A 95,704-nucleotide genomic window follows, 5' to 3' on the forward strand; every position below is an offset into this window, starting at 1 on the left:
GGCGATCGTAGCGCGGCCTTGGGTCGCATCGATGTCGACCAGGCTGGTCAGGCCCACGGGCGCGCCGCCCAGCAGCACGACCCAGTCGCGGCGGCGGGCGTTGGCGTCCAGGCCGTCGAACCAGCGATCGTGCTCGGCGCGGCCGATCAGATGGTCGGAATACATGAAGGCGGCGACCTGCGGGCTGTTGCGCCAGGCCAGCAGGCGGTCGCGATCCTCCTCGCCGACGGGACGCAGGCCGACGTCAGGCACGCGGATCGCCCCCCAGGTTCAGAAGATCCGGCCGTCCGCGCACGAAGGCCCGCACGGCCTCGGAGGTGAAGTCCGGATCGGCCGGATACAGCGCGTCATAGACGGCGCGGACGAAGTCCAGGTCGTCGGGGCGGTCGACCGTCCAGCGCACCTCGCCCTCCTGGGCGTCCTGGGCATGGCCGGCCAGCTTGAAGCGGTCGGTATGGCGATAGAGGAACGGCGTGACGTGCTCGCGGTCGTAGGGATCGGCGGTCTCGGCCGCCGCCGTGCGCAGGGCCTGGCTTCGCATCACCTCGACGTCGAGGCCCTTGGGAAAGGTGCGCGGCTCGACGACGTTGGAGGCGTAGTCGGCGCCGGTCGCGTGGAAGCGGGCGATGGTGGCGTCGATCACGCCTGGATCGGCCAGCGGACAGTCGGCAGTCAGGCGAACCACGGTGTCGGCCGGCCCGAAGGCGTCCAGCGCCCCGATGAAGCGGCCCAGCACGTCGGCCAGGTCGCCGCGGTGGACCGGCACGCCGGCGGCGGTCAGCACCTGCGCCAGTTCGTCGTCGCCGACCTCGGTCGAGGTGGCCACCACGATGCGCTCCAGGCTGCGGGCCCGGCGCAGGCGCTCCATCTGGCGCAGGATCATCGGCGCGCCGGCGACCGGAGCCAGGACCTTGCCGGGCAGGCGGGTCGATGACATCCGGGCCTGCAGAATCGCCAGGGCCACGGTCTCAGCCCGCGATCTTGGCGGCCAGGGCCCGGGCGACCTCTTCCATCACCGGCTCCCAGTCGCTGAAGTCGGCGGGCGAGAACACCTGGGCCTGCGGGTACCAGGGATAGCGATCGGTGCCGAGCTTGGTCCACACCTTGGGGGCGGTCATCATCCAGATTGGCGCGCCCACGGCGCCGGCCAGGTTGATGGTGGCGTTCGAGAAGCCGATGATCAGGTCGACGGCCGCGCACAAGGCCGCCACGTCGTCCAGGTCCTTCTTCAGGTCGATGCCCGGCGGCTGCCAGATCTCGACGCCGAAGGTCTCCTTGGCGTAGGCGATCTCCTCGTCGCAGTCGCCGTACTGCAGATTGACGAACACCGCGCCGGGGGTCTGCAGCACCGCGCGCCAGGCCTCGAACGGCGAGAACTGGCGGCCGCGCTCGGCGCCCAGCTTGAGGCTCTTCCACAGCAGGCCGACCTTGGGCGCGGGGCCCAGCTTTTCCAGCTCGGCCTTCCAATGGGCGACGCGCTCGGGATCGGGGGTCAGGTAGTGGTCGCGGCGCGGGAAGGCCTCGACCGAGCCGCGCAGCGACGGCAGGAAATCGCCGATTGCGGCCCAGTAGTCGAAGCGGTCCCAGTCCTCGATCTCGGGCGCGGCGCGATAGGTGCGGCCCTCATAGGCCACGGTGCGGTGCGCAGTAACCTCGATGCCCGGGAACGAGCGCTGGAACAGCGGAATCAGGCGGCGCTCGACGGCCAGCGACAGCGAACCGTCCGGACCCAGGCGCTCCAGGATGTCGGGCAGCATGCCGGCGAACATCACCTCGTCGCCCAGGCCCTGTTCGGTCGAGATCATCAGGGTCTTGCCGGCCAGGTCCTGGCCCGACCAGCGCGTGCCGGGGATCTGGAAGCGCGGGGCCTCGACCAGGGCCGGCGCAAAGCGGGCTTCATAGGCCTCCCAACCCTCGGCGACGCGGCCCAGGCCCAGCAAGATGGTCGCCTGGGCGAATTGCATCATGGCCAAGTCTTCGGGCGACTCAGGGCTCTTGATCGCCGCCTCGCAGTCGACCAGGGCCTCTTCCACCTGGCCCAGGTCCAGCTTGGCGAAGGCGCGGTTGTGGTGGGCCTTGCTGAAGTCGGGGCGCAGGCGTAGGGCCTCGTCGAAGAACACCAGCGAGCCGCCGGCGTCGCCGACGTTGCACAGCACGGTGCCCAGGGTGTTCCAGAGCAGGGCGGCCGTCGGATTGGCCCCGATCGCCGCCTTCAGCACCTCGACGGCCTCGCCTTCGCGGTTCAGCTCGCGCAGGGCGCAGGCCAGGTTGTTGGCGCCCTCGACGTCGTCGGGCTTGGCCAGGCGGTAGTGAGCGAAGAACTGGGCGGCGATCTCCGGCATGTTCATGCGGAAGGCCAGGCGGCCCAGGTCGCCCGCCACCGGGCCGTGGTCCGCCAGCAGTTTCAGCGCCGCCTCGTAGGCCCGCAGCGACGTGGCGAAATCGCCCTGTTTCTCGCGCGCGATGCCCAGGATGTGCCAGGCCAGGCCCAGGTGCTCGTCCTTCTTGAGCAGGGCCAGGGCCAGCTTGTCGGCCTTGGCGTAGTCGCGCAGGTGGATGGCCTGGATGGCCCGCGTCACGGCCTTGGCGTTGTCGTTGTTCTTGATCTGCTGGGCCGAGCGCTTGAGGCGCTCGATGGCCTCGGCCGAGGCCGAATCGCCGACCGCGCCCGCGATGACGGCGCGATGGATCCCCGCCGCGCCGAGATCGGCCTGGGCCAGGGCGCTGGCGGACAATTCCAGGGCGCGTTTACGGGACATGGCGGCGGGCCTTACACTTTGCTGTTAACCATGTTGTGACGCGCTATGTTTAATTGAGTCCTAAGCTGCGGCTCACGGTCGCAAGGGCGGCAAGATGGCGTTAACTGATGTTCGCCTAGCTTGCCGATCGAGCCGTCGTCATGACGGGACCGGGCTTGTGCGGCGTAACGAAGGAGCGGCCTTAAGTGCCTTTGAAGCTGTCGCTGAAGCCCGGCGAAAAATTCGTTCTCAACGGCGCCGTGGTCCAGAATGGAGACCGGCGCGGTGTTCTGGTGCTCCAGAACAAGGCGTCCGTCCTTCGCGAGAAGGACATCATGCAGCCGGATCAGGTCACGACGCCCGCGCGTCGGATCTATTTCCCGGTGATGATGATGTACCTCGACGAGGCGGCTGCTGAGAAGTTCTACGAGGAATTCGCGACGCGCCTTAACGATTTTATGGGTGTTGTGCGCAATCCTGCAGTCCTTCAAGACTGCATCGCCATTTCGAAGCACGTGATGGCGCGTGAGTATTACAAGGCTCTGATGTTGAGCCGTAAGTTGATTGAATACGAAGACGAGAGGTTGGGGCATGTCTCTTCGGGCGTATCAGCAGGCGGCGACGCGGGCTGAGAATCCCCGTGAAATGGAGTACCGCCTGTTCGGTCAGGTGACGCGCGCCCTCATGGACGCGTCCCAGGCCCCGGCGGACGACATTGCGACGCGGATCGACGCATTGGATTGGAATCGCAAGGTCTGGTCGACCTTGGCGACCGACTGTTCGCAGCCTGAAAACCAGCTGCCGATGGAAATGCGCGCCAGCATCATTTCGCTGAGCCTTTGGGTCGGTCGTCACTCCAGCGCCGTGATGCGCAAGGAGGAGGACTTCGAGCCCCTCATCGAGATCAACCGCATGATCATGCAGGGGCTTGCGACCCGCGCCGACGCGGCGTGATTCCCCGCTTCAGGCAAGACTGAACGTCTTGCCTACCTCTTCCGGAAAAACCTGCCGCCCGGCGAATGTTGCATTCGCCGGGCGGTTTCGTTTTGGGCCCTAGGTCTCGAAAAAACTCAGCAAATACAGTGTGATGCGCTCCAGCGCCGCGCGCGGCCAAACTGGCCCGCGGCTTGCGATGGGTCACGCGGGCAAAACGCCCGCCCGGCACTACGCCGGATAAATCCGACCAAAACGGTAGGTGCCAAATGCTGAATTCGATCAACACGAATCCGGGCGCTCTCATCGCGCTCCAAAATCTGAACGCAACTAACACGGAGCTCGCCACCACCCAGGGCCGGATCAATACCGGTAAGCGGGTTGCTACCGCCAAGGACAACGGCGCGATCTGGTCGATCGCCAAGATGCAGAGCGCCAGCTCGGCCTCGTTGAACTCCGTGAAGGACTCGCTCCAACGCGGTCAGTCGACGATCGACGTGGCTCTGGCAGCTGGCGACACGATCACCGATCTGCTCACGAAGATGAAGGAAAAGGCCCTGGCCGCTTCCGACACCTCGCTGAACACCGCCTCGTTCAACGCGCTCAAGTCCGACTTCGACTCTCTCCGCGACCAAATCACCAAGGCCGCGGAAAATGCGAAGTTCAACGGCGTGAGCCTGTCGGATGGTACGACCACGAAGCTGGCCTTCCTGTCCAACGCGGACGGGGACAACTTCACGGTGAACGCTCAGACCCTCGCCCTCACCGGCATTGGTCTGTCGAGCGCCGATACGCTGACCGACGCGACCCAGGCCAAGACCATGATCACGACGGTCGCGAACGCGCTGCAGTCGGCCACCAACAAGCTGGCCTCGCTGGGCACGTCCTCGACCGGCCTGGATATGCACCTGACCTTCGTCGGCAAGCTGCAAGACAGCCTCGACGCGGGCGTGGGCAATCTGGTCGACGCGGATCTGGCGAAGGAAAGCGCCAAGCTCCAGTCGCTGCAAACCAAGCAGCAGCTGGGCGTTCAGGCCCTTTCGATCGCTAACCAAGCACCGCAGTCGATCATGTCGCTGTTCAGGGGCTGAGCCCGATACGCCGAACGACTTCTCCGGAAGTCGTTCGGCGGCCTCTTTCTGCTGGGTGCGCAACAAGTGCCCGGCAATAATTGCCTACGTCGAAAGCCCTCCGGCAGAAATTGCCGGGGGGCTTCGTCGTTCTGGTCGGTAAAAACCCAATAAAATCAGCAAATCGGACAGATTGTCGCGGCTCGGCAAAATTGGCCCGGCAATTGCTTCAGACCTTTTCGAGCAAAACGCTCCCGGCAGCCAAAACGGCGTCGGATACCTTGAAAAGGAATTTTTCGTCATGGCGCTGAACAGCATCAACACGAACTCGGGCGCTCTGATCGCCCTGCAAAACCTGAACGCCACCAACTCGGAACTGAACGTCGTCCAACAGCGCATCAACACCGGCAAGAAGGTCGGTAGCGCGAAGGACAACGGCGCCATCTGGGCTATCTCCAAGAATCAATCGGCTTCCAGCCAATCGCTGAACGCGGTGAAGGACTCGCTGTCGCGTGGTCAGTCGACCATCGACGTGGCCCTGGCCTCGGGCGACACCGTGATCGACCTGCTGGGCAAGATGAAGGAAAAGGCTCTGGCCGCTTCCGACACCTCGCTGAACACCGCGTCGTTCAACGCTCTGCAAGCCGACTTCCACTCGCTGCGTGACCAGATCACGAAGGCCGTGGACAACTCGAAGTTCAACGGCATCTCGATCGCCAACGGCGACACCACCAAGCTGACCTTCCTGGCCAACGCTGATGGCGACGGCTTCACGGTCAACGCCCAGACGATCTCGCTGGACGGCCTGGGCCTGAGCTCGGCGACCACGTTCACCGACGCCGCCGGCGCCAAGGCCATGATCGGCGACATCGCCGAGGCCCTGCAAACCGCCACCAACAAGCTGGCGTCGCTGGGCACCAGCTCGGCCGGCCTGGACGCTCACCTGAACTTCGTCGGCAAGCTGCAAGACAGCCTGGACGCCGGCGTGGGTAACCTGGTGGACGCCGACCTGGCCAAGGAAAGCGCCAAGCTGCAGTCGCTGCAAACCAAGCAACAGCTGGGCGTGCAGGCGCTGTCGATCGCCAACCAAGCCACCGGTTCGATCCTGAGCCTGTTCCGCTAAGGAATAGAGTGGGGCGGGCCTCGCGGTCCGCCCCCGCTTTTCCAAACGGAGATCAGGACGGGGAGCCAATAAACGGAACAACCAGGAGGTCGGCCCGCAAAAGCCGGCAGTGAGGATGGAACCGAAAGCCGCTTTAACGGCCCTTCATAACGAGTTTGTCGCGCCTACGGCGACGCCTGCACGCGCCGCGGAGCCTTCCGAGGGCGCTAAAGTCGTTCCGGACCAGGCCGAGCCGGCCCCGCCGGTCGACAACGGTCCGCTGCCGAGCGATCTGCGCTTGGTGATCGAGCAGGACGGCGACTCCGGCGACTATGTCTACAAGACCGTGGATCGCCGCACGGGCGAGACGCTCCATCAGTATCCGCGCGAGCAGATTCTGAAGCTGCGTCTGGCTGAGGCCTACCACTCGGGCGATGTCTTCGACGGCAAGGCCTAGACTGCCACAGCCGGTTCTGAGCGCTGCGTCTCCAGTGTTTAGAGTGGGGTGCGACGGCGGGCCGCAGGGGTAAATGGATATGGTTTATATCCGTTAACCATAATCTTACTTTCTGAACCCAATCTCGGCGGCGAACAGATCGCTCGCCGAATCGCGGGCGGTCGCAACCAACGGCAAAATCGCCGATCGGAGGCCGCGCATGACGCTGAGCGTCAACACGAACCAGCCCGCGCTGATCGCGCTTCAGAACCTGAACCGCACCAACGAGGGCATGCAGTCGGTTCAGACCCGGATCAACACCGGGGAAGCGATTTCCACCGCCAAGGATAATGCGGCCATCTGGTCGATCGCCCAGGACCAGCGCGCCGACATGAGCGCGCTCGGCGCGGTCAAGATGAGCCTGGATCGTGCCACCTCGATCGCCGACGTGGCGCTGGCCGGCGGCGAGTCGGTCTCCGACCTGCTGAAGCTGATGCGCGAGAAGGTGGTCGCCGCCAAGGACACCTCGCTGTCCAGCACCTCGCTGCAATCGCTGAACGCCGACTTCCAGGGCCTGCTCAAGAACCTCGAGCAGGTGGTCAAGAGCGCGGTGTTCGACGGCGCCAACCTGCTGGATGGCAGCCAGGCCGCCGACATGACCTTCCTGGCCGACGCCGATGCGGCGCAGGCCATCACGCTGAACCTGCAGAACCTGACACTGGGCGGGCCGATCAACAGCCTGCAGCCGACCGACGACATTCTGACGCCGGGTAACGCCACGGCCGTCCTGGCGCGCCTGGACGACACCATGAAGGCGGTCAACCAGGCCGTCGGCAACATCGGCACCCAGGCCAAGCAGATCGAGGCGCACAACACCTTCGTCGGCAGGCTCTCGGACGTGCTGGAAACCGGCGTGGGCAATCTGGTCGACGCTGACATGGCCAAGGAAAGCGCCCGTCTGCAGGCCCTTCAGGTCAAGCAGCAACTGGGCGCCCAGGCTCTTTCGATCGCCAACAGCGCACCGCAGATCATTCTGTCGCTGTTCAAGGGCTAAGGCTAGGTTCCGGCGGCGCGGCGCACTAAGGTTCCGTAACGCCAACCGAGGATTCGGCGACGAGCATGATCGAGCTGCGCGACTTGCGGGACGAGGACGAAGAGGTTCTCTTTCAGTGGCGTTCCGAACCCGAGGTCGACCGCTGGATGTCGGACGCCGAGCTGCCCAGCCATGCGGCGCACGCCGCCTGGTTCCAGGCTTTGCGCACCGACCCCAACATGCGCGGCTGGATGATCACCCGCGCTGGCGCGCCGATGGGCCTTTTGACCCTCACGGGGCTGAAGAGCCATCACCGCCGCGCCAGTTGGCACTGGTTCCTCGGTTCGGCCGAGGCGCGGGGCAGGGGCGTCGGTCGCGCCGCCCAGGTGCTGGGCCTGGACCGCGCTTTCGGCGAGCTGGGTCTGCACAAGGTGTTCGCCGAGGTCATGGCCGACAACGACGCGGCGCTGAAGGCTCAGTCGTCGGCGGGCTTCCGCCGCGAGGGCTATCTGCGCGGTCACGTGCTCAAGGGCGGCCAGCCGCGCGACGTCGTGCTGCTGGGCATCCTGGACAGCGAGTGGGCCGAGCTGCGCGAGGACGCGCGCCGGGCGCTGTCGGACGCCAATCTCATCGCTGCCTAAGATCGCTTAACGTCAAGTCTTAACGAGTCGTCAGCGAACCTCAGGCAAAGGTACCAGCGGGGAACTTCGGGTTCCGCACGGGACAGGTCGTGATCAGCTTCGATTCCAGTCTTTTGCTCGGCTACTACCAGGCCCGCGCGGGCGTGGGCGCCGCTGCGTCTGGATCGGCGGCCGTCTCGACATCGAAGTCGAAGGCCGTGGTGCCCTCGGCGCCGTGGCTCAGTGAGAAGACTCCCGAGCCCAGCGAGATGGTCCGGTCGGCCCTTGCGGGCCGCAAGTTCGTCGACGAAGGCGCCAACAGTTCCAGCCTCAAGGGCGTCAGCGCCGACTACAAGAAGCTGTTCGCCGCCTATCAGGCGCTGAACACCCTCTCGGCCGTGGCGGCGCGCGCCAGCGAAAAGGGCGTCACCGAAAGCGAGATCTCGCGCCTGCAGACGGCGCTGATGAAGGGGCTGACCGAGGTCGGCGCCTATGTGCAGAACATGTCGCTGGACCAGGGGCGTCTGACGACCGGCGCGGTCATGACCTCGGACAAGAGCACCGTGGGCGTGCCCAAGGCGACCTACACCTACATCACCGACCCGATCCACACGGGCCAGATGGACGACGAGGTCGCCAAGTTCAAAGGCAATGTCGCGTTCACCGTCTCGGTGAAGAGCTTCGGCGAGACGACGAACCTGAACATGGACCTGTCCGAGATGGGCTCGACGCCCCGGACCATGTCCAACGTCATCAGCTTCATGAACGACAAGCTGAAGGACGCCGGCTTCCGCACGTCCTTCTCCCTGCAGCGCACACCCGGCGCGGAGCGCACGGTCCAGGTGGCGGGCAAGCCCGTGACCCTGCCGGCTACCGGCGACGACTTCGCCCTGCGGATCAACGGGGACTCGGTCGAGGAACTGACCTTCACCGCGCCGACCACGGCGCCGGCCGTCTATGTCACCACCAAGGCCGGCGATCCGGATCCCGACAAGAATTCGCTGACCGATGACGGCGTGTTCGAGACCACCCTGACCAAGTACAGCGCGGCTGGAACCGCCGGCGGCGTCAACGCCGGCGCTCCCGGCGGCAAGGTGTTCAGCGAGACCCTGCAGGGCACGATCTCGACGGTTCGCAAGTCGATCACCGGCCCTGACGGCTCGGTCTACATGCTGGCCGACGTCGGCACGGAGGTCGACGGCAAGGTCGACATCAACGGTCAACCGATCAAGGGTGAGAGCGACGTCGCGCTCCTGAAGTACGACAGCGCCGGCCATCTGCTCTACGCCCGCAGCCTGGGCGCGACCGACCAGGCCAATGGCCTGTCGCTGGCGGTGGCCGACGACGGCAGCGTGGCCGTGGCCGGCTCGGTCAGCGGCCGCCTGGCCGGCGCCGTGAACGGCCCGATCAACAACGGCGACGGCTCGACCGTCACCGACAGCTTCGTCACCCGCTATGCCGCCAATGGCGACGAGCAGTGGACGGTGCGCCGCGGCGGCCTGCAGGAAGACGAGGCCACGGCCCTGGCCTTCGGCTCGGACGGCGTCCTCTATGTTGGCGGCCGCAGCAAGTCGGACCTGCCCAGCTCGGTCGGAACCGACCCCAGCGGTGGCTGGGACGCCTATCTGTCGGCCTTCGCCACCGACGCCTCGGGCCAGCCCAAGGCGCTGTTCACCCAGAAGTTCGGCACCGCCGAGAACGACTCCGTCACCGACATCGTCGTCAACGGCTCGCAGGTGATCGTCGGCTCCAAGGAAAACGGCTCGGCCAAGCTGCGCAGTTTCGACGTCACGCCCGGCGTGGTCACCGAGAACGTCACCCGCCTGAACCAGTACGGCGCCTATGAGACCGTGCCGGTGACCTACACCAAGACGGCCGCGGTCGCCGCCAGCGGTTCGCGCGACCTCGGCTCGCTGAAGGGCGGCGAACTGGTCGGGCTGAAGATCGACGGCGGGCAGCTCTATGTCGGTGGCTACACCAGCAACGGCGCGCTCTCGATCGGCGGGACCAAGGCCGCGGCATCGGGCGGCTCGGACGCCTTCGTGGGCCGCGTATCGCTGAACATGTCCGATACCAGCACCGACTCCCTGACCTATTACGGCGGGGCCGGCGACGACACCGTCACCGGCATGGCGGTCTCGAACGGCCAAGTCTATCTGGTCGGCTCGGCGGGCGCGAACCTGGACGGCCAGACCACGGTCGGGACCAAGGACGGCTACGTCGCCCAGATCGATGTCGGCACCGGCAATGTGGCCTGGAGCCAGCGCCTGACCGGCAAAGACGGCTACGCGACCCCCAGCACCGTCGCGGTGTCGGGCGGCGGCGCGTCCAGCCTGGACCTGTTCGGCCTGCCCAGCGGCAAGATGGACTTCACCCAGTCCGACCGCCTCGTCTCGGCGACCACGGCCCGGGCCGGCGACACCTTCCAGATCCGCACCCGCGAGCGCGGCAACCTGACCACGATCACCATCGAGGCCAACGACACGCTCGAGACCCTGGCCGACAAGCTGAAGAAGGCTTCGGGCTACCGCGCCAAGGTCGAGGTCGTCAGCAACGGCAACAGCCGCGTGCTCAAGGTCAGCCCCGCCTCGAACACCTCGACCATCGAGATCGTGGCGGGCAAGGGCGGCACTGACGTCCTGCAGTCGCTGGGCCTGCCCGGCGGCGTCGTGCGCGCCACCAAGACCGACGGCGGCAAGACCGTCTCGGCCAACGGCGGCGGCCCGGTCTACGGCCTGCAGCTGCAGCCGGAGCTGGACCTGACCTCGGAAGCCGGCCGCAAGAACGCCACCATGGTGCTGACCCGCGCCATGTCCTCGGTCCGCAGCGCCTATCGCGAGATTGCCGACACGGCGATGGGGATCAAGACCGACACCGGCTCGTCCAGCGGCAAGACCGGCGGCACGGTGCCAAAGTACCTGACCAGCCAGCTGTCGAACTACCAGGCGGCCCTGGATCGCCTCACCGGCGGCGGCTGACGCGCTTAAGACGCCCATTCGGCCCCGTCGCGCTTGAAAGCGTCATCGACGCGTCGTAGCCAGGGGGCATGGACTTTCTCAAAGATCGACGGGTCATCATCGCCGGCGGCGCCGGGCTGGCGCTCGTGGCGGGCCTGGGCATCGCCGTGGCCCTGATGACGGGGCATGACAAGAAGCCGACCGAGGCGCCGCCCGCCTCGCGCGGCGGCCTGATCGTCGAGACCGGTCGCGACGACGACACCAAGCTGGATCCGGCTCGCCCGCTGCGCTGCTTCGTCGGCGGCGCCTTCGTCGGCGAGATCACCCTGGCCGAATGCGCCAAGAAGAACGGCGTGGCCACCGGCGCTCTGGACGTGGGCGTCGACGAGACCGGGGCCCTGGCCGCCGCCGACCAGGCCGGCACCGTCCTGACGCCGCTGCCGCCGACCCCGACCGTTTCCGCCCCGGCCGCGCCGCCGGTCGCCACGCCCAGCGCGCCGAGCGCGCCCAACACGCCGCTGGCGGCCTGCTGGCGCTACGCCGGCAGCGAATGGCGTCGCCTACCGGGCGAGATCACCCTGAACGCCTGCGCCCAGCAGCTGTTCGGCGGCCGTTGCGAGCGCCCGGGCGGCGCCACCTACGGCCGGTGGGGCGAGGAAACCCTTCGCCTCGTTCCGGGGAGAGTCGAGATCTCGTCGGACAACCGAAGCTTCCACACCGCGTTCGATCAGGGTTCGAACTGCTCTATCCCGAACGCCGGTTAGGATTTATAAGTGTAATCCATGAAGACGCCCGTTCTCGCCGCCGCCGTCCTGCTCACCGTCTCGGGCTTCGCGCTTGCGGGTTGCGAAAAGCAGACCAAGCCGCCGTTCGAGACGGGGGTCTGCTTCCACGTGGCGACCAACAAGGACGGCACGCTGCGCTACAACCCCGTGGCCCGCAATGTGCCGACCATGGAAGAGTGCGCCGGCACGCTGGAAGGCATGCGTCAGCGCTTCATCCGGATGGGCAGCCCCAGCCGCTCGATGGTCGGGTCCTATCAGGGCTCGTTCCTGTTCATCGAGAAGGAAGGCATCCTGCTGGGCCAGACCTACGAGGGCCCGCGCTACATGTCGCTGGTTCCGACCGGCGACGGTCGTCTGGCGCCTCCGGGCGCGATCCGTCAGGCTCCTTAAGGCCTGAGGCGACGGGCAGGGCGGTTCGTCCGTCCACAGCCGTCTCTGCAGGGGCGGGCGTCGTCCACAAGAACGTATTGAGAACAAAACTTGCGCCCTTGTTGGGCTTTCGTTAACGTCCCGCTCCAGATTCCGGCGCGAGGGTCGCCGGGCGAGAGCGAGAACAAGTCATGGCGGGCAGCGTCAACAAGGTCATCCTGGTCGGCAACCTCGGGGCCGATCCCGAGATCCGCAGCCTGGGTTCGGGCGACCGCGTCGCCAATCTCCGCATCGCCACCTCGGAAACCTGGCGCGACCGCAACAGCGGCGAGCGTAAGGAAAAGACCGAGTGGCACCGCGTCGTGATCTTCAACGACAATCTGGTGAAGGTCGCCGAGCAGTACCTGCGCAAGGGCTCGACGGTCTACATCGAGGGCGCGATCCAGACCCGCAAGTGGACCGACAACACCGGCGTCGAGAAGTACTCGACCGAAATCGTCCTGCAGAAGTTCCGCGGTGAACTGACCATGCTGGGCGGCCGCGGCGACAGCGCCGGCGCGTCTTCGGGCGGCGGCGACGAGTACGGCGGCGGCTATTCGGGCGGTGGCGGCGGCTCCAACTTCGGTGGTGGCGGCGGTCAGCGCAGCCAGCCCAGCGGTCCGCGCGAGAACTTCTCGGCCGACCTGGACGACGAAATCCCGTTCTAGGCGACAGCCTGACAGAGAAGTGGAAGGCCGCCGGCTGAGCCGATGACGGCCCTTCCACGGGGGCGAGCGGCGGGCGATCCGGAAACGGTCGCCCGCCGCTTTCGTTTTGGGGCGTCAGGCCAGCAAGGCCTCCGGCCGCTCCCACCGATACCGCACCACGTCGACTGCGCGGCCGCCGGGGACCGCCTCGCCATAGCGCGCGACCTCGACGCCGCCCTTGCGCTCGTAGAAGCCCAGGGCCGACGCATTGGGGGCGTAGACTTCCAGATGCAGCGGCGCGCCGGCGTGGTCCTCGACCAGCCAGCGGGCGACGCCGGCCAGCAGGGCCGTGCCCAGGCCGCCGCCCTTGCGCTCGGGCGAGACGTGCAGATTGTCCAGCAGGGCGCCGACCTCCGGCTTCAACCGGAACGAGGCATAGGCCAAGCCCAGGGGCGTCTGGCCGTCCATGGCTGCCAGGATCAGGTCGCGGGCCGGATCGTGGTCTGCGAACCGCGCGCGCCACGCTGCGCGGGAGACGTCGAACAGCTCGCCATCCAGATGCGCGTCGCCATACAGCCCGCGATAAGCGACTTGGCGGCTTCGCGTGTGAAGATCGGCGATCGCGTCAGGATCACCATAGGACGTGTCGAGTCGGACGAGGACTGGCGCCATTCGGCGACTGGACGACATTTCATGACGTGCAGGCAAGCTGTCAGGGGCGGTGCGGTGTCCGAGAAGTCGCCGGATCGCCATGGATTTGTCTGAAATCTCGCCAAACCCATCGGAGGGAAAGCGGTGTCATTGGAAATATTTGCCGAATTCTCTTGTTGATGACGGGAACGCGAAGCGCCAGTGGACGCGTTCTTGGCCGAGGTGCTACTGAGACCGCGGATATTGCACTGCGAGATCACGACGTAGCAGTGCTGTTCCAAGGCGAGACGCCCCGATAGAGGGCGCGGCCTTTTTCACTTATCGCAGGGTGAGAATGAAAATGCCGGTTGAGACGCTGACCAAGGCTCGGTGGGTCTATGCTTTCGGTGGAGGCGGCGCGGACGGCGACGCCTCGATGAAGAACCTTCTCGGAGGGAAGGGGGCCAATCTCGCGGAGATGTCGGCCCTGGGTCTGCCGGTGCCGCCCGGCTTTACGATCACCACCGAGGCCTGCGTTCACTACTACGCCAATGGCCGCCAGTATCCGGCCGAGCTGGCGCAGCAGGTCGCCGCCGGCCTGGCCAAGGTCGAGGAGATCACCGGCAAGACGTTCGGCGATGTCGCCAACCCGCTGTTGGTCTCGGTGCGCTCGGGCGCTCGGGCCTCGATGCCGGGCATGATGGACACCGTGCTGAACCTGGGCCTGAACGACGCCACCGTCGAAGGCCTGGCCAAGCTGTCGGGCGACCGGCGCTTTGCCTATGACAGCTACCGCCGCTTCATCCAGATGTACTCGAACGTCGTGCTCAATCTCGAGCATCACATGTTCGAAGAGATCCTGGACGACCACAAGGATCGGCTGGACGTCCATGTCGACACCGGCCTGACGGCCGACGACTGGGCCGACGTGATCAAGGACTACAAGGCCGCGGTGCAGGAGCAGCTGGGCAAGCCGTTCCCGCAGGACGCCCAGGAGCAGCTGTGGGGCGCCGTGGGCGCCGTGTTCGCCAGCTGGATGAACGACCGCGCCAAGTTCTATCGCCGCATGCACGACATCCCAGAAAGCTGGGGCACGGCCGTGAACATCCAGTCGATGGTGTTCGGCAACATGGGCGACACCTCGGCGACCGGCGTGGCCTTCACCCGCAACCCGTCGAACGGCGACAACCGTCTGTATGGCGAGTTCCTGATCAACGCCCAGGGCGAGGACGTGGTGGCGGGCATCCGCACGCCGCAGTCGCTGACCAAGGCCGCCCGCGAGGAAATGGGCGACGTGGCCCCCTCGATGGAAGAAGCGATGCCGGCGGTGTTCGCCCAGTTCAAGTCGGTGGTGGAGACGCTGGAGCGTCACTATCGCGACATGCAGGACATCGAGTTCACCGTGGAGCAGGGCAAGCTCTACATGCTGCAGACCCGCAACGGTAAGCGCACCGCCAAGGCCGCGCTGAAGATCGCGGTCGACATGGCGGCCGAGGGCGTGATCTCGACGGAAGAGGCTGTGGGCCGCGTCGAGCCGGCCTCGCTGGATCAGCTGCTGCACCCGACCATCGATCCGGCCGCCCATCGCGACGTGATCGCCGTCGGCCTGCCGGCCTCGCCCGGCGCGGCGACCGGCAAGATCGTCTTCGACAGCGACGCCGCCGAAAAGGCCGCCGCCGCCGGCGAGTCGGTGATCCTGGTGCGCGAGGAAACCTCGCCCGAGGACATCCACGGCATGCACGCCGCCCGCGGCATCATCACCGCCCGTGGCGGCATGACCAGCCACGCCGCCGTCGTGGCGCGCGGCATGGGCCGTCCGTGCGTGTCGGGCGCCGGCGACGTGTCGATCTTCGCCAAGGAAGGCCTGTTCCGCGTCCGTGGGCGCGAGTTCAAGGCCGGTGAGATCATCACCATCGACGGCTCGACCGGCGAGATCCTGGCCGGCGCGCCGCGCATGATCGAACCCGAGCTGACCGGCGACTTCGCCACCCTGATGGGCTGGGCCGACCAGGTCCGCCGCCTGAAGGTGCGCGCCAACGCCGAGACCCCGCTGGACGCCAAGACCGCCCGCCAGTTCGGCGCGGAAGGCATCGGCCTGTGCCGCACCGAGCACATGTTCTTCGACGACACCCGGATCGCCGCCGTGCGCGAGATGATCCTGGCCGACGACGAGAAGGGCCGCCGCACCGCCCTGGCCAAGATCGCGCCGTTCCAGAAGGCCGACTTCGTCGAGCTCTTCACGATCATGGAAGGCCTGCCGGTCACGATCCGCCTGCTGGATCCGCCGCTGCACGAGTTCCTGCCGCACACCGAGGAAGACGTCGAGGCTGTGGCGGCCGCCACGGGCCTGGACGCCGCCAAGCTGCTGCGCCGCGCCAAGGAGCTGCACGAGACCAACCCGATGCTGGGCCACCGCGGCTGCCGCCTGGGCGTCTCGTATCCCGAGATCTACGAGATGCAGGTCCGCGCCATCCTCGAGGCCGCCTGCGAGATCGCCAAGTCGGGCAAGGCTGCGCCCGTCCCTGAGATCATGCACCCGCTGGTCGCCAAGGGCGAGGAAATGAAGTACCTGCGCGACCTGACCGACCGCGTCGCCAAGGCGGTGCTGGAAGAGCAGGGCGTGGCGCTGGAATACACTGTCGGCACGATGATCGAACTGCCCCGCGCCGCCCTGCGGGCCGGCGACCTGGCCGAGAACGCCGCCTTCTTCAGCTTCGGCACCAACGACCTGACCCAGACGACGTTCGGCATCAGCCGCGACGACGCCGGCAAGTTCCTGGGCGCCTATATCGACAAGGGCATCTTCGAGAAGGACCCCTTCGTCAGTCTCGACCAGGACGGCGTTGGCGACCTGATCCGCATCGCCGCCGAGCGCGGCCGTGCGGCCCGTCCGGACGTCAAGCTTGGCATCTGTGGCGAACATGGCGGCGATCCGGCCTCGATCACCTTCTGCGAGAAGGTCGGCCTCGACTACGTGTCCTGCTCGCCCTACCGCGTGCCGATCGCAAGGTTGGCGGCGGCGCAGGCGGCGCTGGCCAACAAGGGCTAGAACCCAGAGAGGGGCCTCGGACTGGACAGTCCGGGGCCCTTTCCCTATCCGGGACGTCAGATCTCGGGGGATTTCATGGCCTATCTGCGCTGGCGCCGGTTCACGGAACTGGTTTCGCTCGACCGTCCGTGGCTGGGCGAGCTGTTCATGCGCAAGCGGGGCAAGCCGATCGTCGCCGCGCCGGTTGAGAAGTGGGACGCCGAGTACCAGGACGGAATCTACGACCGCCTGAACCGCTCCGAGCAGCGCCACCATCACCGCCTGCTGGCCGCCATGATCGCCGACCGCTGGCCCAATCCGCGCGTGCTGGAGATCGGGGCGGGCGAGGGGGTGTTCTTTGAAGCCCTGCGCGCCCACCGGCCGGCTCGCTATGTCGGCGTCGACTTCTCCAAGCCCGCCATCGAGCGCGGCGAGACCCGCCTGGCGCCCGAGATCGCCATCGGCGAGGTCAAGATGCTGCTGGGCGACGGCCGCACCTTCGCCACCGACGAGACCTTCGACGTCGTGGTGTTCTCCGAATGCATCGAGCACCTGGGCGAGGTCGAGGAGCTGGTCGCTCACTACGCGCCTAACCTGAAGACCGGCGGCGCGGTCGGCCTGACCATGTGGCTGGCGCTGAAGCCCCTGCGCCTGTGGCATCGCTTGAAGGCGATGGGCCCGGTGCTGGACGAGGCGGTGATCAACACGCCCTGGGGCGGCGGCTGGCTGGTCGCGGTGACCCAGCCCAAACCCAAATAGAAAGCCGCTCCGAAGCTGGGGGAAGCCTCGGAGCGGCTGGATGACCGCTCGCCATGGGGGAGGGACGCGAGCGGTCGGTCCTATCAGCCGTGCAGCTTCACGGCCGTCTCGGCGATCTTGCGGCCTTGATAGCGGGCGCCGACCAGTTCGTTTTCGGACGGCTGGCGCGAGCCGTCGCCGCCGGCGATGGTCGTGGCGCCGTAGGGGCTGCCGCCGGTGATCTCGTCCAGGGTCATCTGGCCGGCATGGCCATAGTCCATGCCCACGATCACCATGCCGAAGTGCAGCAGGTTGGTGATGATCGAGAACAGGGTGGTCTCCTGGCCGCCGTGCTGAGTAGCGGTCGAGGTGAAGGCCCCGCCCACCTTGCCGTGCAGCGCGCCACGGGCCCACAGGCCGCCGGCCTGATCCAGGAACGCCGCCATCTGCGAGCTCATCCGGCCAAAGCGCGTGCCCACGCCAACGATGATGGCGTCGTAGTCGGCCAGGTCCTCGACCTTGGCGATCGGGGCTTCCTGGTCGAGCTTGAAGTGGGCCTTTTGGGCGACTTCCAGCGGCGCGGTTTCCGGCACCCGCTTGATGTCGACGGTCGCGCCGCCTTCGCGGACGCCTTCGGCCACGGCCTTGGCCATGGTCTCGATGTGGCCGTACGACGAGTAATAGAGAACCAGAACCTTGGCCATGAAAGCCTCCGTGCGATGGATGTCGGGTTAGAAGGTCGGCCGCGAGGCTAGAGTTGCCTCGCGACCGTTTCTTGAACGCTTACGCGGCGTCGACCAGAACCAGTTCGGCGTCTTCCAGGGCGGTGACGGTGATCACGTCCTCATCCTTGATGCCAGCGCCGTCGCGGGCGTTCAGCTTGACGCCGTTGACCTCGACCACGCCGACGGCCGGGACCAGATAGCCGCTACGATCCTTGCCCAGAGCGTAGGTCGTGCTCTCGCCGGCCTTCAGCGTCGCGCCCAGAACGCGGGCGTCGGTGCGGATCGGCAGGGCGTCGACATCGTCCTTGAAGCCCGAAGCCAGGGTCACGAACTTGCCCGAGCGGTCGCCCTTGGGGAAGGGCTTGGCGCCCCACGACGGCGCGGCGCCGAAGGTCTTGGGCTCGATCCAGATCTGGAAGATCCGGGTCGTTTCCGGCTCCAGATTATACTCCGAGTGCCGGATGCCCGTGCCCGCGCTCATCACCTGGACGTCGCCGGCCTCGGTGCGGCCCTTGTTGCCCAGGTTGTCCTGGTGGGTGATCGCGCCGTCGCGGACATAGGTGATGATCTCCATGTCGCTGTGCGGATGCGGCGGGAAGCCCGTGTTCGGGGCGATCTCGTCGTCGTTCCACACCCGCAGGGCGCCCCAGTTCATGTTCTTGGGGTCGTAGTAGCTGGCGAACGAGAAGTGGTGCTTGGCGTTCAGCCAGCCGTGGTTGGCGCCGCCAAGCTTGTCGAACGGTCTGCGGTCGATCATGGCTCTAACCTTTCCTTGTCTCTGCGAGAGCGCCGCGTCGGCGCGTCCTGTTGAGGGAGAAGATAGGGGCTGACCGAATTTCTTAAATGGAAACTGTTGAAACCCATCGTTTCCAAAACTACGCTACCGTCATGTCCAAGCTTCCCGATCTCGAAGGCCTCGCCGTGTTCGCCAAGGTGGTGGAGCTGCGCTCGTTCGCCGCCGCCGCCGAGGACCTGGCCATGTCCAAGGCCACCGTCTCCAAGGCCGTTACCCGGCTAGAGGAGCGGCTGGGCGCGCGCCTGTTCAACCGCACCTCGCGCCGCCTGGCCCTGACCGACGCCGGCCAGTCCCTGGTCGAGCGCGCCACCCGCGTGCTGGCCGAGGCCCAGGCCGCCGAGGAGGAGGCCTCGCACCAGTCCTCGGCCCCGCGCGGCGTGGTGCGCCTGGCCGTTCCGATGTCACTGGGCATCACCACCCTCGGGCCCGTGCTGCCGGCCTTCTTCGCGGCCTATCCGGAAGTCTCGGTCGACCTGCACCTGTCGGACGCCACGGTCGACCTCGTCGGCATGGGCTTCGACATGGCCCTGCGGATCGCTGACCTGCCCGACAGCTCGCTGGTCGCTCGCCGCCTGCGCGCGGTGAAACGTCACGTCGTGGCGTCGCCGGCCTACTGGGGCAAGTACGGCCGCCCCACGCATCCCGCCAGCCTCGCCGAGCACCGCGGCGTCACCTACGGCCACCAGGCCTCGCCCGAAACCTGGCGCTTCCGCAACGCCGCCCACGAGGAAGTCTCGATCCGCCCCCACTCGGTGATCCGCGCCAACAACGGCGACGTCCTGGTCCCCTCCCTGATCGCCGGCGTCGGCGTCGCCGTGCTCCCCGACTTCATCGTTGGCGAAGCCCTGGCCGCCGGCATGCTGGAGGAAGTCCTCACCGACTGGACGGCGAGCCCGATCGCCTTGCACCTGGTGATGCCGCCTGGCGGGCCCCGGCCAGCGCGGGTGGAGGCGCTGGCCGGTTATCTGGCGAAGGTTCTTGGCGGGAAGGGGTAGGGGCTAACCCCCGAAGATGAAGTCGGCCTTGTAGTAGCCGTTGGCCGGGTCGAGAATATTCACCGCATACGGCCCCGACCCGTCGGCAAGGTCCGCCAACCAAGCATCGTTGGAGCGGGCCAGGACGCCCAAGTTCTCCGTCGCCGCAGCGGCGAGCAGGAACCCGACCATGGCGGCTTTCGTCCCTATGCCCTCGGCTGGATCGCCGCTGAAGCTGGCGAGGAATTCGATCCGCCCGTCCAGAAGTTGCGCGACCTTGGTGTCGCCGGGCTCCTTGCCGAAGATGACGCCGTAGGCTTTCCGAGTGGCTTCGAAAAGCGTCAATCCGCCATAGGTCGCGGCGAAGCTGTCCTTGGCCTCGCCGTTGCGACCCAGGTTCATTGCGAAGTTGATATAGCGGTTTACCGTGTTGAACTTGGCGTAGACCTCGCTGTTCAGGTTGGCGCTGTTGGGGCCTGTCGGCGAGACCAGGAAATCGAAGCCGATCACGCTGGGGATCTTGCCGGTGAAGAACTGGTAGCTCATGGACGCGACCGAGGTCGTAGCATCGGCAGTGGCGATCAGGCTGTTGATCGCGGCGGCCTGGGCCAGGGACCCTGCCGCGACTTTTGCGGACAGATCGACCGTCATGGCGCCCCCAGCGCCGCTCGCCGCGTTGATCCGGAGCAGGGAGCTGACCGCCAGCCCCAGCGCCTTGTCGCCCAGGCTCACGGTGCTATCGGCGAAGACCAGCCGCTCGACATTGTTGAGGGTGTCTGTGCCGTCGCGGGGATTGGAGCGAAGGTCTGTCACGGTCCAACCGGAGGCGCCGACGCCGATCCGGTAGTCGACCGCAGCGCCGCCAAAACGGGCTTCGTCGTTGCCGGCCCCACCGTCGATGAGGTCGTCGCCCGAGCCGCCCACCAGCATGTCGGCGCCATCGCCGCCATTCAGCGTGTCGCCGCCGCCGCCGCCGAACAGGACGTCGTCGCCGGCCATGCCGCTCAGGGTGTCGCCCAGTACGTCCCCCACCAAGGCGTCGGCCGCGGGACCCCCATTGGCGACGGGGCCCAGATTTTCCGCCAGATGGACGGTGATGTGCTCGGCGCCGTCCCACACGCCGCGCCAGGCTATGACGTCTGTACGGCCATCGCCATTGACGTCTGCGGCCTGAAGCCGGTCGTATTGGCTGATGTTAAGCCAACCGGCCGGCAGTTGGACGAAGCGGCCCGAGCCATCGTTGAGAAACACCGCCTGCTTGTGGTTGTTGGAGGCCAGGAGGTCGGCGTAACCGTCGCCGTTGATGTCGATGACCTGGGTTCGCGCATACCAGTCTTCGGTGGTCTGCACCGGAAGCCGCTTGGCGGTCTCGTTGTTGAACCCACCTTGACCGTCGTTGATCCAGATCTGGGTCGTGCCGGGTTTGAAAAGATCCACTACCGTGGTGAGCACCAGGTCTAGCTTTCCATCACCATTGAGGTCGGCGGCCTTGGCGTCGATCACCGTCTCGCTCGCGCCGTTCTTGGGCATGGCGAATGTCGAGAGCGTCTGGGTGAACACGCCCTTGCCGTCGTTGCGCAGGAGGCGAGCGTTCTGGCTTTGGGTTTCGTTCGGGGTCAGCAGTAGGTCGAGATCGCCATCGCCGTCAGCATCGAACAGCAGGCTGGTGGGGGAGTTATATTGGCCCGCCACAAGATCGGCCGGCAGGCCCGCGCGGCTCAGTGTGAAATTGGCCGCGCCGTCGTTGAAGAGGACATAGGACGCTTCTTCCGTCCCGCCATTATAGTTGCCGACATAGATGTCGATGTCGCCATCGCCGTCGATGTCGCCGCTGGTCGCCGAGTGGCTGAAGTCGGTGAGGGCGGGCAGGCGTGAGGTCGCGTTGATCGTTCCGGTCGCGCCTGCCGACAGGAAGAGGGCGTTGCGAGCGCCGGGGAACGGGGCGGCGTCATAGCCGTGGTCGGCGAAGAAGGCGTCGGCGCGACCGTCCCTGTTGAAGTCGGCAACGATGATCTGCCGGCCATGCACCGTCGCGGGCGGCTGGTCGGCGAAGAGCGCGCCGGTCGCGTCCGTGAAACCTCCGGCGCCATCGCCCGACAGGACGCGAATAGGCGTCGCCCGGTCCTCCAACGGGTAGAGAAAATACGCCAAGGCTATGTCCAGCTTGCCGTCGCCGGTGAAGTCGGCGATCGCGATCTCATGCGCCGAGGCGCCGGCGAGACCGTTGCGCAACGCAAAGCTCAGCTCCCGGGTCTGGAACTTGGTGGCCACGAAGTATCTCCCTGATCGCACACGGCCGAACGGGCCGCAGGGTCAATCAGGTATTCCGATGCGCGCCCCAGCACATCGCCGATTGTAGGGTGTGTTCAGGCGCTGGACGGAGCACTAGCGGGGCGCCAAGCTCTTTTGGGAGCGACCGGGGCGCGAGATTGAATTCCAAGGACAGATTAGTCGGCAAGACGACCCGATCGGCGGCGCATGACAGACGCTGACGCGGCCGATGGCCTGACTTTCCCGCCTTTCCTGCGGGCAGTGATGGACGATGCCGAATCTGTCCTGGCCATGGCGCGCGCTCGCCCCGAATGTTTGTCGGGCCTGATCGAGACCGACGCCTCGCAAGCGCAGTTCCTGCCGCTGTTCACGCCTCAGAGTATCGCCGCGGCCGTGCTGGATGGTCAGGGCGGGGTGAAAGCGGCGTCGCGCCTGTTTGCCGAGGAGCACGGCGAGCGCTACATCGATCCCAGCCTGGCTGACCGCGCCTTCAGGTTCGGCAAGCCCGTCGCCGCGCCCGTCGCCGTGGAGCGGGCGGACGGGGCGGAATCCGTCATCTTCGTTTACGCACCGGCGACGCTGGCGTTTCCGCTTTGGAACTTGCCACTGGGGCTGGCGGACGAGGCCCCTGACGGCAAGGTCGTGGTGGTGACCACTCTGGCGGCGAGGGCAGGGCCTCTTGGGGAGGCTTGCTCAGCATTCGGCCTCACCGTGGCGCAGACCCGGGTCGTGATGGCGGTCGTCCGTTTCGGCTCGATCAAGGCGGCGGCGGAACGGCTGAAGATTTCGCATGTGACTGCGCGCGAGAGCCTTTCGGAGGTCTATCGTCGGACAGGCGCGCGCCGGCTGCCGGAATTGGTGGGCCTGCTATCGGGCTTGGCTTTCGGACTGATGCCATCCCAATCCGACCAGGCTCCGTTATTGACCGACGTGTGGGGCCTCACCCCGAAGCAAGCCTCGATTGCGGTCCTGATCGCCAACGGCGCGACGAGAGAGGAGGCGGCCCGCGCCCTGGGTCTGTCGGTCGCCGTGGTGCGCAAGGAGTTGGAGCATGTGTTCGCCGCCCTGAGGGTCTGCTCAGCCAGCGAATTGGCCCGCACGGTCTCGGTGATGAGCGCCTTGGGGGCGCTGTTGGGCGCCACGCGGGGACGGCTAGGTTTCTTCGACACCCGAGCGGAGCCGCTGCGGCTTCTGCCGCGGGGCGACGGCACGCGGCTAGCCTGGAGCGACTACGGCCCGTTTGCCGGCGAACCCGTGCTGGTCGTCCATTCCAGTACGACCTCACGCACGGCCCCTTCGGGACTGCTGGTGGCGCTGCAAGCCGCTGGCCGGCGGGTTCTGTCCGTTGATCGCCCGGGCTTCGGCATGAGCGACCCGATCCCCGGTCTGCGCGCGGGCGAGCACGATCCGTTCGCGGCGGCGGCGGACGACGTGCTGTTGCTGCTGGACGCGCTGCGGCTGCCGACCATCGATATCGTCGCGCGGGGCGGGGCTCAGGCGGTAATGGCCTTGGCGCGGCGCGCGCCTGATCGGGTGGGGCGGGTCGTGCTGGTCAACCCTGATCCGCCACCCGGGGGCGATGATCGGCGGTTGGGTCCGCTCGGCGCGTTCAAGGAAGCTTACCAGGGGCGCCCGGAGCTCATCGGAACCTTTGCCCGCTTGCTGGCTGGCAGCCTGACCCGCGAGCGCTTGCAGCGCATGTTGCGCCAGTCGATGCGCGGGAGTCCTGCTGACGAGGCCGCTGTCGCAGATCCCGGCATTGTGGACGACTACTGGCGATCGGTGCGGATGTTCGCGACCGGCCGGATCGAAGGCTATGTCAACGAACAGGTCGCCATGGCGCGGGCCAGCCCCTGCGAACCCGTGAAGGGCGCTCGGGGTTGGACGGTGCTGATCGGGGCTCACGATACCCTGCATGATCCGCTTCGAACCGAGCGTTACTGGCGCACCATGCTTCCTGACAGTCGCTTCCAGCGGATCGAAGACGCTGGCCGTTTTCTAGCGATGACCCATCCGGAACGGGTTGTGGCGTCGCTGACGGAGCGGATGTAAGCGCGTCTATGCGGGGCTGCCCCGCCCGCATCGTCCAGAGCTCCAGGTCCTTCTCGCGCCCAATCAGCGCCAGGCCCGAGGCGATCGACTCGAACTCGCCGCCGCTCTCGATCTTCTCGGCCCCGAAGCGGCGCAGGAAGATCTCCCGCACGGCGGGGACGAAGGAGCTGCCGCCGGTGAGGAAGACGCGGTCGACGCCGGTTTCGGTGAGGCCGGCGCTGTCCAGAGCCTGGGCGACGGCGGTTTCGATGGCGGTCAGTTCGGGCTGGATCCAGGCCTCGAACTCGGCGCGCTGGACGGGCTTTTCGATGTGGACCGAGCCGGCCTCGAAGCGGAACGTGGCTTCCGTCTGGCTGGAGAGTGCTTCCTTCAGCGCCGAGACCGAGCGGTAGAGGGCGTAGCCGTGATTGCCGTCCAGCACCTCGATCAGGGCGGCGATCTTGTCGGGCTCGACGGCGGTGCGCTCCAGGGCGCGGATGTCGCGCATGTCCTTGGAGGCGCGGAGCAGGGCCAGCTGGTCCCAGCGGGCGAAGGCGGCGTAGTAGCGCTGCGGGATCGGCAGGCTGTTGGAGAACGAGCGGTACTCCGAGCCCTTGCCCAGCTCGGGCGAGACCAGCTGGTCGATGATCCGATAGTCGAAGGCGTCGCCGGCGACGCCGACGCCCGAACGCGACAGCGGGGTGGAGCGCAGCGTGCCGTCGGCCTCGCGCTCGAAGCGGACCAGCGAGAAGTCGGAGGTGCCGCCGCCGAAGTCGGCGACCAGCACGGTGGCGTCCTGCTTCAGCTGGCGGGCGAAGAAGAAGGCCGCGCCGACGGGCTCGTAGGCGTAGCGGATGTCGGAGAAGCCCAGGCGCTTGAAGGCCTCTTCGTAGCGGGCCAGGGCCAGGTCTTCCTTGGGCGAGGACCCGGCGAAGGTCACCGGGCGGCCGACGATGATGCGCGGGGGCAGGGCGTCCAGCTGACCGGCGGCATGGTCCTTCAGGCGCAGTAGGAAGGCGGCCAGCAGGTCCTCGAACAGGTAGCGCTTGTTGAGGATGCGGGTTTCGGTGAAGGCCTGCGAGGCGGCGAAGGTCTTGAACGACTGGATGAACCGCGTCTCCAGCGGGTCTTCCAGATAGGATTCGATGGCCCAGGGACCGGCCTCGACCACGCGTTCGTTGGCCTGGCCGCCCTGGCCCTGCACGCTGTGGAAGCTGAGCGCCGACCGGAAGGCGAACAGGTCGCGATTGTCCAGCTGGAAGCGGACCAGCTTGGCGGCGTCGTCGCCGAAGGTCAGCGAGACGACGGTGTTGGTGGTGCCGAAGTCGACGCCGATGGTGGACGGCGTGAGGGTGGCCGTCATTGCGGGCTCGATCGTTCTGGGGAAGGGGCGAGCGTCGTACCGTCTCCCCGATGAAGGTCAAGAGGCGAAGGTCAAGTGACGAGCGCCTTAAGACGGCATTTACGGGCATGGCGGGACCCTCCGCTCCAACGGTCGGCGAACACGATTCGACCTGACACCGGTGTCGGCCTCGCGGTCGGCGGACGGGTCGAAGAGTACAGGGGGAGTACGGCGATGAAGCTCGACGATCTGAAGATCTCGTCCAAGGTGCTGCTGCCGGCCGCGGTGCTGGCCATCGCCACCGTGGCCTGCGCAGGTCTGGGCGTCTGGCAACAGAAGCGCGCCGATGCGGCGACCCAGGTGCTGGTGGCCCAGCGCTCGCCCGCCGAGATCCAGTCGGCCCGTTTCCTGCGCCGGATCAGCATGATGGGCTACGCCGCCCATCGGGTGGTGACCTATGACGGCGCCGCCGAGCAGGCCAGCGCCGCGTCCCTGGAGCTGGACAAGGTCTATGCCGAGGGCGCCGAGAGCCTGGACAAGATCACCGCCGTCGATCCCTCGACCGCCGACTACACCGCCGGCATCAAGACCAAGCTGGACGCGGCCTATGCCGACGCCCGCGCGGCCGCGGATCTGGGGCTGAAGAACGACGACGCCGGGGCGGCGGGCATGCTGGCGCGGCTGGACCCGGCCATCGACGCCCTGGCCAAGGAGGGCAAGGCCTGGGGCGACGTCTACAACAAGGACACCGCGGCCATGGTCGAGAGCGCCAGCCGGTCGGCCAAGGCCGGCTCGTGGCTGACCCTGCTGTTCGGCCTGGGCGCGGCGGCCTGCGGCATGGGCTTTGCGCTCTATATCGGGTCGTTCAAGATTTCGCGGCCGGTGCGATCGCTCTCGCGGACCATGACCGGCCTGGCCGACGGCCAGCTGGACGTGACCGTGGTCGGGGCCGGGCGCCAGGACGAGGTCGGGCTGATGGCCCGCGCCGTCCAGGTGTTCAAGGACAACGCCGTGGCCCTGCGCACCGCCCAGGCCGAGCAGGCCCGGGTCAGCGCCGCCTCGGACAGCGAGCGGGCTCGCAGCGAAGCCGTGAGCTCGGCCGCCGCGCGCGAACAGGCCTTCGTCATGGAGCGGCTGGCCAATGCGCTGTCGCGCCTGTCGAACGGCGACCTGACCGTGCGGGTCACCGACGCCTTCCCGGCCGGCTACGAGGCCGTGCGCGACGACTTCAACGCCGCCATCGCCCAACTGGACGAGGCAATGGGCGGCATCGTCGCCGTGGTCGGGGCCGTGGGCTCCAGCGCCGACGAGATCGCCGCCGCAGCCGACAACACCGCCCGCCGCAGCGAGCAGCAGGCCGCTAGCCTGGAAGAGACGGCCGCCGCGCTGGACGAGATCACCGCCACCGTCCGTCGCGCCTCGCAAGGGGCCGGCGAGGCCAGCCGCGTCGTCACCTCGACCCGCACCGACGCCGAGCGCTCGGGCGAGGTGGTGCGCGGCGCAGTGCAGGCCATGACCGGCATCGAGCAGTCCTCGGCCAAGATCGGCACGATCGTGGGCGTGATCGACGAGATCGCCTTCCAGACCAACCTTCTGGCCCTCAACGCCGGCGTCGAGGCCGCCCGGGCTGGCGACAGCGGCAAGGGCTTCGCGGTCGTGGCCCAGGAGGTGCGGGCCCTGGCCCAGCGCTCGGCCGACGCGGCCCGCGAGATCAAGGGCCTGATCGCCGCCTCGACCCAGCAAGTTGACGAGGGCGTGCGCTTGGTCGGCCAGACGGGCGAGGCCCTGGACGGCATCGTGCTCAAAGTCGGCGAGATCGACGCCTTGGTCTCGGAACTGGCCAGCTCGGCCAGCGAGCAGGCGCGCGGCCTCAACGAGGTCAACACCGCCGTCAACCAGATGGACCAGGGCGTGCAGCAGAACGCGGCCATGGTCGAGCAGTCCACCGCCGTCAGCCACGCCCTGAAGGGCGAGATCGCCGGCCTGACGCGGATGATCGGCCGCTTTGAGGTCAGCCAGAAGGCGCGGCCGCAGATCGCCTCGCGTCCGGGTCATCGCCGCGCGGGCTGATTGACTTCCCACGCCCGCTCCGGTCGAAGGCGCGTATGGAAACTTTCGATGTTCTGGTGATCGGCGCCGGCGCGGCCGGCATGATGTGCGCCATCGAGGCGGGCAAGCGCGGCCGCTCGGTGCTGGTGGTCGATCACGCCAAGGCGCCGGGCGAGAAGATCCGGATCAGCGGCGGCGGGCGGTGCAACTTCACCAACACCGGCGCCTCGATCCATAACTTCCTGTCGGCCAATCCGAAGTTCGCCCTGTCGGCCCTGCGCCGCTACCGGCCGCGGGACTTCATCGCCTTGGTCGAGCGCTACGGCATCGCCTATCACGAGAAGACCCTGGGGCAGCTCTTCTGCGACGGCTCGGCCAAGCAGATCATCGACATGCTGCTGACCGAGATGAAGGCCGCCGGCGTCAAGCTGCGGCTGGAGACGGGCGTCGAGAGCGTCGCCAAGGCCGAGGACGGCTTCACCGTCACCCTGGCTTCCGGCGCGGTGCGCTGCGCCTCGCTGGTCGTGGCCAGCGGCGGCAAGTCGATCCCGAAGATGGGCGCCACGGGCCTGGGCTACGACATCGCCCAGCAGTTCGGGCTGAACATCGTCGAGACCCGTCCTGCCCTGGTGCCGCTGACCTTCGAGGCCGGCATGCTGGCGCGGCTGGTCCCGCTGTCGGGCGTGGCCCTGGACGCCGTGGTGGCGCGCGGCAAGACCAGGTTCCAGGAAGGCATGCTGTTCACCCACCGGGGCCTGTCGGGGCCCTCGATCCTGCAGATCTCGTCCTATTGGCGCGAGGGCGACGAGATCCGGGTCGATATGGCGCCCGGCGTCGACTTCCTGGCGGCGCTGAAGGCGGCCCGCACCGCGAGCCCGCGCCAGGCGGTGGCCACGGTGCTCTCGACCCTGCTGCCCAAGCGCGTGGCCCAGCTGATTGCCGACGAGCACGCGGCCGGGAAGGGCAATATCGCCGACTGTTCGGACAAGGTGCTGAACGCCCTGGCCGGGGCGGTCAACGCCTGGACCTTCAAGCCCGTCGGCTCGGAAGGCTATCGCACGGCGGAAGTGACCTTGGGCGGGGTCGATACCGACGCCCTGGACTCGCGCACCCTGGAGGCCAAGGCCGTGCCGGGTCTCTTCTTCATCGGCGAGGTGGTCGACGTCACCGGCTGGCTGGGGGGCTATAACTTCCAGTGGGCCTGGGCGTCGGGCTGGTCCGCGGGCCAGTCGGCCTAAGAAAAAAGCCTCTCCCGCGAGGGAGAGGCTCTTCGTCATCTACTTCTTCTTGAACGGCTTACCGGCCGGCTTGCCGCCGGGTTTGGCGTCGAAGCTCTTTTTGAAGGGCTTGGGGCCCTTGAACGGCTTGGCCGGGCCGTCGCCGTCGCGCTTGCCGGCATACGGCTTGGCGTAGGGCTTGGGGCCGGCGGCGTTGTCGCTGAAGGCCTTCTTGAACGGCTTCTTGGCGAAGTCGCCGTCCGCACGCGGCGCGCGGGGCTTGAACTCGCGCGGCGCCGGAGCGCCGTCAGCGGCCTCGTGGCGCGGCTTGAAGGCGCGCTTGGGACGCTCGTCCTGCTCCTGCGGCGTGTACGGACGCGGGGCGTCATTGTCGCGCGGAGCGCGGCGGGGCTTGTAGTCGCCCTTGGGCTCTTCGCCGCGGGCGTAGGGCTTGGCGTTGCTGAAGCCATCGTCGCCGAAGCTGGACGGACGCGGGGTGTGGTCGCGCGAGCCCGGGGCGTTGGCGCGCGGGGCGCGGTCTTCACGCGGGGCGCGCTGCTTGTACTCGCGCGGACCGTCGTTGTCGCCGCGCGGCCCATTTTCACGGGGCGGGCGCGGGGTGAACTCGCGACGCGGACCGGCTTCGCGAGCGGCCGGGGCCGTCGTCGGAGTGATCGAGACGTCTTCGCGCACGGTCGTCTGGACCGCAGCGCCGAACTTCACGGACGCCTCGGCCGAGATCTCGAACTTGGTGTCGTAGTCGAAGATCCGGATCGACCCGATGTCCTTCTTGGTGATGTGGCCCAGGCGGCAGATCATCGGGATCAGCCACTTCGGGTCGGCGTTGCCGCGACGGCCCACGCTGATGCGGAACCACTCCGAGCCTTCCATGCTGACGCGCGGCTCGCGCTCGGGGCGTTCCCCGAACTCGCGCGGTTCGCGCGGTTCGCGCGAACGCGGACCCGGATCGGCGCCGTGGCGCGGATCGTCATAGATGTCTTCCGGCGACGGCAGCTTGGCGCGGCGGGTGCGGATCAGGGCTGCGGCGATTTCCACCGGCGTGCGCTTGGCCAGCATGGCCTCGGCCAGGGCGACGTCTTCCTCGGTCGAGGCTTCGCTGAAGATCGGATCCTCGAGCAGGCGCTCCTGGTCCTTCTCGCGGATCGAGTCGGCGCTGGGGGCGCCGCCCCAGTCGGCTTCGACGCCGGCGGCGAACAGCAGCTGCTCGGCCTTGCGACGACGGGTGTAGGGGACGACCAGGGCGCTGACGCCCTTCTTGCCCGCGCGGCCGGTGCGGCCCGAACGGTGCAACAGGGTAGCCTTGTTGATCGGCAGCTCGGCGTGGATGACCAGGCCGAGGTCCGGCAGGTCAAGGCCGCGGGCGGCGACGTCGGTGGCGACGCAGACGCGGGCGTGGCCGTCGCGCAGGGCTTGGAGAGCGTCGGCGCGTTCGCGCTGGGAGAGCTCGCCCGACAGGCCGACGACGGCGAAGCCGCGCTCGCGCAGCTTGGCGTGCAGCGACCGGACGCTTTCACGGGTGTTGGCGAACACCAGGGCGCCCGGGGCTTCGAAGAAGCGCAGCAGGTTGACGACGGCGTGCTCGACCTCGTTGGGGGCCACGCGGACGGCGCGATATTCGATGTCGCGGTGCGGCTCGTTGCGGCCGATCGTGTCGATGCGGACGGCGTCGTTCTGGTAGCGCTTGGCCAGCTCGACGATGTCGCGGGCCAGGGTGGCCGAAAACAGCAGGGTGCGGCGCTCGGGCTCGGCGGCGTCGAGGATGAACTCCAGGTCCTCGCGGAAGCCCATGTCCAGCATCTCGTCGGCCTCGTCGAGGACGGCGACCTTAAGCTTGGACAGGTCCAGGTGGCCGCGCTCGATGTGGTCGCGCAGGCGGCCCGGCGTGCCGACGACGATGTGGGCGCCGTAGTTCAGCGCGCGCTGCTCGCGACGAGCGTCCATGCCGCCGACGCAGTTGACCACCACGGCCTTGGCCTCGGCATAGAGCCAGGTCAGTTCGCGATTAACCTGCATGGCCAGTTCGCGGGTCGGGGCGATGACCAGGCACAGCGGCTCGGCGGCGCGGTCGAAGACTTCGTTTTCGCCCAGCAGGGTCGGGGCGGCGGCGAGACCGAAAGCGACGGTCTTGCCCGAGCCGGTCTGGGCGCTGACCAGCAGGTCGCGCTCAGCGGCGTCGGCGGCCAGCACGGCGGCTTGGACGGGGGTGGGCTCGGCATAACCCTGAGCGGCGAGAGCCCGCTCGAGAGCGGGGTGGGAGGCGGGGAAGGGCATCTTGGTCCAGTTCATCTGCGGCCACGCACACAAAAACGCGTGGCTCGCGCCAATGACCAAATCGGGCCCCTGAAGCCTTGAACGCTTCCCTCGGACCGCTTCTTGGTCGAATTCCAACGAAAATAGCCCCCTCCGCGCGGAAGGGGGCTCGATGAGCAGCCTTATGGCGCTGTGTCGGGGGCAAAGGCAAGCGTGGCGGCCAATTTGTCGCAGGTTGGGCGGCGGCTGTGTCTTCGGGGTGACGGGGGATCGCTCGCGCGGGCACGAGCGCTGAACCCCTCTCTCATAGAGAGAGGGAGGGGCCCGCGCCGTTAGGCGTGGGAGGGTGAGAGGTTAGGCGAAGCCGGTCAGTGGTTTCGCACATCTCTCTGGTTTTTCGGGACTATTCGGTGAGCGGTGTAACCTCTCACCCTCCCATGCTGCGCATGGGCCCCTCCCTCTCTCAAAGAGAGAGGGGACGAGCGCTTCACGAGCGTTCCCGCTCTTCCATCCACCCCTCCGAAACCTGCCGTAATCTCTACCCACCTCGTCGCAGGGAAAGGGCGCATGGCCAGCGACCGATTGCGGCGCGGGGTGTGATCGAGCGGGGACAGGTTCGAGGGGGATACTCGAACGGTCCGGGGACCTGCATCGCTGCCAGGCCCGCCCGCCGTCGGCGTGGTTGAAGACCAAGGGGTGTGTCTTAGCCTGAATTGGCTCGCCTTCTTCGACCTCTGGAGCTTGCCGGAAGCGGCGAGGTCCAGGTCCCGGTAAGGCCTGAACAGGGCCACCTGACGGGACGCTGGCGGATAACGGTCACGCGGAGCGTCTGGCTTCGTCGAAACGGTACTTACAAACCTACACACCGGACGTCGTCCGGCGCTCCGCGTCCCTTTCCACTGACCCTTCAGCGAGGAATCGCGTGAGGCGGCGGACTCATGACCAGCCCCCACCTGACCTGCTGCGCAGGTCTGTCCGCCCCCATCCGGAGGCGGAGAAATCTATCCTCCCCCTTTTGGGGGAGGGGGACCGCCGAACGGCGGTGGAGGGGGCTTGGTCCGATCTACAACACCAACCCATAAAGCCGCCGGTCACGCCGTTCGCCGTCCCGATGCACAGCGCCCTTCAGGTATCCCTCGGCCTTGAAGCCCAGCTTCTCCAGCAGGCGTTCGGCGCGGTTGTCGCCGACGTGGATGCTGGCGACCAGGCTCTTGAGGCCGCCGGCGGCGGCGTGGGCGAGGAGGGCGCTGACGGCCTCGCCGCCGAAGCCGTGGCCCCAGCCGTCGCGGGCGATCACGAAGCGAATCTCGGCCCGGTCATGACGCTTGTCGATGTCGATGAACTCGCAATAGCCCAGGAACGCGCCGCTGGTCGTATGGCGGACGGCCCAGTACTCGGCCGCGCCGGCGGTCATCTCGTCGACCTGGGCGGCGACGCGACTGGTCACCTCGTCCGGATCCTCGATCGGCTCCTGATCCAGGTTCGACATCACCTCGGCGTCGCTGAAGAACGGATAGATCAGCGGCGCGTCTTCGGGCTTCAAAGGGCTGAGCGACAGGCGTTCGGTTTCGAGGATCATGCGGTCCGGAAGCTGGGCTTGAGGGCTGCGTCAGGTCTTGCGTTCGGGGGTATGCTTCCCAGCTATGGCGCGGAGCCGCCTCAAGTGGTAGAGGGGCCGCTTCGTTTTTCGCGCGGCTTTTTGACCGCGCCCGGATCGAGAACACATTCGCATGCTTATCGGCGTCCTGCTGGCCATCAACATCGTCGTCTGCCTCGGTCTGATCGGGGTGGTCCTGCTGCAGCGCTCGGAAGGCGGCGCGCTGGGCATGGGTGGCGGCAACTCGGGCAGCTTCATGACCGCCCGCGGCGCCGGCGACCTGCTGACGCGCATCACCTGGATCCTGTTCTCGATCTTCCTGGTGATCAGCCTGATCCTCACCATCCTGACTGGCCGCAGCAACAGCGGCGGCTCGATCGTCGATCGTCTGGACATGCAGAACCTGGATTCCAAGACGCTGAACGCCCCGGCGGCTCCCGCCCCGACCGCGCCGTCGACCCAGGCTCCGGCCGACGCCCAGCCGGGCGCCATTCAGGCCCCGACGCCGCAGTTCAACCTGCCGTCGGCTCCGGCGGCTTCGGCCCCCGCAGCGCCAGCTCCGACGGCTCCGGCGCCCGCGCCGGCCGAGCAGCCCAAGCCCTAACGTCTTCTCGCGAAGGCTTTCCACCGACCCCCGAGGGCAACCTCGGGGGTTTAATCTTGTTGATGAACGCAGGTCTTTCTCCCGGCGTCGTCGAATCACGGGTAATCTGATCGCCCATGACGCGGTACATTTTCATCACCGGCGGCGTGGTTTCCTCGCTCGGCAAAGGTCTGGCCTCGGCGGCGCTCGGCGCGCTGCTGCAAGCACGCGGCTATTCGGTCCGCCTGCGTAAGCTCGACCCCTATCTCAACGTCGATCCGGGCACGATGAGCCCGTATCAGCACGGCGAGGTCTTCGTGACCGACGACGGGGCCGAGACCGACCTGGACCTGGGCCACTACGAGCGCTTCACCGGCGTGTCGGCCAAGAAGGCCGACAACATCACCACCGGCCAGATCTACAAGACGATCATCGAGAAGGAGCGCCGCGGCGACTATCTGGGCGCGACCGTCCAGGTGATTCCGCACGTCACCAACGAGATCAAGGACTTCGTCCTGTCGCCGGCCATGGACGAGACGGGCGCCAAGCCGGTCGACTTTGTGCTGGTCGAGATTGGCGGCACGGTCGGCGACATCGAGGGCCTGCCGTTCTTCGAGGCCATCCGCCAGCTGCGCCAGGACCTGCCGCGCGGCCAGAGCTGCTACGTGCACCTGACCTTGCTGCCGTTCATCAAGACGGCCGGCGAGATGAAGACCAAGCCGACCCAGCACTCGGTCAAGGAACTGCGCTCGATCGGTATCCAGCCGGACATCCTGCTGTGCCGTTGCGAGCAGGAGATCCCGGCCGAGGAAAAGCGCAAGATCGCCCAGTTCTGCAATGTCCGCCCCAGTGCGGTCATCCAGGCCTTGGACAGCTCGTCCATCTACGCCGTGCCGATCGACTATCACCAGGAAGGCCTCGACGCCGAGGTGCTGGACGTCTTCGGCCTGCACGACGCCCCGGCCCCGGACCTGTCGCGCTGGAAGCAGATCGACCAGACCGTCCAGCATCCCGACGGCGAGGTCACCATCGCCGTCGTCGGCAAGTACACGGTCCTGAAGGACGCCTATAAGTCGCTGATCGAGGCCCTGCACCACGGCGGCCTGGCCAACAAGGTCAAGGTCAACTTGGACTGGGTCGAGAGTGAGACCTTCGAGGGCGACGAAGGCGCGGCCGCGGCCCGCCTGGAGAACGCCCACGCCATCATGGTGCCCGGCGGCTTCGGCGAACGTGGCGCGGAAGGCAAGATCCGCGCGGCCCAGTTCGCTCGCGAACGCAAGGTGCCGTACTTCGGCATCTGCTTCGGCATGCAGATGGCCGTCATCGAGACCCTGCGCAACGTCGCCGGCATCAAGGACGCCTCGTCCAGCGAGTTCGGCCCGACCGAGCGTCCGGTGGTCGGCATCATGACCGAGTGGATCAAGGGCAACGAGACGGTCCAACGGCGCGCCAATGACGACCTGGGCGGCACCATGCGCCTAGGGGCCTATGACGCGGTCCTGACGTCCGGTTCGAAGGTCGCCGAGATCTATGGTTCGACCGAGATCAGCGAACGTCACCGTCACCGCTACGAGGTCAATATCGGCTACGCGCATCTGATGGAGGACGCCGGTCTGAAACTGACCGGTCGTTCGCCCAACGGCGTGCTGCCTGAGATCGTCGAACGTGACGACCATCCGTGGTTCATCGGCGTTCAGTACCACCCGGAACTGAAGAGCCGTCCGTTCGCCCCGCACCCCCTGTTCGCCAGCTTTATCGCGGCGGCCAAGGAGCACGGGCGCTTGGTCTAAAGCCTATTTCCCCAGGCGCTTGCATCTGGGGAGAGATTCGGGCATAAGCCCCCGCTCACGCGGCGGCCTGGGTCGAACCCTAGTCGCCGCCCCCCATTTTCAAGCTCAGCGAGCAGAGTCACTTCGATGGCCGTTCCCAAAAGAAAAACTTCGCCTTCTCGCCGGAACATGCGCCGGTCGCACCACGCCCTGGGCGCCAACTCGTTCGTCGAGGACAAGGACACCGGTGAGCTGCGCCGTCCGCACCATGTCGATCTGAAGACCGGCATGTACAACGGCAAGCAGATCCTGACGCCGAAGGAAGACTAAGGTCTCCTTCCGTCACTGACGGCTTTCGAAAACGCCGCCCGACTCGCTCGGGCGGCGTTTTTCGTTATGGGTTTGAAAAACGGTGTTATCCTCCGTCCAGGGAGGAGCGCCCATGCTCACACGCCGAAACATCGCGGCGGGACTGGGGCTTTCGTTCGCCGCGCCGGCGGTGCTGGCGCAAACGATCACGCCGGTGTCGCTGACGCAGACCCCGCCAGCGTCCACGCCGGGCGCGGCCACGGCCGCCGAAGATCCGCTGTTCGTCATCGACACCTCGCAGGACCGCGACGAGCGCCTGTCAGCGCCAGTGCGGATCAACGGGATCGACGGCTTCAACTTCACCGTCGACACGGGCGCTGACCGCTCGGTGCTGACCGAAGGCTTGGTGCAGCGCCTGGACCTGCCGCGCGGGCCGGATGTCATGGTCCACGGCGTGTCCGGCTCCATCCAGTGCCCGACGGCCATGGTCGCCAGCCTCAGCGCCGGCGACTCGCGGCTGGCCGACACCATCCTGCCGATCCTGCCGTACGATCGGGTCGGGGCCGACGGCCTGCTGGGCGTCGACATCCTGGACGGCCGCAACGTCGTCATGGACTTCGGTCGCAACCGGTTGGAGGTCCGGCGCAGCCGCCGCACGCCCGATTTCCTCTACTCCTCGCGGGACATCACCGTCGTGGCCAACGAGAAGTTCGGCCGCCTGACCATCGCCAACGCCAAGATCGGCGGGACCCGGTCGCTGGCCTTCGTCGATTCCGGCGGCGGGATCAGCATCGGCAACATGGCCCTGGCCCGGGCGATCGCCGCGCGCCGCCGCCGCGCGCCCGACATCGTCCGGCAGGCCCGCCTGCTGACGGCGGCCGGCGAGATGCAGCTGGGCGAGTTCCGCATCGTCCCGGCCATCGTCATGGGCGAGCTGCGGATTACCAACATCCCGATGGCCTTCGCCGACATCCACATCTTCGACTACTGGAGCCTGAACAATCAGCCCGCCGCCCTGCTGGGTGTCGACGTGCTACGCCTGTTCGCCCGGGTCGAGCTGGACTTCGGCTCGGATCGGGTGCTGTTCCGGCTGGGGCAGGGCGGTTTCGCCCCGACCCTCAACGCCTAGCCGCTACTGCGAGCGGCCGCGGCTCATCACCTGGCGGCGACGGGCCTCGACCTTCTCCGGCGTGACCTCGCGATTGTGCACGGAGGAGCGGGCGTGCTCGGTCTTCAGGCCGTCGCCGAAGGTCTGGGCATAGCCTTCGTCGATCAGGCCCTTGTAGAACGCCAGCGTCTCGACCGGGATCGAGGCCATGTCCTCGGCCATCTGCACGGCGGTCGCCAGCAGGTCGGCGACGGGGACGACTCGATTGACCAGGCCCCAGTCGGCGGCGGTGCGGGCGTCCAGGAAGTTGCCGGTCAGCGACAGCTCCTTGGCGCGATGGATGCCGATCAGGCGCGACAGCTTCTGCGACAGGCCCCAACCGGGCATGATCCCGACCCGGGCATGGGTGTCGGCGAAGCGGGCGGTCTCCGAGGCGATCAGCACGTCACAGGCCAGAGCCAGTTCAAAGCCGCCGGTGATGGCCACGCCGTTGATCGCGCCGATCACCGGCTTGCGGCAGGTCTCGACGGCGCGCACCGGATTGGAGCGGGCGTCCTGGTCATTGGCCGCGCCCATGGCGTCCGGATCGCCGCCCAACTCCTTGAGGTCTAGGCCGGCGGTGAAGGCCCTTTCGCCAGCGCCGGTCAGGATTACGACACTGACGTCCGGATCCTGGTCGAGATGGACCATGGCCTCGTGCAACGCCTTGCGCAGGCCCTTGGACAAGGCGTTCATGGCCTCGGGTCGGTTCAGGGTGACGATGGCGATCGGGCCGCGGCGTTCGACGTCCAGCATGGCTTCCTCCTGTTTTGGCGAGGATCGGCGGCTGCCCCGAAGGGAAGTCAAGTTGCGCGAAGAGCGCTTGGCGGCTAAGGCTCCCGCGCCTTTTGGCCTTGAGGAGCAGTCATGACCGAGATCGTCGACATCATCGCCCGCGAAATTCTCGACAGCCGGGGCAACCCGACCGTCGAAGTCGACGTCGTTCTGGAAGACGGCGCCTTTGGCCGCGCCGCCGTGCCGTCGGGCGCCTCGACCGGCGCCCACGAAGCCAGCGAAAAGCGTGATGGCGACAAGGACCGCTATCTGGGCAAGGGCGTGCAGCAGGCCGTCGACGCCGTGAACGGTGAGATCTTTGACGCTCTGTCGGGCGTGGACGCCGAAGACCAGCGTCGCCTCGACACCCTGCTGATCGAGCTGGACGGCACGCCGAACAAGGCCCGCCTGGGCGCCAACGCCATCCTGGGCGTGTCGCTGGCCGCCGCCAAGGCCGCCGCCGAGTCGGCCGGCCTGCCGCTGTACAAGTACGTCGGCGGCGTGAACGCCCGCGTGCTGCCGACCCCGATGATGAACATCATCAACGGCGGCGCCCACGCCGACAACCCGATCGACATCCAGGAATTCATGATCCTGCCGACCGGCGCCAAGGAATTCCGTGAAGGCCTGCGCATGGGCGCCGAGATCTTCCACAGCCTGAAGAAGGCTCTGAAGGACGCCGGCCACAACACCAACGTCGGCGACGAGGGCGGCTTCGCCCCGAACCTGGCCTCGGCCGAAGCCGCGCTGGACTTCATCGTCAAGGCTGGCGAGAAGGCCGGCTACAAGGCCGGTGAGGACTTCGTCCTGGGCCTGGACGTGGCCTCAACCGAATTCTTCAAGAACGGCAAGTACGAGCTGGAAGGCGAAGGTAAGTCGCTGGATCCGGCCCAGATGGTCGACTACCTGGCCGGTCTGGCCGGCAAGTTCCCGATCCTGTCGATCGAAGACGGCATGGCCGAGGACGACTTCGAAGGCTGGAAGCTGCTGACCGACACCCTGGGCAAGAAGGTCCAGCTGGTCGGCGACGACCTGTTCGTGACCAATCCGGAACGCCTGCAGATGGGCCTGAACAAGGGCCTGGCCAACTCGATCCTGGTCAAGGTCAACCAGATCGGCACGCTGTCGGAGACCATCGACGCCGTCGAACTGGCGCACCGCCACGGCTACACCAGCGTCATGAGCCACCGCTCGGGCGAGACCGAGGACAGCACCATCGCCGACCTAGCCGTGGCCTTGAACTGCGGTCAGATCAAGACCGGCTCGCTGGCCCGCTCGGACCGTACGGCGAAGTACAACCAGCTGCTGCGGATCGAAGAGATGCTGGACGACCAGGGCGTCTATGCCGCTCGCGCGGCGCTGAAGGGCCGCTAAGGCCCTATTAGTTATCGGACTTTACGAAGGCGCAGCTTCCGAAAGGAGCTGCGCCTTTTGCTTGACGTAACTCAGCGGCGCGTCGGCCTTCATCACCATGTAGCCGGTGATGGCGTGAAAGCCGGAGTCGCCGTCGGCCGCGTCCTCGACATTCTGGCCCAGTTGGCCGTTGACGCGGTCGACGGTCGGCATGACCGGGCGGCCGGGCAGGGCGATGTCACCCTTGATATAGTCGGCGGCGTTGCCGCTCTTCAGCTTCCAGCCGCAGGTTTCGAACCGCTCCAGCCGCTCAGGCGCGAAGGCCAGGGTCAGCAGCGCGAACTTCATTTTGGCGATGGCGCTCTGCTCGGCCTGGGCCATGGCGCGCATCTGATTGACCGCCAAGGCGCGTCCATAGGTGATCCAGCGGTCCTGGCCATCCCAGACGGCCGCCGTGAAGGTGGTGCGTCCCATAGGGATCAGCAGGCCACCGCCGAAGTCCAGCCTGGGCGGATCGCCCTTGATCATGTTGGGCCCGCCCTTGCGGCCTTTGACGATTCCCGGGTCCTCGGCGTGCGCCCAGATCGGCGCGGCCACGCCCGCGAAGGCGCTCAACAACACGTTTCGACGCGATGTCATCGGTTTTGTTCCTCCCCGAACGCCACCATAGGCTGCGCTATTCGTGGCGATTCTCAGGCGAAAACGGAAGCCATGACGGGGGGCGGAGAGGCTCGCTGAGCTGTTAACTCACAAATTTTCTAAAAGCTGAGCAGTCGTTTCAAACGAGACGATTTCGGCTGCGTTCGCGGTCGCGAAAAGGCTTCGGCGATGCGGCATCTAGATGCGCCTGAAACCATCTCATCTGAAAGCATTGTTCGCCTGGCGGGCGAGATGTCGAGCGGCGTTCTCAATGCCCAGATTTAGAAGGCGTTAAGCACGGTCGGCGATCCTGCGAATCCCTCTCTGGGACGCTCAGATGTTCGCCCGACTGCAACCCTTCCTGCCGACTGCGGCGATCTTTTTCCTGATTTTCTACTTCGCCTTTCACGCTCTGACGGGTGATCGGGGCCTGCTGTCCATCTCGCAGCGCAGCGCTGATCTCGCAGCGAAAACAAGGGAACTCAGGAAGATACGTGCGGAGAGGATGGACCTGGAGGCCCGCGCTCGTTTATTACGCAGCGGCAGTCTGTCGGCTGATCTCCTGGAAGAGCGTGCGCGTTCCCTCCTAGGATATGCCGACCCGAGAGACTATGTGATCCGCGTCAAGCGTCCCAGCTGACCGGTCGCGTACGCTTCGGAAACGACAGCCGGGCAGTCCACGGATCAATTCGATCCAGGCCGCCTGACAGTGCATCAGAGCGTTTCCTTCGCGGAACCGACGACGTCTTCGGCGGGAAATGCTCTTCAGGGCTAAGGCCGCGATGAAGACTGGCCAGGGAGATTTGAATGGCGCGTACGCGCAAGGCTGAGGCCTCTGAGGGAAAGGCGCCGGAAACCGGTGTCAACACCTTCGTCGGCAAGGACGAACTCCTGAAATTCTATCAGGACATGCTGCTGATCCGCCGCTTCGAGGAGCGCGCCGGCCAGCTGTACGGCATGGGCCTGATCGGCGGCTTCTGCCACCTGTACATCGGTCAGGAAGCCATCGCGGTCGGCATGCAGTCGATCTCGCAGAAGGGCGACCAGATCATCACGGGCTATCGTGACCACGGCCACATGCTGGCCGCTGGCATGGATCCCCGCGAGGTCATGGCCGAGCTGACCGGCCGCGCCGGCGGTTCGTCCAAGGGCAAGGGCGGCTCGATGCACATGTTCGACATCGAGACCGGCTTCTACGGCGGCCATGGCATCGTCGGCGCCCAGGTGGCGCTGGGCACGGGCCTGGCGCTGGCCAACAGCTACAAGAACAACGGCAACGTCTCTTACGCCTACATGGGCGACGGCGCGGCGAACCAGGGCCAGGTCTACGAGAGCTTCAACATGGCCCAGCTTTGGAAGCTGCCGGTCGTGTACGTGATCGAGAACAACCAATACGCCATGGGCACCAGCGTCGAGCGCGCGGCGTCCGAGACCGACTTCCACAAGCGCGGCACCTCGTTCCGGATCCCGGGCGAGCAGGTCGACGGTATGGACGTCGTAGCGGTTCGCGAAGCTGGCGCCCGCGCCACCGAGCACGCCCGTAGCGGCCAAGGTCCCTACATCCTTGAGATGAAGACCTATCGCTATCGCGGCCACTCGATGTCTGACCCGGCCAAGTACCGCACCAAGGAAGAGGTCGACGAGGTCAAGACGACCCGCGACCCGATCGACCACATCAAGGAACGCCTGGCCGCCGCCGGCGTCACCGAAGACGACCTGAAGGGCGTCGACGCGGAAGTGAAGCGCATCGTCGCCGAAGCCGCCGAGTTCGCCCGCACGAGCCCCGAGCCCGATCCCTCGGAACTGTATACCGACGTCTACCTGGAGGCCGCCGAGTGACGGACATCCTGATGCCCGCGCTTTCCCCCACCATGGAGGAAGGCATCCTGGCCAAGTGGCTCGTCAAGGAAGGCGACACCATCAAGGCTGGTGACGTGATCGCCGAGATCGAGACCGACAAGGCGACGATGGAAGTCGAAGCCGTCGACGAAGGCGTGGTGGAAGCCATCCTGGTCCCGGCCGGCAGCGAGAACGTCAAGGTCAACACCCTGATCGCGCGCCTGAAGGGCGAGGGCGAAGCCGCGGCTCCGGCCGCTCCGGCTGCCGCGCCCGCCGCTGAAGCCGCCCCGGCTCCGGTCGCGGCTGCTCCGGCTGCTGGTGGCCCGATCTCGGCCGCCTCGACCTTCGCCGACCCGGACATCGCCGGTAAGCCGCTGAAGAAGATCACGGTCCGCGACGCCCTGCGTGACGCCATGGCCGAGGAGATGCGCCGCGACGACCGCGTGTTCCTGATGGGCGAGGAAGTCGCTCAGTATCAGGGCGCCTACAAGGTCAGCCGCGAGTTGCTGCAAGAGTTCGGCGACAAGCGCGTCATCGACACCCCGATCACCGAGCACGGCTTCGCCGGCATGGGCGTCGGCGCGGCGATGGCCGGCCTGAAGCCGATCGTCGAGTTCATGACCTGGAACTTCGCCATGCAGGCGATCGACCACATCATCAACTCGGCCGCCAAGACGCTGTACATGTCGGGCGGTCAGATCAAGTCGTCGATCGTGTTCCGTGGTCCCAACGGCGCGGCCTCGCGCGTCGGCGCTCAGCACAGCCAGGACTATGCCGCCTGGTACGGCAACGTCCCGGGCCTGAAGGTCATCGCGCCTTACGACGCCGCTGACGCCAAGGGCCTGCTGAAGGCCGCGATCCGCGATCCGAACCCCGTCGTCTTCCTCGAGCACGAGATGATGTACGGCCACGAGTTCGACATCCCGGATGTCGAGGACTGGGTCGTGCCGATCGGCAAGGCCAAGATCCGTCGCGAAGGCTCGGACGTCACCCTGGTGGCCTACAGCCGCATGGTCGGTTTTGCCCTGAAGGCGGCCGAGGAGCTGGAGAAGGAAGGCATCTCGGCGGAGGTCGTCGACCTGCGCACGATCCGTCCGATGGACCACGACACCGTGCTGGAAAGCGTCAAGAAGACCAACCGTCTGGTCACGGTCGAGGAAGGCTGGGGCCCGATGGGCGTCGGCGCCGAGATCGTCTCGCGCATCACCGAGTTCGGCTTCGACTACCTGGATGCTCCGCCGTTGCGGGTTCACCAGGAAGACGTGCCGCTGCCCTATGCTGCGAACCTGGAAGTCCTCAGCCTGCCTTCGGTCGAGAAGATCGTGAAGGCGGCCAAGACGGTCTGCTACCGCTAAGACCGGCGCGGCCCTCACCCTCGACGGGCGGGGGCCGCATCGTCTTGGCCAACGAATTCATCCCGCGTCAAAGCGGGGTATCGGGGCGCGAGCGTCCCGAACGATTGAGGAAAAAGCTCAATGTCGATCGACATCCTGATGCCCGCCCTGTCGCCCACCATGGAGGAGGGAACCCTCGCCAAGTGGCACGTCAAGGTCGGTGACACCGTCAAGGCCGGCGACGTGATCGCCGAGATCGAGACCGACAAGGCGACGATGGAAGTCGAAGCCGTCGACGAAGGCGTGATTGAGGCCATCCTGGTCGACGCCGGGACTGAGAACGTCAAGGTCAACGCCCTGATCGCCAAACTGGCGGGCGAGGGCGAGGCTCCCGCGCCGGCTCCGAAGGCCGAAGCGCCCAAGGCTGCCGCCGCTGCTGCGCCGGCTCCGGCTGCTGCCGCCCCGGCCGCTGCTGCTCCGGCTCCCGCCGCCGCGCCGGCTCCGGTCGCCGCAGATGGTTCGCGCGTCCTGGCCTCGCCGCTGGCCCGCCGTCTGGCCGCCACCGCCGGCCTGGACCTGAAGACCATCAAGGGCACCGGCCCGCGTGGCCGCGTGGTCAAGGCTGACGTCGAAGCCGCCAAGTCGGGCGCTCCGGCCGCCAAGGCTGCCCCGACCGCCGCCGCTGCTGCGCCGGCCGCCGCCGAGCCGCGCAAGGTTCAGTCGCTTGAGCAGATGGGCATTCCCGCCGGCTCCTACGATCTCGTCCCGCTGGACGGCATGCGCAAGACCATCGCGCGCCGCCTGACGGAAAGCTTCCGCGACGTGCCGCACTTCCCGCTGACGATCGACATCGAGCTGGACGGCCTGCTGGCCGCCCGCGCGAAGATCAACAGCCTGCTGGAAGGCCAGGGCGTGAAGGTGTCGGTCAACGACATCGTCATCAAGGCCGCCGCCGTGGCGCTGAAGCGCGTGCCGGAGGCCAACGCCTCCTACACGCCGGAAGGCATCGCCATGCACAAGCATGCCGACATCGCCGTGGCCGTGGCCATCGACGGCGGCCTGATCACCCCGATCATCCGCGCCGCCGAGACCAAGGGCCTGGCCCAGATCTCGGCCGAGATGAAGGACCTAGCCGCCCGCGCCAAGGCCAAGAAGCTGAAGCCCGAGGAATTCCAGGGCGGCACCTTCTCGGTCTCGAACCTGGGCATGTTCGGCATCAAGGCCTTCTCGTCGATCATCAACGAGCCGCAAGGCGCGATCATGAGCGTCGGCGCGGGCGAGCAGCGTCCGGTGGTCAAGAACGGCCAGCTGGCCGTGGCCACGGTGATGACCGTGACCCTGACCTGCGATCACCGCGTGGTCGACGGCGCGGTCGGCGCCAAGTTCCTGGCGGCCTTCAAGCCGCTGATCGAAGAGCCGCTGACCCTGATCGTCTGATCCGGTAGCGGGGAGGGCGACGATGTCGGTCTACGACTACTCTGCCAAGACGCTGGACGGCCAGGACGCGAGCCTGGCCGACTATCGCGGCCAGGTGCTGCTGATCGTGAACACCGCCAGCAAGTGCGGGTTCACGCCCCAGTACGAAGGCCTCGAGGCGCTCTACAAGGCCTACAAGGACCGTGGCTTCACGGTCCTGGCCTTCCCCTGCAATCAGTTCGGCGCTCAGGAGCCGGGGAACGCCGAGGAGATCGCCAGCTTCTGCTCGCTGACCTACGACGTGACCTTCCCGGTCATGAGCAAGATCGACGTCAATGGCGCCGACGCCCACCCGCTCTATGCCTTCCTCAAAAAGGAGCAGAAGGGCCTGCTGGGCACCGAGGCGATCAAGTGGAACTTCACCAAGTTCCTGATCGGTCGCGACGGCGAAGTCGTCGAGCGTTTCGCGCCCACCACCAAGCCGGAAGACCTCAAGGTCGCGGTCGAGGCGCTGCTTTAGTTTCTCCCAGACGCCGCCGCTCTCGCGGTCGGCGCTCAAGCTAGGGTTAGAAGAACATGTCCACGGAATTCGATGTCGTCGTCATCGGCGCCGGTCCTGGCGGCTACGTGGCCGCGATCCGCGCCAGCCAGCTGGGCCTGAAGACGGCCATCGTCGAGCGTGAGAACCTGGGCGGCATCTGCCTGAACTGGGGCTGCATCCCCACCAAGGCGCTGCTGAAGTCCGGCGAGATCTACGAGCAGCTGTCGCACCTGTCGGGCTACGGCCTGGCCGTGCAGGGCGCCTCGTTCGACTTCAACAAGATCATCGAGCGTTCGCGCGGCGTGGCCAAGACCATGTCGGGCGGCATCGCCTTCCTGATGAAGAAGCACAAGATCGAAGTGATCGAGGGCGAGGCCAAGCTCGAGAAGGGCAATCCCGCTCCGAAGCTGGTCATCGCCCTGAAGGCCGGCGGCAGCCGCACGGTCCAGGCCAAGAACGTGATCCTGGCCAGCGGCGCCCGCGCTCGCGAGATCCCGGCGATCGGCGCGGTCGCGGACGGCGACAAGATCTGGACCTATCGTGACGCCCTGGCGCCCAAGAGCATGCCCAAGTCGCTGGTCGTGATCGGCTCGGGCGCCATCGGCATCGAGTTCGCCAGCTTCTACCGCGCCCTGGGCGCCGAAGTGACCGTCGTCGAGGCCTTGGACCGCATCATGCCGGTCGAGGACGCCGAGGTCTCCAAGGCCGCGCAAAAGGCCTTCGAAAAGCGCGGCATCAACTTCCGCATCGGCGCCAAGGTCTCCAAGGTGGAGAAGACCAAGGACGGCGTCTCGGTCACCGTCGACGTCGGCGGCAAGATCGAGCAGCTGACCGCCGAGAAGTGCATCGTCGCCGTCGGCATCGCGCCCAACAGCGAAGGCCTCGACGCCGTCGGCCTGAACCTGGACCGCGGCCACGCCGTGACCGACAAGCACTGCAAGACCAACGTCCCGGGCCTGTACGCCATCGGCGACATCGCCGGCGGTCCCTGGCTGGCCCACAAGGCCAGCCACGAGGGCATCCACGCCGCCGAGGCCATCGCCGGCTACAAGACCCCGAACGTCAACTCGCCGATCCCGGGCTGCACCTACGCCAACCCGCAGGTCGCCTCGGTGGGCTACACCGAGGCCAGCGCCAAGGCGGCCGGCATCGAGGTCAAGGCGGGCCGCTTCCCGTTCAAGGTCAACGGCAAGGCCGTGGCCGCGGGCGAGATCGAAGGCTTCGTGAAGACTGTGTTCGACGCCAAGACCGGCGCCCTGATCGGCGCCCACATGATCGGCCACGAAGTCACGGAAATGATCCAGGGCTTCGTCACGGCGATCACCCTGGAAGCCACCGAGGAAGACATCCACGGCATCGTCTATGCTCACCCGACCATGTCGGAAGCCATGCACGAAGCCGCTCTGGACGCCTACGGTCGCGTTCTGCACATCTAAGGATACTGGATGGCGCGCAAGGCCGCCGCGACGACGGGTGACAAGCCGAAGGCACGGAAAGGGTCCAAGACGACCCTTTCCGAGGCCAATCTGGTCGACCTGGGTCCCGAGCGCCTCGCCGCCATCCTCCTCAACCTCTCCAGCGACAGCCACGTCAAGCGTCTGCTGCGGCTGGAGCTGTTCGCGGAATCGAACACCGAAGGCCTGGCGCTGGAAATCGGCAAGCGCCTAGCGACGGTCGGCAAGTCGTCGTCGCGCATCAATTGGCGCAAGCGCGCGGCCTTCGCCAAGGACCTGGACCTGCATCGCACGATGATCGAGCGGCTGGCGGCGGACGACGCCAACGCCGCCCTCGACCTGATGCTGGACTTGCTGGACATGGCAACGCCGACCCTGGATCGGCTTAGCCAGGCCGAAGGACCGATCGGCGACGTCTTCCTGGCGGCCCGCGACGGGATCGGCGCCATCGCGGCCGGGGCCGTGCCGGATCCCATCGCCTTGGGCGACCGCATCGCCAAGCTGCTGCGCCGCGACGACTACACCCAATTCGGACCTGTCGTGAACGTCCTGGCGCCCGCCCTGGGAAAGAAGGGACAGGCACACCTCCGTGATGCCCTGGAAAAGCTGCTGGCCGCCCGCACGGTTCGTGATGCCCGTACTGCCGTCTACAAGGACGCCCTGCGCCGTCTGGCCGACGCCAGCGGCGATGTCGACGCCTTCGAAGCCACCTTCGCCCCAGAACTGCGCAAGACGCCTTTGGTCTCGGCCGAGATCGCCCGTCGCCTGCTGGCCGCCGGCCGGCCCGAGGACGCCCTGGCGACGCTGCAGGCCGGCGCGCCCAGCGACAAGGCCGGTCGCCACCAGAGCTCGCTGGAGGAGCGCTCGGCCTGGGAAGAGGCGATGCTGGAGGCCCTGGAGGCCACCGGTCATCAGGAAGAGGCCCAGAAGCGCCGCTGGGCCGAGTTCGAGCGCACGCTGTCGATCCCGCGCCTGCGGGCCTACCTCAAGGGCCTGCCGGACTTCGACGATGTCGAGGCCGAGGACCAGGCCAAGGCCGTGGCCAAGCGCTATCCGCAGTTCGACCGGGCTCTTGCGTTCCTGGTCTCATGGCCCGACCTGCCGGCCGCCTCGCGCCTGGTGCTGAACCGGGCCGGGGAGATCCACGGCGGAGACGACACGCTGATGACCGAGGCCGCCCGGCGGCTGGAGGGTAGCTATCCGCTGGCCGCGACCCTGCTGCTACGGGCCTCGATCCAGTACGTGCTGACCTATGGCGTCGCCCCGCGCTATGCCGAGGCCGCGCGCCAGCTGCTGGAGGCGGAGTCGTTGTCGGTGATGATCGGCGACTTCGGCGAATATCCCGACCATGCGGCCTTCGTCGCCGACCTGCGGGCCATGCACAGCCGCAAACTGGGCTTCCGCGCGGAGCTGGAAGCCCTGGGCGCCGAGTTCTAGGGCCGCTTGCGGACCTGGGCGTCGATGCTCCACTCGCCGCCGCCCTGGAAGACGAAGTACAGGAAGACAAAGCAGTAGAGGATCGCCGGCTCACCGCCGTTCAGGCCGGGCCAAAAGCCCTGGCTGGCGTGAGCGGTGAAATAGGCCACGGCCATCATGCCCGACAGCAGGAAGGCGAACGGCCGCGTGAACAGGCCGATCAGGATGTGCGCCCCGCCGAAGATTTCCAGCGCACCGGCGGCCGTCAGCAGCAAGGGCAGGGGGCTGGGCGCGCCCGGCTGCGGCCCGGGGAACTGGAACAGCTTCATGAAGCCGTGTTCCATGAACAGCAGGGCGACGATGATCCGCAGCACGCTCAGCACGCGCGGCGACCAGACGTGAAGACGTTCCATTAGGCGGCCTCGGCCATGCGTTGGATGGCGACATAATCGGTCTTGCCGCTGCCCAGGACGGGCACCTGGGTGACCTTGAGGATCTTGCGCGGCACGGCCAGTTCGGGCGCGCCGATGCTCTGGGCATGGGCCACCAGCGAGGTGACGGCGGCGGTCTGGCAGTCGGTGACCAGGATCAGCTTTTCGCCCTTCTTCTTGTCCGGCATCGAGATCACGGCGTGGCGGCCGTCGGGCCACACAGCCGAGGCCAGATCCTCGGCGGCGGTCAGGGAGACCATTTCGCCACCGATCTTGGCGAAGCGCTTCACGCGGCCCTTGATGGTGATCCACAGGTCGTCGGTCATGGTGACGACGTCGCCGGTGTCGTGCCAGCCGCCCTCGGGCGCGTCGACGCCGCCGTCCTCGCGCAGATAGCCGGCCATGATGTTGGGGCCGCGCACCAGCAGCCGACCGCCCTCGGCGATGCCCTCGACGGGCTCGATCTTCCATTCCTGGCCGGGCAGCAGGCCGCCGACCGTGCCGCGGCGATTGTCCTTGGGCTTATTGACCGCGATGACCGGCGAGGCCTCGGTCGCGCCGTAGCCTTCCAGCACTGGCACGGCGCCGAACTTTTCCTGGATCAGGTCGTGGGTCTCTTCGCGGACCTTCTCGGCGCCGCAGACGATGAACTTCAACCCTGCCATCTCGTCGCGTTCGGCCGCGCGGGCGTACTGGTTGACGAAGGTGTCGGTCGCCAGCAGCACGGAGGCCTTGGCGTCCTTCAGCAGCGGCGGGATCTGCTTGGTGTGCAGCGGCGAGGGGTACTGGAACGCCTTCATGCCGCTCATGATCGGCAGGATCACGCCGGCGGTCAGGCCAAAGCAGTGGAAGACCGGCAGCGGGTTGAAGAACACCCAGTCCGGATCCAGCGCGATGTGGGCGGCGATCTGCTGGGCGTTGGACACCAGGTTGGCCTGGGTCAGCACCACGCCGCGCGGCGCGCCAAAGCTGCCCGAGGTGAATAGGACAACGCCCTTGTCGCCGGGCTTGGCCGGGGCGCGGAACTGGCGCGGGAACAGGCCGGCGGCGGCCGCGAACAGCTTGTCCGTCAGGCCGATCGTGCCGCGCACGTCTTCCAGATAGGTGATCTCGGCCTGCTCGCCGATGGCGTCGACGATGTCGTGCAGTTTGCCCAGCTCAATGAACTTGTGAGCGGTCAGCACGCGCTTGACCCCGGCCAGCTTCACAGCGGCCTTGATGTTGCGCAGGCCGGCGGTGAAGTTCAGCATGGTCGGCACACGGCCGAAGGCGTGCAGGGCGAAGAAGGTCACCACCGAACCCGCGCCCGACGGCAGCAGGATCCCGACGTTCTCGCCCGGCTTGGTCATGGCGGCGATCTTGCGGCCCAGCGCGAAGCTGGCCCGGATCAGGTCCGTATAGCTGAGCGGGTTGCGGTCCTGATCCTCAAGGATCGGCTTCTTGGCGCCGTACTTGTCCTTGGCGTCGATCAGGGCGTCGAAGATGGCCTTGTCGCCATCACGCACATCGTAAGCTACCGGCATGCCGGCGAAACCTCCCCGAAGAGCGAAAGCGCGCTCTCGTTTCTTGAACGCGGAGACTGCCGACGAAGGTCCCGCTTTGCAAGAAAGAGTCACAAACCGTGAGGGTCAGCCCTTGCGGGGCGGGGTTTTGGCGGCGGCGCGGGCCCGGGTGAAGTCGATGATCGCGGCCAGCCAAGGCTGGCGGACGGCGTCCGATTCCATGTGCAGGTCATGGCCCGCAGCTGGATAGCGGGTCTCCTGGCAGGCCGGCATGGCCTGGCAGATCCGGGTCTGGGGCGTGGCGGTGACGGCCTTGTCCTGGCCGGCGTCCAGCATCAGCGTCGGGACGGTCACCCGGCCGGCGTCGCGGGCCGCGGCCTCGGAAGCGTCGAAGAAGGCCGCGAACCAGCCGAGGCTCCGTCCGCCCATCCGCAGGTCGGGATTGGCCAGCATCCAGGCGGCCTGGACCTTGCCGCGCGCGGGATCGTGGGTCTGGCCGGACTGGACGCCGTCGGGACCCTCGCGCTTCCAGCCGCCCTGATCGGGCGTGCGGATCCAGCCCAGGCGCAAGAACCGCATGGCCGGAGTGAACTTGGCGAAGTCGGAGCGGGGACGAGGCAGGGCGCTGAGGCCGAAGGCCGGCGATGACAACACCAGGCCGTCCATGGCCAGGCCCTGCTGGGCGGCGCGCAAGGCTGCCAGCCCGCCCTCGGAATGGCCCAGCACCACGAACGGGATAGTCTCGTCGGGCCGGATCACGCCCTGGCGCAAGGCCCGGATCGCCGCGACGTCGGGATCGAAGCTGTCGACATGGCCCAGGTCGCGCCACGGCGTGGCGCGCTCGGAGCCGCCCTGACCCTGGCGCTCAAGCACCCAGACCGTGAAGCCGGCGGCGTTCAGTTCCGAGACGGTCTCGAACCAGGCCTCGGCGGTCTCGCCATAGCCGGTCAGGATCAGCAGGTTGGCGCGCGGCGCGACCGGCGGGGCCGAGACGCCGTAGCGCTGCACCGGGCCTTCGCCGCTGCGCACGAAACCCCAGGCCCAGCCTTGCGGCGGATAGAAGCGCGCGCTCAGCGCGGGCGGCGTCCGGCTCTCTGCAAACGGCGCGCGCGAGCCTCCGTCACCGCAGGCGGAAACGGCCACGATCGGGCTCAGGGCAAGGGCGATAGTCACAAGGCGGCGACGCATACGCCCCAGTCATTTCGCGCATCGCGGCCTTAAGCAAGATCAAGCGCTTGATCCGGAGGCCAAGAAGACCGATTTAGGCGCCATGGCCACGGTGATCGACACCCTCAAGGCTCGCAACCCGGAAGACCGGGCTGTGCGCCACCCCGAAAAGCAGAACCGCCCGGACACCCCGGTGCTCCGCAAACCCGAATGGCTGCGCGTGCGCGCCCCGGGCTCGGGTCAGTACAATGAGACCAAGAGCATCGTTCGCGAGAACCGTCTGACCACGGTCTGCGAGGAAGCGGCCTGCCCGAACATCGGCGAGTGCTGGAGCCAGAAGCACGCGACCATGATGATCATGGGCGAGATTTGCACCCGCGCCTGCGCCTTCTGCAACGTCACCACCGGCCTGCCGACGCAGCTGGATCCCGACGAGCCGCGCCGTGTGGCCGAGGCCGTCGCCAAGATGGGCCTCAAGCACGTGGTCATCACCTCGGTGGACCGCGACGACCTGCTGGACGGCGGCGCTCGTCACTTCGCCGAGGTGGTCACCGCCATCCGCGCCGCGGCGCCGACCACGACCATCGAGATCCTGACGCCCGACTTCCTGCGCAAGGACGGGGCCGAGAACGTGGTGATCGACGCCCGCCCGGACGTCTTCAACCACAACCTCGAGACCGTGCCGCGGCTGTATCTCAAGATCCGCCCCGGCGCGCGCTACTACAACTCGCTGCGCCTGCTGGACCGCGTGAAGCAGCGCGATCCTTCCCAGTTCACCAAGTCCGGCCTGATGGTCGGCCTGGGTGAGACCAAGGAAGAGGTCATGCAGGTCATGGACGACATGCGTTCGGCCGGCGTCGACTTCATCACCATCGGCCAGTACCTGCAGCCGACCCGCAAGCACGCGGCCATCGACCGCTTCGTGACGCCGGAAGAGTTCAAGGCCTATGAGGCGATCGCCCGGGCCAAGGGTTTCCTGATGGTCTCGTCCAGCCCGCTGACCCGCTCGTCGCACCACGCGGGCGAGGACTTCGCCAAGCTGCAGGCCGCCCGCCGCGCCCTCGACGCCCGCAAGGCGTAAGCCTTGCACCGCCATGTGGTCACGCGCGTGCTGCCGTACGCGCCCGCGCAGCTGTTCGACCTGGTCGGCGACGTCGAGGCCTATCCGAAGTTCGTGCCGTGGATCACCGGCATGCGCACCTGGAACGGCCGCGAGGATGGCGCGGTCAGCACGATCGACGCCGAAGCCCAGGTCGGCTTCTCGTTCCTGCGCGAGAAATTCGCCACCCGGGTGCGCCGCGACCGCGAAGCCCTGAGCATCGACGTCAGCCTGCTGTACGGGCCGTTCAAACGCCTGAGCAACGGCTGGCGCTTCGTGCCGGAAGGCGACGCCACGCGCATCGAGTTCGTCATCGACTTCGCTTTCAAGTCGGCCCTGCTGGACGCCATGCTGGCCGCGAATGTCGACAAGGCCGCGGGCAAGCTGATCGGTTGCTTCGAGGACCGGGCCAAGCAGATCTACGGCGTAAAGGCCTAGTCCTTCTTCGCCGTTGCTTCCTCGATGCGCTCTTCGAAGTCGCCGAGGTTGGAGAACAGGTTCTCGATCGCGAAGACCAGGCCGAACACGCGGGCGGCGTCGTCGAAGGCCAGCTCCTGCGTCAGGCCCTTCTCGCGCATGACCTCCACATTGTCGTGAAAGGCCTGGTGCGCTTGGGCGAAGGCGATGCGGTCGGGCCGCGCACCGCCGGCCAGCAGGTCGGCTGTGCCGCGCAGGAAGCGGGCGCTGGCTTCCAGCATGTCGGCGGCGGCGGGCGCGAGGTCTTCAGCCGGTAGCGGCTGGCGCAGGGCTCGGCCGATCATCACCGTGTCGTTGCGCAGTCGCCAGAGCGTGCGGGGCAGGGCTTCGGACACCGAGCGGTCGGACAGCTTGGTGGCGCTCTCGCGGTCGGCCTCGGTCATGCCGCTCTGCAACTTGGCCAAGGCCGCGCGAAGGTCGTCCTGGGCCTTGAGATAGTCGGTGGGCCCTGGCGTGCCGCGCAGGGTCTGGACATGGCTTTCCAGGATGTGGGCCTGCAGGCCGGCGATCTTCTGGACGCTGGTCACCACCGAGGCGTGGGCGCGGGCCGGGAAGATCAGCAGGGTGGCGGCGACGCCCACGAGGCTGCCGACGGCGATCTCGGCCACGCGCCAGCCGGCCGCCAGCAGCGGGTCCATGTGCGTGGTGGTGCCGATCAGCATGATGACGGCGGTGACGGGCGCGACCTTCAGGGCCGGGCGCATCGAGACCAAGAAGGCCAGCAGGGCCACGGTCACGCACAGGATGACGCCGCCCAGGTCCGGGGCCTTGGCGTGGAAATAGGCCGCGACGGCGCCGACCAGCGCGCCGACGATCGTGCCCATCAACCGCTCCATCGAGGCGGTGATGGTCGCGCCCAGGCTGGACTGCACCACGATGACGGCGGTGAACACGGCCCAATAGCCCTGCGGCAGGCGTAGGGCCGTGGCCAGGGCGAAGGCCGCGCCGACGGCGGCCGAGACGCGGATGGCGTGGCGGATCTCGGTCTTGCGGGCGGCGGCGGCCTTCAGCGCCCGCTGCGAGAGGTTGACGCCCGAGAAGCGTCTCCAGTCGCTGGGCGCGGTCTCCGGCACCTAGGCCACCGCCTCGCGCAGCATCTCCAGCGCCGTGCGGATCGCGGCCAGCTGCACCGCCTCCCGCGTCTCGCCGTCGAAGCGCTCATGCCGGTGGACGACCGAGCGGTTGGCGCGGGCGACGGCGAAGTGGACCGTGCCGACCGGCTTCAGCGGCGAGCCGCCGCCGGGGCCGGCGACGCCGGTGATCGATACGGCCACATTGCCATTGCTCTCGCGCAGCGCGCCCTCGGCCATCATCCGCGCTACGGGCTCGGACACCGCCCCGTGGTCGGCGATCAGGTCGCCCGGCACGCCCAGCATCTCGGACTTGGCGCGGTTGGTGTAGGTGACGAAGCCGCGTTCGAAGACGTCGGAGGCACCGCTGATGGCGCAGATCGCGCCGGCGACCAGGCCGCCGGTGCAGCTCTCGGCCGTGACCAGGCGCAGGGACTTGGACCGAGCCTCGTCGATCAGCAGTCGGGCTAGGGTCTCGATTTCCAGCGGGAACATGCGGGCCTCCGGATTCGCGCTTTATCTTAGACCGGTGTCTCGACCGCGACGACGGCGGAAGCGGCCAGGCCTTCGCCACGGCCGGTGAAGCCCATCTTCTCGGTCGTGGTCGCCTTGACGCTGACCCGGTCCAGCGGCAGCGACAGGATCTGCGCCAGTCGCTCGCGCATGGCTTGGCGATGCGGTTTGATCTTGGGGCGCTCGCAGATCAGGGTCACGTCGACATTGACCAGCGACCCGCCCTTGGCGGTGACCAGGTCGACGGCGTGCTTGAGGAACAGATCCGAGGCCGCGCCCTTCCATTTGTCGTCGGTCGGCGGGAAGTGGTCGCCAATGTCGCCTTCGCCGATGGCCCCCAGAATGGCGTCGGTCAGGGCGTGCAGGCCGGCGTCGGCGTCGGAATGGCCGATCAGCGTCTCGTCGTGCTTGATGGCCACGCCGCACAGCCAGACCTCTTCGCCCGGCCCCCAGCGATGGGCGTCGAAGCCCTGGCCGACTCGGGTGATGCGCGCAGCGCCGGCGAGCCGTTCGGCCATGGCGAAATCCTCGGGATAGGTGAGCTTCAGAAGGAGCGGGTCGCCCGGCGCGATGGCCACGCGGCCGCCGACGGCTTCCACCACCTGGGCGTCGTCGGTCGGCTCGCCTGTGGACCAGGCGGCATAGGCGTCGAGCAGGGTCTGGCGGCGCGCGGCCTGGGGCGTCTGGGCGCGCCACAGATGCTCGCGCGAGGTCGTGCTCGGGGTCTGGCCCGGCTCGGCGCGCTTCAGCGTATCGGCCACGGGCAGAGCGGGCAGGGCGGCGTCGGCGGCTTCGAGCGCCTTGAGCACACCTTCAATGGTCGCGCCGCTGACGAACGGCCGGGCCGCGTCGTGAATCAGCACTGGCTCGTCCTGCGGGCGGTCGGCGAGAGCGGCCAGGCCCGACTGCACCGACAGCGCCCGAGTCGCACCCCCACGGGCGACGCGCCAGCCCGGTAGGCCGGCCAGCACCTCGGGGAGCGCCTTTTCGCCGTCTTCGGTCGTTACGATGACGATTGCGGCCGCGCCGGCCGCCAGGAACGCTTCGACCGACCAACGCAGCACCGGCTTGCCCGCCACCAGCCGCCATTGCTTGGCCTGGCCGGGGCCGGCCCGGGAGCCCGAACCGGCGGCGACGATCACGGCGGAAAAGGTCATGGCCGCTGTTTAGTTCGATGGCGACCTTTGTCCAGCACATCCGGGCTTTACTGCGCCGCACAATGTGCCTAAAAAGAAAGCTACGGGGATGATCACAAAATGAGCAACAAGCTCGAGGTCGGCGGGGTTGAAGTCCCTGGTCGGGTGTGGATTGCGCCTATGACCGGGGTCTCGGACCTGCCCTTCAGAGAGACCGCCACGGCGCTCGGCGCGCCTTACGTGGCAACGGAAATGGTGGCCTGCGCCGAGTTCGCGCGGGGGCGGCCTGACGTCGTGCGCCGCGCAGCGGTCGGCGAGGGGCTGCCGCTGATGGTGGTCCAGCTGGTCGGGCGCGATCCGGAGCTGGTGGCCAAGGGCGCGCGCATGGCCGCGGACGCCGGCGCCCAGATCGTCGACCTGAATTTCGGCTGTCCCGCCAAGGAAGTGTCCGCCGGCCAGCAATCGGGCTCGGCCATCATGCGTGAGCCTGACCTAGCCGAGGCCCTGGTCAGCGCCGCGGTCGAGGCCGTCGACATTCCGGTCACCGTCAAGATGCGGCTGGGCTGGGACGACGCCTTGCGCAACGCCCCAGACATCGCGCGCCGCGCCGAAGCGGTCGGCGCCAAGGCGATCACGGTGCACGGCCGCACACGTAGCCAGTTCTACAAGGGCGTCGCCGACTGGACTGCCGTCGCGGCGGTCAAGCAGGCCGTCTCGGTGCCGGTGCTGGTCAATGGCGACATCATCGACGGCGAGAGCGCTCGCCAGGCCCTGGAGCAGTCCGGCGCCGACGGCGTGATGATCGGCCGGGGCGTTTATGGTCGTCCCTGGATCGCCGGCGCCATTGAGGCCGCGCTGGAAGGCCGGGGCTTTGCCGAGCCGCAGGCTGAGGAGCGCCTGGCGATTGCACTCACCCACTTCCGCCGCAGCCTGGAGTTCTACGGCGAGCGGCTGGGCCTGAAGATGTTTCGCAAGCACCTGGCCTCGTACATCGAGGCCGCGCCGTGGCCCGAGACCGCCGAGGCGCGTCGCGCCGCCCGCGCCAGCCTGTGTCGCCTTGAAGACCCCGCCGCCGTGGAGGCCGCCCTGAGCGACCTGTGGCTGGCGGGCGGGAGATTAGCCGCATGACCGATCGCGCCCGCGTCCTGGGAGGGATCACCCCCGAAGCCCTGAAGGCCGCCGCCTTCGACCTCAGTCCTGAGCCGGCGCTGGTCGTCGATCGGGAAGGCGGTCTGGTGGCCGTCAACGAAGCCGCCGAGGCCCTGTTCGGCCACGGCCTGTCGCTGCTGGCTCGCGGTCGCTTCCGCGCCGCCCTGCCGCCGGGCTCGGTCCTGGTGTCGCTGCTGGACCGCGCGATCTTCGAGGGCGCGCTGGTCCGCGAGCACGGCGTCGAGGTCAATCTGTTCGGTCAGCCGCCGTTCGAGGCCGACGGCGCCGCTGCGCCGCTGGGCGACGGCTCGGTGCTGCTGACCTTGCACGTGAAAGGCGTGCTGGGCGTTGAGCGCGCCGCCGACGCGGCCGGGCTGCGCTCGGTCGTCGGCCTGGGCAAGATGCTGGCCCATGAGATCAAGAACCCGCTGGCCGGCATCCGCGGCGCGGCTCAGCTGCTGAAGACCGGCGCCAGCGCCGTCGACCAGCCGCTGGCCCAGCTAATCGTCGACGAGACCGACCGCATCCGTCGCCTGGTCGATCGCATGGAGGCCTTCTCCGACGAGGCGCCGACCCCTCGCGAGCCGGTCAATATCCACCAGGTGCTGGACCGTGTCCGGGCCCTGGTCGCCAACGGCGTCGCCGACGGCCTGCAACTGAAGGAAAGCTACGACCCGTCGCTGCCGCCGGTCTGGGGCGATGAGGATCACCTGATCCAGATCTTCCTGAACCTGACCAAGAACGCCGCCGAGGCCGCGAACATGCGCGGCGACGATCGCGGGATCATCTCGATCCAGACCGCCTGGCGACCGGGCGTGCGGGTGCGTGGCGCCGATGGGAAAGCAGCTGCCAGCGCGCCGATTGAGGTCAAGGTGATCGATAACGGTCCTGGCGTGCCGGCCACGCTGCGCGACCACCTGTTTCAGCCGTTCGTCACCACCAAGGCCAACGGCACCGGCCTGGGCCTGGCCCTGGTCACCAAGCTGGTCACCGCCCACGGCGGGCTGATCGACTTCGAATCTGAACCCGGCCGCACGGTCTTCCGCGTGCTGCTGCCTGTTGCTCCCGAAACAGTATCCGGAGAGGCCTGAGCATGAACGCCGCGAGCAAGAAGATCCTGATCGCCGACGATGACAGCTCGGTGCGGCTGGTGCTGAGCCAGGCGTTTACCCGTCTGGGCTTCCAGGTCCGGGCCACGGGCAACGCCACGACCTTGCTCAAGTGGGTGACGGACGGCGAGGGCGACCTTGTCGTCACCGACGTGATGATGCCCGACGAGAACGTGTTCGACGTGCTGCCGCGCATCCGCAAGGAGCGGCCCAAGCTGCCGATCATCGTGATGAGCGCCCAGAACACCCTGCTGACGGCGGTCAACGCCGCCGACGCCGGCGCGTTCGAGTACGTTTCCAAACCCTTCGATCTCGACGACGTCACCGCTGCGGCGCGCCGGGCCCTGTCGCGTCCGGCCGACACCGAGGCCTCCAAGGCCCAGGCGCGCGCCATGCGCGACGAGCGCCTGCCGCTGATCGGCCGCTCGGCGCCGATGCAGGAGGTCTATCGCACCATCGCCCGCCTGGTCGGGGCCGACCTGACCGTCCTGATCCTGGGCGAGAGCGGCACCGGCAAGGAGCTGGTCGCCCGCGCCCTGCACGAACTGGGTCGCCGTCGCGACGGCAAGTTCGTGGTCATCAACCTGGCCGCCGTGCCGCGTGAGCGGGTCGAGGCCGAACTGTTTGGGCGCGGGGAGGGCGACAACGGCCGCCTGGTGGAAGCCGACGGCGGCACCCTGTTCCTGGACGAGATCGGCGACATGCCGCTGGACGCCCAGACCCGCCTGCTGCGGGTGATCGACGGCACCGAGCCGGTGATCAACCCCAAGACCGGCCGCCGCCCGAATGTGCGGATCATCGCCGCCACCAATCGCGACCTGCGCGGCTTGATCCAGCAGGGCCTGTTCCGGGAAGATCTGTTCTTCCGCCTGAACGTCGCCCCCGTGCGCCTGCCTCCGCTCCGGGACCGCGCCGAGGACATTCCGGATCTGGCCCGCACCTTCCTGCTGCGCGCCGCCCGTGAAGGCCTGCCGGCCAAGACCATCGACCAGAGCGCCCTGGACCGCCTGAAGACCCACCCGTGGCCGGGCAATGTCCGCGAGCTGGAAAACCTGATGCGCCGGATGTGCGCCCTCTATGCCGAGGAGCTGATCACCGCCCGCATCGTCGACCGCGAATTGCAGGACCACACCCCGGCCATCCGGTCGGAGGAGGGGCCCGTCACCCTGTCGACCCTGGTCGAGCGCCACCTGGCGTCGCACTTCGCCGACCAGCCGGACGGCGTGCCCGCCCCGGGCCTGTATGACCGGATCCTGGAAGAGGTGGAGCGTCCGCTGATTCAGCTGACCCTGTCGGCGACGCGCGGCAACCAGGTCCGCGCCGCCGAGATCCTGGGCCTGAACCGCAACACCCTGCGCAAGAAGATTCAGGACCTGGGCGTGGAGATGACCCGCGGCCGTCGCTAGTTTGCTGGGCTGAGCCTTTCTCGGCACATAACTGTTGAATTTAGGACACACGATCCTAAAGTCCGCTGCGATGTCTTCTGTGGCTTACGCGACACGGCCTGAGGACCCGCCGACCCGGTTCAGCCGGGACTGGTGGCGGGCGCTTCTGCGATCGCGCTACCTGGTCGGTGGCGGCTACGCGCTGGCGGTGATCCTGACCGTCGCCGGCGTCGCGTTGGCGTCCTCGCCGCCGCGCACCGATTCGATCAGCACGGCCAGCACCGTCATCCTGGTGGTGCTGGGCTTCAACTTGGTGCTGATCCTGGGCGTCGCCACCGTAGTGGGCCTGCGCCTCTACGACCTGATCGACGCCCGGGCCAGCGACGCCGGCGCCCGTCTTCACCTGCGGTTCGTGGGGCTGTTCTCGCTGGCCGCCGTGGCGCCGGCGGTGATCGTGGCCCTGTTCTTCGGCGTGCTGGTCAATCGCGGCGTGGATGGCTGGTTCAGCCAGCGCGTCCAGACCGTGGTCGGCAACTCGGCCAAGGTCGCCAATTCGTACGTCGAGCAGCAGACCAAATACATCTCCGAGCACGTCGGCCCGATGGCCGGCGCCCTGAACCAGGCCGCGCCGGCGCTGTCGCAGTCGCCGGTGGCGTTCGGCCACTTCCTGGCCGGGCTGACCGAGGACAACGGCTTTTCGGCCGCCTATGTGCTGGACCGCGACGGGCGCATCCTGGCCCGGGCCGAGGCGCGCGACGCGCCGCCCTTCCTGGCGCCGCCGCCGTCCAGCTATGACGGCACCGACAGCGGCGAGGTCAGCGCCCAGCGTTTCGTCTCGACCGACCTTTTCCGAGCGCTGTACAAGCTGAAGGCGTTCCCAGACGGCTATCTCTATGTCGTTCGGCCGATCGAGCGGGGCATCCTGAACCACCTGATCGAGACCCAGGACGCCCTGGTCTCGTACCGCGACGCCGAGCGCAGCCGCGGCCGGATCCAGGCGATCTTCGGTCTTTCCTATCTGGAGACAGCGCTGCTGGTGCTGGTGGCGGCCATCTGGGTCGGCATCGCCGCGGCCAACTCCATCGCCGGCCCCGTCGCGGGGCTGGTCGAGGCGGCCGGACGCGTGTCAGGCGGCGACCTAGACGCCCGGGTTGAGGCTGACAAGGGGCCCGAGGAGATCCGCGCGCTCTCCAACGCCTTCAACATGATGACCAGCGACCTGCAACTGCAGCAGGCGGCGCTGAAGGCCGCCAGCCTGGACGCCGAGAGCCGTCGCCAGTTCATCGAGACCGTTCTGTCGGGCGTCAGCGCCGGGGTGGTCAGCCTGGACGAGCACGGCCGTGTCTCGGCCTTGAACCGGCGCGCCGTGACGCTGCTGGCCTTGTCGGATGACGCGGTTGGCGCGGACATGATCCAGCTGGCGCCGGAGTTCGAGACGGTGATGGAGGCCCTGCGTGAGAGCCGGCCCGACACTGACGTCGAGGTCGACATCATGCGCGACGGCGAGACCCGCCGCCTGCGCGTCCGCGCCGCCGGCCACGTGGCCGAGGGCCTGGTTTTGACCTTCGATGACATCACCCGCCTGGTCGCCGCCCAGCGCAATGCCGCCTGGAAGGACGTGGCGCGCCGCATCGCCCACGAGATCAAGAACCCGCTGACCCCGATCCAGCTGTCGGCCGAGCGCCTGCGCCGCAAGTACCGCAAGGAGATCGCCAGCGACCTGGAGACCTTCGACCGCTGCACCGACACGATCATTCGCCAGGTCGGCGACATCGGCCGGATGGTCGACGAGTTCTCGGCCTTCGCCCGGATGCCGGCGCCGCGCTTCGAGCCGGCCAACCTGACCGAGATGTTGCGCCAGGCTGTCTTCGCCCAGCGCTTCCAGGACGCCGAGATCGAGGTCAAGCTGGAGGAGCCGGGGGGCGAGGACGTCTGGGTCACGTGCGACCAGCGGATGATCGGCCAAGCGCTGACCAACATCCTGAAGAACGCCGGCGAGGCCGTGGGCGGCCGCCGCGCGGTCGAGCCCGAGCTGGCCGGCCGCATCACCGCTATTCTGACCTCCACTGCCGACGAGTTCTGCGTGACGGTCGAGGACAACGGGGTAGGCCTGCCGGCCAAGGATCGCGACCGGCTGACCGAACCCTACGTGACCACCCGCGAGAAGGGGACGGGCCTGGGCCTGGCCATCGTCAAGCGGATCATGGAGGACCATGGCGGTAGCCTGGTCCTGACCGATGCTCGCGCGCTCCCCGGAGCCCGCGTGATCCTGAAGTTTCCGACGACCGCGCGACTGCCAGCCGCGGCCATCAGTGGCGTTGAGGAGATGATATGAGCGCCGACGTTCTTGTTGTGGATGACGAAGCCGACATCCGCGAACTGGTGGCCGGCATCCTGGAGGATGAAGGCTATGCCGTGCGGACGGCCGCCGACTCCGACCAGGCTCTGGCGGCGATCCGGGGCCGCAAGCCCGCGCTGCTGGTCCTGGATATCTGGATGCAGGGCGGCGGCATGGACGGCCTGGAGCTTCTGGACATGGTCAAGGCGCTGGACGCCGACCTGCCGGTGATCATGATTTCCGGCCACGGCAACATCGAGACGGCCGTCAGCGCCATCAAGCGCGGCGCCTACGAGTTCCTGGAAAAGCCGTTCAAGTCCGACCGCCTGCTGCTGATCGTCGAGCGGGCGCTGGAGGCGGCGGGGTTGCGTCGCGAGAACCGCCGGCTGCGCGCCCAGACCCTGGCCCCGGACGGCCTAATCGGCAAGTCGGCCCCGGCCCAGGCCCTGCGCCAGCTGATCGTCAAGGTGGCCCCCGCCAACAGCCGCATTCTGGTGTCCGGCCCTCCCGGCTCGGGCAAGGAGCTGGTCGCTCGCCTGATCCACGGCGCCAGCGCCAGGGCCCGTCAGGAGTTCGTGGCGGTCAGTTCGGCCGGCATGGCGCCCGAGCGCCTGGACGTCGAGCTGTTCGGCGAGGAAGGCGAGGGCGGCCGTCCGCGCAAGATCGGCGTGTTCGAACGCGCCCACGGCGGCACCCTCTATCTCGACGAAGTGGCCGACATGCCGCGCGAGACCCAGGGGCGCATCCTCCGCGTCCTAGTCGAGCAGCGCTTCCGCCGCGTGGGCGGCGACAGCGACGTGCAGGTCGACGTGCGCGTCATCTCGTCCAGCTCTCGTGATCTGCGCGACGAGATCGCCGGCGGCCGCTTCCGCGAAGACCTGTTCCACCGCCTGAACGTGGTGCCGGTGCGCGTACCGGGCCTGGCCGAGCGGCGCGAGGACATTCCGGAGCTGATCAACTTCTTCGTCGAGCGCATCAGCGAGGCCACCGGCCTGCAGCGCCGCCGCCTGGGCGAGGACGCCCTGGCCACGCTGCAGGTGCAGACCTGGCCGGGCAATGTCCGCCAGCTGCGCAACAACGTCGAGCGGATGCTGATCCTGGCATCGGGCGAGCCGGGCGACGTGATCACCGCCGAGATGCTGGCCGGTCCCGACCAGCCCAGCGCCGGCAACGCCGGAGCCATCGGCGCCGAGCGGATTATCGCCCTGCCGCTGCGCGAGGCCCGCGAGCTGTTCGAGCGCGAATATCTGAACGCCCAGATCCTGCGGTTTGGCGGCAACATTTCGCGCACGGCCAACTTCATCGGCATGGAGCGCTCGGCGCTGCACCGGAAGCTGAAGTCCCTGGGCGTCGCCGGCGCTCGGGCCGAAGAGGAAGAGTAGATGTCGCGTTTCGCCTATGTGAACGGCCGCTTCGTGCGTCACGGCGACGCCGCCGTGCATATCGAGGATCGCGGCTATCAGCTGGCTGACGGCGTCTATGAGGTCTGGGCGGTGTTCGACGGCAAGCTGGCCGACGCCGATGGCCACTTCACCCGCCTGTGGCGCAGCCTGGACGAACTGCGCATCGCTCATCCCATGAGCCAGGCGGCGCTGACCATGGTGCTGCGCGAGGCCGTGCGCCGTAACAAGGTGCGCGAGGGTCTGGTCTATCTGCAGGTCACCCGCGGCGTCGCCAAGCGCGACCACGCCTTCCCGAACCCGGCGGTCCTGCCGGCCGTCGTGGTCACGGCCAAGGCGCTGGATCGCGCCGCCACCAACGCCAAGGCCGTCAAGGGCGCGTCGGTGATCTCGGTTCCTGAAAACCGCTGGGGCCGCTGCGACATCAAGTCGATCGGCCTGTTGCCCAACGCCCTGGCCAAGCAGGCGGCCCGCGAGCGCGGCGCGCTGGAGGCCTGGTTCGTCGACGACATGGGCCTGGTCACCGAAGGCGCCTCGTCAAACGCCTGGATCGTCGACGGTGAGGGCAACCTGCGGACCCGCGACACCAACGCCAACATCCTGCGCGGCATCACCCGTTCGACCCTGCTGGAGGTGATCCGCGAGGCCGGCCTGCCGATCAACGAGAAGCCGTTCACGATCGCCGAGGCCCAGGGCGCCAAGGAGGCCTTCATCACCGGCGCCGGCTCGCTGGTGACGCCAATCGTGCAGGTCGACGGGGTGAAACTGGGCGACGGCGTTCCCGGCCCGGTGGCGACCAAGCTTCGGGCGCTCTATATTGAGCGGGCGCGCCAGAAAGCCGTCTGACCTCAAAGCTGTCTGGGATCGGAGCAATATCCGGCCAGGACGACCTTGTGGCGCTTAACCATGCGGAAAATTTCGCCGACGACTTGTCGCTTTCGGCGAAAAATCCTCTAGCATGGACTTGTTTGTGTGGGGGGCGTGTGGCCCTCCGAGAACAATGAGAGGGGAACCCCCGATGTCTGCCGAAAAGAAGCAAAACCTCCAGGACACGTTCCTGAACAGCGTGCGCAAGTCGAAGACGCCGCTCACCATCTTCCTGGTCAACGGCGTGAAGCTGCAGGGCGTGGTCAGCTGGTTCGACAATTTTTGCGTCCTGCTGCGTCGCGATGGCCAGTCGCAACTGGTCTACAAGCACGCCATTTCCACCATCATGCCGGCGCAGCCCGTTCAGCTCTATGAGCCCAGCGCCGACTCCGACGACTGATTTCTAGGGTCGCTTGTCCAAGTCTACATCCAGGTCGATTGACCACGCCGCGCCGATCCTGAAGGCGCTTGTCATCCATCCGGCGCGGCAGCTGCGCGGCCAGGCGGCCCTCGAAGCCCGGGATCCCAAGTCCCGGCTCGAGGAGGCCGTCGGCCTCGCCATCGCGCTTGATCTCGACGTCGTCGAAACCGTGATCGCCCCGCTGCGGGCGGTGACACCTGCGACCTTGTTCGGCAAGGGCAAGGTCGAGGAGTTCGCGGCGATCTGCGAGGTCGAGCACATCGACGTCGCCGTCTTCGACGATCAGCTCACGCCCATCCAGCAGCGCAATCTCGAGAAGGCGCTGAAGGTGAAGGTCGTGGACCGCACCGGGCTGATCCTCGAGATCTTCGCCCGCCGGGCCCGGACCCGCGAAGGCAAGCTGCAGGTCGAGCTGGCTAGGCTGGACTATGAGCGCTCGCGCCTCGTCCGCACCTGGACCCACCTGGAGCGCCAGCGGGGCGGCACCGGCTCGACCGGCGGCCCTGGCGAAACCCAGATCGAAATCGACCGCCGCCTGATCGCGGGCACGATTATCAAGCTCAAGAAAGAGCTGGAGGAAGTGCGCCGCACGCGGACCCTGCACCGCAGCGCCCGCAAGAAGGTGCCGTATCCGACGGTCGCTCTGGTCGGCTACACCAACGCCGGCAAGTCCACGCTGTTCAACCGCCTGACCGAGGCGGAGGTGCTGGCCAAGGACATGCTGTTCGCGACCCTGGACCCGACCCTGCGCACCGTGAAGCTGCCCGACGGGCGGCCGGCGATCATGTCCGACACCGTCGGCTTCATCTCCGACCTGCCGCACGAGCTGGTCGAGGCCTTCCGCGCCACCCTTGAGGAGGTGCAGGAGGCAGACGTCGTGCTGCACGTCCGCGACGTGGCCAATCCTGACAGCGAGGCCCAGGCCCGTGACGTCGAGACGGTGCTGTCCGAGCTGGGCGTCACGTTTGACGAGGGCAAGGTCGTCGTCGAGGTCTGGAACAAGGTCGACCTCCTGAACGAGGAGGATCGCGAGGTCATCGAGGGTCAGGCCCGCCGCAAGGAGGCCTCGGCCGTTTCAGCCGTGACCGGCGAGGGCTGCGAGGCCCTGCTGCGCCGGATCAGCGGCCTGATCGACGACTCGCCGCCGGTCGAGATCAAGCTTCTGGCCCAGGATGGTCAGGCCCTGGCCTGGCTTTATCGCAACGGCCGGGTCCTGAGCCGCTACGACGGTCCTGCCGGCGAAGTGACGATCGTTACGCGGCTAGATAGCCAGGCTCTGGGCCGGTTTGAGCGCCAGTTCCCCGGCGCGCTGGTCGGCCCTGTAGAGTAGCGGCGACTAGCCCTTCTTTTCGGCCGCCTTGGCGTCGTTCCACAGCGCGTCCATTTCCGCGAGATCGGACTGGTCCGGCGTCTTGCCACGCTGGGCCAGGCCCGCCTCGACGAAGGCGAAGCGGCGGGCGAACTTGGCGTTGGTGGCGCGCAGGGCGTCCTCCGGATCGACGTCCAGCTTGCGGGCCAGGTTGGCGCAGACGAACAGGATGTCGCCCAGCTCCTCGCGAGCCTTGGCCATGTCGCCGGCCTCGATCTCGACCTCGATTTCCGCCGTCTCCTCGCGCAGCTTATCCAGCACCTCACGCGCCGAGGGCCAGTCGAAGCCGACGCGGGCGGCGCGCTTGGTCAGTTTCACGGCGCGGGTCATGGAGGGCAGGCCGGTGGGCACGTCGTCCAGAACCCCGGTCTTGGCCTTGGCCTTGCGCTCCTGGGCCTTCAGCTCCTCCCAGCCGGCGACCTGGGCCGACAGGTCGTCATAGGCGTGGTCGCCGAACACGTGCGGATGGCGGCGGATCATCTTGTCGGAAATGGCCGTGACCACGTCCTTCAGGTCGAACGCCCCTTGCTCCTCGGCCATCCGCGAATGGAAGACGACCTGCAGCAGCAGGTCGCCCAGCTCGTCCCTCAGCTCCGGCAGGTCGTTACGCTCGATGGCGTCGGCGACCTCATAGGCCTCCTCCACCGTGTAGGGCGCGATCGTCGCGAAGGTCTGCTCCAGGTCCCAGGGGCAGCCGCCGTCCGGATCGCGCAGCTTGGCCATGATCTCCACGAGGCGGAAGATCGGGTGGCTCTCGTCACTCGGCAGGGGCGGGGAGGATGGCATCGTGACCCGGTTCGGCTGGAGGCGGCGTATGGCCGCCCGTCGCGTCCCGCGCCGCGAGCTGGCGCTGAATCTCGGCGAGGCGGTTCTCATCCAGCGGATAGCGCATCATCACCGCCGCGACCACCAGTCCCAGGATCGCCGGGGCGAAGGCGTACAGCCCGACCAGCGCCGCATCGCCCGAGGGCGTCGGCGTCTTGGGATCAAAACCCATCATGCCCAGCAGGATGAACACGCCCACCGCCAGGGCGTAGCCCAGCTTCACGGTGCCGGTGACGATCGCATAGAGCAGGCCGGTCTTGTCGACGCCGCTCTCCAACCGCTCCTCATCGCCGATGTCGGCCATCATGGCCCGCACCAAGAGCTGGGCGGCCGAATAGGGCAGGCCGGCCAGGACCAGCACGATCATGCCCAGCACCAGCTCGCCGGGTGGGGTGATGACGGCGGTCAGCTGAACGACGGCATAGATCACCGAGGCCACGGCCAGGGCGCGGTGCTTGCCGATCCGCTTGGCCAGCATTGGCCACAGCGGCGCGCCGGCCAGGGCGGCGATGAAATAGATCAGCAGCAGGATGCCGGCCTGGGTCTTGTCGAAGCCCTTCATCCGCTCGAAGAAGAACAGGAACAGCGTGCCGGCGATGCCCGGCGCCAGGCCCATCAGCAGGTCGGCGATCAGCAGGCGTCGGACCGAGGGGCGGGTCAGCAGGTTCAGATACTGTTTCAGGCCGGTCTTGCCGTGACGGGGCGGCGCGGTCGGTTCGCCGACCGTGGTCACCGCCAGCAGCACGGTGAGTGGCGCCAGCAGCACGATGAACCAGCCCATGGCGTGCATGCTGTCCAGGTGGTCGCCCTTGAACATGCCGGTGACGATCGGCGGCAGGCACAGCACCAGGATCATGCCCACGACATTGGCGCCCTGCCACCAAGCGAAGACACGCGAGCGCTGCTGGTAGTCGGTGGACAGCACCGCGCCCCAGGCCGTCTGGGACAGCACCACCATCGAATAGCCGACATAGAGCACGGCTAGCCAGAACCACAGGTACAGCGGGCCGACGCCCGGCTGGGCCATGAACAGGGCGAAGGTGCCGATCGCGATGATCGGGGTGCCGGCCGCCAGCCAGGGGCGGAAACGGCCAAACCGCGTCCGCGTCCGGTCCATCATGCCGCCCAGCACGGGGTCCAGCATCATGTCGACCAGTTTGACGATCAGGAAGGCCGCGCCGACCATCGCCATCGGCAGGCCCAGCGAGTTGATGTAGTATTCGGGCAGGTACACGACCAGCGGCAGGCCCATCGCCGAGATGGGGATGGCGGGACCGGCAAACCGGGCCAGCGACCAGGACGAAACCCGCTGGGTCATGACGTACTCCTCCCCGTACTGAGCGCCATTTGAACGCTGTTTAAAACGAGTGTGCGAGCAATGCGCGTCGGACGCTAGTCCTGACTTCGCTCAAGCGTCCGCCGCTTCACGCGGCCAGCCGCTGAAGGGACGATGGAAAGGGACGCGGAGCGCCGGACAGCGTCCGGAGGTGTGTAGAATTGATACCGTTTCGACGAAGCCAGACGCTCCGCGTGACCGTTCTGCGCCAGCGTCCCGACAGGTGGCCCTGTTCAGGCCTTACCGGGACCTGGACCTCGCCGTTTCCGGCAAGCTCCAGAGGTCGAAGAAGGCGAGCCAATACAGGCTAAGACGCACCCCTTGGTCTTCGACCACGCCGACGGCGGGCGGGCCTGGCAGCGATGCAGGTCCCCGGACCGTTCGAGTATCCCCCTCGAACCTGTCCCCGCTCGATCACACCCCGCCGCCGCAACCGGTCGCTGGCCATGCGCCCTTCCCCGCGACGAGGTGGGTAGAGATTACGGCAGGTTTCGGAGGGGGGGATGGAAGAGCGGGAACGCTCGTGAAGCGCTCGTCCCCTCTCTCTTTGAGAGAGGGAGGGGCCCATGCGCAGCATGGGAGGGTGAGAGGTTACACCGCTCACCGAATAGTCCCTGAAAAACCAGAGAGATGTGCGAAACCACTGACCGGCTTCGCCTAACCTCTCACCCTCCCACGCCTAACGGCGCGGGCCCCTCCCTCTCTCTATGAGAGAGGGATTTATGCTCGTGCCCGCGCGGGTGTTTCCTACTTCATCCGCAGAGGTAGCCCCGCCGCCACGAAGAACACCTCGTCCGCCACCTGGGCCAGACGCTGATGCAGCCGCCCAGCCTCATCCCGGAAGCGGCGGCCCAGCGGCGTTTCGGGCACCAGCCCCAGGCCGACCTCGTTGCTGACCAGCCAGAGCCGGGCCGGGCAGGCCGCCACCGCCTCGACCAGCGCCGTTGCCGCCGCCTCCACGTCGCGGTCGTTCAGCATCAGGTTCGACAGCCACAGGGTCAGGCAGTCGATCACGGCCACGGCGTCGGCGGGGAGGGCGGCCACCGCCTCGGGCAGGTCCAGCGGCGCCTCGACGGTGATCCACGATTCGCCGCGGTCGGCCTGGTGGCGGGCGATCCGCTCAGCCATCTCGTCGTCGAACGCCTGTCCGGTCGCGATCAGCGTCGCGCGCCCGGTTGCCGCAGCGCCTTCAGCCGCTTTCTGGGCGAAGGCGCTCTTGCCGGAACGGGCCCCGCCCAGCACCAGGGTCGCGGTCATGAAAGCTCCACATTGACGGTGTGCGGCGCACAATATACGGCAGGCGCTGCATCAGGCTCCTCGAAAGAGGATTAAAAGGGAACGAGGTTCAAGACCTCGGCTGCCCCCGCAACTGTAAGCGGCGAGCTCTCGCGTCATACGCCACTGGGATCTCAAGTCCTGGGAAGGCGACGCCAAGAGCATTGACCCGTGAGCCAGGAGACCTGCCCGGCGCAGTCGTTCATCGCTCGGCCGGGGTGCGCCGAACGAACGGGTCTTCCCGAGAAACGACAGTCACAGGACCGCGCGACGGTCCGAGGCGGACGCGCGGCTTACCGCTTCGTGTTCGTCCCGGCTTGGCGCGCGGGTCGTTCAGAAGGGGAAAGAAGACCATGATCCGAGCATTTCTCAGCTCCACCGCCATCTCCACCGTCCTGATCGCCAGCCCGGTTCTCGCCGATGACCAGAAGGCTCCCGAGGCCGACGTCGCCGGTTCGGCCGGCGCCAACGGCGTCGCCGAGCTTGTCGTCACCGCCACCCGCACTGCCCAACCGATCGAGAAGATCGGTGCGTCGGTCACGGTGCTGACCCAGGGCGCCATCGAAGCCAGCCAGGCCGTGTCGGTGGTCGAACTGCTGGCCCAGCAGCCCAGCGTCAATTTCGTGCGTAACGGCGGTCCGGGCACGACCACCAGCCTCAACATCCGCGGCGCCGAGACCCAGCACACCGTCGTGCTGATCGACGGCGTCAAGTTGAACGACCCGTCCTCGACCCAGGGCGGCTTCAACAGCGGCAACCTGCTGGTCGGCGACATCACCCGCATTGAAGTCCTGCGCGGCGCCCAGTCGACCCTGTGGGGCAGCCAGGCCATCGGTGGCGTGGTCAACATCGTGACCGCCGATCCGACCACGCCGTTCGGCGGCTCGCTGGACGTCGAAGGCGGTTCGCGCCAGACCGGCTACATCCGTGGCGGCCTGGGCGGCGCCAGTGAGAAGATCGTCTGGCGCGTGGCCGGCAGCTTCTACTCGACCGACGGCTTTTCGGCCTACAAGACCGGCAAGGAGAAGGACGGCTATCACAACACCGGCCTGTCGGGCCGCCTGCGCTACAAGTTCAGCGACGCGATCTCGGCCGAGGTGCGTTCGGTCTATTCGAAAGGCAAGAACGACTTCGACGCCTTCAACGGCGACAGCGTCGAATACGGCCGCACCAACGAGCTGGTGGTCTATTCGGGCCTGAACTTCGCCCTGCTGGACGGTCGCTGGAACAACCGCGTCGGTTACGCCTATACCGACACCGACCGCGAGAACATCAACCCCGCGCGTCCCGCCGTGCCGCTGACCTTCGACGCCGCCGGCAAGAACAAGCGCTGGGAATATCAGGGCGTGTTCGCGGTTTCGGACGCGGTCTCGGCCACGTTCGGCGCCGAGAGCGAGAAGTCGCGCATGCGCACGCGCTCGCCGCTGCCCAGCAACCCCAACCCGGCCTTCAGCCGTGGCCGCGTCGGCGTCGACAGCGTCTACGGTCAGCTGCAGGCTGAGGTGATCCCGGGCCTGACCCTGACTGCCGGCGTCCGCTACGAGGACCACGACACCTATGGTTCGCACACCCTGGGCCAAGCCTCGGCCGCCTGGGCGCTGAACGAAGGCAACACCGTGCTGCGCGCCAGCTTCGGCCAGGGCTTCCGCGCCCCGGGCCTCTACGAGCTGTACAGCGAGTACGGTAACCTGAACCTGTCGCCCGAAGAGTTCGACAGCTGGGACGCGGGCGTCGAGCAGCGCTTCTTCGAGGGCAAGGCCCGCGCCTCGATCACTTGGTTCAACCGCGAGGCCGACAACGAGATCCGCTACAACAGCTGCTCGTCGGGCTCGACCGATCCGCTGTGCACGCCCGGCGGCGTCTTCCGCTTCGGCTACTACCGCAACATCCAGAAAACCAAGACGCAAGGGTTGGAGCTGATCGGTGAAGTGAAGCCCGTCGAGGGCCTGACCATCACCGGCAACTACACCTATACCGACGCCCAGTCGGAGTCGGGTACCAGCGCCGGCAAGCAGCTGACCCGTCGCCCCAAGAACATGGGCAATCTGTCGGTCGGCTATCGCTGGCCTGTGGGCCTGACCACCACGGTGGCGGCGCGTCACGTGGGCAAGACCTTCAACAACGACGCCAACACCGTCGTGGTGAAGAGCTACACCCTGGTCGACCTGCGCGCCTCGTATCCGATCAACGAGACCTATGAGGTCTTCGGCCGGGTCGAGAACGCGTTCGACAAGGACTATCAGACCATCCTGAACTATGGCGCGCCGGGTCGTGGCGCGTTCCTGGGCCTGCGGGCTCGCTTCTAGGATCCGAGAATGGCGGCCCAAAAACACATAACGGGCCCCTATATCGGCGCCTTCCGGCACGGCGGCCGTCTCCATGAGGCGATGGCCGCCTGGCCGGACGCGCCCTGGCCGTGGCTGGACCTCTCGACCGGCATCAATCCTGATCCGTGGCCGGGGCCGCGCGCGTCGGCCAAGGCGCTGACGCGTCTGCCCGATCCGCGGGACCTAGCACGGCTGGAGGCCGTGGCGGCCAAGGCCTTCGGCGTCGCTGACCCCGCGCGGGTCGTGGCGGTTGCCGGGGCCGAGGCGGGGCTGCGGCTGCTGGTCGGCTTCCTGGGCGGCCAGGCCGCCCTGGTCAGCCCGATCTATGGCGGCCATACCGAGGCCTGGGGCGACCGGGGGATGGCCGTACCGGCGCCGGACCTGGAAGCCGACATCCTGGTGCTGGTCAATCCGAACAATCCCGACGGCCGCCGGATCGAGCGGGACGCGCTCGAGGCTCTGGCCCGGACACGGTCGGCCGCTGGCCGCTGGACCGTCGTCGACGAGTCCTTCGGCGAGGTCGCGCCCGCGCTCAGCGTTGCCGATCTGGAGATCGAGCGGCTGATCGTGCTGCGCTCGTTCGGCAAGTTCTACGGCCTGCCTGGAGCGCGGCTCGGATTTCTAATTCTGAACAAAGACATGGCGGCGAAAGTTCGCCTGATGTTGGGCGACTGGCCGCTGAGCGCCGACGCCCTGGCGCTGGGCCTGGGCGCCTATGCCGACGTGACCTGGCGCGCGGCGACCCAGGCGTCGTTGGCGTCCCAGGCGCAGGCGCTGGACGGACTGCTGGCCGAGGCCGGTCTGACGGTGCTGGGCGGCTGCGATCTCTTCCGCTGGGTCGAGGTCGCCGACGCCCACGACCTGTTCTCACGACTGTGCGCCCGGGGTGTGCTGACGCGGCCGTTCGCGGATCTTCCCAGCCGACTTCGTTTTGGTCTGCCATCTGGTAAGGATTTCAATCGCGTTCGCGAGGCGCTTCAACCATGAGCACCCGTCGCGACATGATTGGCGGAGCGCTGGCGCTGGCCGTGCCGTCCAAGGCTGCGCCGCGCCGGATCGCGTCGTTGAACAACTGTCTGGACGCCATGCTGGTGCACCTGGCCGACCGCGGCCAGATCGCCGCCCTCAGCCACTATGCCCGCGAGCCGCACGGCTCGACCGTCGCCGCCCAGGCCAAGACCTTGCCCTATACCTGGGAAAGCGCCGAGGAGATCATCTCGCTGCGGCCCGACCTGGTGCTGGCCAGTCAGCACTCGGCCCTGGCCACCCGTAACGCCCTCAAGCGCCTGCATGTGCCGGTGCACCGCTTCAAGGTGCCCAAGTCGGTCGCCGAGAGCCTGGCCCAGGTCCGGAAGATCGCCGGCCTGATCGGCCATCCGCAGCGCGGCGAGGTCCTGGTCGCGCGGATCGAGGCGGCGATCGCCGCGTCCGCGCCGCCGGCGGGCGCGCGCCGCTTGCAGGCCCTGATCTACCAGCCCAACGGTTTCGCGGCGGGGCCCGGCACCCTGGTCGACGAGATGATGGACCAGGCCGGCTTCGAGAACGTCGCGCGCCGCTATGGCCTCAAGACCTGGGGCAATGTCGGGCTGGAGCGCCTGCTGGCCGATCCGCCTCAGGTGCTGCTGGTCGGCGAGCCGGCGCCGGGCGCGCGCAGCTGGGCCGACCGGGTCATGACCCATCCGGCGCTGAAGTCGATCTCCAGTCGCATGCGCCTGGTCCGCGTGCCCGAGAAGCTCCTGTACTGCGGCGGCCCTGTCCTGATCGACACAGCCGCCGCCATGGCCCGCGCGCGGGCCCAAGCTCTGAAGGAGGGCGCATGAGGATCAGATCCGCCTGGCTGATCTGCGCGGTGCTGGCGGCCGCGCTGGTCGTGCTGTTCGGCCTCAGCCTGTGCGCCGGCCGCGTCTGGACGCCGTGGAGCGCCTGGACCTCGCACGGCGAAGACCCGCGCTGGGCCATCGTCTTCGGCCTGCGCCTGCCGCGCACCATCCTGGCCATCCTGGTCGGCGGGGCTCTTGGCCTCTCCGGCGCGGCGTTGCAAGGCTACACCCGCAACCCGCTGGCCGATCCGGCGGCCTTGGGCGTCTCGACCTCGGCGGCGCTGGGGGCGGTGCTGACCCTCTATCTGGGCGCGGCCGCCGAGGCGGTGTGGATCCTGCCGGCCGGCGCCATGATCGGCGCGGCGCTGGGCGTGGCCGTGCTGTTGTCCCTGGCCGGGGTGACCTCCAGCATCGTCACCTTCCTGCTGGCCGGCTTTGTCATTCAGACCGTCTGCGGCGCGGCCATCGCCCTGGCCTTGAACCTAGCGCCGAACCCGTGGGCGGTGAACGAGATCCTCAACTGGCTGATGGGCTCGCTGGCCGATCGCAGCGTCGACGAGGTCAAGCTGGCCGCGCCGGGCGTGATCGCTGGCGGCCTGCTGCTGTTGACCCTGGGCCGGTCGCTGGACGCCCTGACCCTGGGCGAGCAGGGCGCCAAGTCGCTGGGCGTGGAGCTGTCGCGCACCCGCCTGCTGATGGCCATCGGCGTCGCCGTCGCGGTCGGCTCCAGCGTGGCGGTGACCGGCGTCATCAGCTTCGTCGGCCTGATCACCCCGCACCTGCTGCGGCCGCTGCTGGGCTCCAAGCCCAGCGCGGTGCTGTGGCCGTCGTTCCTGGGCGGAGCCGTCCTGACCCTGGCCGCCGACATCCTGGTGCGCATGACGCCCGCCGCCAGCGAGATCAAGCTGAGCGTGGCCATGGCCATTTTGGGCGGGCCGTTCTTCCTGTGGATGCTGATCACCATGCGCCGGAGACTGGCATGAACCTTCGGGCCCAGACCATCACGCTGAACTTCGGTGAGCGTCGGGTGCTGGACGGCGTCACCGCCGACTTCGCGCGCGGCCAGGTGATCGCCATCGTCGGGCCCAACGGCGCCGGCAAGTCGACCCTGCTGTCGTGCCTGGCCGGCCTGCGCAAGCCCGACGCCGGGCAGGCGCTGCTGGGCGAGGGCGCCGTCGCCGCCATTCCCGGTCGCCAGCGCGCGCGCCATATCGCTTTTCTGGCGCAAAGCCCTGAAATCGCGTGGGATGTCGATGTTCGCGCATTCATCGGTTTAGGCCGTACGCCGCACCTGGGGGCTTTCGGGCTGAGCGGCGAGGACAAGGTCGTCGTCGAGAACGCCATCGCCAAGGCCCGGCTGGAAGACTTCGCCGACCGAGCCGTCACGCGACTGTCCGGCGGCGAGCGGGCCCGGGCCCTGATCGCCCGCGCCCTGGCCGGCGAGACTGACTGGCTGCTGGCCGACGAGCCGCTGACGGGGCTGGACCCTGCCCACGCCCTGGACGCCCTGTCACTGTTTCGCGGTATGGCCCACGAGGAGGGCCGGGGCGTCATCGTCACCTTGCACGACCTGAACCTGGCCGCCCGCTTCGCCGATCGCGTGCTGGTGCTGAGCGATGGCAAGCTGGTGATCGACGCCGCGCCCGAGACGGCCTTGGCGCCTGATGTCCTGGCAGACGTCTACGGCGTCACGGTCCGGCGCCACGAGGGCGAAGCTGGCCCGCTGATCGAAGTGTTGGGTCGTGTCGGCTAGTCCCTGGCTGGTGCTGGCGGCCGCAGCGCTGGAGGCGGCGTTCGACTATCCCGACGCCCTGCACAGGCGCGTGCCGCATCCGGTCGTCTGGATCGGGACGCTGATCTCGACCCTGGAAGCGCGACTGAACAGGCCGGATTTCAGCGAGGCCCTGCGCCGGGTGCTGGGCGTCCTGACCCTGCTGATCATCGTCGGCGTCAGCGGCCTGGCCGGCTGGCTGATCACGAAGTTCGGCGGGCCTTGGGCCGTGGTCATCGTCGGCGTCGTCGGTCTGGCGCAGCGCAGCCTGTACGATCACGTCCGCGCGGTCGCCAAGCCGCTCCGCGCCGGCGACCTGCAGAGCGCCCGGACGGCCGTCGGCATGATCGTGGGACGTGACACCGCCCGGCTCGACGAGTCCGGTGTCGCCGCCGCCGCCATCGAGAGTCTGGCCGAGAGCTTCTGCGACGGTGTCGTCGCCCCGATCTTCTGGTTCGTGGTCGCCGGGCTGCCGGGCCTGTTCGTCTACAAGGCCGTCAACACCGCCGACAGTTTGATCGGCCACCGCGAGCCACGCTGGCGCAGATTCGGCTGGGCCTCGGCGCGTTTCGACGACCTGCTGAACCTGATCCCGGCGCGGCTGGCCGGCGTGCTGGTCGCCGTGGCCGGGCGCGGCGGCTGGACGGCCATGTGGCGCGACTCCGGCAAGCATTCTTCGCCCAACGCCGGCTGGCCCGAGGCGGCCATGGCTGGGGCGCTGGGCGTCCAGCTGGGCGGGCCGGCCTGGTACGACGGCGAGGTCTCGAACCGTCCGGTGCTGGGCCAGGGCAGGGCGCCCGACGCCGGCGATGTTGCCCGTGCGCTGAAGGTCTATCTGGCGGCCTGCGCGATCCTCTGGTTGATGCTGGCTGCAGGAGGACTGGCATGGCGGCATTGATGATCCAGGGCTGCGGGTCCGACGTCGGCAAGTCGGTGCTGGTCGCGGGCCTGTGCCGCCTCTTCGCCAATCGCGGCCTGACCGTGCGGCCGTTCAAGCCGCAGAACATGTCCAACAACGCCGCCGTGACCGCCGACGGCGGCGAGATCGGCCGCGCCCAGGCGCTGCAAGCGGTCGCCTGCCGCACCCCGCCGACCGTCGACATGAACCCGGTGCTGCTGAAGCCGCAGAGCGATGTCGGCGCCCAACTGGTGGTGCGCGGCCAGATGGCCGGGACGTGGAAGGCCCGCGGCTATCAGGAGCGCAAGGCCGCCCTGCTGGATACGGTGCTGGAGAGCTTCCGCAAGCTCGAGGCCGAAAGCGATCTGGTCATCGTCGAGGGCGCCGGCAGTCCGGCCGAGATCAATCTGCGGGCCGGCGACATCGCCAATATGGGCTTCGCCATCGCCGCCGACGTGCCCGTCGTGCTGGTCGGCGACATCGACCGTGGCCACGTCATCGCCGCCCTGGTCGGCGCCCACGCGGTGCTGGATGACGCCGACCGGGCCATGGTGCGCGGTTTCCTGATCAACAAGTTCCGCGGCGATCCCAGCCTGTTCCAGGACGGCCGGGCCGAGATCGTGCGCCGCACGGGCTGGCCGGACCTGGGGATGGCCCCGTGGCTGGCGGCGGCGCGACGTTTGCCGGCCGAGGACGCCGTAGTGCTGGACCGCGCCGTCGGCGCCGACGGCCGCAAGGTGCGCATCGTCGTGCCGATGCTGTCGCGGATCGCCAATTTCGACGAGTTCGACGCCCTGCGCAGCGAGCCGGACGTGGAGTTCGCCTTCGTGCCGCCGGGCACGCCGCTGCCGGGCGACGCTGATCTCGTCATCCTGCCCGGGACCAAGGCGACCCTGGCGGACCTGGCCTTCTTCCGCGCCCAGGGCTGGGACATCGACCTTGCGGCCCACGTGCGGCGTGGCGGGAGGGTGCTGGGTGTCTGCGGCGGCTATCAGATGCTGGGCAAGCGGCTGTCCGACCTTGATGGCGTCGAGAGCATTCCGGACACGGTGGAAGGGCTGGGCCTGCTGGACGTCGAGACGGTGATGACGGGCGACAAGACCCTGCGGCCCGTGAGCGGTCACCTGGCCGGCGGCGCGCCGTTCGCCGGCTATGAGATGCATGTTGGCCGTACGACCGGCGCCCAGCGACCGATGCTGACGTTCGACGATGGCGTGACGGACGGCGCGGTGTCGGCCGACGGCCGGGTGCGCGGCGCCTATGTCCACGGACTGTTCGACCAGGGGCAGGCCCGCGCGGCGCTGCTGGCCGAGCTGGGCGCGGTGTCGAACGGCGTCGACCAGGACATCCGCATCGACCAGGCGCTGGACGAGATTGCCGCCGTCCTGGAACAAGCCTTCGACATTCCCGCCCTGGCCGCCTTGGCCGGCCTGGAGATCTCGTCATGACCCTGCCGTCCGTCACGCCCGTCGACACCGCCGCTGCGCCAGCCTTGCGCGCCACGATCGACGGCAAGGCCAAGCCGCTGGGGGCGCTGGGGCGGATCGAAACCCTGGCGGTGCACCTGGGCCTGATCGCGGACGGCGCGCAGCCGGCCTACGACAAGGCGCTGCTGCTGGTGTTCGCCGGCGATCACGGCCTGACCGCCGAGGGCGTGTCGGCCTATCCAGCCAGCGTCACCCAGGCCATGGTCGCCACCTTCCTGGCCGGCAAGGCCAGCGCCAACGCCTTCGCCCGCGCGGTCGGAGCCGATCTGAAGGTGGTCGACGCAGGGGTGGACGCCGAGCTGCCGGCCCATCCGGACCTGCTGGACCGCAAGGTGCGTCACGGCACGCGCAACGCCGCCGTCGAACCGGCCCTGACCGCCGACGAAGTGTCGTTGGCTTTGGTGCGCGGGGCGCAGATCGCCGTCGACGCCGCGCGCGAGGGCTATGAGGTGCTGGCCTTGGGCGAAATGGGCATTGGCAACACCGCCTCGGCCGCTTTGATCATGCACCGGTTGGCGGGCGTGCCGCTGGACCAGTGCGTCGGCCTGGGCGCCGGTCACGATGCAGAGGGGCTGGCCCGCAAGAGGGCGGCGATCGAGCGCGCGGCGGCGCGATCGGACGCGACCAAGCCGCGGGAGGTCCTGGCCGAGTTCGGCGGACTGGAGATCGCCATGATCGCTGGTGCGGTGATCGGCGCGGCCTCGGCCCGCATCCCCGTGCTGGTCGACGGCTTCATCGTCTCGGCCGCGGCGCTGGTGGCCATCGAGCTGGTCCCGGAGGTCGCCGACTATTGCGTGTTCTGCCATCGCTCGGCGGAGCAGGGTCACGCCCTGATGCTGCGGATGCTGGAGGTCGAGCCGCTGCTGACCCTGGACCTGCGGCTGGGCGAGGGCACTGGCGCGCTGCTGGCTCTGCCGCTGGTGCGGGCGGCCTCGCGCCTCTTGAGCGACGTCGCCAGCCTGGATGACGTGCTGAGCAGGCGCCTCTAGATGATCGCACGGGTCCGACACGAGCTGCGACTGCTGGTCTGCGCGGTGCAGTTCCTGACTCGCGCCCCAACCCCGGCCCTGGCGCATTTCGAGCCCGACTGGATCACGCGATCCGCGCGCTATTTTCCGCTGGTCGGCCAGATGGTTGGCGCGCTGAGCGCCGGCATTCTGGTCGCCGCCGAGCACGCCTGGAGCGGGCCGGTCGCGGCCCTGCTGGCGATCGGCGTCGGGATCCTGACCACCGGAGCCTTTCACGAGGACGGCCTGGCCGACACCGCCGACGGCCTGGGTGGCGGCCAGACGGCCCAACGCCGGCTGGAGATCATGAAGGACAGCCGCATCGGCACCTATGGCGTCTGCGCCCTGGTCCTGGTGCTGGGCCTGAAGGTGATGGTGCTGGCCCAGACGCCGGCGGTGTCGGCGGCGCTGATGCTGCTGGCCGCCCATGGGGCCGGGCGGGCCGCCGCCGTGGTGGTCATGCGCCTGACGCCCTATGCGCCCAGCGGCGACGCCGGCAAGTGGAAACCGACGCCGCAGGGCGTACGGACGGGCGAGGTGCTGCTGGCTCTGGCTATCGCCGCCTGGCCGCTGTTCCTGATGCCGGGCGAGGCCGTGGCGGCGGGGCTGGCGGGCGGCGCGATCCTGGCGGTCGCCCTGACGCTGACGGCTAAACGCCTGATCGGCGGCCACACGGGCGATGTGCTGGGCGGGGTCGAGCAGGTGTTCGAGGTTGGCTTCCTGCTGGGCGCCGGGGCGCTGCTGTCGTGAGGCTGTTGGTGGCCGCGGGCTCGCACGTGGCGCAGATCTTGGCCCGCGAGCCGGTGGATCACGTGCTGAGCCTGGTGTCGCCGGACGCCGAGCTGGCGCCGATCGCCGCGCCGCGCACGGTGCTGCGCTTCAACGACATCGTTGAACCTCGGCCGGGCCTAGTGGCGCCGGACGCCGAGGTCATCGCGGCCATTCTGGCGCTGAGAGCATGCGGCACGCTGCTGATCCACTGTTTCGCCGGCGTCAGCCGCTCGACGGCGGCGGCCTATGCCCTGGCCTGCGCCCACCGGCCGGCGGGCGAGGAGGCGGCCTTGGCGGCCTTCCTGCGCCAGGCCTGTCCAGAAGCGACGCCGAACGCCCTGATGGTGAGCCTGGCGGACGACAGCCTGCGCCGAGGCGGGGCCATGCGCCGGGCCATCGCGGACCTGGGTCGCGGCGCTGACGCGTTCGAAGGCTCGCCGATCGACTGGCGGCTGGACTAGGGCTGGCCCAGGGCGCCGGGCAGCTCGATCCGCACCAGCTTCCACTTGAAGAAGCCCTGGCGCTCCAGGATCAGGCGGAAGTCGCTGTCTTCCGGCTTGCCGGGCTCGTGATAGCTGACCCGGAAGTGGTTCAGGCCCTGATAGGCGTAGCGGGTCTCCATCTTGGTCTTGTCCGGCGCGGGTGGGGCCGGCGCAGCCGTCTCAGGCCTGGCGGTTTGGGGCCCGGGCGGCGGGGCCGTCGTCGAGATCTCCTTGGGCGGCCGGGACTCGGCCACCATCGCGGCGATGGCGTCGGGCGTGGCGTATGCGTCCACGGCCTTGTCGACCACGCCAACCATCAGCATCTGGCCCAGGGCCGCGAACGGGTTGTCGCGCAGCGCAGGATCCTGGGCGAACGACCGGGTCATCACCGCCTTCAGCTGGATCTTCAGGCTCTCGCGCACGGCGGGGAAGTCGACCCGCTGGGCCAGCTCGTCGCGATTCCCGGCCTTGGCCGCGTCGGTCAGGCCTTTCAACGCCAGAATCGGTGAGGCGAAATAGACGACGGCCAGCACAAGCGCGGCTGCAACGCCGGCGCCGATCAGCAAACGGTTCGAACGAGTCATCGGATCCTCCAGCTGGAATAGGGGCAGAGGCGGGACGGGGCGGTCAACCGACGACCGAGCGCCGGTGGCGCGTGTTCAGGCTGAAAAAGCGCTCTTGGTATAGTCCAGGGCGGATTTCGACGTGCGGCCGGCTATCGCGCTTTCTAGGGATATGGCCATTTTGCCAGCCCCTGGATGCGATTTGATCGCTCTGAAGCGAATTCCTGCATTGGACAAGGAACTGTCACGGAGGTGTCGCCACAAGCTGCTTAAAGCCGTCTGGTCCATACCAGTTGGGACCAGGGGGAGCTCTCTCATGTCGAAACAACATCCCGTTCGGGGCATGCGCCCGAACCACAAGAACATTCTGCTGGCCACCGTCTCGGTGATGGTCGCCGGCGCCTCGTCGTCCGCGCTGGCCCAGCAGGCCTCCAGCGACGCCGTCGACGAGATCGTCGTCACCGGCTTTCGCAAGTCGCTGAGCGACGCCCGCGCCCTCAAGCGCGACTCGGTGATCCTGAAGGATGCCATCGTCGCCGAGGACATGGCCAAGTTCCCGGAACTGAACTTGGCCGAATCGCTGCAGCGCCTGCCGGGCGTGCAGATCAATCGTGAAGCCGGCGAAGGTCGCCGGATCTCGTTGCGCGGCCTGGGCCCCGACTTCGCCCGCGTGCAGCTGAACGGCATGGAAGTGCTGGGCAACGTCGACTCGGCGCAGGACAGCCGCGGCCAACGCTCGCGCGACCGCGCCTTCGACTTCAACATTTTCGCCTCGGAACTGTTCTCGAAGGTCGAGGTCGAGAAGACCTTCCAGGCGGCCCAGAACGAAGGCGGCATGGCCGGCACGGTCGGCCTGTTCACCGGCAAGCCGTTCGACTACGCCCCGGGTTCGAAGGGCGCGGTCTCGGTCAAGCTGGGCACCAACCAGTACACCAAGGACGCGCAGCCGCGCGTCGCCGCCCTGTTCAGCCACAACTGGGACAACACCTTCGGTGCGCTGGTCTCGGTCGCCTACGGCAAGCGCGAGACGACCGAGCAGGGGCGCAACACCTACAACTACGCCAAGCCCAGCGCCGACACGATGAAGTCGCTGGTCGCCAAGGGCCTGGATATCTCCAAGCTGAGCGCCGCCCAGCAGGCCAAGCTGCAATCGGGTGACCTGTACTTCGCCGACGGCAACCGTGTCTCGTCGTGGAACGCCAAGATGGAGCGCCTGGGCGTGACCACCGCCCTGCAGTGGCAGCCGACGGACAAGCTGCTGTTCACGCTGGACGCCCTGCACGGCCGCTTCACCACCCGCCGCAACGAGCTGCACCTGGCCACGCGTCCGCTGTCGTCGTCGGGCTCGATCGCGTTCGACACCGCCGCCGGCGGCGTCTGGCCGGCGATGTTCCAGAAGGCCTCGACGATCAACAACATCGCTTGGGACGCCAACAACTACGTCACCATGACCGATGTCACGGGCGCGACGTTCGGCAGCGAGAACCGTCGCTCGCTGAACAAGAACCGCTTCAACCAGCTGGCCCTGACCGGCAAGTGGGACGCCACCGACCGCCTGTCGTTCGACGGCCATGTCGGCTACGAGAAGTCGACCTACAAGACGCCCTACGACGACAAGCTGTACATGCGCGCCAAGGGCAACCTGGTCGCCAACTATGGCAGCGACGGCCGCTCGGTGTCGTTCGACTATCCGAACTCGGACATGACCAACCCCGCCAACTACGCGATGGACTCGTTCTACTATCGCGCCTTCAACAACGAGTCCGAGCTGAAGGAAGGCGTGCTGAACGCGCGCTACGAGCTGAACGACGTCTTCACCCTGCGCGCGGGCGTGGCCTATCACCGCTTCAGCCAGAACGGCATCGACAAGTTCTATGACGACAACGTCAACGGCACCCGCTCGAAGATGCGCGGCACGGCCGCCGGCGACGTGACGTCGGTGTTCAAGAACAACTTCGGCTCGTGGCTGATCGGCGACTACGACAAGGCTTTCGCGAAGTACAAGGAATACCACCGCATGGAGCCCAATACCGACGGCACTGGCGGCGCGATCCAGGACATCGAGAACGTCTACACGACCACCGAAGAGACCATCTCGGAATACGTCCAGGCCGACTGGGACACCCAGCTGTTCGGCAAGCGCTTCCGCGGCAATATCGGTCTGCGCGGCTATCAGACCGACACCCACAGCACCGGCTGGATCCAGGGCGACAGCTACGCCTATCTGGGCACCACCGACGTGAAGGGCAGCTATTCGGGCGTCCTGCCGGCCATGAACTCGGTGCTGGAGCTGACGCCGGAAGTGCTGGTGCGCTTCTCGGCCACCCAGAACCTGAACCGTCCGGGCATGGGCTCGATGGCGGCCGAAGGCAGCGCGGCCTACGAGCTGAACGCCGATGGCACGTTCGGCAAGATCACCGCCTCGCGCGGCAACCCGAACCTGAAGCCCTACAAGGACACGACGCTCGACCTGTCGCTGGAATACTACTTCGGCCGTGTCGGTCTGGTCTCGGCCAGCGTGTTCCGCAAGAACATCACGAACTTCATCGGTTCGCTGATGCTGGAGAACGTGCCCTTCAGCCAGACGGGTGTGCCGCACACCACGGTTCCGGGCGCGACGGCCAATACGATCGTCACGGAATTCTCGATGCCGATCAATGTGGACGGCACCAAGAAGCTGACCGGCGTCGAGCTGGCCGTGCAGACCGAGTTCTCGTTCCTGCCCGCGCCGTTCGACAAGATGGGCATGACCGCCAACTACACCTATGTCGACGCGGACGAGGCGTTCACCGGCATCTCGAAGAGCAGCTACAACGCCACGCTCTACTACGAGACCGACACCTGGGGCGTGCGCGGCTCGATGAGCCATCGCGACCGCTGGTACACGGGCCGCAACGACTCCGTGATGAGCGCCAGCACCCGCGGCTTCGAAGCCTCGACCTATGTCGACGCCTCGGCCTTCTACAACATCACCGAGAAGCTGCAGGCCTCGATCAACGCGATCAACCTGACCAACCAGAAGGACACCCAGTTCTGGGGTCAGAACCGCTATCTGTATAACCAGAACCAGAGCGGCACGACCTACATGATGGGTCTCAGCTACAAGTTCTAAAGACGACCAGGATCAGGCGCTCCTCCCTTGCGGAGGGGCGCCTTTTCCGAGCGCCTGGATCCTCATGATCGTTTCCCACGACCACCGCTTCATCTTCGCCGCGGTGCCCAAGACCGGCACCCATTCGGTGCGCCAGGCCCTGCGCGAGCATCTGAGCGCGCACGACGTCGAGCAGGTGGGACTGTTCGTCAACAAGCGCTTCCCCTGGGAAGACTTGGCGGCGATCCGCCATGGCCACCTGGCTCTGCGTCAGGTGCGACCGCATCTCGGCGAAGACGCCTTCGCCGCCTATTTCAAGTTCGCCTTCGTGCGCAATCCGTTCGACCGCTTCGTCTCGTACTGCGCCTTTATGCTGCGCGGCGGCGACGTCTTCGAGCGCCAGCCGCGCGAGGCGATGCACCACTTCCTGTTCGTCGAGCCGCCCGAACAGCACATCCTGTTCCAGTCCCAGGCCTCGCTGCTGGTCGACGATGACGGCGTGACCGTGCTGGCCGACGCGGTCGGTCGCGTGGAAGACATGCAAGCCTCGTATGACGCGATCTGCCAGAGGATCGGCATCGCGCCGCGCCCCCTGGATCGCGTCAACGGCAGCCAGCACGCCGACTATCGTCGGTACTACGACCAGGCCCTGATCGATGGCGTCGCCAGGCGCTACGCCCAGGACCTGGAGCTGTTCGGCTACACCTTCGAAGGCCAGACATGAGCGCCCCCGCGGCCAATCCCAGGAAGACGACGAGCGTGCGCCCGCTGGGCGCCGTCGACATCGAGGCCCTGCGCGCTGCAGTGCTGGCCACGCCCGAGGCCGTCTGGGCGGCGGAGAACGCCAGCAAGCCCAATCGCTTCGAGGCCTTGGGCGCGACGCGCCATATCGTCTTCCGATTTATCGACAGCCCCCGTGATTGGCGTGGCTCGCACGATCGCCCGGCCTGGCCGGCGTGGCGCGACCTGCTGACCCCAGTGCTGGACGCCGCCGTGCGCGACTACGGCTATGCGCGCGGCGTCTTTCCGCGCGTCATGCTGGCGCGAATGCCGCCGGGCGGGGTGATCCATCCCCACATCGACGCCAATCCGGCCGCCAAGTGGCCGCACAAGATCCATGTGCCGCTGACCACCAATCCCGGCGTGGTGTCGTTCTTCGGCGGCGAGGAGCGCAGCTTCTCGGTCGGCGAGGCGGTCGAGGTCGACAATCTGGGTCCGCACTGGGTGCGCAATGACGGCCAGACCGACCGCATCCACCTGATCTTCGAATATTACGACGCCGACCAGCCCGACCCCATGTGGCTGGCGCCGTTCCTGGCGGCCGCGCGATGAGCGACCGCGAAGCCTCATTGCGGCAGGCGCAGGATCTGCGCGCCGCCCAGCGCCCGACCGACGCCCTGGCCGTGCTGGCGCAGCTGGAGCTGGACCATCCGCGCTTCAGCCGCCTGCACCAGGAGCGCGGCCATTGTCACATCCTGCTGGGCGATGGTCCCGCGGCCCTGGCGGCGCTGCACGAGGCCGTACGGCTGAACCCGACGCTGCCGGCCAGCTGGGACATGCTGGCGCAGCTCTATCGGATGCTGGGGGACGTCGCCCAGGCGGACGCCGCCGCCCGGCATCTGGCGACGCTGCAGGCGCTGCCGCCGCAGATCGTGGTGGCCAGCAGCCTGTTGGCCGACGGCGACCTGGAGCCGGCCGAGGACATCGTTCGGGACTATCTGGACGAGGAGGATGGCAATGTCGGCGCTCTGCGGCTACTGGCCCGGATCCGGGGGGAGCAGGGTGCGCTGGACGAGGCTGAGGCCTTGCTGGAAGCCGTGCTGGACCGGGCGCCGGACTACCACGCCGCCCGCTTCGACTACGGCATGATGTTGCTGCAGCGGCAAAAGCCCGTGCAGGCCCGCCGGCAGGCCGAGTTGCTGTTGCAGCACGCGCCCGGCAACCGCGACTACCTCAAGCAATATGGCGCGGCCTGTGTCGCCCTGGGCGACCACGAACCGGTCATCGATCTCTACGAGACCCTGCTGGCCCATCAGCAGCAGTCGGGCGAGGAAGTCGCCGACCTGCGCCTGTGGCGGGCCAACGCGCTGAAGATCGTCGGTCGACAGGCCGAGGCCATCGCCGACTACCGCGCCTCGCTGGCTGCGCGGCCGGACAATGGCGTGGCCTGGTTCAGCCTGGCCAATCTGAAGACCTATCGTTTCACCGACGACGACCTGACCCGTCTGCGCGCCTCCCAGGACCTTCCGGACCTGCAGCCCATGGACCGCGTCTACCTGGCCTTCGCCCTGGGCAAGGCGCTGGAGGATCTGGGCGACTATGAGGCTTCGTGGACCCAGTATTCGCGCGGCAATGCGGTGCGGCGCAACCTGGGCCGCTGGCGTCCCGAGGTCGCCGAGGCCTGCGCCGAGCGGCTGAAGTCGGTCTTCACAGCCGAGGTGTTTGCTCAGCGCGCGGGCTGGGGCGCGGGCGATCCCGACCCGATCTTCATCCTGGGCCTGCCACGCTCGGGCTCAACCCTGTTCGAGCAGATCCTGGCCTCGCACGCCAATGTCGAGGGCACCCAGGAGCTGACCGAGATCGGTCGCTACGCCGTCGAGCTGTGCGGCCGCGATCCCGACTGCGGCCTGCCGCTGGAGCCGGAGGCCCTGCTGCGCCTGACGGCGGCGGAGGCCCGGGCCCTGGGCGAGCGTTTTCTGGCCGAGACGAGGGTCCATCGCCGGATGGGCCGCCCGTTCTTCATCGACAAGATGCCCAACAACTTCTGGCACATCGGCCTGATCCACCTGATCCTGCCGCGCGCCACGATCATCGACGTGCGGCGCGAGCCGATGGCTTGCGGCTTCTCCAACCTCAAGCAGCTGTTCGGCACGACCAATCAGGAATTCGCCTATGGCGAGGGTGACATCGCTCGTTACTACCGCACCTATCTGGACCTGATGGCGCACTGGGAGAGGGTGCTGCCCGAGCGGGTTCTGCGGGTCCACTACGAGGACGTGATCGAGGACCTGGAAGGCGGGGTGGGGCGGCTTCTTGCGCATTGCCGTCTGCGGTTCGATCCGGCCTGTCTCAGCTTCCACGAGACCCAGCGCAGCGTGCGCACCCCCAGCTCCGAGCAGGTGCGCCGGCCGCTGGGCCGCGAGGGGCTGACGCAATGGACACACTACGCAGCGCAGCTGGAGCCGCTGCGCGCGGCGCTAGGCGACGCTGTGACCCGCTACAGGGACTGACTGATGCGACTGTCGCGCCCGTTCTTCCAGCTGCCCGTGCTGTTCGACATCGCCCGCCTGCAGGCCGAGGTCGCCGCCTTGCCGCACGAAGCCTGGGTGGCCCATCCCGACCAGGTGACCGGCAACAGCGCCGCGCGGCTGATCAGCGCGGGCGGCGGCGAGACGGATAGCGTCCACGGTCAGATGCTTCCCACCCGCTGGCTGCAGGCCATGCCGTATCTGCAGCAGGTGCTGGCCAGTTTCGGCGTGGTCTGGAGCCGATCGCGGCTGATGCGCCTGGCGCCGGGCGCCGATGTGCCCGAGCACGCCGACATCAACTACCACTGGCACACGCGGGTGCGTCTGCACATTCCGGTCTTCACGCAAGCCTCGGTGCGCTTCCATTGCGATGGCGAGAGCGTGCACATGGCCGCAGGCGAGGCCTGGATCTTCGACAACTGGCGTCGGCACCATGTCGAGAACCGCGCCGACGCCGACCGCATCCACCTGGTGGCCGACACCACCGGCACGGCCGCGTTCTGGCGGATGGCCTGCGGACCGCAGCCGCCGCGCGAGCAGTGGCCGATGGTGGGCTGGGAGCCGAGTGAGCAGCCGGACCTGCTGACCGAGGACGATCAGCGCTCGCCGATCATGCCCGCCGCCGAGGTGCAGTGGCTGGTCGACGATCTGCGGGCGGACCTGATGCCGGCCGTCGACACGCCCGAGGCCCGCAGCCGCGCCGCGCGGCTGGATAAGGTGCTGGAGAGCTTCACGTTCGACTGGCGGCAGCTGTGCGCCCTGCATGGGGTGGACGGGCGAGGGCGCGATGACTTCTTGAGGCTGGGGCGGACGGCGCACCAGATCGCCGGCCCGCTGGCCGAGGGCCTGGTCATGCGGGCCAATGACGCCAGCGCCCTGCACGTGCTGGAAAAGCGGGTGCTGCAGCATCTGGTCGTCGACGATGCGCCGAAGGCCAAGGGGCCGCTGGACCGTCCGGTGTTCATCATCGCCGCGCCGCGATCGGGCAGCACGCTATTGTTCGAAACCCTGGCCGCCACGCCGGGCTTCAACAGTCTGGGCGGCGAGGCCCACTGGCTGGTCGAGGATCATGCGGCGCTGAGGCCCGGCGCGCCGGGCGTGGACTCCAACCGGCTGACCGCCGTCGACGCCACGGCGGGGCTGGCCGTCGCGATCCGGCAGGTCGTGGCCGACAGGCTGGAAGGGCCGCAGGGCAGGGCGCCGACCGAGGGCGCGCCGCTGCTGGAGAAGACGCCCAAGAACGCCCTGCGCATCCCGTTCCTGAAGGCGGTGTTCCCCAATGCGCGGTTCATCTTCCTGTGGCGCGACCCGCGCGAGAACTTGGGCAGTATCATCGACGCCTGGCAGGCGGGCGGCTGGGTGACCTATCGCGGCCTGCCGGGCTGGGACGGGCCGTGGTCGCTGCTGCTGCCTTCGGGCTGGCAGGCCCTGGCGGGCGCGCCGCTGGAGGCCGTGGCCGCCTGGCAATGGCGCAGCGCCAACCAGACCGCGCTGGAGGACCTGCAGCAGCTCCCGGCCGAGGACTGGACCAGCGTGGCCTATCACGAGTTCCTGGCCGATCCGGAAGGCGTGACCCGCCGGCTGTGCGCCTTCGCCGACGTGGCGTTCGACGAGGCGCTTCAGGCGCGGACCGCCGGCCAGCTGCCGCTGTCGCGCCATACCCACACCGCGCCCGCCCCGGACAAGTGGCGCCGGCACGAGGACGCCATTCTTCGCGCGCTGCCGGGCCTCGAGGCCTGCTGGCAGCGCCTGCGTGCGCTAGGCTGACCCCATGGACCGTTCTTTCGATCTCGCCATCGTCGGCGCCGGCATTGTCGGCCTGGCCCACGCCTTGGCCGCCGCGCGGCGCGGCCTTCGCGTCGTCGTCGTCGATCGTGACGCCCAGGCCAACGGCGCCTCGGTGCGCAATTTCGGCTTCGTCACCGTCACCGGCCAGGAGCGCGGCGCGGTCTGGCGGCGCGCCCGGCGCTCGGCGGAGGTATGGGCCGAGGTCGCGGGCCCGGCCGGGATCGAGGTGCTGCAACGCGGCCTGACCATGGTCGCGCGTCGTCCCGAGGCCCGGGCGGTGCTGGAGGCTTTCCTGGAAACCGAAATGGCCGACGGCTGCGCCTGGCGCGACGCCCGCGACCTCGACGACCGGCTGCCAGCGCGCGGCGACGTGCTGGGCGCTCTGACCAGCACGGCCGACCTGCGCGTGGAATCCCGCACCGCCATCCCGAGGCTGGCCGCCTGGCTGGAGGCGGCCCATGGCGTCACCTTCCTGCGCGGCGCGGCCGTGCGCAGCGTCGAGACCGGACGGCTGGAGACCTCGGCCGGCGCCATCCAGGCCGACGCGATCATCGTCTGTCCGGGCGATGACCTGATCACCCTGTTCCCCGGCAGCTTCGCCAAGGGGGGCGTGACCCGTTGCAAGCTGCAGATGCTGCGGTTGGCCGATCCGGGCTGGCGCATCCCGGCGCCGGTGATGTCGGATCTGGGGCTGGTCCGCTACGAGGGCTATGCCGACCTGCCGCAGGCCGCCGCCGTGCGGGCGCGATTGGAGATCGAACAGGCCCAGCACCTGACCCATGGCGTCCACCTGATCGTCGCCCAGAGCGCCGACGGCTCGCTGGTGGTCGGCGACAGTCACCACTACGCCGCCACGCCCGATCCGTTTAGCCGCGAGGATGTCGACGCCCTGATCCTGGACGAGTTCGCCCAGGTCTTCGGCCAGGCCCCGCCGCCGGTGGTCGAGCGCTGGACCGGCACCTACGCCTCGGCCCCTGGCCACAGCCTGGTTGAGACGCCGCTGCCGGGCGTGCGCCTGGTCGTGGTCACCGGCGGCACCGGCGCCTCGACCGCCTTCGGCCTGGCCGAAGAAGTGCTCACTGATCTCTATGGAGCCGTCGCATGACCCAGAGCCCTATCCAGGCCGTCGTCTTCGACTGGGCCGGCACCATGATCGACTTCGGCTGTCGTGCGCCGGTCGTCGCCTTGCGCGCGGCGTTCGCCGAGGCGGGCGTCGAGATCACCGAAGCCGAGGCTCGGGCCGACATGGGCAAGGCCAAGCGCGACCACGTGCGGGCCCTGCTGACCATGCCGCGCATCGCGGCCCTGTGGGACAGAACTCCGACCGAGGCGGATGTCGACCGCCTGCACGACGCCGTCGAGCCCAGGATGCGCGCTGCGGCCCGCGACTGCGCGGCGCTGATCCCCGGTGCGGCCGCCCTGGCTGCCGACCTGCGGGCGCAGCGCGTGAAGATCGGCTCCACCACCGGCTACACCCGGCCGATGATGGCCGACATCCTGCCGCTGGCGGCTGAGCAGGGCTATGCGCCCGACGCCGTGGTCTGCGCTGGCGAAACCGCCCAGGGGCGTCCGTCGCCGCTGATGATGTGGAAGGCCCTGGTCGAACTGGGCGCCTGGCCGGCCCGCGCCTGCGTCAAGGTCGACGACGCCGTGGTCGGCATCAGCGAGGGGCTGGAGGTCGGGGGCTGGACTGTCGGCCTGTCGGCGTCCGGCAATGGCGTGGGCCTGTCGCTGGAGGCGCTGGACGCCCTGCCGGCCGCCGAGCGCGCTGCGCGGATCGAGACCGCCGCCCAGGCCCTGCGCGCGGCCGGGGCACACTATGTGGTCGAGAGCGTCGCCGATCTCGGCCCGGTGCTGGCCGAGATCGAAACGCAGATCGAGCGCGGCGAGCGCCCTGGCTAGAGCCGGCCGGCGCCGGTGATCAGCTGGCCCATCAGGTCGTGATAGGCCTCGAAGCCGGCCACCTCGGCGTCCGGAGCCTTGCCGGCCTCGTCGAAGGCCCGCAGGCGCAGGGCGTCTTCCAGCCAGGGCTCGGCCAGGAAGGTTTCGATCTCGTCGGGGCTCATCGGGCCGCCTTGCAGGGCCAGGCTCTGCACCGAGGCGGGGCTGAGGCGCTCGAGATAGGCCGGATCCACCGCCACGCGATAGCGCTTGGCCGCCACGTGCAGGCGGATCGGTTCGGTGACTTCGGGGCCGAAGGCGCGCGCCAGGTAGCCGGCGCTGATGTGCTCGTGGCGGGTGTCGATGCCGCGATCGGCGGCGTCTTCGCCGGTCTTCTGCATCAGATGGCCGACGTCGTGCAGCAAGGCGGCGGCGACCAGCGAGGGCGGCGCGCCGTCCTGCTTGGCGTGGTGGGCCGTCTGTATGGCGTGTTCCAGCTGGGAGACGTTCTCGCCGTAGTGGAGGCTGCCCAGGCGGGCGTAGATGTCGGCGAGTTCGGCCACGAAAGCATCGGCCGCGGTGCGGGAAGTCATCGAATATCCTGAGTTGAAAGCTAGAGACGCATGCGCCCGATGCCGGGATCGGTGCGGCTGGCGCGGCCGGTTTCCACGTGTCCGGCCAGGCGCTGGGTGAACGACGGATCGTCGGCCAGGGTCAGGGTCAGGTCGTACCAGTGGTCGCTGCCGGACAGGTCCCAGATCGAACGGACAACGCCCCGGGACTTCAGCGTGAAGACCTGACGCGCCTCGCCCTCGGTCAGGGGATAGGCGCCATCCATTTGGGCCGTCACCAGGCCGGTGCGACGGCTGGCCAGGCTGACCACCAGGCGCGAGCGGGCGTCGGCGGCGACCGTGACCAGCGGCTGGACCTTGGAGACGTCGCCGGCGAAGCGGCGATGGAAGCCGTTGGGACCCTGCACCGTCAGGTCGTAGGCGGAGAGGCCCGCCTTGTTCCAATGCCCGGCGGCGTACTTCTCGCCGGCCCCCAGGGTGAAGCGCCACGGACCGTCGCGGTCGGTGTTGTCGAACACCTGGAACACCGCGCCCGCGCGGCCGGCGTTGACCAGGTCGATCCACAGCGCGCCGTCCTTGACGCGGGCGTCGGCCGACAGGGCGTAGGGCAGGGGGCGTGCACCCCGCTGCGGGCCCTCCTGGGCGGACGGGGCCTGGCTGGCCGGGATCCGCAAGCTGGGCGCGGCCTTGGAGCGGGCGACGCGCTGCATGTAGTCGGCGGTGGCCGGCAGGGTCAGGGCCGACCAATCCCGATTGGGCGTGGCGAAATCGAAGGCCGAGGTCAGGTCGCCGCAAACCGCGCGGCGCCAGTCGCTGATGTTCTCCTCGCGTACGCCGAAGCGCTTCTCCAGGAACTTCAGCGTCGAGGTGTGGTCGAACACTTCCGAGCACACGAAGCCGCCGCGGCTCCAGGGCGAGACGATGATCGCCGGCACCCGGATGCCCAGGCCTAGCGGATGGGCGCCCTTGTTGGCGTGCTCGCCGCCCTGGCCGTAGTCCTTGATCTCTCCGGTCACAGGCACCGAGCTCCAGCCCTGCTGCGGCGTCAGGGGCGGCATCGGCGGCTGCATGTGGTCGTAGAAGCCGCCCGCCTCGTCATAGTTGACGATGAAGACGGTCTTGGCGAACACCTCAGGATGGTCGACCAGCGCCTTGATCAGCTCGGCGCAGACATGCTCGCCCTTCGACGGTTCGGCCGAGGGGTGTTCGGACAGGTCCTCGGCGGTGACGATCCACGACACCTGCGGCAGGCGGTCGGCGGCGACGTCGGCGCGGAAGGCCTCGACCAGCTGCTGGCCATCGGCCCGGGTGCGGTCGGCGCCGGTCTTGTGCTCCGACACCCACGAGCGGCCGCGCTGGTACAGCGGCGAGTCCTTGTCGCAAGGGCGGAAGGTCTTGAACACCGACAGGATGTTGTCGCCGTAGTTGTCGTGCTCCTGGTAGACCTTCCAGCTGATCCCGGCGTCCTGCAGGCGCTCGGCGTAGGTCGTCCAGTCATGCGGGCCGTTGGCCATGACCTTGTCGTCGGCCATGTCGGCGCTGGGCGTTTCGTCCTCGCCGTAGTTGCTCATCTCCGGGTCGCCGCCGACCCTGCCGCCGCCGTTGCAGCCCGTCCACAGGTGCAGGCGGTTGGGATAGGTCTGGGTCAGGGTCGAGCAGTGGTAGGCGTCGCAGACCGTGAAGGCGCTGGCCAGGGCGTGGTAGAACGGCAGGTCGCTGGCCTTGTAGTAGACCATCCGCTTGTGCAGCTCGCCGGTCTGACCCCACTGGTCGTAGCGGCCGCCGTTGACGATGGTGATCGCCGCCTGGTGGCCCTGGTCCGAGCCGTCGACGGTGTAGGCGTTGGTGGCCGAGGCGTCGCCGTGGAACGGCATGACGAAGCCGTCGGGGTGTTCCTGGCTGGGCTGGCGCCACACCGAGCCGCCGCCGGGCAGGCGCTGCGGACGCGGATCGCCCAGGCCGCGCACCCCGTTCAGCGCGCCGAAATAGTGATCGAACGCCCGGTTTTCCTGCATGAAGATCACGACGTGCTCGACGTCCATGATCGTGCCGGTGCGGTGGCGCGCGGGAATGGCCATGGCCCGCGTCACGGTGGATGGCAGCAGGCCGACAGCCGCGCCGGCCAGGGCGGCGGAGCGCAGGAATGCGCGGCGGTCGGTCGTCATGGTCACCTCCGGTCCAGTTGTTTGGTATAGACCAGAACGGCGAGCGGTTCGGCGAAACTTTCGTGACGGCTTGGCCGGGATGAGGTGGCCCCGCCCCGGGCCTGATCAGTTCCTTGACCCTGAGAAAACGCCCTCCCATCCTCGCGCGAAGGCGGGATTCGACCGCTGGCCAGGTCCCCCATGCAGCAACCCGACAGTCTCCAGTATCTGAGCGTGCGTGACGACATCGCCGCCAGCATCGCCAATGGCGACCTCAAGCCGGGCGAGCGCCTGCCGTCCGAGCGCCAACTGCAGGTCGGGGGCGGGGTGGCGCGCGGCACGGTCCGCGAGGCGCTGTTCCAGCTGGAGGTCGAGGGGGTCATCTACCGCAAGGACCGCAGCGGCTGGTACGTCTCGCCGCCGCCGGTCGTCTACGACCCGACCCGCTGGGAAGGCTTCATGTCCTATGTCGAGGCGCAGGGCCGTCGGCCGGCGACCGAGACCTTGAGCAAGACCGAGATCGTCTGCGACGCCATGATGGCGCAGATCTTTTCGCGTCCGATCGGCGCGCCGCTGTACTGGATCCGCCGTCGGCGCTCGATCGACGACCGGGCGGTGCTGATCGAGAGCATCGTCGTTGACGCCTCCTTGGCGCCGGGTCTGATCGATCACGACCTGGACGGCTCGCTGACCAGCGTCCTGAAAACCGACTACGGCATCAGCGTGGCTCGCAACAAGGTCGACATGCGGCCCTGCGCGCTGCTGGGGCAGGAGGCCGAGGACCTGCGGATCAAGTCGGGCCTGCCAGGGCTGAGCGTCGAGCGAACCTGCTACAACGCGCAGGGCAGGGTGGTCGAGTTCGACCGCGAGTACTGGCGCCATGACTCCCTGAAAGTCAGCGTCGACATCCGTGTTCGCTAAGGTCATTTCCGTCTGTAGGCGGACGGCTTTGAGGCTCTGTCGCGGCCGTCATCGAAACGCCATGCGTTTGGTATAGTCCAAAACGCCTCAAGAAGAGGCGTTTCCCATGGCTGCAGGTCCTCGACACTGGCTGGAGCGGGCCAATCCGCTGGTCTTCACCCTGTTCGCGGGCCTGGCGGGCTTCTGCGCCTATTTCTCGATGTACGCCTTCCGCAAGCCGTTCGCCGCGGCGACCTTCGGAGAGGTCGAAGGCTGGAGCTTCGCCGTCGATTACAAGATCGCGCTCGTGCTGGCCCAGGTGGCCGGCTACGCCATTTCCAAGCTGATCGGGGTCAAGGTGATCTCCGAGGTCGCGCCGCGTCACCGCGGGGCGGCGATCCTGGGCCTGATTGGCGTCTCGTGGCTGGCGCTGCTGGCCTTCGCGGTCACGCCCGCGCCCTGGAACATCGCGGCCCTGTTCCTGAACGGCCTGCCGCTGGGCATGATTTGGGGCCTGGTGTTCGGCTTCATGGAAGGCCGCCGCACCTCCGAAGTGCTGGGCGCGATCCTGTGCGCCAGCTTCATCCTGTCGTCGGGCGTGGTGAAGTCGGTGGGCAAGTGGCTGATGGTCGACCTGAACGTCTCGCCGTTCTGGATGCCGGCCGCGACCGGGGCGATCTTCATGCCGTTGCTGGCCGTCTCGGTCTGGGCGTTGATGCAGATGCCGCCGCCCAGCGCCGCCGACGAGGCCGCCCGGGTGCGTCGCGAGCCGATGGACGCCGCTCAGCGCCGCGCCTTCCTGGCCGCCTATGCGCCGGGGATCGTGCTGCTGGTTCTTTCGTACATTCTGCTGACGGCCCTGCGCGACTTCCGGGACAACTTCGCCGCCGAGATCTGGGCGGCCCTGGGCTTTGGCGAGGCGTCGGACGTCTTCACCGCCAGCGAACTGCCGGTCGCGGTGCTGTCTCTCGCGGTGATGGGCGCGGTGATGATGGTGCGCGACAACCTGCGGGCCCTGCTGGTCATGCACGGCGTCATCCTGGCGGGCTTCGCGATGCTGGGCCTGTCGACCCTGGCGTTCCAGGCCCATCTGGTGGGGCCGCTCAGTTGGATGATCCTGACCGGGGCAGGGCTCTACATGGCCTACACGCCCTACAACGCTATGCTGTTCGACCGGATGATCGCCTTCAGCGGCCGGGTCGGGACAGCGGGCTTCCTGATCTATGTCGCCGACGCCTCGGGCTATCTGGGCAGCGTGGCGCTGCTGGTCTGGCGCAACTTCGCCATGGTCAGCCTGGACTGGCTGAACTTCTTCGTCGCCAGCGCCTACGCCACCAGCATCGTCGGCGCGGCCTGCGCGCTGCTGTCGGGCGTCTATTTCCTGCGCCGCCGCCGCACGCGGGAGGCGCGCGTCGCCGGCTCGGCCGAGGTCCAGGACGCCCTGGCCTGAGCAGGAAGGGCAGGGCGGGTTTTCCACCGCGCTGTTGCAAATCCTTCGTCTAACGCCCCTAAAGCCCGGCACTCGCGCGTCGCCCTTCCGGCGTCACAGGAGTCGAAGCCGATGCCCAGCCCGCAAGCTTGCCGTTCCAGATCCGGCAGGGCGTTCCTGGCCGTGGCGATCGTCTTCAGCGTCGCGCAGCCGGCCTTGGCCGCCGCCAAGTCGAACTACACCAGCAAGACGCCGTATGCCCCGGCCCAGGACATGGCGACCTATCAGCGTCCGCCGAAGGGTTTCACGCCGGTCTTCACCCAGCACGTCGCCCGCCATGGTTCGCGCGGGCTCTCCAGCCGCAAGTACGATGACCTGACGCTGCAGATCTGGACGGCGGCGAAAGAGCAGGGCGCCTTGACCCCGCTGGGCCAGCAGCTGGGGCCGCACGCCCAGGCGATCATGGCCGCCAATGAGGCTCTGGGTTACGGCAACCTGACCGCGCGCGGCGTGCGTGAGCACCAGGAAACCGCCGCGCGGCTGCACAAGCGCCTGCCGGCGCTGTTCCTGCAGATCAAGGCGCGATCCGAACGGATCGAGATCCTGTCGTCGGGCAAGACCCGGGCGACCGACAGCGGCCTGAACTTCGCCGAAGGCCTGGTCGCGGCCGATCCCAGCCTGAAGCCGCTGATCGATGCGCCGCGCGTCGACGCCGACCAGCTCTATTTCCATGCCTCGGCGGCCAATGCCGACTACCAGGCCTATGAGGAAAACGATCCGCAGCTGCTGGCGGCGATGAAGCAGATCCATGATCTGCCGCGCACCAAGATCCTCGCGCGACACATGCTGGAAGGCCTGTTCAGCAAGGCGTTCGTCGACCAGCTGGCGGGCGGCGAGCTGCGCTTCGTCGACAAGGAAGACGGCGACGCCGTGGTGGCCAACGAGGTCGAGGCGGCCCTGGCGATCTACAATCTTCTGCTGATCGGTCCGGCGATGAACGACGCCGCCGACTGGCGTCCTGAGCGCTTCATTCCGGCGGAGGATGGCGACTGGCTGGCTTATCTGACCGACGCCGAGGACTTCTACGCCAAGGGGCCGGGGTTCGCGGGCCGCGACGTGACCTACCGCATGGCCGGGGTCCTGCTGGACGACGTCTTCGCCCGCATCGACGCCCGGATCGCCGGAAGGGGGCCTGGAGCGGTGTTCCGCTTCGCCCATGCCGAGGAAATCATTCCGCTGGCGGCGCTGATGCAGCTGCCCGGCAGCACTCAGCAAGCCGCCGCGAACACGCTGTACACCTATCAGAACAATCCGTGGCGCGGCGCGCGGGTCAGCCCGATGGCGGCGAACGTCCAGTGGGACCTTTATCGCAACGGCGATCGGTACCTGGTGCGGATGTTCTACAACGAGGCCGAGACGCCGTTCAAAGCCGACTGCCGTCCGGTGGCGTCGGGGAGCCTGTTCTACACGGTCGACGAATTGAAGCGGTGCTTCGCGCGGCCGGGTCGCTGAGAACGCGATAGCGCTGAAAAGAGCGCCAGGCGGGCGCAATCCGCCTGGCGTTTCTTTGTGGGTTCTAACTGAAGTGCGACGAAGGGCCTGGGCAGGATGACGGGGAGGGGACCTCCTGTCACGTCAGGGTTTCAGGGCCTTGGCAGTCGGGCGACGGGCGGGCGCGGAGCCA

The 95,704-nt window shown here is 68.0% G+C and carries 82 protein-coding genes, 1 pseudogene and 1 riboswitch (1 of these 84 cut by a window edge); of the genes and pseudogenes, 59 read left to right on the forward strand and 24 right to left on the reverse strand.

Features of this window, described 5'->3' with window-relative positions; genetic code table 11:
- The 3 genes in view from pseH (ABDW31_RS14925) to ABDW31_RS14935 are tightly spaced (at most 4 nt apart) and all read right to left on the reverse strand, a layout consistent with a single transcriptional unit that may run on beyond the window.
- Nucleotides 1-252: the start of a UDP-4-amino-4,6-dideoxy-N-acetyl-beta-L-altrosamine N-acetyltransferase gene (pseH, locus tag ABDW31_RS14925; protein ID WP_184719697.1), read on the reverse strand. The gene continues 327 nt to the left of window position 1, outside the view; 252 of the gene's 579 nt are visible here — the first part of the coding sequence; the start codon lies at nucleotides 250-252; its stop codon lies beyond the left edge, outside the window.
- Nucleotides 245-964: a glycosyltransferase family protein gene (locus tag ABDW31_RS14930; protein WP_184719695.1), complete on the reverse strand. Its 720-nt coding sequence runs from the start codon at nucleotides 962-964 to the stop codon at nucleotides 245-247. Before ABDW31_RS14930 ends, pseH (ABDW31_RS14925) begins: the two co-directional genes overlap by 8 nt.
- A gap of 4 nt (nucleotides 965-968) precedes the next feature.
- Nucleotides 969-2,759: a tetratricopeptide repeat protein gene (locus ABDW31_RS14935; RefSeq protein ID WP_184719693.1), complete on the reverse strand. Its 1,791-nt coding sequence runs from the start codon at nucleotides 2,757-2,759 to the stop codon at nucleotides 969-971.
- A gap of 185 nt (nucleotides 2,760-2,944) precedes the next feature.
- On the opposite strand from ABDW31_RS14935, the gene flbT reads away from it, so the two are divergent.
- The 11 genes from flbT (at nucleotide 2,945) to ssb (ending at nucleotide 12,750) form a co-directional block, all read left to right on the forward strand.
- Entirely contained in the window at nucleotides 2,945-3,370 is a 426-nt protein-coding gene (gene flbT / locus ABDW31_RS14940) for a flagellar biosynthesis repressor FlbT (RefSeq protein WP_184719690.1), read from the forward strand.
- Nucleotides 3,330-3,692, forward strand: a complete 363-nt coding sequence (gene flaF / locus ABDW31_RS14945) for a flagellar biosynthesis regulator FlaF (protein ID WP_184719689.1) — start codon at nucleotides 3,330-3,332, stop codon at nucleotides 3,690-3,692. Before flbT ends, flaF begins: the two co-directional genes overlap by 41 nt.
- 248 nt (nucleotides 3,693-3,940) lie before the next feature.
- Nucleotides 3,941-4,762, forward strand: coding sequence for a flagellin (locus ABDW31_RS14950; RefSeq protein WP_184719687.1), 822 nt, complete (start codon nucleotides 3,941-3,943; stop codon nucleotides 4,760-4,762).
- A 280-nt stretch (nucleotides 4,763-5,042) separates the two neighbouring features.
- Entirely contained in the window at nucleotides 5,043-5,864 is an 822-nt protein-coding gene (locus tag ABDW31_RS14955; RefSeq protein WP_184719685.1) for a flagellin, read from the forward strand.
- Nucleotides 5,865-5,979: 115 nt separating this feature from the next.
- Entirely contained in the window at nucleotides 5,980-6,300 is a 321-nt protein-coding gene (locus tag ABDW31_RS14960) for a hypothetical protein (protein ID WP_184719683.1), read from the forward strand.
- Nucleotides 6,301-6,499: 199 nt separating this feature from the next.
- Nucleotides 6,500-7,333, forward strand: coding sequence for a flagellin (locus ABDW31_RS14965; protein ID WP_184719681.1), 834 nt, complete (start codon nucleotides 6,500-6,502; stop codon nucleotides 7,331-7,333).
- Between the two features lie 65 nt (nucleotides 7,334-7,398).
- The gene (pseH, locus tag ABDW31_RS14970; protein ID WP_184719679.1) at nucleotides 7,399-7,953 is read left to right on the forward strand and encodes a UDP-4-amino-4,6-dideoxy-N-acetyl-beta-L-altrosamine N-acetyltransferase; all 555 of its coding nucleotides are present in this window, start codon (nucleotides 7,399-7,401) and stop codon (nucleotides 7,951-7,953) included.
- 89 nt (nucleotides 7,954-8,042) lie between these two features.
- On the forward strand, nucleotides 8,043-10,910 hold the full coding sequence (locus ABDW31_RS14975) for a hypothetical protein (protein WP_184719677.1): 2,868 nt from the start codon (nucleotides 8,043-8,045) through the stop codon (nucleotides 10,908-10,910).
- 68 nt (nucleotides 10,911-10,978) lie between these two features.
- Nucleotides 10,979-11,653, forward strand: a complete 675-nt coding sequence (locus ABDW31_RS14980) for a hypothetical protein (RefSeq protein WP_184719675.1) — start codon at nucleotides 10,979-10,981, stop codon at nucleotides 11,651-11,653.
- Between the two features lie 18 nt (nucleotides 11,654-11,671).
- Nucleotides 11,672-12,064 (forward strand): hypothetical protein, encoded by a 393-nt coding sequence (locus ABDW31_RS14985; protein WP_184719673.1) that lies wholly within the window; start codon nucleotides 11,672-11,674, stop codon nucleotides 12,062-12,064.
- Nucleotides 12,065-12,234: 170 nt separating this feature from the next.
- Nucleotides 12,235-12,750 (forward strand): single-stranded DNA-binding protein, encoded by a 516-nt coding sequence (gene ssb / locus ABDW31_RS14990; protein WP_184719671.1) that lies wholly within the window; start codon nucleotides 12,235-12,237, stop codon nucleotides 12,748-12,750.
- A 114-nt stretch (nucleotides 12,751-12,864) separates the two neighbouring features.
- Here ssb and ABDW31_RS14995 read toward each other — a convergent pair whose 3' ends face one another.
- The gene (locus ABDW31_RS14995) at nucleotides 12,865-13,401 is read right to left on the reverse strand and encodes a GNAT family N-acetyltransferase (RefSeq protein WP_184719670.1); all 537 of its coding nucleotides are present in this window, start codon (nucleotides 13,399-13,401) and stop codon (nucleotides 12,865-12,867) included.
- A 319-nt stretch (nucleotides 13,402-13,720) separates the two neighbouring features.
- Here ABDW31_RS14995 and ppdK point away from each other — a divergent pair, with 319 nt between their 5' ends.
- Complete coding sequence (gene ppdK / locus ABDW31_RS15000) at nucleotides 13,721-16,408, forward strand: pyruvate, phosphate dikinase (protein ID WP_184719668.1); 2,688 nt, start codon at nucleotides 13,721-13,723, stop codon at nucleotides 16,406-16,408.
- A 75-nt stretch (nucleotides 16,409-16,483) separates the two neighbouring features.
- On the forward strand, nucleotides 16,484-17,146 hold the full coding sequence (locus ABDW31_RS15005; protein ID WP_184719666.1) for a class I SAM-dependent methyltransferase: 663 nt from the start codon (nucleotides 16,484-16,486) through the stop codon (nucleotides 17,144-17,146).
- 83 nt (nucleotides 17,147-17,229) lie between these two features.
- Here ABDW31_RS15005 and wrbA read toward each other — a convergent pair whose 3' ends face one another.
- Together wrbA and ABDW31_RS15015 are read right to left on the reverse strand one after the other, a co-directional pair.
- Nucleotides 17,230-17,829 carry an NAD(P)H:quinone oxidoreductase gene (gene wrbA, locus ABDW31_RS15010; RefSeq protein WP_184719664.1) on the reverse strand — a complete coding sequence of 200 codons (600 nt, stop codon included), beginning with the start codon at nucleotides 17,827-17,829 and terminating at the stop codon, nucleotides 17,230-17,232.
- A 79-nt stretch (nucleotides 17,830-17,908) separates the two neighbouring features.
- Nucleotides 17,909-18,607: a pirin family protein gene (locus ABDW31_RS15015; RefSeq protein WP_184719662.1), complete on the reverse strand. Its 699-nt coding sequence runs from the start codon at nucleotides 18,605-18,607 to the stop codon at nucleotides 17,909-17,911.
- A 131-nt stretch (nucleotides 18,608-18,738) separates the two neighbouring features.
- On the opposite strand from ABDW31_RS15015, the gene ABDW31_RS15020 reads away from it, so the two are divergent.
- Complete coding sequence (locus ABDW31_RS15020) at nucleotides 18,739-19,641, forward strand: LysR family transcriptional regulator (protein ID WP_184719660.1); 903 nt, start codon at nucleotides 18,739-18,741, stop codon at nucleotides 19,639-19,641.
- 3 nt (nucleotides 19,642-19,644) lie between these two features.
- Here ABDW31_RS15020 and ABDW31_RS15025 read toward each other — a convergent pair whose 3' ends face one another.
- Entirely contained in the window at nucleotides 19,645-21,891 is a 2,247-nt protein-coding gene (locus ABDW31_RS15025) for an FG-GAP-like repeat-containing protein (RefSeq protein WP_184719657.1), read from the reverse strand.
- 207 nt (nucleotides 21,892-22,098) lie between these two features.
- Here ABDW31_RS15025 and ABDW31_RS15030 point away from each other — a divergent pair, with 207 nt between their 5' ends.
- Nucleotides 22,099-23,943 carry an alpha/beta hydrolase gene (locus ABDW31_RS15030; protein ID WP_184719655.1) on the forward strand — a complete coding sequence of 615 codons (1,845 nt, stop codon included), beginning with the start codon at nucleotides 22,099-22,101 and terminating at the stop codon, nucleotides 23,941-23,943.
- Nucleotides 23,944-23,962: 19 nt separating this feature from the next.
- Here the strand turns inward: ABDW31_RS15030 and ABDW31_RS15035 are convergent.
- Nucleotides 23,963-25,285, reverse strand: a pseudogene (locus ABDW31_RS15035) (Hsp70 family protein); the annotation flags it as partial.
- A gap of 213 nt (nucleotides 25,286-25,498) precedes the next feature.
- Between ABDW31_RS15035 and ABDW31_RS15040 the strand changes: the two are divergent.
- Together ABDW31_RS15040 and ABDW31_RS15045 are read left to right on the forward strand one after the other, a co-directional pair.
- Complete coding sequence (locus ABDW31_RS15040) at nucleotides 25,499-27,334, forward strand: methyl-accepting chemotaxis protein (protein ID WP_184719654.1); 1,836 nt, start codon at nucleotides 25,499-25,501, stop codon at nucleotides 27,332-27,334.
- A gap of 35 nt (nucleotides 27,335-27,369) precedes the next feature.
- Entirely contained in the window at nucleotides 27,370-28,551 is a 1,182-nt protein-coding gene (locus tag ABDW31_RS15045) for an NAD(P)/FAD-dependent oxidoreductase (RefSeq protein ID WP_184719652.1), read from the forward strand.
- Between the two features lie 39 nt (nucleotides 28,552-28,590).
- Here ABDW31_RS15045 and ABDW31_RS15050 read toward each other — a convergent pair whose 3' ends face one another.
- Both ABDW31_RS15050 and ABDW31_RS15055 read right to left on the reverse strand, forming a co-directional pair.
- On the reverse strand, nucleotides 28,591-30,822 hold the full coding sequence (locus ABDW31_RS15050) for a DEAD/DEAH box helicase (RefSeq protein ID WP_184723915.1): 2,232 nt from the start codon (nucleotides 30,820-30,822) through the stop codon (nucleotides 28,591-28,593).
- A 1,042-nt stretch (nucleotides 30,823-31,864) separates the two neighbouring features.
- Nucleotides 31,865-32,380: a GNAT family N-acetyltransferase gene (locus ABDW31_RS15055; protein WP_184719650.1), complete on the reverse strand. Its 516-nt coding sequence runs from the start codon at nucleotides 32,378-32,380 to the stop codon at nucleotides 31,865-31,867.
- A 151-nt stretch (nucleotides 32,381-32,531) separates the two neighbouring features.
- Here ABDW31_RS15055 and secG point away from each other — a divergent pair, with 151 nt between their 5' ends.
- From secG to ABDW31_RS15075, 4 genes are all read left to right on the forward strand, one after another.
- The gene (gene secG, locus ABDW31_RS15060; protein WP_184719648.1) at nucleotides 32,532-33,002 is read left to right on the forward strand and encodes a preprotein translocase subunit SecG; all 471 of its coding nucleotides are present in this window, start codon (nucleotides 32,532-32,534) and stop codon (nucleotides 33,000-33,002) included.
- A gap of 116 nt (nucleotides 33,003-33,118) precedes the next feature.
- Complete coding sequence (locus ABDW31_RS15065; RefSeq protein ID WP_184719647.1) at nucleotides 33,119-34,771, forward strand: CTP synthase; 1,653 nt, start codon at nucleotides 33,119-33,121, stop codon at nucleotides 34,769-34,771.
- Between the two features lie 126 nt (nucleotides 34,772-34,897).
- Complete coding sequence (rpmF, locus tag ABDW31_RS15070; RefSeq protein ID WP_172263992.1) at nucleotides 34,898-35,080, forward strand: 50S ribosomal protein L32; 183 nt, start codon at nucleotides 34,898-34,900, stop codon at nucleotides 35,078-35,080.
- A 112-nt stretch (nucleotides 35,081-35,192) separates the two neighbouring features.
- Complete coding sequence (locus tag ABDW31_RS15075) at nucleotides 35,193-36,188, forward strand: retropepsin-like aspartic protease (protein WP_184719645.1); 996 nt, start codon at nucleotides 35,193-35,195, stop codon at nucleotides 36,186-36,188.
- Nucleotides 36,189-36,191: 3 nt separating this feature from the next.
- Here the strand turns inward: ABDW31_RS15075 and ABDW31_RS15080 are convergent, their stop codons facing one another.
- A complete protein-coding gene (locus tag ABDW31_RS15080) occupies nucleotides 36,192-36,962 on the reverse strand; it encodes an enoyl-CoA hydratase (protein WP_184719643.1) in 771 nt (256 codons plus the stop codon).
- Nucleotides 36,963-37,073: 111 nt separating this feature from the next.
- Here ABDW31_RS15080 and eno point away from each other — a divergent pair, with 111 nt between their 5' ends.
- The gene (eno, locus tag ABDW31_RS15085; RefSeq protein WP_184719641.1) at nucleotides 37,074-38,354 is read left to right on the forward strand and encodes a phosphopyruvate hydratase; all 1,281 of its coding nucleotides are present in this window, start codon (nucleotides 37,074-37,076) and stop codon (nucleotides 38,352-38,354) included.
- A 21-nt stretch (nucleotides 38,355-38,375) separates the two neighbouring features.
- Here eno and ABDW31_RS15090 read toward each other — a convergent pair whose 3' ends face one another.
- The gene (locus tag ABDW31_RS15090) at nucleotides 38,376-38,948 is read right to left on the reverse strand and encodes a hypothetical protein (protein ID WP_184719639.1); all 573 of its coding nucleotides are present in this window, start codon (nucleotides 38,946-38,948) and stop codon (nucleotides 38,376-38,378) included.
- A 361-nt stretch (nucleotides 38,949-39,309) separates the two neighbouring features.
- Between ABDW31_RS15090 and ABDW31_RS15095 the strand changes: the two genes are divergently transcribed.
- The 7 genes from ABDW31_RS15095 (at nucleotide 39,310) to ABDW31_RS15125 (ending at nucleotide 46,993) form a co-directional block, all read left to right on the forward strand.
- Nucleotides 39,310-39,612, forward strand: a complete 303-nt coding sequence (locus ABDW31_RS15095) for a septum formation initiator family protein (protein ID WP_172263984.1) — start codon at nucleotides 39,310-39,312, stop codon at nucleotides 39,610-39,612.
- A 167-nt stretch (nucleotides 39,613-39,779) separates the two neighbouring features.
- On the forward strand, nucleotides 39,780-40,811 hold the full coding sequence (pdhA, locus tag ABDW31_RS15100) for a pyruvate dehydrogenase (acetyl-transferring) E1 component subunit alpha (protein WP_184719637.1): 1,032 nt from the start codon (nucleotides 39,780-39,782) through the stop codon (nucleotides 40,809-40,811).
- The gene (locus ABDW31_RS15105) at nucleotides 40,808-42,166 is read left to right on the forward strand and encodes a pyruvate dehydrogenase complex E1 component subunit beta (RefSeq protein ID WP_184719635.1); all 1,359 of its coding nucleotides are present in this window, start codon (nucleotides 40,808-40,810) and stop codon (nucleotides 42,164-42,166) included. The genes pdhA and ABDW31_RS15105 overlap by 4 nt, the downstream gene beginning before the upstream one ends.
- 120 nt (nucleotides 42,167-42,286) lie before the next feature.
- Nucleotides 42,287-43,582 (forward strand): pyruvate dehydrogenase complex dihydrolipoamide acetyltransferase, encoded by a 1,296-nt coding sequence (locus ABDW31_RS15110; protein ID WP_184719633.1) that lies wholly within the window; start codon nucleotides 42,287-42,289, stop codon nucleotides 43,580-43,582.
- Between the two features lie 22 nt (nucleotides 43,583-43,604).
- Nucleotides 43,605-44,081 (forward strand): glutathione peroxidase, encoded by a 477-nt coding sequence (locus ABDW31_RS15115; RefSeq protein ID WP_184719631.1) that lies wholly within the window; start codon nucleotides 43,605-43,607, stop codon nucleotides 44,079-44,081.
- Between the two features lie 56 nt (nucleotides 44,082-44,137).
- Entirely contained in the window at nucleotides 44,138-45,538 is a 1,401-nt protein-coding gene (gene lpdA, locus ABDW31_RS15120) for a dihydrolipoyl dehydrogenase (protein ID WP_343699079.1), read from the forward strand.
- A gap of 9 nt (nucleotides 45,539-45,547) precedes the next feature.
- Complete coding sequence (locus ABDW31_RS15125) at nucleotides 45,548-46,993, forward strand: DUF6880 family protein (RefSeq protein ID WP_184719628.1); 1,446 nt, start codon at nucleotides 45,548-45,550, stop codon at nucleotides 46,991-46,993.
- Here the strand turns inward: ABDW31_RS15125 and ABDW31_RS15130 are convergent.
- The 3 genes from ABDW31_RS15130 to ABDW31_RS15140 form a co-directional block, all read right to left on the reverse strand.
- The gene (locus ABDW31_RS15130) at nucleotides 46,990-47,385 is read right to left on the reverse strand and encodes a DoxX family protein (protein WP_184719626.1); all 396 of its coding nucleotides are present in this window, start codon (nucleotides 47,383-47,385) and stop codon (nucleotides 46,990-46,992) included. The genes ABDW31_RS15125 and ABDW31_RS15130 overlap by 4 nt on opposite strands.
- On the reverse strand, nucleotides 47,385-48,926 hold the full coding sequence (locus ABDW31_RS15135; RefSeq protein WP_184719624.1) for an AMP-binding protein: 1,542 nt from the start codon (nucleotides 48,924-48,926) through the stop codon (nucleotides 47,385-47,387). Before ABDW31_RS15135 ends, ABDW31_RS15130 begins: the two co-directional genes overlap by 1 nt.
- Before the next feature lie 105 nt (nucleotides 48,927-49,031).
- The gene (locus ABDW31_RS15140; RefSeq protein WP_184719622.1) at nucleotides 49,032-50,093 is read right to left on the reverse strand and encodes an alpha/beta hydrolase; all 1,062 of its coding nucleotides are present in this window, start codon (nucleotides 50,091-50,093) and stop codon (nucleotides 49,032-49,034) included.
- 82 nt (nucleotides 50,094-50,175) lie between these two features.
- On the opposite strand from ABDW31_RS15140, the gene lipA reads away from it, so the two are divergent.
- Nucleotides 50,176-51,153: a lipoyl synthase gene (gene lipA, locus ABDW31_RS15145; protein ID WP_184719620.1), complete on the forward strand. Its 978-nt coding sequence runs from the start codon at nucleotides 50,176-50,178 to the stop codon at nucleotides 51,151-51,153.
- 3 nt (nucleotides 51,154-51,156) lie between these two features.
- Nucleotides 51,157-51,609, forward strand: a complete 453-nt coding sequence (locus ABDW31_RS15150; protein WP_184719618.1) for a type II toxin-antitoxin system RatA family toxin — start codon at nucleotides 51,157-51,159, stop codon at nucleotides 51,607-51,609.
- On the opposite strand, the gene ABDW31_RS15155 is transcribed toward ABDW31_RS15150, so the two are convergent.
- The 3 genes from ABDW31_RS15155 to ABDW31_RS15165 are packed head-to-tail and all read right to left on the reverse strand — an operon-like array spanning nucleotide 51,606 to nucleotide 54,388.
- Nucleotides 51,606-52,721: an FUSC family protein gene (locus ABDW31_RS15155; RefSeq protein WP_184719616.1), complete on the reverse strand. Its 1,116-nt coding sequence runs from the start codon at nucleotides 52,719-52,721 to the stop codon at nucleotides 51,606-51,608. The two genes, ABDW31_RS15150 and ABDW31_RS15155, sit on opposite strands and share 4 nt — an antisense overlap.
- Nucleotides 52,722-53,213 carry a CinA family protein gene (locus tag ABDW31_RS15160; protein WP_184719614.1) on the reverse strand — a complete coding sequence of 164 codons (492 nt, stop codon included), beginning with the start codon at nucleotides 53,211-53,213 and terminating at the stop codon, nucleotides 52,722-52,724. It abuts the gene before it with no gap.
- 26 nt (nucleotides 53,214-53,239) lie between these two features.
- A complete protein-coding gene (locus ABDW31_RS15165; RefSeq protein WP_184719612.1) occupies nucleotides 53,240-54,388 on the reverse strand; it encodes a bifunctional 2-C-methyl-D-erythritol 4-phosphate cytidylyltransferase/2-C-methyl-D-erythritol 2,4-cyclodiphosphate synthase in 1,149 nt (382 codons plus the stop codon).
- A 99-nt stretch (nucleotides 54,389-54,487) separates the two neighbouring features.
- On the opposite strand from ABDW31_RS15165, the gene dusB reads away from it, so the two are divergent.
- From dusB to hflX, 8 genes are all read left to right on the forward strand, one after another.
- The gene (gene dusB, locus ABDW31_RS15170; RefSeq protein ID WP_184719610.1) at nucleotides 54,488-55,495 is read left to right on the forward strand and encodes a tRNA dihydrouridine synthase DusB; all 1,008 of its coding nucleotides are present in this window, start codon (nucleotides 54,488-54,490) and stop codon (nucleotides 55,493-55,495) included.
- The gene (locus ABDW31_RS15175) at nucleotides 55,492-56,607 is read left to right on the forward strand and encodes a nitrogen regulation protein NR(II) (protein ID WP_184719608.1); all 1,116 of its coding nucleotides are present in this window, start codon (nucleotides 55,492-55,494) and stop codon (nucleotides 56,605-56,607) included. Before dusB ends, ABDW31_RS15175 begins: the two co-directional genes overlap by 4 nt.
- Nucleotides 56,608-56,609: 2 nt before the next feature.
- On the forward strand, nucleotides 56,610-58,031 hold the full coding sequence (locus tag ABDW31_RS15180; RefSeq protein ID WP_184719606.1) for a sigma-54 dependent transcriptional regulator: 1,422 nt from the start codon (nucleotides 56,610-56,612) through the stop codon (nucleotides 58,029-58,031).
- Between the two features lie 70 nt (nucleotides 58,032-58,101).
- The gene (locus ABDW31_RS15185) at nucleotides 58,102-60,345 is read left to right on the forward strand and encodes a PAS domain-containing sensor histidine kinase (RefSeq protein WP_184719603.1); all 2,244 of its coding nucleotides are present in this window, start codon (nucleotides 58,102-58,104) and stop codon (nucleotides 60,343-60,345) included.
- Nucleotides 60,342-61,730, forward strand: coding sequence for a nitrogen assimilation response regulator NtrX (gene ntrX, locus ABDW31_RS15190; RefSeq protein WP_184719601.1), 1,389 nt, complete (start codon nucleotides 60,342-60,344; stop codon nucleotides 61,728-61,730). The genes ABDW31_RS15185 and ntrX overlap by 4 nt, the downstream gene beginning before the upstream one ends.
- Nucleotides 61,731-62,594 carry a D-amino-acid transaminase gene (locus ABDW31_RS15195; protein WP_184719599.1) on the forward strand — a complete coding sequence of 288 codons (864 nt, stop codon included), beginning with the start codon at nucleotides 61,731-61,733 and terminating at the stop codon, nucleotides 62,592-62,594.
- A 172-nt stretch (nucleotides 62,595-62,766) separates the two neighbouring features.
- Nucleotides 62,767-63,015, forward strand: a complete 249-nt coding sequence (gene hfq, locus ABDW31_RS15200; RefSeq protein ID WP_013079113.1) for an RNA chaperone Hfq — start codon at nucleotides 62,767-62,769, stop codon at nucleotides 63,013-63,015.
- A 13-nt stretch (nucleotides 63,016-63,028) separates the two neighbouring features.
- Nucleotides 63,029-64,366 carry a GTPase HflX gene (gene hflX, locus ABDW31_RS15205; RefSeq protein WP_184719597.1) on the forward strand — a complete coding sequence of 446 codons (1,338 nt, stop codon included), beginning with the start codon at nucleotides 63,029-63,031 and terminating at the stop codon, nucleotides 64,364-64,366.
- Nucleotides 64,367-64,372: 6 nt separating this feature from the next.
- Here the strand turns inward: hflX and mazG are convergent, their stop codons facing one another.
- The 3 genes from mazG to cobU all read right to left on the reverse strand — a co-directional run bounded on the left by mazG (nucleotide 64,373) and on the right by cobU (nucleotide 67,823).
- On the reverse strand, nucleotides 64,373-65,191 hold the full coding sequence (gene mazG / locus ABDW31_RS15210) for a nucleoside triphosphate pyrophosphohydrolase (RefSeq protein ID WP_184719595.1): 819 nt from the start codon (nucleotides 65,189-65,191) through the stop codon (nucleotides 64,373-64,375).
- Nucleotides 65,163-66,548, reverse strand: a complete 1,386-nt coding sequence (locus tag ABDW31_RS15215) for an MFS transporter (RefSeq protein ID WP_184719593.1) — start codon at nucleotides 66,546-66,548, stop codon at nucleotides 65,163-65,165. The genes mazG and ABDW31_RS15215 overlap by 29 nt, the downstream gene beginning before the upstream one ends.
- A gap of 765 nt (nucleotides 66,549-67,313) precedes the next feature.
- Nucleotides 67,314-67,823, reverse strand: coding sequence for a bifunctional adenosylcobinamide kinase/adenosylcobinamide-phosphate guanylyltransferase (gene cobU, locus ABDW31_RS15220; RefSeq protein ID WP_184719591.1), 510 nt, complete (start codon nucleotides 67,821-67,823; stop codon nucleotides 67,314-67,316).
- Nucleotides 67,824-67,859: 36 nt separating this feature from the next.
- Nucleotides 67,860-68,049: riboswitch (cobalamin riboswitch) on the forward strand.
- 145 nt (nucleotides 68,050-68,194) lie between these two features.
- Here cobU and ABDW31_RS15225 point away from each other — a divergent pair.
- From ABDW31_RS15225 to ABDW31_RS15270, 10 genes are read left to right on the forward strand one after another with little or no spacing between them, the layout of a single operon-like run.
- Nucleotides 68,195-70,147: a TonB-dependent receptor gene (locus tag ABDW31_RS15225; protein WP_184719589.1), complete on the forward strand. Its 1,953-nt coding sequence runs from the start codon at nucleotides 68,195-68,197 to the stop codon at nucleotides 70,145-70,147.
- A 9-nt stretch (nucleotides 70,148-70,156) separates the two neighbouring features.
- The gene (locus ABDW31_RS15230; protein ID WP_184719587.1) at nucleotides 70,157-71,155 is read left to right on the forward strand and encodes a threonine-phosphate decarboxylase; all 999 of its coding nucleotides are present in this window, start codon (nucleotides 70,157-70,159) and stop codon (nucleotides 71,153-71,155) included.
- The gene (locus ABDW31_RS15235; protein WP_184719585.1) at nucleotides 71,152-71,988 is read left to right on the forward strand and encodes an ABC transporter substrate-binding protein; all 837 of its coding nucleotides are present in this window, start codon (nucleotides 71,152-71,154) and stop codon (nucleotides 71,986-71,988) included. The genes ABDW31_RS15230 and ABDW31_RS15235 overlap by 4 nt, the downstream gene beginning before the upstream one ends.
- A complete protein-coding gene (locus tag ABDW31_RS15240; RefSeq protein ID WP_184719583.1) occupies nucleotides 71,985-72,971 on the forward strand; it encodes an iron ABC transporter permease in 987 nt (328 codons plus the stop codon). Before ABDW31_RS15235 ends, ABDW31_RS15240 begins: the two co-directional genes overlap by 4 nt.
- Nucleotides 72,968-73,741, forward strand: coding sequence for an ABC transporter ATP-binding protein (locus ABDW31_RS15245; RefSeq protein ID WP_184719581.1), 774 nt, complete (start codon nucleotides 72,968-72,970; stop codon nucleotides 73,739-73,741). Before ABDW31_RS15240 ends, ABDW31_RS15245 begins: the two co-directional genes overlap by 4 nt.
- Complete coding sequence (cbiB, locus tag ABDW31_RS15250) at nucleotides 73,731-74,657, forward strand: adenosylcobinamide-phosphate synthase CbiB (RefSeq protein ID WP_343699080.1); 927 nt, start codon at nucleotides 73,731-73,733, stop codon at nucleotides 74,655-74,657. The genes ABDW31_RS15245 and cbiB overlap by 11 nt, the downstream gene beginning before the upstream one ends.
- Complete coding sequence (locus ABDW31_RS15255) at nucleotides 74,645-76,105, forward strand: cobyric acid synthase (protein WP_184719577.1); 1,461 nt, start codon at nucleotides 74,645-74,647, stop codon at nucleotides 76,103-76,105. Before cbiB ends, ABDW31_RS15255 begins: the two co-directional genes overlap by 13 nt.
- The gene (gene cobT, locus ABDW31_RS15260; RefSeq protein WP_184719574.1) at nucleotides 76,102-77,133 is read left to right on the forward strand and encodes a nicotinate-nucleotide--dimethylbenzimidazole phosphoribosyltransferase; all 1,032 of its coding nucleotides are present in this window, start codon (nucleotides 76,102-76,104) and stop codon (nucleotides 77,131-77,133) included. The genes ABDW31_RS15255 and cobT overlap by 4 nt, the downstream gene beginning before the upstream one ends.
- Nucleotides 77,134-77,901, forward strand: a complete 768-nt coding sequence (cobS, locus tag ABDW31_RS15265) for an adenosylcobinamide-GDP ribazoletransferase (RefSeq protein WP_221444676.1) — start codon at nucleotides 77,134-77,136, stop codon at nucleotides 77,899-77,901.
- Nucleotides 77,898-78,383, forward strand: coding sequence for a protein tyrosine phosphatase (locus ABDW31_RS15270; protein ID WP_343699081.1), 486 nt, complete (start codon nucleotides 77,898-77,900; stop codon nucleotides 78,381-78,383). Before cobS ends, ABDW31_RS15270 begins: the two co-directional genes overlap by 4 nt.
- On the opposite strand, the gene ABDW31_RS15275 is transcribed toward ABDW31_RS15270, so the two are convergent.
- Nucleotides 78,380-78,988 (reverse strand): DUF2939 domain-containing protein, encoded by a 609-nt coding sequence (locus tag ABDW31_RS15275; protein ID WP_184719572.1) that lies wholly within the window; start codon nucleotides 78,986-78,988, stop codon nucleotides 78,380-78,382. The genes ABDW31_RS15270 and ABDW31_RS15275 overlap by 4 nt on opposite strands.
- 295 nt (nucleotides 78,989-79,283) lie before the next feature.
- On the opposite strand from ABDW31_RS15275, the gene ABDW31_RS15280 reads away from it, so the two are divergent.
- The 7 genes from ABDW31_RS15280 (at nucleotide 79,284) to phnX (ending at nucleotide 88,996) form a co-directional block, all read left to right on the forward strand.
- Nucleotides 79,284-82,079, forward strand: coding sequence for a TonB-dependent receptor (locus tag ABDW31_RS15280; RefSeq protein WP_343699082.1), 2,796 nt, complete (start codon nucleotides 79,284-79,286; stop codon nucleotides 82,077-82,079).
- A gap of 64 nt (nucleotides 82,080-82,143) precedes the next feature.
- Complete coding sequence (locus ABDW31_RS15285; protein ID WP_184719568.1) at nucleotides 82,144-82,782, forward strand: sulfotransferase family 2 domain-containing protein; 639 nt, start codon at nucleotides 82,144-82,146, stop codon at nucleotides 82,780-82,782.
- On the forward strand, nucleotides 82,779-83,390 hold the full coding sequence (locus tag ABDW31_RS15290; RefSeq protein WP_184719566.1) for an aspartyl/asparaginyl beta-hydroxylase domain-containing protein: 612 nt from the start codon (nucleotides 82,779-82,781) through the stop codon (nucleotides 83,388-83,390). The genes ABDW31_RS15285 and ABDW31_RS15290 overlap by 4 nt, the downstream gene beginning before the upstream one ends.
- Nucleotides 83,387-85,288, forward strand: coding sequence for a sulfotransferase (locus ABDW31_RS15295; protein WP_184719564.1), 1,902 nt, complete (start codon nucleotides 83,387-83,389; stop codon nucleotides 85,286-85,288). Before ABDW31_RS15290 ends, ABDW31_RS15295 begins: the two co-directional genes overlap by 4 nt.
- A 3-nt stretch (nucleotides 85,289-85,291) precedes the next feature.
- Entirely contained in the window at nucleotides 85,292-87,073 is a 1,782-nt protein-coding gene (locus ABDW31_RS15300; protein ID WP_184719562.1) for a sulfotransferase, read from the forward strand.
- Nucleotides 87,074-87,077: 4 nt separating this feature from the next.
- Nucleotides 87,078-88,199, forward strand: coding sequence for a TIGR03364 family FAD-dependent oxidoreductase (locus ABDW31_RS15305; protein WP_184719560.1), 1,122 nt, complete (start codon nucleotides 87,078-87,080; stop codon nucleotides 88,197-88,199).
- On the forward strand, nucleotides 88,196-88,996 hold the full coding sequence (phnX, locus tag ABDW31_RS15310; protein WP_184719558.1) for a phosphonoacetaldehyde hydrolase: 801 nt from the start codon (nucleotides 88,196-88,198) through the stop codon (nucleotides 88,994-88,996). The genes ABDW31_RS15305 and phnX overlap by 4 nt, the downstream gene beginning before the upstream one ends.
- Here the strand turns inward: phnX and ABDW31_RS15315 are convergent.
- A complete protein-coding gene (locus ABDW31_RS15315) occupies nucleotides 88,993-89,568 on the reverse strand; it encodes an HD domain-containing protein (RefSeq protein WP_184719556.1) in 576 nt (191 codons plus the stop codon). The two genes, phnX and ABDW31_RS15315, sit on opposite strands and share 4 nt — an antisense overlap.
- A 20-nt stretch (nucleotides 89,569-89,588) precedes the next feature.
- Nucleotides 89,589-91,712: a phospholipase C, phosphocholine-specific gene (locus ABDW31_RS15320; RefSeq protein ID WP_184719554.1), complete on the reverse strand. Its 2,124-nt coding sequence runs from the start codon at nucleotides 91,710-91,712 to the stop codon at nucleotides 89,589-89,591.
- Nucleotides 91,713-91,892: 180 nt separating this feature from the next.
- Here ABDW31_RS15320 and ABDW31_RS15325 point away from each other — a divergent pair, with 180 nt between their 5' ends.
- The 3 genes from ABDW31_RS15325 to ABDW31_RS15335 all read left to right on the forward strand — a co-directional run bounded on the left by ABDW31_RS15325 (nucleotide 91,893) and on the right by ABDW31_RS15335 (nucleotide 95,532).
- Nucleotides 91,893-92,612, forward strand: coding sequence for a UTRA domain-containing protein (locus ABDW31_RS15325; protein ID WP_184719552.1), 720 nt, complete (start codon nucleotides 91,893-91,895; stop codon nucleotides 92,610-92,612).
- Between the two features lie 106 nt (nucleotides 92,613-92,718).
- Complete coding sequence (locus ABDW31_RS15330; RefSeq protein ID WP_184719550.1) at nucleotides 92,719-94,041, forward strand: DUF5690 family protein; 1,323 nt, start codon at nucleotides 92,719-92,721, stop codon at nucleotides 94,039-94,041.
- 111 nt (nucleotides 94,042-94,152) lie between these two features.
- Complete coding sequence (locus tag ABDW31_RS15335) at nucleotides 94,153-95,532, forward strand: histidine-type phosphatase (RefSeq protein WP_184719548.1); 1,380 nt, start codon at nucleotides 94,153-94,155, stop codon at nucleotides 95,530-95,532.
- Nucleotides 95,533-95,704 lie beyond the last annotated feature (172 nt).

Origin of the sequence: Caulobacter sp. (genome assembly GCF_039596335.1) — a bacterium.
Taxonomy (GTDB): domain Bacteria; phylum Pseudomonadota; class Alphaproteobacteria; order Caulobacterales; family Caulobacteraceae; genus Caulobacter.

Excerpts from the sequence above, each read along its gene's own strand:
- cobT (WP_184719574.1), top strand. The coding sequence starts at position 76,102 with ATGACCCTGCCGTCCGTCACGCCCGTCGACACCGCCGCTGCGCCAGCC.
- ABDW31_RS15290 (WP_184719566.1), top strand. The coding sequence starts at position 82,779 with ATGAGCGCCCCCGCGGCCAATCCCAGGAAGACGACGAGCGTGCGCCCG.
- lpdA (WP_343699079.1), top strand. The coding sequence starts at position 44,138 with ATGTCCACGGAATTCGATGTCGTCGTCATCGGCGCCGGTCCTGGCGGC.
- ABDW31_RS15285 (WP_184719568.1), top strand. The coding sequence starts at position 82,144 with ATGATCGTTTCCCACGACCACCGCTTCATCTTCGCCGCGGTGCCCAAG.
- ABDW31_RS15130 (WP_184719626.1), bottom strand. The coding sequence starts at position 47,385 with ATGGAACGTCTTCACGTCTGGTCGCCGCGCGTGCTGAGCGTGCTGCGG.
- ABDW31_RS14980 (WP_184719675.1), top strand. The coding sequence starts at position 10,979 with ATGGACTTTCTCAAAGATCGACGGGTCATCATCGCCGGCGGCGCCGGG.
- ABDW31_RS15195 (WP_184719599.1), top strand. The coding sequence starts at position 61,731 with ATGTCGCGTTTCGCCTATGTGAACGGCCGCTTCGTGCGTCACGGCGAC.
- ABDW31_RS15095 (WP_172263984.1), top strand. The coding sequence starts at position 39,310 with ATGTTCGCCCGACTGCAACCCTTCCTGCCGACTGCGGCGATCTTTTTC.
- ABDW31_RS15335 (WP_184719548.1), top strand. The coding sequence starts at position 94,153 with ATGCCCAGCCCGCAAGCTTGCCGTTCCAGATCCGGCAGGGCGTTCCTG.
- mazG (WP_184719595.1), bottom strand. The coding sequence starts at position 65,191 with ATGCCATCCTCCCCGCCCCTGCCGAGTGACGAGAGCCACCCGATCTTC.
- cobU (WP_184719591.1), bottom strand. The coding sequence starts at position 67,823 with ATGACCGCGACCCTGGTGCTGGGCGGGGCCCGTTCCGGCAAGAGCGCC.
- ABDW31_RS15300 (WP_184719562.1), top strand. The coding sequence starts at position 85,292 with ATGCGACTGTCGCGCCCGTTCTTCCAGCTGCCCGTGCTGTTCGACATC.
- flaF (WP_184719689.1), top strand. The coding sequence starts at position 3,330 with ATGTCTCTTCGGGCGTATCAGCAGGCGGCGACGCGGGCTGAGAATCCC.
- ABDW31_RS14955 (WP_184719685.1), top strand. The coding sequence starts at position 5,043 with ATGGCGCTGAACAGCATCAACACGAACTCGGGCGCTCTGATCGCCCTG.
- ABDW31_RS15175 (WP_184719608.1), top strand. The coding sequence starts at position 55,492 with ATGACCGATCGCGCCCGCGTCCTGGGAGGGATCACCCCCGAAGCCCTG.
- ABDW31_RS15275 (WP_184719572.1), bottom strand. The coding sequence starts at position 78,988 with ATGACTCGTTCGAACCGTTTGCTGATCGGCGCCGGCGTTGCAGCCGCG.
- ABDW31_RS14995 (WP_184719670.1), bottom strand. The coding sequence starts at position 13,401 with ATGGCGCCAGTCCTCGTCCGACTCGACACGTCCTATGGTGATCCTGAC.
- ABDW31_RS15180 (WP_184719606.1), top strand. The coding sequence starts at position 56,610 with ATGAACGCCGCGAGCAAGAAGATCCTGATCGCCGACGATGACAGCTCG.
- pdhA (WP_184719637.1), top strand. The coding sequence starts at position 39,780 with ATGGCGCGTACGCGCAAGGCTGAGGCCTCTGAGGGAAAGGCGCCGGAA.
- ABDW31_RS14965 (WP_184719681.1), top strand. The coding sequence starts at position 6,500 with ATGACGCTGAGCGTCAACACGAACCAGCCCGCGCTGATCGCGCTTCAG.
- ABDW31_RS15245 (WP_184719581.1), top strand. The coding sequence starts at position 72,968 with ATGAACCTTCGGGCCCAGACCATCACGCTGAACTTCGGTGAGCGTCGG.
- ABDW31_RS15020 (WP_184719660.1), top strand. The coding sequence starts at position 18,739 with ATGTCCAAGCTTCCCGATCTCGAAGGCCTCGCCGTGTTCGCCAAGGTG.
- ABDW31_RS15330 (WP_184719550.1), top strand. The coding sequence starts at position 92,719 with ATGGCTGCAGGTCCTCGACACTGGCTGGAGCGGGCCAATCCGCTGGTC.
- ABDW31_RS15055 (WP_184719650.1), bottom strand. The coding sequence starts at position 32,380 with ATGATCCTCGAAACCGAACGCCTGTCGCTCAGCCCTTTGAAGCCCGAA.
- ABDW31_RS15230 (WP_184719587.1), top strand. The coding sequence starts at position 70,157 with ATGGCGGCCCAAAAACACATAACGGGCCCCTATATCGGCGCCTTCCGG.
- ABDW31_RS15225 (WP_184719589.1), top strand. The coding sequence starts at position 68,195 with ATGATCCGAGCATTTCTCAGCTCCACCGCCATCTCCACCGTCCTGATC.
- ABDW31_RS15240 (WP_184719583.1), top strand. The coding sequence starts at position 71,985 with ATGAGGATCAGATCCGCCTGGCTGATCTGCGCGGTGCTGGCGGCCGCG.
- ABDW31_RS15050 (WP_184723915.1), bottom strand. The coding sequence starts at position 30,822 with ATGCCCTTCCCCGCCTCCCACCCCGCTCTCGAGCGGGCTCTCGCCGCT.
- ABDW31_RS14985 (WP_184719673.1), top strand. The coding sequence starts at position 11,672 with ATGAAGACGCCCGTTCTCGCCGCCGCCGTCCTGCTCACCGTCTCGGGC.
- ABDW31_RS15110 (WP_184719633.1), top strand. The coding sequence starts at position 42,287 with ATGTCGATCGACATCCTGATGCCCGCCCTGTCGCCCACCATGGAGGAG.
- secG (WP_184719648.1), top strand. The coding sequence starts at position 32,532 with ATGCTTATCGGCGTCCTGCTGGCCATCAACATCGTCGTCTGCCTCGGT.
- hfq (WP_013079113.1), top strand. The coding sequence starts at position 62,767 with ATGTCTGCCGAAAAGAAGCAAAACCTCCAGGACACGTTCCTGAACAGC.
- eno (WP_184719641.1), top strand. The coding sequence starts at position 37,074 with ATGACCGAGATCGTCGACATCATCGCCCGCGAAATTCTCGACAGCCGG.
- ABDW31_RS15045 (WP_184719652.1), top strand. The coding sequence starts at position 27,370 with ATGGAAACTTTCGATGTTCTGGTGATCGGCGCCGGCGCGGCCGGCATG.
- cobS (WP_221444676.1), top strand. The coding sequence starts at position 77,134 with ATGATCGCACGGGTCCGACACGAGCTGCGACTGCTGGTCTGCGCGGTG.
- ABDW31_RS15235 (WP_184719585.1), top strand. The coding sequence starts at position 71,152 with ATGAGCACCCGTCGCGACATGATTGGCGGAGCGCTGGCGCTGGCCGTG.
- ABDW31_RS15315 (WP_184719556.1), bottom strand. The coding sequence starts at position 89,568 with ATGACTTCCCGCACCGCGGCCGATGCTTTCGTGGCCGAACTCGCCGAC.
- dusB (WP_184719610.1), top strand. The coding sequence starts at position 54,488 with ATGAGCAACAAGCTCGAGGTCGGCGGGGTTGAAGTCCCTGGTCGGGTG.
- ABDW31_RS15125 (WP_184719628.1), top strand. The coding sequence starts at position 45,548 with ATGGCGCGCAAGGCCGCCGCGACGACGGGTGACAAGCCGAAGGCACGG.
- ABDW31_RS15135 (WP_184719624.1), bottom strand. The coding sequence starts at position 48,926 with ATGCCGGTAGCTTACGATGTGCGTGATGGCGACAAGGCCATCTTCGAC.
- ABDW31_RS15280 (WP_343699082.1), top strand. The coding sequence starts at position 79,284 with ATGTCGAAACAACATCCCGTTCGGGGCATGCGCCCGAACCACAAGAAC.
- ABDW31_RS14950 (WP_184719687.1), top strand. The coding sequence starts at position 3,941 with ATGCTGAATTCGATCAACACGAATCCGGGCGCTCTCATCGCGCTCCAA.
- ABDW31_RS15215 (WP_184719593.1), bottom strand. The coding sequence starts at position 66,548 with ATGACCCAGCGGGTTTCGTCCTGGTCGCTGGCCCGGTTTGCCGGTCCC.
- ABDW31_RS15160 (WP_184719614.1), bottom strand. The coding sequence starts at position 53,213 with ATGTTCCCGCTGGAAATCGAGACCCTAGCCCGACTGCTGATCGACGAG.
- ntrX (WP_184719601.1), top strand. The coding sequence starts at position 60,342 with ATGAGCGCCGACGTTCTTGTTGTGGATGACGAAGCCGACATCCGCGAA.
- ABDW31_RS15015 (WP_184719662.1), bottom strand. The coding sequence starts at position 18,607 with ATGATCGACCGCAGACCGTTCGACAAGCTTGGCGGCGCCAACCACGGC.
- lipA (WP_184719620.1), top strand. The coding sequence starts at position 50,176 with ATGGCCACGGTGATCGACACCCTCAAGGCTCGCAACCCGGAAGACCGG.
- ABDW31_RS15075 (WP_184719645.1), top strand. The coding sequence starts at position 35,193 with ATGCTCACACGCCGAAACATCGCGGCGGGACTGGGGCTTTCGTTCGCC.
- ABDW31_RS15005 (WP_184719666.1), top strand. The coding sequence starts at position 16,484 with ATGGCCTATCTGCGCTGGCGCCGGTTCACGGAACTGGTTTCGCTCGAC.
- rpmF (WP_172263992.1), top strand. The coding sequence starts at position 34,898 with ATGGCCGTTCCCAAAAGAAAAACTTCGCCTTCTCGCCGGAACATGCGC.
- ABDW31_RS15325 (WP_184719552.1), top strand. The coding sequence starts at position 91,893 with ATGCAGCAACCCGACAGTCTCCAGTATCTGAGCGTGCGTGACGACATC.
- ssb (WP_184719671.1), top strand. The coding sequence starts at position 12,235 with ATGGCGGGCAGCGTCAACAAGGTCATCCTGGTCGGCAACCTCGGGGCC.
- wrbA (WP_184719664.1), bottom strand. The coding sequence starts at position 17,829 with ATGGCCAAGGTTCTGGTTCTCTATTACTCGTCGTACGGCCACATCGAG.
- phnX (WP_184719558.1), top strand. The coding sequence starts at position 88,196 with ATGACCCAGAGCCCTATCCAGGCCGTCGTCTTCGACTGGGCCGGCACC.
- ABDW31_RS15030 (WP_184719655.1), top strand. The coding sequence starts at position 22,099 with ATGACAGACGCTGACGCGGCCGATGGCCTGACTTTCCCGCCTTTCCTG.
- ABDW31_RS15320 (WP_184719554.1), bottom strand. The coding sequence starts at position 91,712 with ATGACGACCGACCGCCGCGCATTCCTGCGCTCCGCCGCCCTGGCCGGC.
- ABDW31_RS15165 (WP_184719612.1), bottom strand. The coding sequence starts at position 54,388 with ATGACCTTTTCCGCCGTGATCGTCGCCGCCGGTTCGGGCTCCCGGGCC.
- ABDW31_RS14960 (WP_184719683.1), top strand. The coding sequence starts at position 5,980 with ATGGAACCGAAAGCCGCTTTAACGGCCCTTCATAACGAGTTTGTCGCG.
- pseH (WP_184719679.1), top strand. The coding sequence starts at position 7,399 with ATGATCGAGCTGCGCGACTTGCGGGACGAGGACGAAGAGGTTCTCTTT.
- ABDW31_RS15295 (WP_184719564.1), top strand. The coding sequence starts at position 83,387 with ATGAGCGACCGCGAAGCCTCATTGCGGCAGGCGCAGGATCTGCGCGCC.
- ppdK (WP_184719668.1), top strand. The coding sequence starts at position 13,721 with ATGCCGGTTGAGACGCTGACCAAGGCTCGGTGGGTCTATGCTTTCGGT.
- ABDW31_RS15040 (WP_184719654.1), top strand. The coding sequence starts at position 25,499 with ATGAAGCTCGACGATCTGAAGATCTCGTCCAAGGTGCTGCTGCCGGCC.
- ABDW31_RS15115 (WP_184719631.1), top strand. The coding sequence starts at position 43,605 with ATGTCGGTCTACGACTACTCTGCCAAGACGCTGGACGGCCAGGACGCG.
- ABDW31_RS15140 (WP_184719622.1), bottom strand. The coding sequence starts at position 50,093 with ATGCGTCGCCGCCTTGTGACTATCGCCCTTGCCCTGAGCCCGATCGTG.
- ABDW31_RS15080 (WP_184719643.1), bottom strand. The coding sequence starts at position 36,962 with ATGCTGGACGTCGAACGCCGCGGCCCGATCGCCATCGTCACCCTGAAC.
- ABDW31_RS15065 (WP_184719647.1), top strand. The coding sequence starts at position 33,119 with ATGACGCGGTACATTTTCATCACCGGCGGCGTGGTTTCCTCGCTCGGC.
- ABDW31_RS14935 (WP_184719693.1), bottom strand. The coding sequence starts at position 2,759 with ATGTCCCGTAAACGCGCCCTGGAATTGTCCGCCAGCGCCCTGGCCCAG.
- ABDW31_RS15185 (WP_184719603.1), top strand. The coding sequence starts at position 58,102 with ATGTCTTCTGTGGCTTACGCGACACGGCCTGAGGACCCGCCGACCCGG.
- ABDW31_RS15255 (WP_184719577.1), top strand. The coding sequence starts at position 74,645 with ATGGCGGCATTGATGATCCAGGGCTGCGGGTCCGACGTCGGCAAGTCG.
- ABDW31_RS15305 (WP_184719560.1), top strand. The coding sequence starts at position 87,078 with ATGGACCGTTCTTTCGATCTCGCCATCGTCGGCGCCGGCATTGTCGGC.